This window comes from Bradyrhizobium sp. USDA 3262 (genome assembly GCF_054060035.1).
In genome coordinates this window covers 4,687,088-4,800,427 of sequence record NZ_JBSSCT010000001.1, presented here as the reverse complement: position 1 = coordinate 4,800,427, position 113,340 = coordinate 4,687,088, and the positions used below count along the sequence as shown (strand labels likewise).

Below are 113,340 nucleotides of genomic sequence, written 5' to 3'. Positions count from 1 at the left end.
GTTCGACGCAAACAGCGCGACGCGGTCGTCGGCGGCAATGCCGTGATCACGCGCCAGCGCCGCCCCGATCGAGGCGGCGCGGCCGGCAAAGGTGACATAGTCGGCGTCGAGATCGAAACCGGTCAGCAGCGCCGGAGCGTCGGGACGCGCCCGTGCCGTCGCTGCCAGCCATTCGGCAATGTTCAAGCTACTTCGCCGGCTCGAGGATCGAGACGTAGTTGGCGACCGCGGCACCGCCCATGTTGAAGATGCCGCCGATCTGCGGGTTCTTGAGCTGCATGCCCTCGGGCGCCTGCCCCGTGAGCTGCATCGCGCTCATCACATGCATGGAGACGCCGGTCGCGCCGATCGGGTGGCCCTTGGCCTTGAGTCCGCCGGACGGATTGACCGGCAGCTTGCCGTCCTTCTGGGTCCAGCCTTCCATGATCGCGCGCGCGCCCTGTCCCTTCGGCGTCAGGCCCATCGCTTCATATTCGATCAGCTCGGCGACGGTGAAGCAGTCATGGGTCTCGACGAAGGACAGGTCGGAGAGCTGCAGGCCGGCCTTCTGCAGCGCGCGCTGCCAGGCGGTGGTGCAGCCCTCGAACTGCAGGATGTCGCGCTTGGACATCGGCAGGAAATCCTGCGCATGCGCGGTGGCGCGGATGTTCACCGCCTTGCCCATGGTCCTGGCGGTCTCGGCGTCGGTCAGCACCAGCGCGGCAGCGCCGTCCGAGACCAGCGAGCAGTCGGTGCGCTTCAAGGGACCGGCGACGAACGGGTTCTTGTCGCTCTCGGCGCGGCAGAACTCGAAGCCGAAATCCTTGCGCATCTGCGCATAGGGATTGGCGACGCCGTTCTTGTGGTTCTTGGCGGCGATCATCGCCAGCGCATCGGACTGGTCGCCGTATTTCTGGAAATAGGCCTGCGCGATCTTGCCGAACACGCCGGCGAAGCCGCCGACCGTGTCGCCATCCTCGGGCAGATACGACGCCTTGAGCAGGTTCTTGCCGATCTCCGGGCCCGGCGTCTTCGTCATCTGCTCGACGCCGACCACCAGCACGATCTTCGCGGCGCCGGCTTCGATGGCGCGGATGCCCTGATGCACGGCGGCCGAGCCCGTGGCGCAGGCATTCTCGACGCGGGTGGTCGGCTTGAAGCGCAGCGCCGGATTGGCCTGCAGCACCAGCGAGGCAGTAAAATCCTGCGGCGAGAAGCCGGCGTTGAAATGGCCGAGCATGATCTCGTCGACATCGGACGCGGCGATGCCGGCGTCAGCCAGCGCCTCGTTGGCGACCTTGACCACGAGACCCTCGACGGTCTCCGCGTCGAACTTTCCGAATGGCGTGTGCGCCCAACCCACGATGCTGGCGGTCATGGCTGTATCTCCCTGTTCCTGTTCGGAGAGTTATGTAGCGTATCTCGAGAGCGTTTTCGAGCGAAGTGGACACCGGTTCGCGTGAAGAAAACGCGTCAAAACCAGAATCTAGAACCCCGTTTCTATCGGAACGGAGTTCTAGCCGGCTTTCAGCGTTTTCATCGCCGTCGCGCACATGGCGGTTATGCCGGCCCAATTGCCGGCGCGGATATCGGCCGCCGGGCACAGCCAGGAACCGCCGACCGCCAGCACATTCGGCTCGGCCAGCCAGATCGCCGCATTGGCCTCACCGACCCCGCCGGTCGGGCACACCCTGACCTGCGGAAATGGCCCGGCCAGAGCCCGCAGTGCCTTGATACCGCCCGCCTGCTCGGCCGGGAAGAATTTGACGACGTCGAAGCCGTGGGCCAGCGCCTGCATCAGCTCGGAGGCGGTCGCGATCCCCGGCGCGAAGGGCAGCCGGCTGGCGGCTGCCGCCGTCAACAGCTCGGGCGTCGCACCCGGGCTGATGCCGAATTTGGCGCCCAGCGCCTCGGCGCGCGCCAGGTCGTCACCACTGAGGATCGTGCCGATCCCGACGATCGCCTCCGGCACACCGGCGATGATGGCCCTGGCCGCATCGACCGCGACCGCCGTCCGCAGCGTCACCTCGAGCGTCCGCACGCCGCCGGCGACCAGCGCCTTCGCAAGCGGCACCGCGTCCTCGAGCCGCTCGATGGTCAGCACCGGGATCACGGTGGCCTGGCGGATCAGCTCGGCGATCTGGTCCTGCTTCGATGTCGTTGTCATTGCGAGGCCTTGCGGGATGATGGGAGACGAAGCGCCTTTTTCGGCGGCATGGCGTAGCGCGGAATGATCGCGCCGGGATAGCACACCACGACACCGGCCAGCCGATGGCCGGCGCGCGCGGCCTCCTCGGGCTCGGCGCCGCCGAGCCGCGCGGCGAGATAGGCTGCGGCAAAGCTGTCGCCGGCCGCGGTGGTATCGACCACCGGCTTGGTGAGCTGCTCCGCCTTCACCTCGCGCGTTCCGCCGGCCGAGCGCACGATGCAGGCCGGCTCGGCGAGCTTCAGCACCACCTCGGGGCTTGAGATGCCCGCCAGCAGCGCCGTGTTGCTCTCGCCGGGATAAAGCGGCGCCAGATCCTCGGTCGAGGCAAGCACGATATCGGCCGTCTCGAACGCGCTGCTGAAGACCTTCCGCGCGACGTTCAGGTCCGGCCAGCCGCGGGCGCGGAAATTGGTGTCGAACGCAAACCGCGTCCCCAGCAGCCGCGCACGCTTCAGCGCCGCCAGCAATCGCTCCCGCCCATCCTCGCGCAGGATCGAGAGCGTGATCGCCGAGAGATAGACGACGTCATAGGTCGCGAGCGAGTTCAGGATGTCTTCCGTTTCGGGCAGATCCATCAGGTCGCGGGCGGCGGCGCTGTCGCGCCAATGGAAGAAGCGCCGCTCGCCCTTGTCGTCGGTCTGGATCAGATAGAGGCCGGGCAGCTTGCCCGCCGATCGCGCGACATGCTTGGTGCCGATGCCTTCACTCGCCCAGCCCGCGATCATCTCATCGCTCAGCGCATCATCGCCGAGCGCCGTGAAGTAATCGACGTGGATGCCGAGCCGGGACAGATAGACCGCGGTGTTGAGCGTGTCGCCGCCAAAGGAGCGCGAATACAACCCGCCGAGCTGGCCGCCAGGGGCCTGGCGCAGCTCGATCATGCATTCGCCGATGCTGGCAACTCTGGTCATCTCAAGCGCCGCGCTAAAGCGCGATGAAGCCTGGTTGCATCATCATCGCGCCTTAGCCCCTTGTCTGAGCATGATCTTCTCGGAAAACCGCTTCGCACTTCTCCGGATCATGCTTTAGCCCGGACGCCGCTCAGGCGGCGAACTTGCCGCCGAGTTCGTCCTCGATATGGATCCGGATGATGTCGTCGAACGTCTTCTCGGCCGTGGTGAAGCCGAGCTTCAGCGCGCGGTCGGTGGCGAAATCGCGCGGCCAGCCCGAGACGATGCTGATGATGGTCGGATCAGGCACCCGCTTGATCCGCGCGGTGACGTTCTTGCCGGCGACGCGCTCGAGCGACGCGATCTGCTCGCCGACGGTGACGGACATCCCGGGCATGCTGAGATTGCGCCGCGGCCCCATCGCATTGAGATCCATCGTGCCGGCGTGAACCAGAAAGCCGACCGCCGATTTCGGCGAGGCGTGCCAGTGCCGGACGTCCTCGGAGACCGGCAGCACCGCCTCCTCGCCCGCCAGCGGCTCGCGGATGATATTCGAGAAGAAGCCGGACGCCGCCTTGTTCGGCTTGCCCGGACGCACGCAGATTGTCGGCAGGCGGATCGAGATCCCGTCGAGCAGGCCCTTGCGGGTGTAATCGTTGATCAGGAGCTCGCAAATCGACTTCTGGGTGCCATAGCTCGTCAGCGGCGTATGGAAGAATTCGTCGCCGATCTTCTCGGGGAACGGCGCGCCGAACACCGCGATCGAGGACGTGAACACCAGCCGCGGCTTGTAGCCGCCGCCGACGGCACGGATGGCGTCGATCAGATAGCGGGTGCCGTCGAGGTTGATCCGGTAGCCCTTGTCGAACTCGGCCTCGGCCTCGCCCGAGACGATCGCGGCGAGATGGAAGATCACCTCGGGACGCTCGGCGATCAGCGGCGCCGCGGCGCCGGCATCGGCGAAATCGGATGCGACCACATTGACCGGGATCGAGGCATTCGCGGGCTTGGCCGGCGCGACCACGTCCTGCAGCGTCATCCGGGTGATCTCCTGCTTGCCGAGGCGGCCCTCGCGCAAGAGACGCTCGGTCAGCTTGCGGCCGACCATGCCGGCGGCGCCCAGAATCAGAATGTGCACGACCCTGCTCCTTTTCTTGTCTTGTTCGAATTCAGCTGCGGGCCTTGCGCGCTCATTCCTTCACGGCACCCGTCATCGCCGAGACATAATGCTCTACGAAGAACGCGTAAAGAATAACCAGCGGCAGCGAGCCGCATAGCGCCCCTGCCATCAGGGACCCCCAGCGATAGATGTCACCGTCAACGAATTCGTTGACGATGGCGACCGGCACGGTCTTGTTCGGGGTCGATTGCAGGAATGTCAGCGCGTAGATGAACTCGTTCCAGCACAGCGTGAAGCAGAAGATGAAGGCCGAGATCAGTCCGGGGACGGCGAGCGGCAGCACGATCTTGATCAGGATCTGCCAGCGGCTGGCGCCGTCGATCAACGCGCACTCCTCGAGCTCGAACGGGATGGTCTTGAAATAGCCCATCAGAAGCCAGGTCGAGAACGGGATCAGGATCGTCGGATAGGTCAGGATCAGCGCCAGGGGCGAGTCGAACAGCCCGTACTGAAACACGACGGTCGCGAGCGGAATGAACAGGATCGACGGCGGCACCAGATAGGCCAGGAAGATCAGGCCGCCGACGACGTTGGCGCCCTTGTAGCGCAGCCGCACGATCGCATAGGCCGCGAGCACGCTCGCGATGATCGACAGCACGGTGGCGCCCACCGCCACATACATCGTGTTCCAGAGCCAGTGCGGATAGTAGCTCTCGAACAGCAGCTTGTGGATGTGCTTGAAGGTCGGATTCCAGGTCCAGAACGGATTGTACTTGTCGAGATCGAGCAGCTGCTCATCCGGCTTGATCGCCGTCAGCCCCATCCAATAGAACGGGAACAGCAGGATGATCACGATGATCGACAGCGGGATGTAGAGCGTCACGATCCGCCGCGGCACCGACTGCAGGTAGCTCATGCCCTCGCTGTTGTCGACGCGCGACGGCGTCGACAGGATGCTCTTGAGGTCGACCTTGGAGGCGGGAAGATCAGTCATTGCTCTCTCCCTGCTGCCACTTCCTGCGTTGCAGGCCGAACCATGACACCATGATCGCGGCGAGCAGGAACGGGATCATCGCGCTCGAGATCGCGGCGCCCTCGCCCAGCTGCCCCGCGATGATCGCGCGCTGATACGACAGCGTCGCCATCAAATGAGTGGCGTTGACCGGGCCGCCGCGGGTCATCGCCCAGATCAGCTGGAAGTCGGTGAAGGTGAACAGCACCGAGAACGTCATCACGACGGCGATGATCGGCGTCAGCAAGGGATAGGTGATGTAGCGGAACATCTGCCAGCGCGAGGCGCCATCCAACGTCGCCGCCTCATACAGCGACGGCTGCACGGTCTGCAGGCCCGCCAGCAGCGTGATCGCCACGAACGGCACGCCGCGCCAGATATTGGCGAAGATCACGCAGATCCGGGCCCAGGTGGTGTCGCCGAGGAAATTGATGTTCTGGGTGATCAGGCCGAGATGCTTCAGCGACCAGGAGATGATCGAGAACTGGGAATCGAAGATCCACCAGAACGCCAGCGCCGACAGCACAGTCGGCACGATGAAGGGGATCAGCACCGCGGCACGCAACAGCGCCTTGAACGGCATGCGCTCGTTGAGCAGCAGCGCCAGATAGAGCCCGACCGCGAACTTCACGGCGCTCGCGACGAAGGTGTAGAGCAGCGTATTGAACACCGACAGCCAGAAGATGGCGTCGTCCCATAGCCATTCATAGTTCTCGGTGCCGATGAAATGACCGACGCGGCCGATGCGGGTGTCGGTGAAGGACAGCCAGATGCCGAGCCCCAGCGGATAGGCCAGGAAGAAGATCAGGAACGCCATCGCCGGCAACATGAACCAGAAGCCGAGCCAGTTCTTGTTGTGGCGGAGCTGATCCCACGCGGTCGCTTCCCGGATTTCGGTCTTCGCACGTCGCGGCGCAAGGGCGATGTCAGCCATAGGCGATGTCCCGATTGCTCAACGGATTGAGCATGACTACGCAATATTCCAATGATGGCATTCCAATGATGACGCGGGCGGCGGCGCTCCGCCGCCCGCGGCCATCACATCAGCGATAGATACGCTTCAGCTGCCGTTCGGCTTCCGCCATCGCGGCCTTGCCGTCCTTGGCACCGGTGCAGTAGTTCGCGAACATGTCGACCACGATGAAGTCGGCGATGGCCGTCGCGGCCTTTTCGCCGGGCGTGCCGATGCCGGAGGCCGGCAGCGCGCGCTTCGAGGCCTGGCCGAACACCGCGTTCTTCGGATCGGCGGTCCATACCGGAGCCGAGTCGTAGGCATTGAGCGTGTGGGTGAGATAACCCCGCGCGCCCGACAGCCACTTCTCGAAATTCTCCTTCTCCAGCATGAAGGCGATGAAGGCCTTTGCCGCGTTCGGATATTTGCAGAAGTTGAAGGCGAGGATCGGAACCGCGAGCTGCAATTCGGTCGGCTTGCCGATCGAGCCGACCGGCCACAATGCGTGGTCGATGTCCTCGGCGAGCTCCTTCTTGCTCGGATCGTCCTTGGCCGCGACGTAGATCGAGATGCCGTTCGAGGTCAGGAACAGCTCGCCGGACAGGAAGGCCTTGTTGTTGGAGGAGTCGTTCCAGGACGCGACACCCGGAATGAAGGTCTCCGACAGCGCCTTGGCATACTCCAGCGCCTTCATCGTCTCCGGCGAGTTGATGATGACCTTGTCGTCCTTGTCGACGGTCCAGGCGTTGTGGCCCCAGAGGATGTTGTGCACCCATGCATTGGCGTCGCCGGTGGCGTGGCCGAGCGCGAAACCGGCCGGCGTGTTGTTCTTCTTCAGCGCCTTGCACAGTTCGAGATAAGCAGGGAAATCGGACGGCACCTGCTTGAAGCCGGCCTTCTCGACCGCCGACTTGCGATAGGTCAAATAGCCGCCGATGGTCGCGACGGGAATGCCGAGCCAGTCATTGCCCTGCTTGCAGGTCTTGGCCGCGGCTTCGGTCCAGCCGCCATATTTGTTGCCGAGATAGTCGGCAACGTCGTTCATCTTGAGAACCTTGGTCGGGAACAGCTGCGGCAGCGTGTGCAGGCCCCAGGCGAGGTCGAGACCGGAGCCGGTGTTGGCGGCGACCGAGGCCTTCGGCTGCACGTCCTCGAAGGACTCGCTGAACACGTTCATCTCGGTGCCGGTCGCCGACTTGAAGGCCGCGACCATGGCGTTGAATGCATCGTCTTCCGCGGGCACGAAGCGCTTCCAGCGCATCACGGTGAGCTTGGCGCCGGGCTCCGCCTTCCAGGGCGCGCTCTGCGCCCAGGCCTTGGCGAAGTCGAACAGCGCCGGCCCGGTGAGCATGCCGGTTGCAGCCAGCGCCGTGCCGCCCTGAAGTAGCGAGCGGCGAGTAAAATCGTGCATCGTCCTTCTCCCTATGATTGTGTTTTTGTTGTTTTTGATCTGGCCTGTTGGTCGGCCATTAAGATCGATCGGTCCGTCAGCTGTTCAGTCGTTTCCCCGTCGAATCGTCGAACAGATGGACCAGCGACGGATCCGGCTTGAGCCGAACCTTGTCGCCCGGGTTGAACAGATGGCGCTCGCGGAACACGGCGACGACCTGCTCGCCGCCGAGCTTGGCGAACACCTGGGTCTCCGAGCCGGTCGGCTCGACCACCACGATCTCGGCCTCGGCGCCGTCATCGGCGATGGTGAAATGCTCGGGCCGCACGCCGTAGACCGCGGGTTGGCCGTCGGAATTGGCCGGCGCCGATTTCAGCGGCAGCTTGACGCCGTTCGGTCCCTCGAAATAGGCGGCGCCGTTCACCTTCACATTGCCCTTGAGGAAATTCATCGCCGGCGAGCCGATGAAACCGGCCACGAACTGGTTTGCCGGCGTGTCGTAGAGCTCGAGCGGCGAGCCCATCTGCTCGACGATGCCGTCATGCATCACGACGATCTTGTCGGCCATGGTCATGGCCTCGATCTGGTCGTGGGTGACGTAGACGGTCGTAGTCTTCAGCCGCTGGTGCAGCTCCTTGATCTCGGTACGCATCGCAACACGCAGCTTGGCGTCGAGGTTCGACAGCGGCTCGTCGAACAAAAACACCTGGGGATCGCGCACGATGGCGCGGCCCATGGCGACGCGCTGGCGCTGGCCGCCGGAGAGCTGGCGGGGATAGCGCTCGAGCAGCGGCGTCAGCGCAAGGATTTCCGCAGCGCGCTTGACGCCGGTCGAGATCTCCTCGGGCTTGGCGCCGCGCAGCTTGAGCGAGAAGCCCATATTGTCGGCGACCGTCATGTGCGGGTAGAGCGCGTAGTTCTGGAACACCATCGCAATGTCGCGCTCTTTGGGCTGGACATTGTTGACGACGCGGTCGCCGATCGAGATCGTGCCGGAGGTGATGTTCTCAAGCCCCGCGAGCATGCGCAGCAGGGTCGACTTGCCGCAGCCGGAAGGGCCGACCAGAACGACGAACTCGCCGTCCTCGATCGGGATCGACACGCCGTGCAGGACCTCGAAATTGCCGAACGATTTCCGCACGTCGCGAATCTGGACCGACGACATCCACTTCCCTCCCTCAAGTTCCCGACGACGTACGACGAGTGCCGCCACCGCTCTGTTTTGTTCCGGCCGCGCTGGGTGCGCGGCGCTGTTGGACCGGCGTTATTGTCCGCAGTTTATCCGGTTTTGGCAATCGTTCGATTAGCAATCGCTTGGTAGCGCTGTCAATATCAGTTTGTCTGCGACGAACGTCGTGATATGAGCGGCAAATGGCCCGAAAGCGCATCACGCCAGGCAAGATCCGGCTCGCCGAAGTTGCGAAGCTCGCCGGTGTCAGTCCGATCACGGCCTCACGGTTTTTCAGGAATCCGGAAGCACTTTCGGCCGGCAAGCGCGCCCGGGTCGAAAGTGCGGCAAAAGAACTCGGTTACGTGCCCAATCTCGCGGCACGCGCGCTTGCGTCGCAGCGCACCGAGGTGATCGGTGTCCTGATCCCGTCGCTGACCAACAACGTGTTCTCCGACGTGCTGCGCGGCATCTATGACGCGCTCGACGGCGGCCGCTACAGCATTCAGCTCGCCAACACCCGCTACAGCATCCTGCAGGAAGAGCGTCTGCTGCGTCTGTTTCTGGCACAGAAGCCCGCCGGGCTGATCATTACCGGCATCAACCAGACCGCCGATTCCCGCCGCATCATGGAGACGGTCGATTGTCCGATCGTCCAGATCATGGAGGTCGGTCCCTCCCCGATCGACATGATGATCGGATTCTCGCATTTTGACGCCGCAAAAGCGGCCATCGCCCACCTGCTCGCGCAGGGCTACCGGCGGATCGGATTCCTCGGTGCGCGGATGGACCCGCGGGTGCAGCGGCGGCTCGACGGCTATCGCTTCGCGATGACGGAAGCCGCGCTGTTCGATCCACAGCTGATTGTGACAACGGCGATCCCGACCTCGGTCACGCTCGGCGGGACGCTGTTTGCCGACCTGCTCGCCAAGGCCCCCGACATCGACGCCGTGTTTTGCGTCAATGACGACCTCGCGCTCGGCGCGCTGTTCGAATGCAAGCGCCGGCACATGGCGGTGCCGGAGCAGATGGCGATCGTCGGCTTCAACGACCTCGAATTCATGGCGTCGAGCGAGCCGACGCTGAGCAGCGTGCGCACCAATCGCTACGAAATGGGCAGAAACGCTGCCGTGATGGTGATCGAAACGCTGGAAGGGCGCCGGCCCGCCGAACCCGTCGTCGATCTCGGCTTCAGTGTCATGGAACGGCAAAGCTCGGCGCGACGCAATTGACTTCGTCCGCTACCTGCCCGTCACAAGGGACGCGAAAAATGATAAAATGATAGCGCAACCAAGACCCTTCAACTAAGGTCCAATCCATCACACGAAACACCTGTGCGTGATCGGTCGGGTTTGTAATGCACGACGATTTGCGCAAGGTAGCAACGACGTTGAACCAGAGCCCTTGAATGGGCCCACCAGAGTTTGCATTGCGGGAGAAATCAATGACAAAACCCCCCACCAACGGGCACGACGCCGCAGGCGCGACCAGCAAGGGCAAGGGCCGCAGGCTCCGCTCCCAGGAATGGTTCGACAACCCGCACAATCCGGGCATGACCGCGCTCTATCTCGAGCGCTATCTCAACTACGGCCTGACGCGCGAGGAATTGCAGTCGGGCAAGCCGATCATCGGCATCGCGCAGACCGGCAACGACCTATCGCCCTGCAATCGGCATCACCTCGAACTCGCGCACCGCGTCCGCGAGGGCATCCGCGCTGCCGGCGGCATCGCCATGGAGTTTCCCACCCATCCGATCCAGGAGACCGGCAAGCGCCCGACCGCGGCGCTCGACCGCAACCTCGCCTATCTCGGCCTGGTCGAGGTGCTGTTCGGCTATCCACTCGACGGCGTGGTGCTGACCACCGGTTGCGACAAGACCACGCCGGCCTGCATGATGGCGGCGGCGACCGTCAACCTGCCGGCGATCGTGCTATCGGGCGGCCCGATGCTGAACGGCTGGCACGAAGGCCAGCGCACCGGCTCCGGCACCGTGGTGTGGAAGGCGCGCGAGCGGCTCGCCGCCGGCGAGATCGACTATGAGCAATTCATCGAGATCGTGGCCTCCTCGGCCCCCTCGGTCGGTCACTGCAACACGATGGGCACCGCCTCCACCATGAACTCGCTCGCGGAAGCGCTCGGCTTCTCGCTGCCGGGCTGCGCGGCGATCCCGGCGCCGTATCGCGAGCGCGGCCAGATCGCCTACGAGACGGGAAAACGCATCGTCGACATGGTCTGGGAGGATTTGAAGCCATCGGACTTCCTGACGCGCGAGGCGTTCGAGAACTGCATCGTGGTCAACTCCGCGATCGGCGGCTCGACCAATGCGCCGATCCACATCAATGCCCTGGCGCGCCATGTCGGCGTCGAGCTGTCGATCGACGACTGGCAGAAATACGGCCATGACGTCCCGCTGCTGGTGAACATGCAGCCGGCCGGCTTCTATCTCGGCGAGGAATATCACCGCGCCGGCGGCGTGCCCTCGGTGGTGCGCGAGCTGATCAAGCACAAGCGCATCCACGAAGGCGCCCTTACCGTCAACGGCCGCACCATGGGCGAGAATTGCAAGGTAGCACCTGCGCCCGACGGCGACGTGATCTGGGGCTACGACAAGCCGCTGGTGAAGGACGCCGGGTTCATCGTGCTGCGCGGCAATCTGTTCGATTCCGCGATCATGAAGACCAGCGTGATCTCGAAGGAATTCCGCGACCGCTATCTGTCCAACCCGAAGGACCTCAATGCCTTCGAGGGCCGCGCCATCGTGTTCGAGGGTCCGGAGGACTATCACGCGCGGATCGAGGATCCCGCGCTCGACATCGACGAGCACTGCGTCCTGTTCGTCCGCGGCACCGGCCCGATCGGCTATCCCGGCGGCGCCGAGGTGGTGAACATGCAGCCGCCCGCGGCGCTGATCAAACGCGGCATCCTGTCCCTGCCCTGCATCGGCGACGGAAGGCAGTCCGGCACCTCGGGCTCGCCCTCGATCCTCAACGCCTCGCCCGAGGCCGCCGCCGATGGCGGGCTCGCGATCCTGAGGACCGGCGACAAGGTGCGCATCGACCTCAACAAGGGCAGCGCCAACATCATGATCTCGGAGGATGAGCTGCGCACCCGCCGCGCCGAGCTGAAGGCCAAGGGCGGCTTCCCGCATCCGGCCAACCAGACGCCGTGGCAGGAGCTCTACCGGCAGACCGTCGGCCAGCACGCGACCGGCGCCTGCCTCGAGCTCGCGACGCGCTACCACGACATCGCCGGCAAGGTCGGCGTGGCGCGCGACAATCACTAGGACGCAAACCGTCATTGCCGGGCTCGACCCGGCAATCCATCGTTCTTCGGAAGATGGATGCGCGGGTCAAGCCCGCGCATGACACTGCAAATCGCCAAAGAAGGAAGAAACGCATGTCAGACCGCCTGAAGGGCAAACGCGCATTCGTAACCGCAGCGGCCGTCGGCATCGGCCGCGCCTGCGCGCTGGCCTTTGCCCGCGAGGGCGCGGCCGTGTTCGCGTCCGATATCGACGAAGGCAAGCTTGCACTGCTCAAGCAGGAAGGCGTCGCCGAGGTTGCGAAGCTCGACGTGCGCGACACCGCAGCGGTCGAGGCAATGGCAAAACGCGCCGGGAAGACCGACATCCTGCTCAATGCCGCGGGCTTCGTGCATCACGGCACGGCGCTGGAGTGCTCGGACGACGACTGGGACTTCTCCTTCGACCTCAACGTCAAGTCGATGCACCGCACCACGCGCGCCTTCCTGCCCGGCATGCTGGCGCAGGGCGGCGGCTCCATCGTCAACATCGCCTCCGCCGCCGGCGCGGTGAAGGCGGCGCCGAACCGCTACGTCTATAGCGCCACCAAGGCCGCAGTTGCGGCACTGACGCGCTCGGTCGCGGCCGACTTCATCACCAAGGGCATCCGCTGCAACTGCATCTGCCCCGGCACCATCGAGACGCCTTCGATGCTTGAGCGTGCAGCGGCTGCCGGCCCGCAGGGACGCGAGATGTTCGTTGCGCGCCAGCCGATGGGCCGGCTCGGCACCGCCGAGGAAATCGCCGCGCTCGCCGTCTATCTTGCCAGCGACGAAAGCTCGTTCACGACAGGCGTCGCGCATGTCATCGACGGCGGCTGGACGCTTTAGCTCTGACCTCTCCCCGCCCTTCTGCGGGGAGAGGTCGGATTGCGAAGCAATCCGGGTGAGGGGCAAGGCACGATATCTCCGCCAACGCATGTGGTGTTCAACCGGCATGATTCCCGACATTTTGGACCGGCATGATCCCCGACAGTTTGGGTTAAGCGGTCTGTTCACCCGGTTCGCGCAGCCCCTCACGAGGCGGAGCGAACCGGGTGAACAGGCCGCGGCGGTCGATGAGACCGACGTCGAGGTCGCAGAAACGGACGACGTGGTCACCGGTATCGAGTTCGGCGATGCCGACAAGTTCGTTCACCAGCGCCTGACCGATAAAGACGAACTTGCCTTTCCATTTAATCTCCCCGTTGCCGCGAACACGGCGGGCCTGGTGATCGGCGTCATACCAGGGGTCTTGCTCGCGATCCGCCATGGTGCGTTGAGATGCTCGATAGGCGTCCTCCGGCGGCCGTTGGCCCAGCGCTTCGTGAGGACGTTCCCTATTGTAATGCTCTCGGAAAGCGTCAAAGCGAGCCTGTTGCTCCGACGCATTATCTGCCGGTGGGCTCGATGTTTGCGCCTTCAAGGTGCGATGCATGCGCTCATGGCGACCGTTCTCCTGCGGCGAGGCCGGACGGATGAAGTGCGGCGTAATGCCGAGCTTCAGCCACCAGACCGACAATGTGGTGAGACCGCCGGCGCCGCGCGAGCCGAACGGCGAACCATTGTCGCAGCGGATTGCCCGCGGCAGGCCATGCTCGCGGAAAGCTCTTTCGAAGCGGGGGCGGACGCCCTCGGTCGTCGGTGCGACGATCTGCAGTTCGATCAGGAAGCGGCTGTGGCTGTCGGCCACCGTCAGGGGATCGACCCGGCACTGGTCGCGGGTACGAAACCAGCCCTTGAAGTCCACGCTCCACTCGTCGTTCGGCTCCTGCACCGGCGTGCAGGGACGCCGCTGGTCGAGCGGACGGCGACGGCGCTTCACCGGCGAGATCAGCCCCGCGCGCTTGAGAATGCTCCCAATCGTCGACGCCGCCGGCCAATCGATCTCCGGCGCCTGGCGGTCGAGCAAGGCGAGCAGCTTGCGCGGTCCCAGATAGGGAAAGCGCTGCCGAGCCGCGATTACCTTCTCTGCAATCGCTGCATCGGTCGTTTGTCGGCATTGCTGCGGCGCATGCGAACGGTCCCTGAACCACTCCGGATCGCCGCCCTGCTTCCGCTGGCGCCATGCGTAAAACGTGTCGCGGCAGATACCGTGACGGCGGCACAACTCCGACACGCTCCAGTTCCCGCTCTCGTACTCCATAAACATCCGGATACGCTCTTCCATCCGACTGGTCTCTCTGAACGGCATCGTCGGGCCCTCCCGCCGATGCTTCTAGAAACCTGTCGGCAATCATGCCGGTCCAAACTGTCGGGTATCTATCCGGTCTGTACCTGGAGACAACCCCTCACCCCACCCCTCTCCCCGCAAGAGCGGGGCGAGGGAGCCGACTTCCGCCGCGGCAGCATCTGAGGAAAACGTCAAAGGACAAGACAATGAACAAGATCGATCTCAACGGCCGCTGTGCCGTCGTCACCGGCGGCGCGCAGGGATTTGGCCGCGCCATCACCGAGCGCTTTGTCGCGTCGGGCGCCAAGGTCGCGATCTGGGATTTCGACCAGCCGCTGGCCGAGAAGACCGCGCGAGCGATCGGCGAGAACGTGATCGCGATCAAGACCGACGTCACCGATCCCGACGCGGTCGACGCCGCACGCGATCAAACGCTGCGGGCGTTCGGCAAAATCGACATTCTCGTCAACAACGCCGGCATCACCGGAGCCAACAAGCCGGTATGGGAAACCGATCTGGACGACTGGCGCAGGGTGATGCGCATCAATCTCGAGGGTCCCTTCATCTGCTGCAAGGCGATCGTGCCGACCATGATCGGCCAGAAATACGGTCGCATCGTCAACATCGCCTCGATCGCCGGCAAGGAAGGCAATCCGAACGCCGCACATTATTCGTCGTCGAAGGCGGGCCTGATCGCGCTCACCAAATCGCTCGGCAAGGAGCTCGCGCAGCACGACATCCTGGTCAATGCGGTGACGCCGGCCGCAGCGAAGACCGCGATCTTCGACCAGATGACCCAGCAGCACATCGACTTCATGCTGTCGAAGATCCCGAAAGCCCGCTTCGTGCAGGTCGAGGAACTCGCCTCGATGGTGGCGTGGCTGGCATCGGAAGACTGCGCCTTCTCCACCGGCGCGGTGTTCGACATCTCCGGCGGACGCGCGACTTATTAGATCGCCGCGCGCCTCGCCGGCTGCCGCAGCGCCGCGACGAGATGATCGGCCAGGAGTGACGCCGCGTGCGACAGGTTTTGCGCGCGATGCAGCCGTATCTCGGCTCGCGGCAGCCGCGGCATGCCGTCGCGCGCGGTCAGCCGGCGCAGCGTCGGCGGAAAGGTCCCCGACTTGACCACGGTCACGGCGAGGCCCTGCGCCGCGATCGCCTCGACCGCGGACAGGCTGTGGCTGACAAAGGCGAGCCGCCACGGCCGGTTCGCCTCGTCCAGCGCCTGCATCGCCCAGCTCCGGAACAGGCAGCCCTGCGGATAGAGCGCGACCGGCAGCGGATCGAGCTCTTCGACGCGATGCGCGGCGCTCGCAGCCCACACCGCCTGCTCGGTACGCAGCAACTCGCCCTCGCCGCGTCCCTCCGGGTGCATCGCGATTACAAGGTCATAGGCTTCGCCGAGCCGATCGGTCATCGTCGACGTCAGCCCGGTCTCCATCTCGACATGGATCAGCGGATAGCTGGCGATGAAGTCCTTGAGCAGCGGCGGGACGATCATCGTCCCGTAGTCGTCCATCACGCCGAGACGGACCCGCCCATCCGTGCCGTGCGCGCGCACCCGGCCGATCGCCTCCGCATTGAGGCTCAGAATGCGGCGGGCATAGCCGAGCAACCCCTCGCCTGCCGCACTCAGATCGACGCTGGACGTGCTGCGGTGAAACAGTTCGGCCTGCAGCCGCTCTTCCAGCCGCTTCACCTGCATGCTGACGGCGGATTGGGTCCGGTTCAGCGCCGAGGCCGCGCGGGTAAAGGAGCGATGCTCCGCCACCGCGACAAAGGCCTGCAGAAGATCCGGGTCCAGGATGGGCGCACTCATAACGATCTGTGATTTGGTCGATCAAATCTATTCCATATCCTGATTATGTCCCGGTCCCTAGATTGCGCAAGCAAAACCAAGGGGTGAACGGAATGGGCGAGATCTGGGGCGTGTTGGCAGCGGTGGCATCGAGCGCGCTGGGCGGCACTTCGATCGGGGCGACGCGGTTTCTGGTCGGCGCCATCGATCCGCTGGCGATCGGCGCGTTCCGCTTCGGCATCGGCGTCCTGCTGCTGCTGCCGCTGGCGCTGCTGCAACGCCGGAGCTGGCCGACGCGGCACGACTGGCCCGGCGTTGCCGGCCTCGGCCTGCTGTTCTTTGCGGCGTTTCCGGTCCTGTTCAACGCCTCATTGATCTTCACCACCGCCGCGCGCGGCGCACTCGCGCTGTCGACGCTGCCGCTGCTGACCATGCTGGTCGGCGCGGCGCTGGGCGCCGAAGCGCTCACCGCGCGCAAAACCGGCGGCGTGCTGATCACCATCCTTGGCGTCTCGTTGGCGCTGCTCTCCGGCCTCGCCACGGCACCACCTGGCGCTTGGCGCGGCGACCTCTTGATGATCGCAGCCGCGCTGTGCATGGCACTCTACAGCATCTGGTCAAAACCCTATATCCGCCGCTCCGGCCCGATCCCCTTCACCACGCTCGCGATGGCGGCCGGGGCTGTTGTCCTCATGACAGCGTCGCTGCTGCGCGGCAGTTTTGCGCCGGTTGCCGATTTCGGCGCGCCGCAATGGTTCGGCGCGATCTATCTCGGCGCCTTCGGCGCCGCGCTCACCTTCTATCTCTGGGCCCTCGCGCTGGAGCGGACGACCCCGACCCGGGTCGCGATCTCCGTCACCGTCAATCCGATCGCGGCATCGCTGGTCGGCGCAGCGCTGCTCGGCGAGCCGCTGAGCTGGAATCTGGTGGCCGGCATCGTCACCGTTTTCGCCGGCATCTGGATCGCGACCACCCAGCCGCCCCTGGCGCACGCGGTCGCCCCCGACATGCGCTGACCTGCGGCAACGCTCGCCAGCAAGGCCTTCAGCGAATCCGTGCTAGCCTGAGGTCCGGCCCCAGCGAACCCGAGGCGGCACGCCATTGAACATCTCCCTCTATGACATCTCCGTCTGGGTACTGCCGGTGGTCATTGCGATCACGTTTCACGAAGCCGCGCACGGCTTCGTCGCGCATCGGCTCGGCGACGACACCGCCTGGCAGCTCGGCCGCGTCAGCTTCAACCCGCTGAAGCACATCGATCCGTTCGGCACGCTGATCCTGCCCGCGGTGCTGCTGTTCGCGCACTCGCCGTTCCTGTTCGGCTACGCCAAGCCGGTGCCGGTGAACTTCCGCAAGCTCAATCATCCCAAGCTCGACATGGTGTGGGTGGCGCTGGCCGGCCCGGCCACCAACATCATCCTGGCGATCGCCGCGGCGCTGGCATTCCACGCGCTGCCATTGGTGCCGGCCGATGCCGCAAAATGGACCGCGGACAACCTGAAAAACGCCTTCCTGATCAACATCGTGCTCGCGATCTTCAACATGATGCCGATCCCGCCGCTGGACGGCGGCCGGGTCGCGGTCGGGCTGCTGCCAAGGCCGCTGGCGATCCCGCTCGCCCGGCTGGAGCCCTACGGCATGCTGATCCTGATCGGGCTGTTGATCCTGCTGCCGGTGATCGGCCAGCAAGTCGGCCTAAATCTTGATGTTATTTCAACGATACTGCGAACTCTGACCGGCTATGTAATCAACGCCCTTCTCCTCATTACCGGAAACACATAGCCTTGATCTGCGTATGATCCGACCGGAAAACCGGTAGCCATTCTTCCGGGTCGTGCGTTGAGGACGGGAACGCTTCGAGGCCATGGTGATCAAAGCTGCCGATATGCTGATTGCACGACGCGCCGACACCCGCGCGCGGGCCGACTTTGCGACCTGGAAGATGATGGCCAAGCTGAACGGCGCCTCCGCCTTGCCGCCCGAGGCGCAGAATTTCCTGGCCATTTACAACAAGCTGCTGGGACAGATGAGCGAAGCCGACGCCGGCGAGGCGACCATCCAGCAAATGTATCGCACCTATTATGTCGAGATGGGCGGCGCCGGCAAAGCGCCGGAGGTTCCGGCGCGCGCGCGTGAGCCGGTGGCTGACAGCGGCAATGTCACGGCGTTCCGCCGCCTGCCCGCCAAGAAGGCGAGCGCCTCCGACCCGAACGCCAAGCGTCCGATGCCGGTGGCGCTGATCTTCGCCTGCCTCGTCGTGGTCTACGTCGCGATCCGGTACTACTGGAAATAGCGCCGTCCGCGCTTCACCCTATCCGCGTCTGATGATCGAACTACGCACACCGCGGCATCCCGTCGCGCGTCACCGGCTGCGCAATCGCCGTGGCGTGGAATATCGCGCACGAGCGATCGCGCCGGCGCTCTAGGCGATGCGCCCGATGCCGGGCATAATGCGGAACTCAAAAAGACAAAATCATACTGGAGGGAAGATGAAGCGTTCCATTGCAGCCTCGGTCACGACGGCCTTGGTCATGACCACGAGTCTTGCGTTCTGCGGCGGTGCGTCGGCGCAGACGATGGACAAGGTCGCCAAGGTCGGCGCGCTCGGCGATCAGTCCGGCCTCTATCAGGACATCGGCGGTCCCGGCTCGACGGTGGCGGCGCAGATGGCGATCGAGGATTCCGGGCTGCTGGCGAAGGGCTGGAAGATCGAACTGATCTCGGCCGATCACCAGAACAAGCCCGATGTCGCGGTCAACATCGGCAAGCAGTGGATCGATGTCGAGAAGGTCGACGTGTTCGTCGACCTCGCGGCCTCCAATGTCGGGCTCGCGATTGCCAACCTCTCGAAGGAAAAGAACGTCGTCAACCTGAACTCGGGCTCCGCCTCGTCCGATCTGACGGGCGCGCAGTGCTCGCCGAACACGGTACACTGGGTCTACGACACCTATATGCTCGCCAACGGCACCGGCAAGGCGCTGGTGAAATCCGGCGGCGACACCTGGTTCTTCCTAACCGCGGACTATGCGTTCGGCCAGGCGCTCGAGCGCGACACTTCGGCGGTGGTCACCGCGAATGGCGGCAAGGTGCTCGGCAGCGTCAAGCATCCGCTCAACAATGCCGACTTCTCCTCCTTCCTGCTGCAGGCGCAAAGCTCGAAAGCCAAGATCGTCGGTCTCGCCAATGCCGGCGGCGACACCACCAACGCGATCAAGCAGGCCGCGGAATTCGGCATCGTCTCGGGTGGCCAGCGGCTTGCCGGCATGCTGCTGTTCATCACCGACATCAACGCGCTCGGCCTCAACGTCGCGCAGGGCCTGAACTTCACCGAGACATTCTACTGGGACATGAACGACCAGACCCGCGCCTTCACCAAGCGCTTCATGGAGCGCTTCAAGAAGAACCCGCCGACCATGGTGCAGGCCGGCGTCTATTCGTCGCTGATTCACTATTTCAAGGCGCTGGAAGCGCTCGGCGGCAATCCGCATGACGGCCGCGCCGTGGTCGCCAAGATGAAGGAGCTGCCGACCGACGATCCCCTGTTCGGCAAGGGCTCGATCCGCGTCGACGGCCGCAAGATCCACCCGGCCTATCTGTTCGAGGTGAAGAAGCCCTCGGAATCGAAATATCCGTGGGACTATTACAAGCTGGTCGCCACCATCCCCGCGGATGAGGCCTGGCTGCCGCTCGAGAAGAGCGTCTGCCCGTTGGTGAAGAAGAGCTGAGACAGCGTCATTCCGGGGCTCGCGACTTCGTCGCGCCCCGGAAGGACAACAACTACTTCTTCGGCTTGTTGTAGTTGACGTCGAGGCTGAAGGAGAACTGATCGTCGGTCAGGTCGGCCGGCGGCGCCGGGACCGGATCGGACCGGTGGACCATCGAGATCGCCGCGTCGTCAAAGGCGGCATCTCCGGACGATTCCAGCACGGCAACCGACAGCACCTTGCCCAGACGATTCAGCACCAGGGCGACCTTCACCTTGGCCTCCTTGGCCTTACCCTTCTCCGGGAATTTCTTGTGCAGGTCGAGATAAGCGCTGATCTTCTTGCCCCACTTGGCGGTCAGCAGCAGCTTGTCCTTGCCGATGCCTGGGTTGGGTGCCTTGGTGGTTTCCGACTGACGCGCGTCCTCCAGCTTGGTCGGCGCGGCCGCCTCCGAAGCCTGCTGCGCTTCCCGCGCGTCGGTCTCGACCTTGGCGACCTTGGCCTCCTCCTCCTTCTGCTTCTTGGTGGTGTCTTCCGTCACGATGCGATCGGGGTCGTCGGACTCCACCGGCTTTTCCTGAGGCAGGTCGGTGTCCTTCACCTCGGCCTTCTGCTGCGCCATTTCCTGCACAGCCTGCTGCTCGTCAGCCAACGGTCCGGGCGGTAAGGCCTCTTCGGTCGCATCCGCGGAAGCCAGCTCGACGGCGTACTCCGCGCCGGCAGCGCCGAGCCCCTCGTCGCCGTCGTCGCCGCGCAAATTGGTCAGCGCCAGGGCGGCACCGCCCAGATGCAGCCCGACCGCCGTCACGGCAGCGATCACCCAGAGCCGCTTCGAGGTCCGCAGGTCGAGATCGGGGTTGGTGGACATCGCGTTCGCCGTCAGGGTTTGGCCGGATCGGCCTGCGCGGCCGCAGGCGCTCCCGGAACGCCCTCGAGCGCGACCAGCTTCACATGCGTGTAGCCGCCGGCGCGCAGCAGCTCCATCACGCCCATCAGCTCGCCATAGGGTACCATCCGATCGGCCCGCAGGAACACGTATTTGTCCCGGCTCATGTCGGGTATGGCATCCAGCGAATTGACCAGGTCGACGCGCTTCACCGCGTTCTCCCCGATCGCCAGCGTGAGATCCGGCTTGATGCTGAGATAGGTCGGCTTGTCCGGCTTCTTCTGCGGCGTCGCGCTGGAGGTCGGCAGATCGATCGGAAGATCGACGGTCGAAAGCGGTGCCGCCACCATGAAGATGATCAGCAGCACCAGCATGACGTCGATGAACGGCGTGACGTTGATCTCGTGGGATTCCGCGAAATCGTCGTCGCCATCGTTTTCGGAGATCGAGACCGCCATCGCCTACTCCGCCGCCGCGGCGCGCGCATGCGCGCTGCGCGGAACGTCGCCATGGGTGCGGTCGAGGTCGCGCGACAACAGCCGTCCCGCGGCGCCCGAGGCGCGGTTGACGAGCTCGAGATAGACCTTCGTGACCCGCGAGAAGTGGTTGTAGATGATCACGGCCGGGATCGCCGCGACGAGGCCGATCGCGGTCGCGAGCAGCGCTTCCGCGATGCCCGGCGCCACCACGGCAAGGTTCGTGGTCTGCGACTTCGAAATGCCGATGAAGCTGTTCATGATGCCCCAGACGGTGCCGAACAGGCCGACGAAGGGCGACGTCGCGCCGATGGTCGCGAGCAGGCCCATACCGATGCGGATCTTGCGGGCTTCGGCGCGCACGATCTCGGCGAAGCTCGACGCCGCGCGCTCCTTGATGCCGCTGTCGCTCGAGATGCCCGCCGACAGGCGCCCCTCGCGCATCGCAGCCGCGATGAACGACGACAGCACGCTGCCCTTGGCGCCGAGCGCGAACTGCGCTTCGGCCAGCGACCGCGATTCAGCGATCTTGGCCAGCGCGCCACGCAGCTTGCGCTGCGCGACCGTCAGCTCGACCATCTTGGCGATGAACACGGTCCAGGTCACGAGCGAGGCGAAAGCGAGACCGAGCATCACCGCCTTCACGATGATGTCGGCGTTCAAGAACATATTCCACGGCGACAATTCGTGCAGGCCGGTCGAGGTCGACTTCAGCGACTTGCCGTCGCCGCTCGCGGGCGCAGCCAGGGAGGCCTCGTTCGCCGTCGGAGCCGCCGCGGCAGGGGCCGGCGCGGCCTGAGCCTGCGGCGTCGCTTGTGCCGGCTGGGCGGCCACCGGTGCGGCTTGGCCAGCCGCCGCAGGCTGGGCTGCCGCCGGCTGGGCCGCGGGTGCGGGCTGAGGCCGGGTCACGGGCGCGGGCTGCGCTACAGGCGCCGTTTGCTGCTGCGCCGAAGACGGCGCGGCCAGCATCAGCATCGCCAGCGAGGCGATCATGGCGGATGCAGCGGGGAACTTGAATGTCATCATCAGTTACACTTCAGCCCAGTGACGGATCAGGTTGTGATAAATCCCGGTCAATTTGACCGTTTCGGGGTCATCGCGCCCCAGCCGCTCCACCAGAGCCTGGATCGCTGTATCGAGATCAAAGATCAGGCTGCGCGCGTGTGCATCCCGTACCATGCTCTGCAGCCAGAAAAAAGACGCTACCCGCGTCCCCCGCGTAACCGGCGTGACCAGATGCAAACTGGAAGCAGGATAAACTACCAGATCCCCTGCCGGCAGCTTGATTTCATGGGATCCGTAGAGGTCTTCGATGACGAGCTCGCCGCCGTCGTAGTCCTCCGGCTCCGATAAAAACAGCGTGACCGAGAGGTCGGTGCGGATCCTCATCCCGGTCAGCCTGTCGCCGCGCACCGCATTGTCGACGTGCAGGCCGAAATGGTGCCCGTCGCTGGCGGCATAGCGGTTGAACAAGGGTGGAAAGATTCTAAGCGGGATCGCCGCCGAGATGAAGCGCGGGCTCGCCGACAGCGCCGACAGGATGCGGTTGCCGAGCTGCCGCGCGACCTCGCTGTCGGGCGGCAGCTGCTCGTTGCGCTTGACCATCGCGGACGCGGCGCCGGCGGTCGAGCGGCCGTCCTCCCATTCGGCTTGCGCCATGATGCGGCGGAAGTCCGCCACATCAGCCTTGCTCAATACGTTGGGAACACAGACCAGCATCTGTCGCCGCGAAGCCTCCGTCAGTAACGCGCAGAAACAACCAGATACGCGGCGCGTCCCGGCGCTTCGAGCACGAATGGCGCTGCGCTCTGGTACAGCGCGTCGTAGTAGCGCTTGTCGAAGATGTTGTTGACGAACAGCTTCATCGTCCAGTGCTTGTCGATCTTTGCTTCGGCAAAGGCGTCGAAGCGCCAGTAGCTCGGGATCGAGGTGCCCTGGTTGGCCGCGAGCAGCGTGCCGCCATAGACCTTCGAGCGGTACACCGCCTGCCCGCCAAGCTCCCACATGTCGGTGAGCTGGTACTTGGTCAGCATGCTGAACGACTGGTGCGCGACGTTGGCGAGCGGCAGTCCGACATTGCTGGAATACAGGATGGTGTTGGCCGGCGGCGCGAGCGACCGCGTCACTGCCGACTGCATCAGCACGAGACCGCCGAACACGCTCCACTTGTCGGTGATCTTGCCGCCGACGCCGAGATCGATGCCGCGGATGCGGTAAGCCGCGCCCGCGGTGATGCAGGAGATATTGCCGGTCGTCCCGGTCGGATAGGAGCAGCCGAGCGCTGCGGCCGCGGTTGCGTTGTTCACGTTCTGCGATTCGCGCGCATTTTCCTTCTCGGTCTGGAACAGCGCCGCCGTCACCAGCAGATGACGATCGAACAATTCCCACTTGGTGCCGACTTCGATCGCCTTGTTCTTTTCCGGTCCGAAGATCTGGGTATTGCCGCCGTTCAGCACCGGAGACAAGCCGCCATACGCAGTGCTGGTGCCGTCGAACTCGGCGCCGACAGGGTTGGACGAGGTCGCATAGGCCGCATAGACGCTGCCGTTTGGCAACGGCTTCAAGGTGAGGCCGAGATTGAAGTTCGGCATCCCGAAGTCGGCCGACTGACTGCCGAATGTCGTCCTGTTGCCCGACGTCAGATATCCGGACGTGTTGATCTTGTAGTCGTCATAGCGGATGCCGCCATTGAGGATCACGAAGTCATTATAGTTCGCGGTATCCATGATGTAGCCGCTGGTGGTGTCGATCCCGATCTTGGTCGGCATCCCGGACAGCCCCGACGGAATCGGGAACGGAATGTTGGTGTATTGCGGATTGAACACGCTGACGCCGGAGAGCGATCCGCTTCCCGTGAAGGCCGACGTGCCGGTCGTTATTTCCGAGCTCAGGCCGAGATATCTGTCGATCGAGGACCGCTCGTTGTCGTATTCGACGCCTGCCGTCGTCGTGTGCTTGAAGCCGAGGCCGTCGACCGACTTGTAGGTCGCCTCGGTCTGGTTGGCGAACACGTCGGTGACCTGGTAGCGGCTTTGCGGATTGGCGCTCAGCGTATACGCCGTGAACGGAGCGCCGGCGGCCAGCGTCGGGGCTTCCGGCAGCGTGCCGATGTAGTTCTGGGTCGAGCGCGATTCCCGGATCTTGTTGCTAACCACGAGGTCCGGCGTGATCTGCACCTCGGCGTTGATGGTGCCGATGTCCTGCCCGGTCCTGAAGAAGTCGCGATTGACGAAGCCGTAGAAATTGTTGCGGTTGACGCCGAAATCCGGGAACGGACCGCCGGCAGTGCTCGCGGTGCTCGGCCGGTAGTACGGCACGCCGAAATCCGGGATGCCGGTGAGCTCGGTGTGGATGTAGTTGCCGGTGATCTTCACCGCGTCGACCGGCTTCCACGTGCCGGCGACGAACGCGCCGTTGCGGTCATCGGTGACATAGCTGCGGCCGGCGACGCCGGCATCCTGGAACAGGCCGCCGGCGCGGATCGCCAGCGTCGGGCTGATCACCTGGTTGACATCGAGCGTCACGCGCTTGGTGCGATCGGTGCCGAACGTGGTGTCCATGTTGTAGAAGCTGTTCTGCGTCGTCGCCTGCTTGGTGACGATGTTGATCGCGCCGCCGGTGGTGCCGCGCCCTGCAAAGGACGAGCCCGGGCCGCGCAGGATCTCTACCTGCTCGGTGAAGAAATTCTCGCGGACGCTGACGCCGGAGTCGCGCACGCCGTCGATGAAGATGTCGTTGCGCGCATCGAAGCCGCGGATGAAGAAGCGGTCGCCGAAGGCATTGCCGCCCTCGCCCGTGCCGAGCGTGACGCCGGCGGTCGACAGGATCGCCGACTTCAGCGATGTGGCGTTCTTGTCTTCGAGCACGTCCTTGGTCAGCACCGTGACCGATTTCGGCGTGTTCAGGATCGGCTCGGGATATTTCCCGGACGACTGCAAACGGTCGCCCTTGTACGGCGCGGCCGGATCCGCATAGGGATCGCGGTCGGCGGGAAGACCGCCGGCGTTGGGAAACGGCACCGGCGCCTGCTGGGCCTGCTGGTTGTTGCGGCGCGCGGCGCGACGCAGCGCGTTGCGGGCGCGGACCTGGTCCGCAGTGGGCTTTGACGTCACGGGCCGCGGGCGAGCGACCGGGGCATCGACATTCACCGGCGGCAGGTTGGATTGCTGCGCCTCGGCCCCCGAAAACGACGCCACCGCGATCAGGCTCGCGACTGCGGAGACCTTCGTGGCGGAATAACCGGTGTCATCAGCCGTACCGATCGCTGCATCAAAGCGCAGCGATCTCGGCGCCTTCATATTGCTCATGTCTTGCTCGCCCCAGAAAAGTCAGCCCGCTCGCGAAATGAAGCTGCGACGAACTGTCTCTTTCGGTTATCGAGCGTGACTTTTTTTGTCAATGCGACGAGCGCAACAGTTGGCTTGAATCGCCCCAATTCAAAGCGATTCTAATCTGCGGTTTGAAATCGTTCTAAACTGTAGTTTTTAAGCGTTCTAATAATCGTTCTAAATCGGTCCCGCCCGCCGTTGACCGCCGCTTGCGGGGCGCTGTCCATGCGTCCACCCGATCACTCGGCGCTTGGTGGCTTCATCAGCGAAAACAGCTCGTCGATCGTCCGCTGCGCGACCTGCCGCACGCGGTCGCTGTTTTCGAGGCCGGCGATATTGACGCCGTTGACGACCGCTTTGATCTCGTCGCGGAAGTCGGTGAGAAAACGCAGCGGGTCCCGCTGCTCGTTGGCGACGCGCGCGATCAATCCGGTGACCAGGATCTGGCATGCCATCATGCGCCCGTTCAACTCATCCATCGCGGCCCTCATCCTCTCGCATCGTCGCTGCGCGATATGAACGACATCCCGCGGCGTTTCAACCGCCTCGCGCAAGCTGCAACAGATGAACCGATGGAGAGCAGGATCTGCGCGCGATGAGACGCGCTATTTCGCGGCGATGCGCTCCGCCTCCTCGCCGAGCGCCTTGATGCGATCCTTGACCTCGCGAAGCGTGGCGAGGCCGCTTTCGACATGCTTGTCCGAGACGTCGCGCAACACGTCGCCGGCGATCGCGTCGCGCAAACTGTCGAGATCGTCGACGAGGCGGCGCCCGCTCCTGGTCAGGAACAGGCGATTGGCACGGCGATCCCTGGGATCGGGACGCCGTTCGAGCAGGCCATGCTCGACCAGGCGGTCGAGCAGCCGCACCAGCGAGATCGGCTGCAATTCGAGGACGTCGGCGAGATCGACCTGAGACAGTCCCTCCTGCTCGCGCAGGCGGAAGAGCACGATCCATTGCGCGCGCGTGGTGCCTCGCGCCTTGGCGCGATGATCGATATAATTGCGCAGCAGCCGGGAACTCTCGACGAGCTGCGCAATAAACTGGCGTTTGAGATCGAGCGACATAGGGGTCCTCGGTGCGTTTCCCAGACGAAATGTTTCTGCTCGTTTCTGACCTAAACCTTTCCAAATGTTTAGGATTCTCAAGCCTTGGTGTGTTTACACATTAAGTGCACGCATATTATATCCGCAAGCTCTGTGAACCGTTTCGATCACCCTTTATTGTTACGTCGAACCCAAGAGTCCGCATGTCGAAGTCACGCACCATCGGTTGGGTTTTAGTGATCGCTGCGGTCGGCGCCGCCGGTTATTTCGGCTGGCAGAAACACACGAGCAACCAGCAGGCCGCCGAAGCCGCGCAGAAGCGCTCCGCCCAACGCCCGGCCGTTCCGGTCAAGATTTCGCCGGTCGAGAAGGCCGACTTCCCGGTCTATCTCACCGGCCTCGGCACCGTGCAGGCATTCAACACCGTCCAGGTCCGCACCCGGGTCGACGGCCAGATCACCAGGATCGCCTTCAAGGAAGGCCAGTTCGTCAAGGCGGGTGACACGCTGGTCGAGATCGATCCGCGGCCCTATCAGGCGACGCTCGACCAGGCCAAGGCCAAGAAGGCCCAGGACGAAGCCAATCTCGCCAACGCCAATCTCGACCTGCAGCGCTACACCAAGCTCGGCGAGTTCGCGACGCGCCAGCAGCTCGACACCCAGCGCTCCACGGTAGCCCAGCTGACCGCCCAGATATCGGCTGACGAGGCCGCCATCTTCAACGCCCAGACCCAGGTGGACTACACCACCGTCAAGTCCCCGATCGACGGCATTGTCGGCCTGCGACTGGTCGATATCGGCAACATCGTCAATGCCTCGGCGCAGACCGGCATTGTCACGATCACCCAGATCGAGCCGATCACGGTGATCTTCACCGCACCGGAAGACCAGCTGCCGGATATCAAGGCGGCGCTGGCCGTGGCACCGCCCAAGACCATTGCCCTGACCACCGACGGCAAGCGAGTGCTATCCACCGGAACCCTGGCGCTGATCAACAATCAGGTCGACACCACTAGCGGGACTGTCCGGCTGAAGGCGGTGTTTGATAACAAGGACCACGCGCTATGGCCGGGCCAGTCGGTCTCGACCCGGCTTCTGGTCAGAACCTTGAAGGATGCCACCATCGTCCCGGATGACGCGGTGCAGCATGGCACTGATGGCCTCTACGCGTATTCAGTCAATCAGGAGAACAAGGCCGAGCTTCGCAAGATCAAGGTCAGCCAGTCGATCGACGGCAAGTCGGTGATCGACGAGGGCCTGTCGCCCGGACAGCAGGTGATCACCGCGGGCCAGTACAAGGTCTCGCCGGGAACCCTGGTGACAACGGCGGTGGCGAGCTCGGATCCGTCCCAGTCGAAGGTTACGCAGGAATGAGCGCCGGAATTTCCGCACCATTCATTCGCTTCCCCATCGGCACCTCGCTGCTGATGGCGGGCATCCTGTTCGTCGGCCTTGTCGCCTATCCGCTGCTGCCGGTCGCGCCACTGCCGCAGGTCGACTTCCCCACCATCCAGATCACCGCGACCCTGCCCGGCGCGAGCCCGGAGACGATGGCGACCTCAGTCGCCCAGCCGCTGGAGCGCCAGTTCGCGCAGATCCCGGGCATCGCGCAGATGACCTCGACGAGCTATCTCGGCACGGCGGCGGTCACCATTCAGTTCGACCTCAACCGCAGCATCGACGGCGCCGCCAATGACGTGCAGGCCGCCATCAACGCGGCCAGCGGCCAGTTGCCGAAAACGCTTCCCTCGCCGCCGACCTACCGCAAGGTCAACCCGGCCGACTCGCCGATCATGCTGCTGTCGGCGACATCGGACACGCTGCCGCTGACGACGGTCAGCGACGCCGTCGACGCCCAGCTGGCGCAGCAGATCAGCCAGATCTCGGGCGTTGCCCAGGTCATCATCGGCGGCCAGCAGAAGCCGTCGGTTCGCGTCCAGATCGACCCGGCCAAGCTCGTCGCCAAGGGCCTGTCGCTGGAGGACGTCCGCGCCGCGATCAACATCGCCACTGTCGACAGTCCGAAGGGCAATATCGACGGCGCCACCCGCGCCTATACCATCTACGCCAACGACCAGTTGCTCACGGCGAGCCCGTGGAACGACGTCATCATCGCCTACCGCAATGGCGGGCCGCTGCGGATCCGTGACATCGGCCAAGCCGTCACCGGGCCTGAGGACGCCAAGCAGGCCGCCTGGGCCAACGGCAAGCGCGGCGTGTTCCTCGTCATCTTCAAGCAGCCCGGCGCCAACGTCATCGACACCGTCGACAAGATCAAGGCGACGCTGCCCCGGCTGGTCGCCGCGATCCCGCCCGCGATCAAGATCGACGTGATCAGCGACCGCACCACCACGATCCGCGCGGCGGTCGAGGACGTCCAGTTCACCCTGCTCCTGACCATCTTCCTGGTCGTGATGGTGATCTTCGTCTTCCTGCGCAGTTTCTGGGCGACCGTGATCCCGACGGTCACGGTGCCATTGGCGCTGCTCGGCGCCTGCGCGCTGATGTGGGTGTTTGGCTACACGCTCGACAATCTGTCGCTGATGGCGCTGACGATCGCGGTCGGTTTCGTGGTCGACGACGCCATCGTGATGCTGGAGAACATCAGCCGCTACATCGAAGAGGGCGAGAAGCCGATGGCCGCCGCCTTCAAGGGCTCGCAGGAAATCGGCTTCACCATCGTTTCGATCAGCATTTCGCTGGTCGCGGTGCTGATCCCGCTGCTCCTGATGGGCGGCATCATCGGCCGCCTGTTCCGCGAATTCGCGGTCGTGCTCGCGATGACGATCTTCGTCTCGATGTTCGTATCGCTGACGCTGACCCCGATGATGGCCTCGCGCTTCCTGCGCGCCCACAATGACGAGAAGCACGGTCGGTTCTACCAGCTCAGCGAGCGCGGCTTCGACGCCATGCTGCGCGGCTATCAGAGCGTGCTCGATCTCGCCTTGCGCTGGAAGTTCACGACGCTGATGATCTTCTTCGGGACGCTGGCGCTGTCGGTCTACCTGTTCGTCGTCATCCCGAAGGGCTTCTTCCCGCAGCAGGACGTCGGCCTGATCACCGCGACCTCGGAAGCCAACCAGGACATCTCCTTTGCCGACATGAAGCGCAAGCAGGAGGAGCTCGGCAAGATCGTCATGCAGGATCCCGCGGTGGCGACGGTGGCGATGGCGATCGGCGGCAGTGGCCGTGCCGGCAATAACGGCGCGATGTACATCACGCTGAAGGCGCTGAAGGATCGCGACGCCAACGCACAGCAGGTCATCGCCCGGCTGCGGCCGAAGCTGGAGAAGGTTGAGGGTGCCCGGCTGTTCATGCAGGCGGCGCAGGACGTCCGCCTCGGCGGCCGCCCGACCCGCACCCAGTTCGAATTCACGCTGCAGGATGCCAACCTCGCCGAATTGAACGAATGGGCGCCGAAGATTCTCGGCAAGATGCAGACGCTGCCGCAGCTGCGCGACGTCGCCACCGACCAGCAGACCAACGGCACCACGCTCGAATTGAAGATCAACCGCGATACCGCCTCGCGCTACGGCATCCAGCCGCAGCTGATCGACGACACGCTCTATGATGCGTTCGGCCAGCGCCAGGTGACGCAGTACTTCACCCAGCTCAACAGCTACCACGTGATCCTCGAGGTGTTGCCGGAGCTGCAGGGCGCGATCGACACGCTGAACAACATCTACATCAAGTCACCGCTGACCGGCGAACAGGTGCCGATCTCGACATTCGCGACCTGGACCAGCGTGCCGGTCCGGCCGCTCTCGATCAGCCACCAGGGCCAGTTCCCGGCGATCACCATCTCGTTCAACCTGGCGCAGGGTGTGGCGCTCGGCCAGGCGACGGAAGCTGTGCAGAAGGCGATGGTCGACCTTGGCGCGCCGCCGACCCTGAGCTCGAGCTTCCAGGGCACGGCGCAGGCGTTCCAGCAATCGCTGTCGACCGTGCCGCTGTTGATCCTCGCGGCGCTCGTGGTCGTCTACCTGATCCTCGGCATTCTCTACGAAAGCTACATCCACCCGATCACGATTCTGTCGACGCTGCCGTCGGCCGGCGTCGGCGCGCTCGCGATCCTGATGGCGGCCGGCTTCGACTTCTCGCTGATCGCGCTGATCGGCATCATCCTGTTGATCGGCATCGTGAAGAAGAACGGCATCATGATGGTCGACTTCGCGATCGCGGCCGAGCGCGACCAGCACATGGAGCCGGTGGCGGCGATCCGCCAGGCCGCCCTGCTCCGTTTCCGCCCGATCATGATGACGACGATGGCCGCCTTGCTCGGCGGCGTGCCGCTGATGCTCGGGACCGGCACCGGCTCGGAAATCCGCCAGCCGCTCGGCTACGCCATGGTCGGCGGCCTGATCGTCAGCCAGGCGCTGACGCTGTTCACGACGCCGGTCGTCTATCTCTATCTCGACAAGCTCTCCAACGCGTTTGCCAACTGGGGCCGCTCGCCGCCCGCCGACCACGACGCTGACGACGGCGAGCATGGATCGGTCAAGGAGGCCGCCGAGTGACTTGACTTTGCCGGCATCCCGGCACATCCGAAAGATGTCCATTTCGGAGCCGGTATCGTGAAGATTGTCGCAAAGTCGCTCTTCGTCCTGTTGACCTTGTTCGGCGTGGCCCACGCTGGCCATGCCCAGACGGCCAAGAACAAGAACGCGCCCGCTCCGGCAGCTGCTCCCGCCGCGCCTCAGGGTGATGCAGCAGCCCCCAACAATTCCGGCTGGGTCGCGCGCTGTACCAGTGCGAGCCGCGACGCCCCGCTCGAATGCGCGATGGAACAGACCGCGGTGCTCACCAAGACCGGGCAGCTCATCGTGCTGGTCAACATCCGCGTTCCCGGCGACACCCGCACGCCGGTTGCGCTGATCCAGCTTCCGCTCGGACTGAACCTGCCTGTCGGCGCCAAGCTGCAGGTCGACGACGGCAAGGCCGTCGACGTGCCGATCCAGACCTGCGAGGCACGCGGCTGCTACATCAACACGCCGATCGCCGCCGATGTTCTGAGCCAGCTGAAATCGGGCAAGCAGCTCAAGGTGTCGTTCCAGAATCTCGGCAAGGAAACCATCTCTATCCCGATGCCGCTCGCCGACTTCGCGACGGTCTACGACAAGATCAAGTAGCGGCGCGCCGCGAACCAGCCTTTATCGCTAACGCTCCCGCTTGTAGAGGAACGCGTTGTCCGGCTGCGGCATGCCGATGGTCTTGTAGAAGCCGATCGAGTCAGGCGCCGACAGCAGCAGGCACATCGATTCAGGTCCGGCGAGACGCCGCGTTTCCGCGATCAGGCGCTTGCCGATGCCATGTCCCTGGTACCCGCGATCGACTGCAAGGTCCGACAAATAGCAGCAATAGGCGAAATCGGTCAGCGCGCGCGACACGCCGACCAACTTGCCCGCCTTCCGCGCCGTCACGATCAGATTCGCATTGGCGATCATGCGCTCCATCCGGTCGGTATCCGCCAGCGGTCGCCGCTCGCCGAGGCCCGACTGGCGCAGCACCTCGATGAACTCGTCGACGCCGATCGACGCTTCGCGGGCATAAAGAATTTCGTCCATCAGCTTAACCTTTGTCGCAACGGGCCGGACCACACGCGCGAGACCATGGTGGATTACGCGGGACTGATCCACCCTCATGTCGTGATGGCACACACCGCGTCCTGCATCAGGCGCGAGCCGCGGCCGGCAATCTCGTCGACATTTCAGAGGATGACCGCGCCACCGCGGCAGATTGGCTGGGGAACCTGGATTCGAACCAAGACAAACAGAGTCAGAGTCTGTTGTGCTACCGTTACACCATTCCCCAAGAATAGTCCGTGGTATCAACAGCTTAGCTGGATGACTGGACATCTCGGTGCAGCGGGTTCGCCTGCCAAATCAGCGCCCGCGCGAGTGCGACCTTCTACCCGCTTGGTTGTGGGCTTGGCAAGCATTGTTGGCGGGGAATGGGCGTGAAAATCGCGGCCCGAAGGCCTTGCCCACCAAGCGTCAGTACAGCCCGCCCGTCCCTGACCGCATCACGGCCCGATCGGCGTCCGGCGAGATGCCCTGCTGGGTGCCGTCGATCACATCGGTGCCGGCGACCATCCCGGGATCATTGAACGGCGGCGCCTGGCCCGGCTTGAAGGCTTCGAGCACCACGCCCCTGTTCTGGCCAGGCGCGGCGCGCTGGCCGGTCTTGGCATCGACCAGGACCAGCCGGATGCCGACCGGCTGCTTGAACGGGGTGGCGGGCTTGTCGGCCAGCGCGAGCTTCAGGAAGTCGCGCGCGATCGGCGCTGCGGTGTGGCCGGCCTGCGCGTTGCGGCCGAGCGAACGCGGCTTGTCGTAGCCGACATAGAGACCGACCACGAGGTCCGGCGAGAAGCCGACGAACCAGAGATCCTTGGCCTCGTTCGAGGTGCCGGTCTTGCCGGCGAGCGGCTTGCCGACGTCCTTCAGCGCGGTGCCGGTACCGGCCTGAATCACGCCCTCCATCAGCGAGGTGATCTGGTAGGCGGACATCGCGTCGAGTACCCGTTCGCGGCGGTCGACGAGCTGCGGCTCCGGCTGGCTCTTCCAGCCCTCCGGCGCGTCGCAGCCGCGGCATTCGCGCTGATCGTGCTTGAAGATGGTGTGGCCGTAGCGGTCCTGGATGCGGTCGATCAAGGTCGGCTTCACGCGAACGCCGCCATTGGCGATCATCGAATAGGCCGTGGCCATCCGGATCACCGTGGTCTCGCCGGCGCCGAGCGCATAGGCGAGATAGTTCGGCAACTCGTCATAGACGCCGAAGCGCTTTGCATACTCGCCGATCAGCGGCATGCCGATTTCCTGCGCCAGCCGCACGGTTACCGTGTTGAGCGACAGCCGCAGCGCGTTGCGCAGCGTCACCTGGCCCTGATACTTGCCGGTGGAGAAGTTTTCGGGCCGCCAGATGTTGCCCTGCCCCTGGTCGATCTCGATCGGGGCGTCGATCATCATGGTCGATCCGGTGTAGCCGTTGTCGAGCGCCGACGAATAGACGATCGGCTTGAAGGTCGAGCCGGGCTGCCGATAGGCCTGGGTCGCGCGGTTAAACTGGCTCTGGTCGAACGAGAAGCCGCCGACCATCGCCAGCACGCGGCCGGTGTGCGGATCCATCGCCACCATCGCACCCGACAGTTCAGGGATCTGACGCAGCCGGTACTGGCCTTCGACGCGCTGGCCGTCCTTGCTGAAGAGCGGGTCGGCGTAGATCACGTCGCCGGGCTGCAGCACCTGCGCCACCGATGTCGGCGTCTTGCCCCTGCTCTTGGCCCAGCGCACGCCGTCCATCGTGACGATGCCGGTCTCCCGCTGCTTGCTGATGGCGCCGCCGAGTTCGCGGCCCGGCTGGAAGCCGATCCGTGCCGACTGATCGTTGCTCTCCAGCACCACCGCCATCCGCCACGGCGAGATGTCGGACAGCGACTTGATCTCGGCGAGCGGTACGCCCCAGTCGCTGGTCAGGTCGAGCTTCTGGATCGCACCGCGATAGCCCTGCTGCTCGTCATAGTTGACGAGCCCAGCCACCATGGCCTTGCGCGCCATCACCTGGACCTTGGGGTCGAGCGTGGTGCGCACCGAAAGGCCGCCCTCATAGAGCTTCTTCTCGCCATAGCGCTCGAAGATGTCGCGGCGGACTTCTTCCGAGAAATATTCGCCGGCGAAGGTGTGCGCGCCATTGCTGCGGTTGGTGACGGTCAGCGGCTCCTTGCGCGCCTTGTCGGCGTCGGCTGCGGTGATCCAGCCGTTCTCCTGCAGGCGGTCGATCACGTAGTTGCGGCGTTCGACCGCGCGCGCGCGGTTGCGCACCGGATGCAGGCTGGCCGGCATTTTCGGCAGCGCCGCCAGATAGGCCGCTTCCGCGACCGTCAGTTCATTGACGGATTTGTCGAAATACACCAGCGAGGCCGCCGCGATGCCGTAGGCGCCAAGGCCGAGATAGATTTCGTTGAGATAGAGCTCGAGGATCTTGTCCTTGGAGTAAGCCCGCTCGATTCGCATCGCCAGCAAGGCTTCCTTGATCTTGCGGGTGAACGAGACCTCGTTGGTCAAAAGGAAGTTCTTGGCGACCTGCTGGGTGATCGTCGAGGCGCCCTGCGGCCGCCGGTTGGAACCGAAGTTCTGGATGTAGGAGACGCCGGCGCGCGCCATGCCGGTATAGTCGATGCCGCCATGCTCGTAGAAATTCTTGTCCTCGGCGGCGAGGAACGCGTTGATCACGAGCTTCGGCACCGCCTGGATCGGCAGATAGAGCCTGCGCTCCTTGGCGTATTCGCCGAGCAGCGAGCCGTCGGCCGCATGCACGCGGGTCATCACCGGCGGCTCGTAGTTCTGGAGCTGCGAATAGTCGGGCAGGTCCTTGGAGAAATGCCAGAACAGCCCTGCGACTGCGGCCAGACCAGCCAGGAACAGGATGGTGCCTGCGGTGAACAGGAACCCGAAGAACCGCAACAGAAATTTCATCGACCAGATTTCCGTGGCGAATACGTCGCTCGTTCTGAGCGCGCTGCGTGCCACTTAGGCCGCCCGGTATATCGGTCGCTCCATGGACCTGCAATTCAACACCGGAGAATTAAAGCAAGCCAGGCGTCAAACTTATGCCATAGAGCCCGGCTCGCGCCCGCAGCCAAATCGGCAGACCTCGCCGACTGGCGGTGCCGCGGAGGCTGCATCGATCTCCGCTGCAGCGCTGGGCGATTCGCACGCCGCGCCTGATAGCGCTGTGGTCTCGCTACGCTTGCGCGGAGAGCACGTTACGAAAGAAAAGCGCGGGCCGGACGGATCGATTCCCCTATCCGCCCGCCGATTTGGGTGCTGCGACATCAGAAACCGGTGGACAGCGCCGGCGCGCCGATCACATTAAGGATTTGTTAACTATAACTACCGCAAGTTGTTGGCATACGCCGACTCGCGACGGGCTGATTTGGATGGCACTGCGCGGATTTAGACGGCCTTTTACGGCCGATCCGAATGTCCTTGGATTTCCGAGACCACCCACATCGGCCAGGGGCACAGAAGCCTTGGACCTCGTCTATCAGGCGGCGGATTTGTTCCGCAGCATCGAGGACCGGGCCCGCGCCGGCGAGGCCCGCGCCGAGGCCGCCGAACAGGCGCAGCTCGAAATCATCGCCGCCACCGAGCGCAAATTGAGGGATGCGTCGCGGGCGCTTGAGGAAGCCCGACGCCGCATCGAGTCCCAGCAGGAGCAGCTCGATGCGGCCGAATTCCGGGCCCAGGCCGCCGAAGCCGAGGCGCGCGAAGCCAAACAATCCCTGGACCTGGTCGAAGACGCGATCCGCCGGCGCCTGCTGCTGACCAGCGGGCACGACGACAACAGGTCGACCGCCGTCGCCTGACCGCAGCGCGGATCAATTGGAGCGGTAGCCCGCATGAGCGGAGCGACATGCGGGAGCTCAACGAGACCCGGATATCGCTTCGCTCATCCGGGCTACGGGTTGTCGTTGGGCGTCACGCTCAATACCCCGCAGCGAGCCCCGAATTGCGGCGCGGGTCGTTCGCGCCATAGAAGCGGTTGTTGCCAACCGGCTTGCCGTCCAGCGACGGCGCGCCGATGATGATCACCGCGAGGTGATTGACAGGCTGCGGCGGGCCGAATTTGTGGCCCATGCCCTCCAGGATCTTCCGCGTGTCCGGCGACAGCGTGTAGTCCTCGAGGTTGGTCGCCTCCGGCAGCCACTGCTGGTGGAAGCGCGGCATGTCCACGGCCTCCTGCGCGTTCATGCCGTAGTCGATCGCGTTGATCATGGTCAGCAGCACGGCGGTGATGATGCGGCTGCCGCCCGGGGTGCCCATCACGATGACTGGCTTGCCGTCCTTGGAGACGATGGTCGGGCTCATCGAGGACAGCGGACGCTTGCCGGGGACGATCGCGTTGGCCTCCCCCTGCACCAGCCCATACAGGTTCGGCACGCCGACCTTGGCGGTGAAGTCGTCCATTTCGTCATTGAGCAGCACGCCGGTCTTGGCCGCCGTCACCTTGGCGCCGAACCAGTCGTTCAGCGTGTAGGTGACCGACACCGCATTGCCGTCCTTGTCGGCGATCGAATAATGCGTGGTGTTGCTGCCCTCATGCGGCGGAACGCCGGGCCTGATGTCCCTGGAGACGCCGGCCTTTGCCGGGTCGATCGCGGCACGGATCTTCGCGGCGTAGGTCTTGTCGAGCAGCCGCTCGAGCGGATTCTTCACGAAGTCCGGATCGCCGAGATAGCTGTTGCGATCGACATAAGCGTGACGCATCGCCTCGATCTGGTAGTGCACCGCCTGCGCCGAATGGTAGCCAAGCTCCTTCAGCGGATAGCCTTCGAGGATGTTGAGCATCTCGCAGATCACCACCCCGCCCGAACTAGGCGGCGGCGCCGAGACCACGTGGTAACCGCGATAGTCACATTCGACCGGCGCCAGCTCGCGAACCCTGTAGTTGTCCAGATCCTCCTGCGTCAGCAGGCCCTTGCCGGCCTGGCTCGCGGCGACGATCGCCGCACCGACCCAGCCCTTGTAGAAGCCATCCGTGCCGCGCTTGCTGATCTCGCGCAGCGTCTCGGCAAGTTCGTGTTGCATCAGCCGTTCGCCGACCTGGAACGGCTTGCCGTTGTTGAGAAAGATCGCGGCCGAGGGCGGATCCTGGCGAAGATCGTCGACCGCAGAATCCAACATCTGAATGTCGCCGCGATCGAGCACGAAACCGTCCTCGGCGAGTTGCAGCGCCGGCGCAATCACGTCGGCGCGCTTCATGGTGCCGTATTTCTCGCGCGCATATTCCATGCCCGCGACCGAACCGGGCACGCCGACGGCGAGATGGCCCTTGGTGGAGAGGCCGGCGACAATCTTGCCTTCCTTGTCGAGATACATGTCGGCGGTGGCGCCCTTCGGCGCGGTCTCCCGGAAATCCAGGAAGGTCTTGCGGCCGTCGGCGAACTGGATGGTCATGAATCCGCCGCCACCGAGATTGCCGGCGGCGGGATAGGCCACTGCAAGCGCATAACCAACGGCCACCGCCGCATCGACGGCATTGCCGCCCCGCTTCAACACCTCGACGCCGACCTGCGTGGCAAGATGTTGCGCGGAAACCACCATGCCGTTCTCGGCGGCGACCGGCGCAACCGAGGCCGCGCGACCGGGAACTGCCGACACGATGCCGACCGAGACGAGCGCGGCGACCATCCATCGCGCGCGTGCATTTGGATTTTTCATGAAGCCTCCCGGGACCTGCGCCGGCTGTCGCGGCTTGCAGCGCTATCTCAACGGGTACATCTAGCAGGCCGCACGCGCGCGCACTATAGGCCCGCGCGGTCTCCACCGCTCGCCCGCAGCCGGCTATGCCGTCTGCCATAGGCCGCATAGATCACAAGCCCGATCATTAGCCACACCGCGAGCCTGATCCAGGTGTCGAGCGGCAGGCCGAACATCAGGAACAGCGAGGTTGCAGCGGCAGCCGGGGCCACCAGCCAGATCGCCGGCGCCCTGAACGGACGCGACAATTCCGGGTCGCGCACGCGCAGCACCAGCGTGCCGATCGAGACCACCGTGAATGCGAACAGCGTGCCGATCGAGACCAGTTCGCCGACCAGCCCGATCGGCAACAGCCCGCCGAGAACAGCGGCGACGGTGCCGGCGAAGATGGTCGAGACATAGGGGGTCTGGAAGCGCGGATGGATTTTGGCGGCAAAGCCCGGCAGCAATCCGTCATGCGCCATGGCGCGAAAGATCCGCGGCTGCGCCAGCAGCATGATGAGGATCACCGATGTCAATCCGAACAGGATGCCGAGCCTGATGAACGGACCGAGCCAGCCGATGCCGATCGCATCGATGCCGACGGCGATCGGATCGGGCACGCTGAGCCGATCATAGGGCACGATGCCGGTCAGCACGAATCCGACCGCGACATAGAGTGCGGCGCAGATCACGAGCGAGCCGAGAATGCCGATCGGCATATCGCGCTCCGGCGTCTTCGCTTCCTGTGCCGCGGTCGAGATCGCGTCGAAGCCGATATAGGCGAAGAACACCACCGCCGCGCCGCGGACCACGCCGGACCAGCCGAACACGCCAGGACCGGCATTCGGCGGGATCAGCGCGCCCTCCGGGTTGCTCGCCGTCACCCAGTTCGCCAGCGTCACCGAGGAAGCCGCGGTGGCGAGAAACAGCGCGATGACGACGAGCTTGACCACAACGACGAAGCTGGTGAAGCGCGCGGACTCGCGAATGCCGACCACCAGCAGCGTGGTCACGAAGGCGATGATCGCCATCGCCGGGATGTTGATGACCGCACCGGTCGACGACCACGCGCCGGTGTTGACGTCGTAGGCGAGCGGTGCCGAGGTGAATTGCTGCGGCAGGTTGATGCCGAAATCGCGCATGAGACTGACGAAATAGCCGGACCACCCGACCGAGACCGCGATCGCGCCAACCGCGTATTCAAGGATCAGATCCCAGCCGATGATCCAGGCGATCAGTTCGCCGAGCGTGGCATAGGCATAGGTGTAGGCGCTGCCGCAGATCGGCACCGTCGACGACATCTCGGCGTAGCACAGGCCGGCGAAGGCGCAGGCCACCGCACCAATCATGAAGGAGAGCGTGACCGCGGGACCGGCATTGGCGGCGGCCGCGTGGCCCGTCAGCACGAAGATGCCGGCGCCAATGATGCCGCCGATGCCGAGCGTGACCAGCTGCAAGGCCGACAGCGAGCGCCTGAAGATCGGCGTCTCCGCGTCGCCGTCGGCCCGCGCCGCCTCACGCAACAGGTCCGAGGTCGACTTTCGGTCCCAGAAACCGGCCAGAGCGTCTGTCACGCCGGGTGTCCTCCGCCGCTCGGGTCCGGCGGGACCCGACACGATCGGCAGACTATAACGCGGCTAACGTTCAGTCGTTCGCGCGCCGGGCGAATGCCGGCGCCGTTATCCACCGCCAAGCGCGGTGCAGGGCCTTATCGGCAGGGATGGCGGCGGCCGTCGCGGCCAAGGAAGGTACCGGACGCTGGATCGAATGAACGGTAACGCGCGCAGGCGGAAGATGGCTCCGCCGCGGACATGGCGCCGTAGGCGTTCGCCGGATTGCTGCCGCGCTGCGCGGCCTCCTGGGCCTCACCCCATGGCGTCAGGGCGCCGCCGTTGATCGCGCTGCGCCCGGGATTTTGCGCGTCGAAATATGCCGGCTCCGACATCTGGGCCGCGACCGGCGTGAACGTCATTCCCACGAGCAGCATGGCGGCTGCGACTGCCCATGACCTGGTCATGCGGCCTCTCCTATCGATCAATAAACATGTGCCGGATGACGGCCGAGCCGCCCCCAAAAGGAGATAGGGACGGCAATCGTCCGGGCACAGGGGCCACGGCGTCACGATGCTGCGAGCAAGCCAGCCGTGGCCCGCCGCTCAATGGTTATGCACGTCCGGCCGCGGGTCGGAGACGAACCCGTCGCGGTTCGGCATCTTGATCGTGGCGAGCGACTTGGCATCGAGCACCGCATTGGCCGGCACGATGCCGTTCAGGCTGAGGATGTAGGCGGACACCGCGTAGACGTCCTCATTGCTCAGCGACTGCGGCGCGTTCTGCGGCATCGCGCGGCGGATGTAGTCGAACAGCGTCGGGGCATAGGGCCAATAGCTGCCGACGGTGCGGATCGGCTTGGGGCTCGCCAGCGTGCCCTGTCCGCCGACCAGGCGGTCGCCGACGCCGCCCTGCCCGCTGTCGCCATGGCACGCCGCGCATTGCTCGCTGAACACCGTGCGGCCGCGCTCGACGCTGCCGCTGCCCGGCGGCAGGTTGGAGCCGTCACGGCCGATATCGATGTTCCAGCCGGCGATCTCGGCAGGCGTTGCCGCACGCCCGATGCCAAAGCGATCCTCGGCCTGCCCGGCAGTGGCGAGCATCGCGACCGCACTCACAAGAAACGCCGCCTTGAGCTTACGCCTGGCCATTGGTCACCTCACCATTCGCATCGATGCGCCAGGGCCAGATCGCGTTGTTGTGGTAGAACGAGTTGAGGCCGCGCACCTTGACCAATTCCGCCAGCGTCGGCTGGACGTAGCCGGTCTCGTCGATGGCACGGCTCTGGATCACGGCAGGTTTGCCGTCCCAATGCCAGGGCAAGCGGAAGCGCGTGAGCGCGCGCGTCAACACGGGCTCCTGAAGTTCGGCCTGCTGCCAGCTCTTGCCCTCGTCGAGCGAGACCTCGACGCTCTTGACCTTGCCGTGACCGCTCCAGGCGATGCCGGTAATCTCGTGAAAGCCCTGCGTCGTCAGCTTCTGCCCGCCGGACGGCCGCGTGATGATCGACTTGGCTTCCATATAGAAGGTGAATTCGCGCGACGTGCCGTCGGGCATCGGGTCGGTGTATTTCGAGGTCTCCTCGCGCGAATAGGCCGGCTCGGCGACGACCTTGAGCCGGCGCAGCCACTTCACGTTCATGTTGCCCTCGAAGCCGGGCAGCAACAGGCGTAGCGGATAGCCCTGCTGTGGGCGCAGCCGCTCGCCATTCTGGCTGTAGACCAGCATGGCATCGTCGAGGCATTTCTCGATCGGGATCGAGCGCGTCAACGCAGCGGCGTCGGCGCCTTCGGCCACGATCCATTTGGCACCCGCCTGCAGGCCCGCTTCGTCCAGCACCGTCTTCAGCGGAACGCCGGTCCATTCCGCACAGCTCAGGAGGCCGACGAGGTCGGAGGCCGTCTTGCCGTAGGGCTTGGTGTAGACCGGATTGCCGGAGCACTCGAGGAAGTGGATGCGCGACTGCGACGGAAAGCGGCGGATGTCCTCCATCGTGAACACCAGCGGGCGATCGACCATGCCATGCAGCACCAGCCGGTGCTCGGCCGGGTCGATGGTCGGCACGCCGCCATGGTGGCGTTCGTAGAACAAACCGTTCGGCGTGATGATGCCGTCGAGCTCCTGCAACGGCGTGCGGCCCGAGGCGGAAACATACTGCGGCAGTGTCTTCGAGATGTTCTTGACGACAGCCTTCTCGTGAAGCGATGGCGTGCCATAGGGTTGGCTTCCCATCGGGTCGCCGGGCGCTTTCATCCATTCCGGCACATTGGGCGGAAGATTATTCCCCTGTTCGGCAAGCGCGGTAGAACCGGCAACTCCCGATATCGCGGAGCCACCGGCCAGTGCCGCACCGGCCTGAAGGAATCGCCTGCGAGACGCCTCTCGCACGCGCTTGTCCGTCGTGTGTTCGCTCATAGACGTTTTCCTCTGACGTTACCAGGGCATGATCCGGAAAAGTGCGAAGCGGTTTTCCGAAGAGATCATGCCAGGACAACAATCTGAAGCGCGATGACGATTCATCGTGCTCTGGTGCAGCCTAACACCAAACAGCTGAGGCGAAGCAATGCTCCATCGCGCATAGCCGCATCGACGGCGCGTGATGGCCGTTGTTCGACAGTCTTGCTTGCGTTCACATCCGTTCGCCTGGCAACTGACTGGCTTGCTTCACCCACGCGGTGAACTGGGCTTCGTCGAGTTCGTCGCTCTCGTGAATGTCGAGATAGCGCGTGTGCTGCTGCCTGGACTCGCCCGGCGGCACCGGATGCAGCGACGCGCCGCGAAAGAACGCCACCTTGACGTAGCGCGTGAAGACATGGATGCCGAGGAACCAGCCTTCCCCTTCCATGCCGTAGAGCGACGAATTCCACTTCACCGCCTTGTGCACGCCGGGGACGGTACGCGCGATGAGCGCGTCAAGCCTGCGTCCGACGTCGCGCTTCCACCCCGGCATCGCGGCGATATAGGCTTGCACCGGAGCGTCACCATATCCCTTGGCGATCTGCGGATTGCCGCCTGCGAGCAGACGCGGCTTTGCGGTGCCACGCTTCGCGGCGCTCTTTTTCGCACTCTTCGCCAACGTCTTTGGCGTCTTGCCAGCCATTGTGCTCGTTCTCACCGGTTCACGTCTCGCGCGCAGCGCAGCGTCCGTCCTCTCAAAGCGGATCATATCGGCTACGCGTCGGTGTTGTCGTCGGCGAGCGCGCGTGTTCGCGGCGGCGTATCGACGCGCTCGGGCGGCTTTCGTGTGGCGGTCTGGCACTTAGTCGATCACGGGCGGCGTGCCGTGGGTGTGGAACGACTCGATCGTCTTCAACCCCCACGCCTGTCCCCTCTTGCGCTCTTCCTCGGTCCACACGATCGGCTTCCAGTCAGGTGCAAGGATCAGACGTGCGCCGGCGTTGGCGACCTCGACGCGGTTGCCGCCGGGTTCATAGACATAGAGGAAGAAGGTCTGCTGGATCGCGTGCTTGTGCGGCCCGGTCTCGATCAGCACCCCGTGCTCGAGAAAAATATCCGCGGCCCGCAGGATCTCCTCACGGCTGTCGAGCGCGTAGGTGACATGGTGAAACCGGCCGCGCTTGCCGTAATGGTCGCGCGTATAGGCGAAGTCGTAGCTCTTGTTCGACATCGTCATCCACATCGCGGCTTCCGTGCCGTCGTTGAGCACGATCTGCTCGGTGGTGCGGCAGCCGAGGTAGTCTTCGAAGAACAGACGGTTGGCCTTGATGTCGACCGCGAGGCAATTGAGATGGTCGAGCCGCCGGACATTGACGCCGCGCGCCGGAAAGCGCTGCGCCTGATTTTTCAGCGCGGGCTTCAGCTCGGACGGCGCCTCGTACCACTCAGTCTCGTAATAGAGCTCGATGACATGGCCGTCGGGATCGCGGCAGCGGAATGCCGGCCCCTGCCCCATGTCACCATCGATCCAGCCGATATCGAAGCCCGAGCCCTTCAGCGCGGCGACGCGGCGTTCGAGCGCCTGCGGGCTGCGTGCCCGCAGCGCCATGTGCTCCATCCCTGAAGTCTTCGACGCCGTCAGCTTCAGCGAATAACGCTCGTAATCATCCCAGCCGCGCAGATAGACCGACTCGCCCTTGCGGCCGCTGACGGTCATGCCCATGACGTCGACGAAGAATTTCAGGCTCTCGTCCGGCTTCGGCGTCAAAAGCTCCATGTGCCCGAGATGCGCGAGATCGAAGATCGGTTCCGGCTGCATGGGCGGTCTCCCTCCGCGACGACGCCGGATCGACGACTTGCGGTTCGACAGGTGAGCGGCGCGTCGATTTGTACTAGTGTACAAATGATTAGGCCTCGTCAACAAATGATTGGCGCCGGCAATTGCCGCTCGCACGGCACTCCGTGGCTGGAATCACCCGGTGAAAGCGGTCGAGGCAGGCGGTCAGGCGACCGAGACGGCGGTCTCGCGATGCGACGAGAGCAGCTTGCGGATTTCAGCCGATGACACCGGCCGGCTGAACAGATAGCCCTGCATCTCGGTGCAGCCGAGGATGCGCAGCAGGTTGCGCTGCTGCTCGGTCTCGACGCCCTCCGCGGTCGTGGTCATGTCGCTGGCAGCGGCGATGTTGACGACGGCCTGGACGATCGTGGACGACGCGCCGGTCCCGGCGAGATCCTTGATGAAGGCGCGATCGATCTTGATCTTGTCGAACGGGAAGCGCTGCAGATAGCTCAGTGAGGAATATCCGGTGCCGAAATCGTCGAGCGCGATACGGACGCCGAGCTCGCGCAGCTGATGCAGGATATCGAGCGCAGCCTCGTCGTCGCGGATCAGCACCGCCTCGGTGATCTCGAGCTCGAGCCGCGAAGGTGCCAGACCTGACGCGGCGAGCGCGGCGGCGACGTTGAGTGCCAGTGTCTGGCTCTTGAACTGGATCGGAGACACGTTGACCGCGACATGAACATGCTCCGGCCAGTTCATCGCCTCGCGGCACGCGGTGTTGAGCACCCAGTGACCGAGATCGTTGATCAGGCCGGTGTCCTCGGCGATCGGAATGAAATCCGCCGGCGAGATGGTGCCGCGTTCCGGATGGCGCCAGCGCACCAGCGCCTCGCAGCAACTGACCTGGCCCTCCTCGAGATGGAGCAGCGGCTGATAGTGCAGCTCGAAGCTGCCGTCGACGATCGCCTGGCGCAGCTCGAGCTCGAGGCTGCGCCGCGCCTTGGCGCGCGCGTCCATGCCGGTCTCGAAGAACCGGTAGGTGCGGCGACCGTCGCTCTTGGCTCCGTAGAGCGCGAGGTCGGCATTGCGCAGCAATTGATCGATGTCGAGGCCGTCGGCGGGCGCAACGGCGATGCCGATGCTGGCGTCGGTGGTGATCAGATGCCCGCTGCAGTCGATCGGCCGGCGGATCGCCTGATAGATCGCAGCGAGGAGCTGCATGGTCTCGGTCTGATCGCGGACGACGGTCTGGATCACGGCAAACTCGTCACCGCCGAGCCGCGCCGCGACGTCGGTGCCCCCAACGCAGGTGCGCAGGCGGTCGGCGATCGCCCTGAGCAATTCGTCGCCGATCTGATGGCCGAGCGCGTCGTTGACGGCCTTGAACTCGTCGATGTCGATATACATGACCGCGAGCTGCTGATCCGGCCGGATCGCCCTCAGCGCCCGCTCCAGGCGCTCGCGGAACAGCACGCGGTTCGGCAGGTCGGTCAGCGCATCATAATGCGCCATGTGGGCGATCTTGTTCTCGGTGCGCGTGCGCTCCGTGATATCCTGGATGGTCGCCACCCAGCCGCCTTCCGGCAGCGGCTTGTTGACGATCTCGATCGCGCGCCCGCCTGGCGCCTGCGTCAGCTGACGCGTGGCGCGGCCAAGCTTCACGTTGCCCATGATGGCGTCGCAGAAGTCGTCGACATCGCCGTCGAACGAGCCGGTCTCCTGCCTGTGTGCGATCAGCCGGTGCATGGTGCAGCCGGGCTTGGCGACGTCGGGCGAAAGCCCGAACATCTCGATGTAGGGACGGTTGCAGATGATGATGCGCGCCGACGCGTCGTAGAGCACGAGGCCCTGCGGAATGTTGTTCACGGCGGTCATGAGATTGCGACGTTCGGTGGCGAGCCGCTCGTCGGAGATTTCGTGCCGCTTGAGCAACAGGAAGACGATCACGGCCATGATCGCGAATGCCGCCATCAGCAGGCCTTCGCGCTCGCTCCATTGCGCGGTCGCGCTTCCGAGCAGGCTGCCGACCAACAGGCCGGCACAGAACGCCAGCCCCTTGGTCGAGCCAGCATCGGCATTTCCTGAATTGCGATGTTCGATGCGCACGCTGATCTCTCCCGGGCGCGGCATCGTTACGCAGCACAAATGGAAAGGTCGTTACAACTCGCAGTTAGCAATCGGTTACGCGATACCGGGCGACAGCGCATGACAAATCGAGCCCAATTCCCCGCAAACCTACGGAGCTGCCGATGCACTCCTCGGAGATGGTGAATCCCGCGTTAACGGAAAAACCGGGAAACAAACGCGGCTGTGCCGGAAAGCGACGATTCCGCCGCCGATGCGCGCGACAGCGCGTCATCTCGCGGCACGATAGAAACAAATCGTCACCGGGAAGGTGTAGATTTAGCCGATGCGCAACCCCGGCGATTTAACGGTTTTTCCAATCCCGGGCGGGCATATTGGTCCGGACATTTAGATTTTGAGAACGAGCCAGGCTGGTACTGTGACACCCTTCGGACGTGTGATCTCTGTGCGCGGCTCGCAGGCCCGGGTTGGGCTGCTGGCGGGCGGCCAGATGCAACTTTCAGAGATGCGAGCGACGGTCGGCCGGTTCGTCAGTATCCGCTGCGCGAGTTCGGTCATCGTCGCCATGATCACCGAAGTGACGTGCGAGAACCTGCCGGCATCCGACGAATACATGGCGACTGCCTCGGTCGACCTGCTCGGCGAAATCCTGGGCGGCGACCGTCCGAAATTCCAGCGCGGCGTCACCCATTATCCGACCATCGGCGACAGCACCGATCTGATCACGAACCAGGAGCTGCGCACGGTCTATGCGCCGAGCGGCTCGGATCAGATCAATGTCGGCACGCTGCAGCAGGATCGTTCGGTGATCGCCTATGTCGACGTCGAGGAGATGCTGTCCAAGCACTTCGCGGTGCTCGGCTCGACCGGCGTCGGCAAATCGACCGGCGTGTCGCTGCTGCTCAACGAGATCCTGAAGTCGCGGCCGAACCTGCGCATCTTCCTGCTCGACGTGCACAACGAATATGGCCGCTGCTTCGGCGAGCGCGCGCAGGTGCTCAACCCGCGAAACCTGAAGCTGCCGTTCTGGCTGTTCAACTTCGAAGAGATCGTCGACGTGCTGTTCGGCGGCCGGCCCGGCGTGCCCGAGGAGCTCGACATCCTCGCCGAAGTGATTCCGATGGCGAAGGGCATCTACACCCAGTACCAGAACTCCGACCGGGTCGGTCTCGGGCTGAAGCGCATCGACCCCAAGCAGGTCGGCTACACCGTCGATACGCCGGTGCCCTATCGCCTCGTCGACCTGATCTCGCTGATCGACGAGCGCATGGGCAAGCTGGAGAACCGCTCCTCGCGCATCATCTATCACAAACTGATCTCGCGCATCGACGCGGTGCGCAACGATCCGCGCTACGCCTTCATGTTCGACAATGCCAATGTCGGCGGCGATACCATGGCCGAGGTGATCAGCCATCTGTTCCGCCTGCCCGCCAACGGCAAGCCGATGACCATCATGCAGCTCGCCGGCTTCCCCGCCGAAGTCGTCGATTCCGTGGTGTCGGTGCTGTGCCGCATGGCGTTCGATTTCGGGCTGTGGAGCGACGGCGTCTCGCCGATGCTGTTCGTCTGCGAGGAAGCGCACCGCTACGCCTCCGCCGACCGCAATATCGGCTTCGGGCCGACCCGCAAGGCGGTGTCGCGCATTGCCAAGGAAGGCCGCAAATACGGCGTCTATCTCGGCCTGATCACCCAGCGTCCGGCCGAGCTCGACGCGACCATCATCTCCCAGTGCAACACGCTGTTCACGATGCGCCTCGCCAACGACCGCGACCAGGCGCTGCTGCGCTCCGCGGTCTCGGACGCCGCCGCCAACCTGCTGTCCTTCGTGCCTTCGCTCGGCACCCGCGAGGTGCTGGCGTTCGGCGAAGGCGTGGCGCTGCCGACCCGGCTGCGCTTCAAGGAGGTGCCGCCGCACCAGCTGCCGCGCGGCGAGGCCACCATCGCCACGGTACCGTCGGTCACCGCCGGCCATGACATGCATTTCGTCAGCGCGGTGCTGGAGCGCTGGCGCGGCGCCACCTCGCATCGCGATAGCCCAAGCGACGCCAACTTCAACTCTCCGGCGCCGGCGCGCACTATGGCGCCGGCCGAGGCGCCGATGCTGCAGCCCTCGCTCGGCCTCGATCCGGACCGTTTCTCGCTGCTGAAGAAGCCGCTGCGCTAGCATCGTCGCGGCAAGGCACGATGCGCCTTGCGCCCGACCCGTCATCCACTATGGTCTCGCGTGACGCCGCATCCAGGCGGCACGCCGGAACCATCTCATGACGCAGCCGACCGCAAAACGCTTCCCGACGCCCGCTCTCGACAAGCTCCCCGAGGATATCCGCGCCCGCATCCTGGCGGTGCAGGAGAAATCCGGCTTCGTGCCGAACGTCTTCCTCACCCTGGCCTATCGCCCCGACGAGTTTCGCGCCTTCTTCGCCTATCACGACGCGCTGATGGAGAAGGACTCCGGCCTCTCGAAGGCCGAGCGCGAGATGATCGTGGTGGCGACCAGCGCCGCCAACCAGTGCCAGTATTGCGTGATCGCCCACGGCGCGATCCTGCGCATCCGCGCCAAGAATCCCGAGATCGCCGACCAGATCGCGGTCAACTACCGCAAGGCCGACATCACGCCGCGGCAGCGCGCGATGCTCGACTTCGCCATGAAGGTGAGCCGCGCGGCCGAGGAAGTCTCGGAGGCGGACTTCGCCGCGCTTGCCGCCCACGGCTTCAGCGACGACGACGTCTGGGACATCGCCGCGGTTGCGGCGTTCTTCGCGCTGTCGAACCGGCTCGCCAACGTCACCGGCATGCGGCCGAACGGCGAGTTCTATATGCTCGGCCGGCAGCCGAAATAGAGGACGCCTTGGCGGACTGGAGCGAGATCATCCTGCGTCTCGGCGCGGCCACCCTTGCCGGCTGCGCGATCGGGCTCGACCGCGACCTGCGCGGCAAGCCGATCGGCCTGAAGACGCTGGGTCTCGTCAGCCTTTCGACGGCGATGGTCGTGCTGTTGGCATTGCAGGCCGTCGAGCCCGGCAAGTTCACCGACGCGGTGAGCCGCGTGATCCAGGGCGTGCTGACCGGCATCGGATTTCTCGGCGCCGGCGTGATCGTGCGGCAGGGCGACCGCTTCCAGGTCCGCGGCCTGACCAGCGCCGCATGCGCCTTCTTCGCCGCTTGCGTCGGCATCGTCTGCGGGGCCGGACATTGGCCGATCGTCGTCACCGCCGTCGCGCTGGCGTTCCTGCTGTTGACCTTCGGCAAGCGAACCGAGCGGTGGCTGCACCACGCGCTCGGTGGCAAGGAGGATCAGCACAGGCCGGAGGCCGCGGCAGATCAGTCGTCAGATGCCGGCCCGCACCAGCCGGGCAAATAGACCGCGTCCTTGCTGCGGCCGAGCGCCAGTCCCTTCTCCAGCGCCTTGGCGAAATTGTTCTCCACCGTCTTGCGCGGGATGTGGCGGCGCAGGAAATCGGCCCACAGGAATTCGCTGAACGGCGTCGTGTCCTTGGCAAAACCGCCCGCCCGGCGCATCTCGCCGGCGAGGCTGCGGAACGGATCGTCCCTGAGATCCTTGATCGATTTCGGAATGTCCTTGAAGTGGCGGCGCTCGCCCTTGGAATCGTAGGGATAGACCCAGCGCTTGTTGTCCATCACGCCCCAGAACACGTCACGCTCGACCATCGTGAGATCGCCGATCACCGTGACCAGGATGTCCTTGACGCCCTCCTCGTGCAGCGCCCGCGCCATGTGATGGTGATCGACCACGTAGTAGCGATCGTCGGGACCATGGACGACCGGGATCATGTGCTTGCCCAGCAGTTCGGCGCGCTTCTTGTCCGACTTGTGCTCGCGCCAGCGCTTCCGCTTCTCCGTCACCTCCTGCATGCCGACCGTCATCTGGGTCGGCCGCAGCGACATGATCGGGACCGGTTTGACGTAAGGCTCGCGCGTGTGGGCCATGATTTATGCTCCCTTTTGACCGGCACTCCGGAACGGGTTCCACTATGTCATGAGCCCGCAGGCGGGTGAAAGAGTCCGGTGTGCCGGAATGGCTTCACGAAGCGGTGGGGCCGACGGCCGGATGGTCCGGCCTCGGGGCTGTCGATGCCCCCGGCCGTCAATGCGTAGGATGCCAATGCCGGGGCGCGCAGCCTCAACCTCAATGACGGCGTTGCAGCGCAAACTGTGCGTGCGCGAAGGTCGAACGCGTGTGTCGACATCGGCCTCGTCATCGCAATGCCGAGCATCCCGCGCACCGCAGCAGTCACCTCGACGGCAAGCCAGTTCCTGGAGGTGATCGAAGCATGAATACCACCTCTGCGCGCACCAAGATTTTAGGTGTGAAGTGCAGCGAACATGCTAAACATAACCGGCGACGCGACCGGACTGACAACAGTGAAGACGCAGCGGCCAATTTCCTCGGATGCGGAGCACGTAGTGCTCAAATTCCGGCCGCGTACCTCGGCGCAGCCGCCCGGCAAGCGCGAAGAGCCGCACCGAACGACGCGCCCGGCTTCCGTTGCCAACGATCTCTCTCGCTATGAGAAGCCGCGCGAGGAGCCGGACGATTTCCGCCAGCGCATGCTCGCCAACATCGCCGCCTTCGCCTTCACGGTGGCGCTCACCGCGATCGGCATCTGGCTTGCCATGAGCATCGCCGATTTGCGCAAGACCCAGGATTGCGTGCTGATGGGCCGCCGGGATTGCGCGAAGATTACGGTGATGCCGCGCAGCTAGGCTGGCCGGAACCCTGCCCAAAAACCGTCCTTGCGAGGCCGGCCAAGCTCCATTGAACTAACGGCCCTGCTCCGATATACGGGCACACGACTCCGGCACCAGCAATCGGGCATTCCGGGGCAACGCGCCCGCCTCCTCTGAGCCGACCCGGAATTACCTTCAATATATCAAAGGCTTAATGATGTCCTCCACATTCGAGCAGATCGCCAACATTATCGCGGAGACCTGCGACATCCCGCGCGACACGATCAAGCCGGAGAGCCACGCGATCGACGATCTGGGGATCGACAGCCTCGACTTCCTCGACATCGCGTTTGCCATCGACAAGGCCTTTGGGATCAAAATGCCGCTCGAAAAGTGGACCCAGGAGGTCAACGACGGCAAGGCCACGACGGAGCAGTATTTCGTGTTGAAGAATCTCGCCGACCGCATCGACGAGCTGGTTGCAGCCAAGAACGCGGGCACGGGCACGGGCTCGTAATCGCCCATCATGCAGCTCGAGATCTTTCAGCTGATCGATCGGATCGTCGACCTCAACCTCGACGCAAGGACCATTGTCGTCGAGGCGGATGTCCCGCCCGACAGCCATTCGGTGTTCGCGGGGCACTTCCCGGGCTATCCGATCATGCCCGGCGTGCTGCTGACCGAAGCAATGGCCCAGAGTTCGGGCTGGCTGATCCTCGGTCTGACCAAGTTCGAGCGCATGCCCTTCCTCGCCATGGTCAAGGAAGCCAAGATGCGCGGCTTCGTCAGCCCCGGTTCGCTCCTGACCATCGAGGCCAAGATCGAGCACGAAGGTTCAGGCTTCGCCGTCACCTCGGCGAAGGTTCGCGTCGGCAAGGAGCTCAAGTGCAATGCCGAGCTGACCTTCCGTCATATCCCCTTCCCCAGCCCGGACTTGCGCGTGCACATGGATGCCATGGCCACCAAGATCGGGTTTCCGCAGCAGGCAATGAGTCATGGCTGAGAAGGAAGTCTGGATCACCGGCGTAGGCCTGCTCTCCTCGCTTGGCGAAGGGCTGGATGCGCATTGGGAGGCGCTCGGCGCCCGGCGCGTCAATGCCGACGAGAAGCGGCTCGCGCCATACGTGATCCATCCGATCGCCCCCGTCAGCTTCGACGCCCAGATCCCGAAGAAGGGCGATCAGCGTCAGATGGAGACGTGGCAGCGGATCGGTACCTATGCCGCCGGGCTGGCGCTCGATTCCGCCGGCGTCAAAGGCAATCAGGAAATCCTGTCGCGGATGGACATGATCATCGCAGCCGGTGGCGGCGAGCGTGACCTCAATGTCGACCTGGCGATCATGAACGCCGATGCGCAGGGCAAGCTGCCGCCCGCCCTGCTCAACGAGAAGCTGATGAACGAGCTGCGCCCGACGCTGTTCCTGGCGCAGCTCTCCAACCTGCTCGCCGGCAACATCGCGATCGTTCACGGCGTGTGCGGGACCTCCCGCACCTTCATGGGCGAGGAAGCCTCGAGCATCGACGCGGCACGGATCGCGGTCGCGCGCATTGGAGCCGGCCAGAGTGACATCGCCTTGGTCGGTGCCGCTCATAACGGCGATCGCGGCGACCTCTTGATGCTTTATGCATTCGGCGATCTCGCCCTCAAGGACCAGCATAGCTCGGTCTGGGCCCGCAGGAACAACCCGGGCTTTGCCATTGGCTCCGCCGGCGCCTTCCTCGTGATGGAATCGCGCGAACATGCCGAGGCCCGCGGCGCAAAGCCGTACGCCAAGCTGACCAAGGTGGTCGCCGACCTTGCCCGACGCAAGGAGCCGGGCGCCGTGACGAAATCGCTGCAGGCGTTGTGGCCGCAGCTCGGCGTCAGCGGCGACGACGGTATCCTGATCACGGGCGCGACCGGCGCCGAGCCTGCGACCGCTGAAGAGCGCGCATTCCTCAGCCAGCATGCCGGCTTTGCCGTCCGCGCCACCGGAACGACCTTTGGCCACACCATGGAGGCGCAGTTCCCGCTCGGGCTCGCGCTGGCCGCGCTGTCGATCTCGCGCGGCGCGCTCTATCCGGCCAACGACCCGACCGGGCTGGAGGTTGAAAAGACCGAAGCGCCAACCCAGATTGTCGTGTTGGGGGTCGGCCACTGGCAGGGCGAAGGCATGGCACTGGTCGAGGCCGTCAAGTAATTCGGCGCAAGCACCGACGGGGACACCATGACAGCACCACGCGATAAATTCGGCCGACCGATCGTCGTCGTGACCGGCATGGGAATCGTGACGTCGCTCGGCGGCGGCAAGACCGACAATTGGAAGCGCCTCACCGCGGGTGAGTCCGGCATCAAGACCGTCACACGCTTCCCGCTCGACAGTATGAAGACGACGATGGCCGGCGCCGTCGATTTCGTCACCGTCGACCCGTTCTCCTCGACCAGCCTGTCGCAGCGTCTGGCAGAGATCGCGACCGAGGAAGCGCTTGAGCAAGCCGGCATCGGCAGCAAGGGCGACTTTCCCGGCCCGCTGTTTCTGGCAGTCGCCCCGATCGAGACCGAGTGGCCGCAGCGGCTCGAAGTCGCGCGCGAGGTTCCGACCAAGGACTTTGGAATCATCGAATACCTGGCGACCTGCAGCGGCGGGAAGTTCGCGCACTTTCACCGGCGCTTCACCTTCGGCTCCGTCGCGCTCAACCTCGCCGAGACCTTCGGCACCAAAGGGTCCCCGATTTCGCTGTCGACGGCTTGCGCGTCCGGTGCGACCGCGATCCAGCTTGGCGTCGAGGCGATCCGCCGCGGCGAAACCGATGCGACGCTGTGCGTCGCAACCGACGGCTCGGTGAACCCGGAAGCCATGGTGCGCTTCTCGCTGCTGTCGGCTCTCTCCACCCAGAACGATCCGCCGCAGGCCGCCTCGAAACCGTTCTCGAAGAACCGCGACGGCTTCGTGATGGCCGAAGGCGCCGGCGCGCTGGTGCTCGAGAGCTACGAGGCCGCGATGGCCCGCGGCGCGCGCATCCTCGGCGTCGTCGCCGGCTGCGGCGAGCTCACCGATTCCTTCCATCGCACCCGCTCGGCCCCGGACGGCAAGCCGGCGATCGGCTGCGTGCGCAAGACACTCGCCGATGCTGGAATGGAGCCCGAGCAAATCGATCACATCAACGCGCACGGGACCTCGACGCCGGAAAACGACAAGATGGAGTATCTTGCGACGTCGGCCGTGTTTGGCGAACACACCAAAAACATTCCGGTGTCGTCGAACAAGTCGATGGTCGGCCACACCATCTCGGCCGCCGGTGCAGTCGAGGCGATCTTCTCGCTGCTCACGCTCGAGCATCAGCGGATTCCGCCGACGATCAACTACGAGGTGCCTGATCCCGCGATCCCGTTCGACGTAGTCGGCAACAAGGCGCGCGATGCCAAGGTGACCGCCGTGATGTCGAACTCGTTCGGGTTCGGCGGGCAGAACGCCTCGCTGATCTTGACGCGCGAGCCGGCCTAGCGCCCTCGCCTCATCAGATGAAACGCCTGCTCCTTCGCACCAGGGCGCACCTGCGTGACGCCGCGAAGCCCGTGACCGACGCGGCGATCGGCGGGCTGACGATCGGCCTGCTGCGTACAACGCGCTATTTCGATCCCGAGAAGACCGCAAGGTTCTTCGGCCGCGCCGCCCATTTCATCGGCCGCCGGCTGCGCGAGGATCGCATCGGCCGCGAGAACCTCAAGGCCGCCTTCCCGGAAAAGTCACCGGAGGAGATCGAGGAGATCCTGACGGGCGTCTGGCACAACCTCGGACGCATCGGCGCTGAATTCGCGCACATCGACCGCATCTGGGACCACGACCCCCAAAATCCCGACAAGCCGGGTCGCGTCGAATTCTCGGCGCGCAGCAAGCAGCTGTTCGACCAGTTGCGCGACGACGGCAAGCCGGCACTGTTCTTCGCCGCACATCTCGGCAACTGGGAGCTCTCTCCGATTGCCGCCGCAGCGCATGGGCTCGACGCCACCATCCTGTTTCGGCGGCCGAACATCGAAGCCGCCGACCGCGCCATCGAGCGCATCCGCGCGGTCAATCTGGGCACACTGGTGCCGGCCGGCCGCGACGCGCCGCTCAAGCTGGCGCAGGCGCTGAAGAACGGCCAGCACGTCGCGATGCTGGTCGATCAGTATTTGACCAACGGCGTTCCCGTCACCTTCTTCGGCCGCAAGACCACAGCGAATCCGCTGCTGGCGCGCCTGCGCCGGCAGATCGATTGCCCCATCCACGGCACGCGGATCATCCGCCTGCCCGACGGCCGCTTCCGCGGCGAGGTCACCGAGGAAATCAAGCCGGTGTTCGACGCATCCGGCCAGATCGATATCCAGGGCACGATGCAGGCGATCACCGACGTCGTCGAGGGCTGGGTCCGCGAATATCCGGATCAGTGGCTCTGGCTGCACCGGCGCTGGCGGTAGGCTGGCAGCCCTACCTCGTCATTGCGAGGAGCGAAGCGACGAAGCAATCCATGCTTCAGCAGGTGCGACGCGATGGATTGCTTCGCGGAGCCTGTCGTCGGGCGCGCGTTCGCGCGACCCGTTGGCTCGCAATGACGGATAGACCTATTTCCCGGTCTTCACCCTCGTCCACAGCCGATTGATGATTCGCTGCGTCGCCGGATCGCGCGCGGTGATCACGAACAGCTTCTTCTGCATCGCTTCGTCGGGATAGATATTCTTGTCGGTGAAGATCTTCGGATCGATCAGCTTCTGGCTCGCCAGATTGCCGTTGGCGTAGGACAGAAAGTTCGAGTTCTTCGCCGCGATCTCGGGACGGTAGAGGTAGTTGATCAGCTCATAGGCCTCGGCGACGTTCTTCGCGTCCGACGGAATCGCGAGATTGTCGAAGAACATCTGCGCGCCCTCCTTCGGGATCGTGTAACCGATCTCGACGCCGGTGTTGGCTTCCGCCGCCCGGCTGCGCGCCTGCATGATGTCGCCCGACCATCCGACCACGAAGCAGATTTCGCCCGAGGCCAGCGCGCTGAGATATTCGGACGAGTGGAATTTGCGCACATAGGGCCGGATCTTGATGACGAGATCGGCGGCCTTCTCGAGGTCAGCCTGCTTGGTCGAGTTCGGATCGAGGCCGAGATAGCTCAGCGCCGCCGGCAGGATGTCGTCCGCGGAATCCAGCATGTGGATGCCGCAATCCTTGAACTTGGCGAGGTTCTCCGGCTTGAACACCATGTCCCAGCTGTCGATCTTCGCGTCGGGACCGAGAATCTTCTCCGCGATCTTGACGTTGTAGCCGATGCCGGTGGTGCCCCACATGTAGTTGGCGCCGTAGCTATTGCCGGGATCGTAAGTCGCAAGCTGCTCCGTCACCACGGGCCATGCATTGGCGAGGTTCGGCAGCTTCGACTTGTCGAGCTTGAGGAACACCTTCGCGGTGATCTGGCGCTGCAGGAAGTAGCCGGTCGGCACCACGACGTCATAGCCCGACTTGCCGGCGAGCAGCCGCGTCTCCAGCGTCTCGTTGGCGTCGAACGTATCGTAGACGACCTTGATGCCGGTTTCCTTGGTGAAGTCCTCGAGGACTCCCGGCGCCATGTAGTTCGACCAGTTGTAGAAGTTGACCGTGCGCTCCTCGGCGTCAGCGGAGGCCGAGAGCAGCAGGACCGTCGCGACCGCGCCGACGAAGCTGACGAGACGACGGTTCTGCTCTCGCATTCTGGCCTACCTCTTGCGGCGGTGGACGGCGTCCGACAACCGCTCCAGCGCGGCATCGAGCGTCGAGTCTTTCTTGGCGAAACAAAAACGCACGACCGACGTCACCGCATCCTGCTCGTAGAACGCCGACACCGGGATCGCGGCAACCTTGTAGTCCTGCACGATCCGCCAGCAGAACTCGGCATCGGTCTCGTTGAGCCGGAGCGGCAACAGGTCCACGGTGAGGAAGTAAGTCCCCTGCGACTTCAGCACCGGAAAGCCGATGCTCTCCAACCCCTTGGTCAGGCGGTCGCGGCTCCGCGCCATGTCCTTGCGCATGTCGAGGAAATAGTCGTCGGGCTTGCCGAGGCCATATGCCACCGCCGCTTGCAAATTGGGCGCCGTCGTGAAGGTGAGGAACTGGTGCACCTTCGCAGCGACGCGCAGCAGCGGCGGCGCGGCGCAGACGAAGCCGATCTTCCATCCGGTCAGCGAGAAGATCTTGCCGGCGCTGCCGACCTTGATGGTGCGATCGCGCATGCCCGGGATCGTGATCAGCGGGATGTGCTCGCGGCCGTCGAACACCACGTGTTCCCAGACCTCGTCGCAGATCGCGACCACGTCGAATTCCTGGCAGAACCGCGCCAGCAGTTCGAGGTCCTCGCGCGGATAGACCACCGCCGCCGGATTGAGCGGATTGTTGAACAGCACCGCCTTGGTCTTGTGATTGAAGACGCTGCGCAGCATCTCCTCGCTCAGCCGCCACTCCGGCGGTTCGAGCCGCAGCAGCCGCGGAATGCCGCCGGCCTGGCGGATGATCGGCAGATAGGAATCATAGACCGGCTGGAAGCACACCACCTCGTCACCGGGCTCGACCACGGAGAGGATCGAGGAGGTCAGCGCCTCGGTGCCGCCCGAGGTGACCATCACCTCGGTCATCGGATCGAGCTTGAGTCCGTGCCAGTGGCCGTAATGCGATGCGATCGCCTGACGGAGCTCCGGGATGCCCATCATCGACGGATATTGATTATAGCCGTTGATCGAGGCGTCCGCGGCGGCGCGGCGGATGTCCTCCGGTCCGGGATCGTCGGGAAAGCCCTGGCCGAGATTGATGGCGTTGTTGTCGCGCGCGGCCTGCGACATCGCCTCGAAGATGGTGACAGGAAGGTCCGCGAAGACCTTGTTCATGGAGGTCATGTCAGGGATCAGCCGCCGGCCTTGGTCGGCAGTCCCGCCGCCTTCCAGCCGATGATGCCGCCCGCCAGGTGCTTGTCATAGGGCAGGCCCGCAGCCTGGGCGGCCAGCGAGGCCGTCACCGAGCGCTTGCCGGAGCGGCAGGCGAACACCACCTGCTTGCCCTGCGGATCGGGAATCGCCGCCGGATCGAACGTCGACAGCGGCACCACGACGCCATCGGGATAGGCCTCGACGGCGACCTCGTTCGGCTCACGGACGTCGACCAGCAGATAGCGGCCTTCCGCTATGCCCTTCGACACCTCGTCCGGAAACAAATCTTCCACCTTGTGGTCCGCCACGGAAATATCCTCCCGATATCAGCTTGGCGAGCGTCGCGCGGCCCGCCGGTCCGGGCCGCAAAGTCGCCTCTTGCGCGGAGAAAATCAAGCGTCCGAAACGGGTTAGATGCCACGCCGAAACGCTGGTTCGCAGACCCTAAATCGTCACCTGCGTGCCGACCTCGACCACCCGCCCGGTCGGGATCTGGAAATAGTCGGTGGCGTCGTTCGAGGAGCGGCTCAGCGCGATGAACAGATGGTCCTGCCAGCTCGGCATGCCCGAATGCGCCGCCGGCTTCAGCGCACGGCGGGACAGAAAGAACGAGGTCGACATGATGTCGAACTGCCAACCGAGCTTGCGGGCGATCGCCAGCGTCTTCGGCACGTTAGGTTGCTCCATGAAGCCGAACTTCAGCGTCACCTTGGAGAAGGTCTCGCTCAGCTGCTCCATCCGCACCCGCTCGGACGGATCGATGCGCGGCGTCGGCGCCGTCTCGATGGTCAGGATGACGTTCTTCTCGTGCAGCACCTTGTAGTGCTTGAGGCTGTGCATCAGCGCGGTCGGCGCGCTGACGGGGTCGCTGGTCAGGAACACCGCGGTGCCGGTGACGCGCTGCGGCGGCCGCTTCTCCAGCATCGCGACGAGATCGGCGAGCGGGAATTCCAGCTTGCGCGACTTCTCGAACAAAAGCCGGCTGCCGCGCCGCCAGGTGTACATCACCACGATCATCGCGCCACCAAGTGCGAGCGGCACCCAGCCGCCCTCGAACACCTTGAGCAGGTTGGCGGCAAGGAAGGTGATGTCCAGGAACAGGAACGGCGCGACCAGCGCGGCGGCCGCAATCGGCGACCAGCGCCAGACCTTCCAGATCACGACAAAACCCATCATCGCCGTCACCACCATGGTGCCGGTCACCGAGATGCCGTAAGCCGACGCCAGTGCGCTCGACGAACGGAACATCAGCACCAGCACGATGACCGCGATGAACAGGAAACGGTTGATGCGCGGCATGTAGATCTGCCCGGAATGCGCTTCCGAGGTGTGGCGGATCTCGAACCGCGGCAACAGGCCGAGCTGGATCGCCTGCCGCGTCAGCGAATACGCGCCGGTGATGACCGCCTGGCTCGCGATCACGGTCGCCATGGTCGCCAGCGCGACCATCGGGATCAGGGCCCAGTCCGGGAACATCAGGAAGAACGGGTTCTCGATGCCCTTGGGATTGCCGATCAAGAGCGCGCCCTGCCCCAGATAGTTCAACGCCAGCGACGGCAGCACGATGAACAGCCACGCGGTCTGGATCGGGCGTTTGCCGAAATGGCCGAGATCGGCATAGAGCGCCTCGGCGCCAGTCACGGCGAGGAAGACCGCACCGAGCGTGATGAAGCCGATCACGCCGTGATGCAGCATGAACGACACCGCGAGGATCGGATTGAGCGCGTACAGCACTTCGGGATGCCGCACGATCTGCGGCAGCGCCGCGACCGCGATCACGGCGAACCAGACGCACATCACCGGCCCGAAGAAGGCCGCGACGCGCGCGGTGCCGCGCGACTGCACCGCGAACAGCACGACCAGGATCACCACCGTGAGCGGGACGACATAGGGATCGAATGTCGAGGTGACGAGCTTAATGCCTTCGATTGCCGACAGCACCGAGAGCGCCGGCGTGATGACGGCGTCGCCATAGAACAGCGCGCCACTGATGATGCCGAGCAGCACGATCGCGGCGCCGCCCTTGGTCGCCGCGCGCTGCGCCAGCGCCATCAGCGCCAGCGTGCCGCCCTCGCCATTGTTGTCGGCGCGCAGCAGGATCACGACGTATTTCAGCGTGACGACGATGATCAGCGCCCAGAGGATCAGCGAGAGCACGCCGAGCACCGCATGCGCCGTCACCGCGCCCTCGCCGCCGGCGGCCGCCGCGACGGCTTCGCGCAGCGCGTAGAGCGGGCTGGTGCCGATGTCGCCATAGACGACACCGATGCTGCCGAGCATCAGGGCCTTGAAGGTGGCGGTGGAATGCGCCTCGCCATTGCCGTTTGCCGCCGGCGTTTCCGCCGCGGTGATCGCACTCTCGGATGACATGGGGAAGCTGTGCCTCTGTCTTCTGCCGCACCGCACAATGCCGGGTCGCAGGGCTATACTCCCGGCAGGAATGCATAGGTTAGCCCGGATTCAGGCCTCCGCCATGCACATCACGCATGGATCACGGTTGATATCAGAATCCTGCGCCCGATCAGATAGTTACCTGGGTACCCACTTCAACCACCCGGCCGGTCGGGATCTGGAAATAGTCGGTGGCATCATTGGCGGACCGGCTCATCGCGATGAACAGATGGTCCTGCCATTGCGGCATCCCGGACTGGGCCGACGGCTTCAGCGAGCGGCGCGACACGAAGAACGAGGTCGCCATGATGTCGAACTGCCAGCCGAGCTTGCGCGCGACCGCCAGCGCCTTCGGCACGTTCGGCGATTCCATGTAGCCGAAGCGCAGGCGCACCGCGGTGAACTTGTCGCTCACCTTCTCCATGGTGACGCGCTCGGACAGATCGACGCGCGGCGTCGGTGCGGTCTCGATGGTCAGGATCACATTGTGCTCGTGCAGCACCTTGTTGTGCTTGAGATTGTGCAGCAGCGCGGTCGGCACGAAACTGGGATCGCTGGTCAGGAACACCGCGGTGCCCTTGACGATATGCGGCGGCCGCTTCTCCAGACTGTGGATCAGGTCGCGCAGCGGCACCTCGATGCGTCGGGTCTTGGCGACCAGGATGGCGGCGCCGCGGCGCCAGGTCCAGATCATCGTCGCCATGACGGCGCCGAACAGCAGCGGCACCCAGGCGCCCTCGAACAGCTTCAGGAGATTGGCGCTGAAGAAGGTCATGTCGACGATCACGAACGGCAGGATCAACGCCGCCGCCGACGCCACGCGCCAGTTCCACAGCTTCCAGATCACGATGAAGCCCATGATGCCGTCGGCGACCATGGTGGTGGAGACGGCGATGCCATAGGCCGACGCAAGCCCGCTCGAGGTGCGGAACAGCAGCACCAGCAGCAGCACGCCGATCAACAGCAGCCGGTTGACCCGCGGCAGATAGATTTGCCCGGCATGGGTCTCCGAGGTGTAGCGGACCTCGAAGCGCGGCAAGAGCCCGAGCTGCACCGCCTGGCTGATCAGCGAATAGGCGCCGGTGATGACCGCCTGGCTCGCGATCACCGTCGCGGCGGTGGCGAGCCCGACCAGCGGCAGCAGCAGCACGTCGGGCACCATGCGGTAGAACGAGTTCTCGATCGCGCTGGGATCGGACAGCACCAGCGCGCCCTGCCCGAAATAGTTCAGCAGCAGCGAGGGCAGCACGAAGAACAGCCAGCCCGACTGGATCGGCTTGCGGCCGAAATGCCCGAGATCGGCATACAGCGCCTCGCCGCCGGTCACCGCGAGGAACACCGCGCCCAGCGTCACCAGGCCGATGGTGCCGTGGGTCAGCATGAACTGGAGCGCGTAATAGGGATTGATCGCCGCCAGCACCGACGGGTCGTCCATGATGTGGACGAGCCCCATTACCGCCAGCGAGGCGAACCACACCACCATCACCGGACCGAAGGCGGACGCGACGCGCGCGGTGCCAGAACTCTGCACCGAGAACAGCACGACCAGGATCAGGATCGTCAGCGGCACCACATAGTGCTCGAGATGCGGGGTGGCGAGCTTGAGGCCTTCGACCGCCGACAGCACCGAGATCGCCGGCGTGATCATGGAATCGCCGATGAACATCGAGGCGCCGACCACGCCGAGCGCGAGCAGCGGCCAGCTGCGCCGACCGATCGCGCGTTGGCCGAGCGCCATCAGCGACAGCGTGCCGCCCTCGCCATTGTTGTCGGCGCGCAGCAGCAGCAGCACGTATTTCGCGGTGACGACGGTGAACAGCGCCCACAGGATCAGGCTGAGCACGCCCAGCACCATGATGCGGGTGACCGGCTGGCCGTGCGCGGCGCCGCCGACCGCCTCGCGGAATGCGTAGAGCGGCGAAGTTCCGATATCGCCGAACACCACCCCGATGCTGCCGAGTGTCAGGGCCCAGAAGCTGGAGGTGGGTTGCCCTTCCTGAGCTTCGGTAGATGAGACGCTGACAGCCATGGCGAGGTTGGAACGCCCGATCGGTTGATTTGATCCGCGCGGCTATCGACGCTTCCGCTCCGCGTGTCAACCGCGCAACAATGGTAGTTGACGGTAGTATGGTAACCCAGAGCTACGGCTTCAGATCCGGCGGCAGTGGCGGATTTTCCCGCATCAACGTGATGGTCACGCGACGATTGGCCGGCAGCGTCGGATCGTCGGGAAACAGCGGCTGGCCGTCGGCCTTGCCGGAAACCGCGAAAATATGCGACGGCGGCAGCCCTTCCCGCTCCAGGATCTGCCGCACCGCGTTGGCGCGGTCCGCGGACAGGTCGAAGCCGTCATAGTCGCTGCGCGCCGGCACGAAGCCTGCGGCTGTATGCCCCACGATCGCAACCCGCAGCGGCGTCGCCTTCAGCGGCGCGGCCAGCTTCTGGATCAGCCGGCGGGTGCGGTCATACGGCTCCCTGGAACCGTCGGCGAACATCGAGCGGCCGTCCTGGTCGACGATCTCGAGGTTGAGCCCTTCCTTGGTCTCCTCGAACATGATGTTCTTGGAGATCTCGGTCAGCTCCGGCATGTCCTGCAGCGCCTGGCGGAGCGAGGCCGAGGCGAGCGCGAATTCGCGGTCGATCTTCAGCCGCGCGCCGTTGATCTGGCTGCGCTCCTTCTCGTCCGGCGTCGGATTGGCCGAAGAGTCCTCCGGCGAGATGTGCTCGACGTTCTTCAGCTTCGGCCGGGTCGGCAGGCCGTCGGATTCGACGATACCGGAATAGCGCACATTGGTCTGCACGCCGAAAGCATCGCGCATCGAGCCGGCGACGATCTTCAGCTTGTTGTTGTCCATGGTGGAGAACGCGACGAGCATCACGAAGAAGCTCATCATCAGGCCCATCAGGTCGGCGAAGGTCACGAACCAGCCGTGACCTCCGGTATGGGCGTCGCCGCGCTTTTTCTTGGCCATCGCTGCGTTTCCCGAAAGCGCGGTCCGGTCAGGCCGGAACCGGCTCGCCTTCCTCCTGGCGATGCTTCTCCGGCAGATAGGCCAGCAGCATCTCGCGCACCAGCGCGGGGCTCTTGGAGTCGCGGATCATCAGGATGCCGTCGATGATCAGCGTGCGGTTGGTCTCCTCGTCGAGCAGCTTGCCGTGCAGCTTGTCGGCGATCGGCAGGCAGAACAAATTGGCGACCAGCGCGCCGTACAGCGTCGCGAGCAGCGCGGTCGCCATGAACGGGCCGAGCTTGGAGGGGTCGGTCATGTTGGCGAACATCTGCACCATGCCGATCAGCGTGCCGATCATGCCGAACGCCGGCGCGCAGTCGCCGATCGCGCGATAGATCTTGCTGCCCTCGTCGAGGTGCATCAGGAAGTTGTCGCGGTCGCGTTCCATGTTGTCGCGGATGAATTCGAGGTCGTAACCGTCGGCGACGTAACGGATGCCCTTGGCGAGGAACGGCTCGTCGGTCTCGACCTTCTCCAGCCCAACCGGGCCCTGCTTGCGGGCGATCTCGGCGATGCGGGCGAGTTCGTCGACGAGGTCGCGGGCCGACAGCCGGCTCATGGTGAAGGCGAATTTGGCGCCGAGCGGCAGGCCGTGCAGCATCACGCCGAGCGGAAAGCGGATCATCGTCGCCGCGATCGAGCCGCCGAAGATGATGATCATAGCGTGTTCGGAGATGAACATGTGCAGGTCGCCGCCCATGAACATCATCACCGCGATGACGATGATGCCAGCCAACAGCCCGGCGCCAGTCATGATATCCATAGGAGACTCCAACGCGTACGCAACCTGCCCGTCCTGGACGGCGCGCAGCCCAAGGCGGGCCGCGTGGAAAACCCTAACGTTAACGCCATTAAGGACGCGTTACCGAATTTGGTAGGGATAACAACGGGTAAACGCCGGTCTTTTCGCGATGTCGTTGAAGATGCTGGCTTTCCGCAAGCGAGCCTGCCGTCGCATCCACAAAACCCCTCCCCGTAGAACAACGGACATGGGATAGGATTGCCGGAAGCGTTTTTGCGCGAACTGGCTACCGGCTCGCGTGAAGAGAACGCGTCAACACAAGAAACCAGGGCCCCGTTCCGATTCAATCGGAACGGAAAAGGCCCGCGAGGAAACCAACCAATGAGCAGGACAGGATGAAGGCGGTCGTCGTCGAGCAATACGCACCCATCGATCAGATCGGGCTGAGGGAGATCGCCACCCCCGAACCCGGCCCCGGACAGATCCGCGTCCGGGTCCACGCCGCGAGCATCGGCTTCGTCGATGGGCTGAAGGTCGAAGGCCGCTACCAGACCAAGGATGCCCTGCCCTTTACGCCGGGCGCGGAATTCGCCGGCGTGGTCGATGCGGTCGCAGGCGATGTCGCCGGCATCGCGGCGGGCATGCGGGTGATGGGCGCGGCGCGCTCGGGCGCGCTGGCCGAGCATATCGTGGTGCCGCCCGATGCCGTCGAGATCATGCCCGACGGACTGTCGATGGAGGCTGCCGCGGCCTTTCGCACCAATTACCTCACCGCGCTCTATGCGCTTGGCGAGCGCGGCTCGCTCAAGGCCGGCGAGCAACTGCTGGTGCTCGGCGCCGCCGGCGGCACCGGCATCGCCGCCATTCAAGTCGGCAAGCTGCTCGGCGCGCGCGTCGTCGCCGCGGCCTCGACGGAGGAGAAGCGCCACTTCGCCGCAAGCTTCGGTGCCGACGCGGTCGTCGACTACACGAGGCCCGACTGGCGCGACGCGCTGAAGGACGCGACCGGCGGCCACGGCCCCGACGTGATTTTCGATCCGGTCGGCGGCGAGGTCTCGCTGCAGGCGTTCCGCTCGATCGCCTGGAACGGCCGCCACGTCGTGGTCGGCTTCGCGGCCGGCAGCATCCCCGCGCTGCCGTTCAATCTGCCGCTCCTGAAGGGCGGCCTCCTGATCGGCGTCGACGCCGCCCAGATCGCGCGCCGCGAGCCTGAAGCGCAGGCGCGCGTGATGACGCAATTGTCGGCATGGCTGAACGATGGCCGGCTGACGCCCGTGGTCGGCAAGGTGTTCGCGTTCGAGGACTTTCGCGCGGCCTTCACCACGATGCAGACCCGCGCCGCGCTCGGCAAGATGGTGGTGCGGATCGGGTCGTGAGAGAGGCAGCGCTATCGCCTCATCCTCGCTGTCGTCCCTGCGAAAGCAGGGACCCATAACCACAAGCGCTGATTGGTGTGCTTCGCTGGAATGACGAGCTCTGTTCACGACATCCGCCGCGGCGTATGGGTCCCTGCTTTCGCAGGGACGACACTGAATATGTGGCGCGGTCTGTGAGTCAAACAAACGCATTCTCGCGACATGAATCGTCCGAGCTTTGCTTTTCGTTTCGCCGCTCTGAGAACAGAGGGCGCAGGGAAAGCCGGGTGCCGATCGCACCCATGGGTCCCGCGTAATAAAAAACGCGGGAGGTAGGACCACAGGTGTAACCGGAAACAACCCGGCTTTCCCTGCGCGATGGGTTACGGCTTATACGTGCTCTCCCCGGTGAGACTGGGCTTGTTTGTCACCGTCTTCACAATGCGCATCGCGCAATGCGAAAAGACACCTGCCGCTAGGGCGTCAGGACCACACGATTTCGCCGTCCGCCTCACATGCATGTCGTCGCACGCATGCTCGGCGTCCACCGCATCCCACGCCGCGTTCGTGACGATCGCGAAGCGCCCCTCGATCGGGTGAGACGGATGTATTGAACATCTGAGTTGGGTCATCTGTCAAGTTAAATTCTGAAAAGCCGAACGAATTGATTGAGCCCACAGACTGACGAATGACGAGCAGCAAGCTGCGGGAGGGCGCCGACCTCCTGGAGAAGCCGGTCTCGCAAGCCAAGCTCGACTTGAGGATCGGAAAGATACGCGACCGTCGCCAAGGTTCGCGAAAAGTATCACAGGTTATTGTTGCGGGGTTCTGTGCCGCCTTAGCGTTGCGGAATACGGCATTCGGGGACGAAAAAATGCAGGACATGCTCACGCATCTCGAAAAGCTTCGCCGCGACGCGGCGGAGTGTGCGTTGATCCGCGATCTGGCGACTGACTTGCGCAAGCGCGAGCTGTTCAGCAAGCTCGCCGAACATCTCACGGCCCTTGCCACCGAGGTGGAGGAGACCATCAACGCAGCACGCAAGGAGGACCAAGTCATCTAGCGAAGCCTACGTCGTCCGTTCGAACGTATCGACATTTGTCGTGACAGCTCGCCACCAGTTCACGGACTTCAGGGCCGCCGCTTCACCTTCTCGGGCCGCGACCAGCGCCTTGTCCGACACGACAAACCACGCCGTTTCGATTTTTTGATCGCGAAGCAAGCGTTATAGGAGACCACACGATCGCCAGTCGCCGACGAACCGACCGACGAAAATCCGATGCAATTGCCTTGGTGGACGCCGACGATCGCGACCGTCTGGCCGTAGAAGCCGCTATCGGCCAGCGCGGTTCGAAACGTCCCCTCGATGCGGCCATTGGCTTCGCTGGTGATCTCGACGATCGAACCGTATTGGTTTTTCCACCTGCCGACCCACGTCATCTCGTTCTCCCGGTAACGCATGCCCCCCTCGAACGAGCGGGACAACTTGCTCAGGAAATCGACGTTCCGAACATCGCCCAGGTCCTGGGAGGGCGTGGCAATTTGCCGGATGGAACCAACGTCGCAACGGCGCATTGTCATTTCACCCATCGGTTGACAGGTAATATGCCGCCAGTATCGGTAGACTTGCCGATCCTGTAGCATTGCTTGTTCGCCGAGGAGCCTATTCGCCGCAATGTGTTGTATTTCAGGATTCTTTGTCTTGGCACTTTTTGCACATCGAGCATCGAGCACGACGTCGCGATCGCGCGGGCGGATTACCACCAAAGAGGCGCGATGAAGACCGACAAGGCCATCTGGTACGTCTCGTTCGCCATGCGAAATCCTGACGCCGGACATCATCGCTTCGCGCGCCAGACCCGTACCTTCACGACCGAGCAGGATGCCAAGGCGTTTGCGCGCACCCTGCTCGTTCAGACGCAGGACGTCAGCGCCGGAACGATCAATCCGCACATACCGAGACGCGTGATCGCGCCGGCCGCGATCACGGCCTGGGCCGGCGACAACTGAGCCTTCGCCGCCGTTGCTTCCTACAGAAAGCGTGAGGGCGCAAACGGGGCGAGCGGAATCTCCGGCACCTTGCCGCTCAGGAGTTGCGCGACCAGCCGGCCGGTGCGGGCCGATCCGACCAGGCCGACATGGCCGTGGCCGAAGGCGTAAACCACGTCGCGCGTCGCACGGGCATAACCGATGCAGGGGCGCCCGTCGGGCATGCTCGGCCGATGGCCGAACCAGGTCTTGATCCGCGATGGCGGAATATCCCTCGGCAGCTTCGGGAACATGCTGAAGAGATGCTCGCGCAGGATTTCGGCGCGCTTCCAGTTCGGCGCGGCGTCAAGCCCCGCGATCTCCACCGTACCTGCGGCGCGCAGGCCTTTGTCGGTCCAGTTGACAACCATCTTGGCATCGGAGGCCATCATCGAATTGCGCGGGCCGGATTCCGGATTCTCGATCATGACGTGATAGCCGCGCTCAGTCTCCAGCGGCAGCGGATCGCCGATCGAGGCGGTCAGTTGCCTGGAGCGCGCGCCCGCGGCGACGACAGCCGCGTCGCAGGCGATCTCGCCGCTCTCGGTGACCACGGCGACCAGCTTGTTGCCGGCAAGCCTGAGGCCCGTGGCCTTGGCGGCGACGCGCTCGGCGCCATCAGCGATGGCGTGGGCGGCGAGCGCCGCGACATAGGCGCCGGGATCGCGGCAGCGTCCCGCCTCCTCCACCACGACGCCGAATTTGTAGCGCGGATGCAGATCGGGCTCGCGCTGGCGCATCTCGTCTTCATCGAGCTCCAGCCATTCGATGCCGACGCGCTTGCGGATGCGCCAGCCGAGATCGCGGTCGAACGGCGCGCGCGAGGGAAACACATGCATCACCCCGCGCCGCTCGATCAATTCGCCGACGCCGGCTTCCTCGGCAAGCTGCCGGTGCAGCAGCGGCGCATCCTTCAACAGATCGCGCATCGCCCGCGCGGTGGCCTCGACCTGCGCCTCGGTCCGGCTCGACAGCAGATACTTGACTAGCCAGGGCAAGGCCTTCGGCAGGTACGACCAGCGGATCGCCAGCGGACCGAGCGGATCAATCAGATAGCCCGGCACCTTCTTCCAGGTGCCCGGCTCGGCCGGCGGGATCACCGAATGCGACGACAGCCAGCCCGCATTGCCGTAGCTCGCCGCCTGCGTGCCGCCGGGCTCGCCCGGATCGATCAAGGTGACGCTGTGGCCCTCGCGCAGCGCCTCGATGGCGCTGATCACGCCGACCGCGCCGGCCCCGATGATCGCGACCCGACGGCCGGTGGACTCAGGCATCAGTTCGCAGCCTGCACGAAGTCTTTACCGACCGACAGCGCGCGCTGATCGACCAGGCAGTGCAGGATCGCGGGCTTGCCTGAGGCCAGCGCGCGCTCGAACGCGGGCGCGAAGTCTTCGGTGCGCTCGACCCGTTCGCCATGGCCGCCGAACGCCTTGGCATAAAGCGCGAAGTCCGGGTTCTTGAGTTGGGTGCCGACGACGCGGCCCGGATAGTCGCGCTCCTGATGCATGCGGATGGTGCCGTATTGCGCGTTGTCGATGACGACGACGATCAGCGGCGCGTCGTACTGCACGGCGGTGGCGAACTCCTGCCCGTTCATCAGGAAGCAGCCGTCGCCGGCGAACGCCACAACGACCCGGTCCGGATGATGCCGCTTGGCCATCACAGCCGCCGGCACGCCGTAGCCCATCGAGCCCGAGGTCGGCGCGAGCTGCGCGGCGAACGCGTGGAAGCGATGGTGGCGGTGAATCCAGCCGGCATAATTGCCGGCGCCGTTGCAGACGATGGCATCCTTCGGCAGGCGATCGCGCAGCCAGGTCACGACCTCGCCATACTGGAAGCTGCCCGGCAGCTCGCGCGGCTTGTCGGTCCAGGCGAGGTAGTCCGCGTGCGCCTTGGCCGCCTCACCCTTCCACACGGGTGCGGCTGCGGGCTTCATGGTCTCAACCGCGGCGGCGAAGGCTGCGGGCGTCGCCTGGATTGCGAGCGCCGGCTGGTAGACGCGGCCGAGCTCTTCGGCGCCGGGATGGACATGGATCAGCTTCTGGCTCGGCACCGGAATGTCGAGCAGCGTGTAGGACGAGGACGGCATTTCCGACATGCGGCCGCCGATCAACAGGATGACATCGGCGCCGGTGATGCGATCCCTAAGCTTCGGGCTCGGGCCGATGCCGAGATCGCCGGCATAATGCGAGTGGTCGGCATCGAACAGCGAGGCGCGGCGGAACGAGGTTGTAACCGGCAGGTCGAAGCGCTCGGCGAAGCGCGCGATGCCCTTGGCGGCCTCCGCGGTCCAGGCCGAGCCGCCGAGCACCACGATCGGCGCCCTGGCGCCGGCGAGCATGCTGCCGAGGCGCTCGAGATCGGCCGGCGCCGGCCAAGTCGCCGCAGGCTCGACCTTCGGCGCGTCGGCGACCGCGGCGGCTTCAGTCAGCATGTTCTCCGGCAGCGAGATCACCACCGGACCGGGCCGGCCCTGCAGCGCGACGCGGAAGGCGCGTGCGACCAGTTCCGGAATCCGATCCGGACGATCGATCTCGACCGCCCATTTCGCCATGGTGCCGAACACCGCCTTGTAGTCGAGTTCCTGGAACGCCTCGCGCTCGCGCATGCCGGTGTCGACCTGGCCGACGAACAGGATCATCGGGGTGGAGTCCTGCATCGCGATGTGCACGCCATGGGCGGCATTGGTCGAGCCCGGACCGCGCGTGACGAAGCAGATGCCCGGACGTCCCGTCAGCTTGCCGTAGGCCTCCGCCATCATCGCGGCGCCGCCCTCGGCGCGGCAAATCACGACGTCGATCGGGGTGTCGTGCAAGGCGTCGAGCGCCGCCAGATAGCTCTCGCCCGGCACGCAGGTGACGCGCTCCACCCCTTGCGCGACCAACTGGTCGATCAGGATCCGGCCTCCGGTGCGGGCATTGCTTTTGGTCATGAGGGCTCCCTGCAAGTACTGGCGCGCGTTTGAGCTTCGCGCGGATCGTGGTCACACGGGGTATGATAGACGGAAATGGGGTGCAAGGCCGAAGCTGCGTCTCCCGCGCGCAGCGGCGCCAAGCCATGCGGTAGGCAATGGGCAACGCCGTTTCGTCATCGATTTCCGCAGAGCGGACGATCGCCGGCAGGATTGAAGCCGCTAGCCGGCGCGCAGCGCAGCTCACCGTCGTCCGGCTCCAGGGCGATCTCGTCGCGCTCGCGGGACCGATGTCACGGCGCCGGTCTGCGGCCCTGATCGGGTCTCGCGCGACGTGATCAACCTGTGCGTGCTTCTTTCAGGGGCACTCCCATCGACGATGGCGCAACCTCGCGATCATCACGAGGCGCCGATCGCCGCAACAGAGCGTAGGCGGAAAAATGCTCGCACGCCACATCCCCAGGACTGACAGCGCGCGGCCGCCGATACGATTGCAGTCAGGAGCTCTCCGATGCGCGCCATGGCGTGGCACGATCTGCATAAGCCAACGCGACATGTGCACGATAACAATCATTGGGAGCGCACGCGTCTGCTTCCGTAAGACTACGGTGCAGCGATCGGTCGCTCCGCATCTTCACCGCACGATCGCATGGATTTCACGGCAAATCGTGGTGTTACGCGGCGTTTTCGATTGCGCTCATCGCGAGCATCGCGCGTTCGATCTTGCGCGAGCGCATGCGGCGCATTGCACACCCTTCTTGATGGAATTCGAATCGCCTACCGTTTCACGCAGTCAGAAATTGTAAATCGTGTAGCGCACCTGCGTGCGGCCGGCGGTGGAAGGCATTCCGCTGCCGATCAGGTGCACCGTTTCAATTCACCAAGATCATTATCAAGGCTGGAGGGCAATGCATGTTGGGGATGAAGAGCGTCGCAAGCGTCGTCGGCTCGGACGGTTCGTACCGGCTGTTCGACGACATGCCGATCAGTGTCATGCTCTGCGAGCTGGACAATTTCAAAATCACCTACATCAACGAGTCGACGCGGCAGAACCTGAAGAAGATCGAGCATGTCCTGCCGGTGAAGGTCGACGCGCTGATCGGGCAATCGATCGATATCTTTCACAAGAACCCGCAGCATCAGCGCCGGCTGCTGTCCGACCCGAAGAACCTGCCGCACAGGGCGCGCATCACCATCGGCGGCGAGACGCTCGATCTCACCGTGACGGCGATGACCAATTCGCGCGGCCGTTACACCGGCCCGATGCTGACCTGGGAGCTCGCGACCGAGAAGGCGCGGCTTGAAACCCAGACCGAGCGGCTGTTGCAGATGCTCGACAACATGCCGATCAACATCATGATGTGCGATACCGATTTCAACATCACCTACATCAACCAGACCAGCCTCAAGACGCTCGACACCGTGAAGCACCTGCTTCCGGTGGCGCCGGACAAGATCCTCGGCAACTCGTTCGACATCTTCCACAAGAACCCGGCGCACCAGCGGCGCATCGTCGGCGATCCCAAGAACCTGCCGCATGCGGCCAAGATCAAGCTCGGTCCGGAAACGCTCGACCTGCGGGTCTCCGGGCTGACCGACAAGCGCGGCAACTACACCGGCGCGATGCTGAGCTGGTCGGTCGTGACAGGCAATGTGAAGTTGGCCGACGATTTCGAGAAGGATGTGAAGGGGCTTGCCGGGATGCTGGCGTCGGCCTCGACGCAAATGCAGGGCACGGCACGATCGCTGACGACGACCGCCGAATTCGTCAATCAGCGCTCGGCGAGCGCGGCGTCCGCGTCCGAGGAGCTGTCGTCCTCGGTCAACGAGATCAGCCGCCAAGTGGCCGAGGCGAGCCGCATCGCCCGCATGGCGGTCGACGAAGCCGAGAAGTCCGACAAGCTGGTCGCGGGCCTCGTGACCATGGCGCAGAAGATCGGCGACGTCGTCGCGCTGATCAGCCAGATCGCCGGCCAGACCAACCTGCTTGCGCTCAACGCAACCATCGAGTCCGCGCGCGCCGGCGAGGCCGGACGCGGCTTCGCCGTCGTCGCCTCCGAGGTGAAGGCGCTGGCCAACCAGACCGCCAAGGCCACGGAAGACATTTCGGCGCAGATCAACGAGATGCAGACCGCGACCGGCAACACCGCCACGGCGCTGAAGGCGATCTCGCAGGTCATCGTCCAGATCAGCGAGATCTCGACCGTGATCGCCAGCGCCGTCGAGGAACAGGCCGCGGCCACCAAGGAGGTCACCGCCAACATCAACGGCACGACCAAGGCGATCGACGATGCCAGCAAGGCCGCCGAGAACGTGCTGGCGGCCTCCGGAGAGCTCGCCAGCAACGCCTCCGAGCTGGAAGTTCAGGTCGACAAGTTCCTCAAGAACGTGCGCGCGATGTAGCGGCGCGCGAAGGACAGGAGCGCGCACTCACCTCTCCGCGTCATTCCGGGGCGATGCGCGAGCATCGAACCCGGAATCTCGAAATTGCGGCTCGAGATTCCGGGTTCATGCTTCGCATGCCCGGAATGACAGTGAAGAAGTTTCAAAGCGAGCGCGCGATCAGGAGCTTCATGATCTCGTTGGTGCCGCCATAGATCTTCTGGATCCGGGAATCGATGAACATGCGCGAGATCGGATATTCCTGCATGTAGCCGTAGCCGCCATGCAGCTGCAGGCATTCGTCGGCGGTCTCGACCTGTTTCTGCGAGCACCACCATTTCGCCATCGACGCCGTCACGGTGTCGAGGTCGCCGGCGACCAGGCGCTCGACGCACCAGTCGACGAACACGCGGGCGATCATCGCCTCGGTCTTGCGCTCGGCGAGCTTGAAGGCGGTGTTCTGGAATTCGAGCAGCGGCTTGCCGAACGCGGTGCGTTCCTTGGTGTATTCGGCGGTGATCCTGACCGCGCGCTCCATCGAGGCGACCGCGCCGATCGCGAGCGACAGCCGCTCCTGCGGCAATTGCTGCATCAGCTGCACGAAGCCGTTGCCCTCCTCGCCCCCCAGCAGGTTTTCCGGCGGCACCGTGACATTGTCGAAGAACAGCTCCGACGTGTCTGATGCGTGCAGCCCGATCTTGTCGAGGTTGCGCCCGCGCCGGTAGCCCTCGGCCCCTGCGGTTTCGACGACAATCAACGAGATGCCCTTGGCGCCCGGAGCCCCGGTCCGCGCCACCACGATGACGAGATCCGCGGCCTGGCCGTTGGTGATAAATGTCTTCTGGCCGTTGATGACGTAGGAATTGCCCTGCTTCTTCGCCGTGGTCTTGACCGCCTGCAGATCCGAGCCGGTGCCGGGCTCGGTCATCGCGATGGCGCCGACCATCTCGCCCGACGCCATCTTCGGCAGCCAGCGCTTCTTCTGCTCCTCCGAGCCATAGTTGACGATGTAATGCGCGACGATCGCGCTGTGCACGGAGACGCCGGTGGTCAGTTCCGGCACCGTGCTCTCGAGGTCATCGAGCACGGCGGCGTCATAGGCGAAGCTGGCCCCCAAGCCGCCATAGGCCTCGGGCACGCTCGGCAGCAACGCGCCCATTTCGCCGAGCGCGCGCCAGGCCGAGCGGTCGACCAGCTTCTGCTCGCGCCATTTTTCGGCGTGCGGCGCCAGATCCTTGGCGAGGAATTTGCGGAACTGGTCGCGGAAGGTGTCCAGCTCCTCGGTCATCCAGGACGATCGGTAGTGCATTCTGCCCTCGCTACGCATTCTTTCTTTGACACGTTTTCTTGACGCGAACCGGTACCCACTTCGCTTGAAAACGCTCTCGTCAAATCAGCAGACCGCCGCCGGCGACGATCACCTGACCGCTGATGTAATTCGATTCCGGAGCACAGAACAGATAGACTGCATCGGCCGCCTCCTCCGGCGTGCCGCCGCGGCCGAGCGGGATCATGCGGCCCATCGCTTCCAGCATCTGCGGCTGGACGCCGACCTTGATGTCGCGGCCGGCGACGTCGATGGTCTTCTGCTGGCTCTCGATCGGCTGGGTCAGGCGGGTGTTGATCAGGCCGAACGCGACGCAATTGACGTTGACCTTGTAGCGGCCCCACTCCTTGCACATCGTGCGCGTCAGCCCGATCAGGGAGGCTTTGGCGGACGAATAGCTCGCCTGCCCGGCATTGCCGTAGAGGCCCGCGATCGAGGAGATGTTGACGACCTTGCGGAACACCTCGCGGCCCGCCTCGGCCTCCCTCTTCGCCATCACCCGGATCGGCTCCGACGCCGCGCGCATGATGCGGAACGGCGCGACCAGATGGACGTCGAGCATCGCCTGGAACTGCTCGTCGCTCATCTTCTGGATCGTCGAGTCCCAGGTGTAGCCGGCATTGTTGACGATGATGTCGAGACCGCCGAACTGCTCGATCGCGGCGCCGACGAAACGGTCGGCAAAGCCGGCCTCGGTCACGCTGCCATTGACCGCGATCGCCTCGCCGCCCATGGCCTTGATCTCGGCGACGACCGCATCGCCCGGCTCGGCATCGAGATCGTTGACCACGACGCGCGCGCCCTCGCTGGCGAGCTTCAGCGCGATCGCGCGCCCAATGCCGCGGCCGGAGCCTGAGACGAGCGCGACTTTGCCTTGCAGTTTCGACATGATCTCTCCTAGAGCGCGATAATGGCTTCCCCGGCGAGCTTGATCTCGCCGTTCTGATCCTTCGTCGTCAGCGCGAGTTTTGCGCGATTCTCACCGCCCTGCTCGATCAGCTCGGTCACCGTGCCCTCGCAGGTCAGCTTCGCGCCGAGCTGGGTGATCGCGGCAAAGCGGGTCGAGAACGAGCGAATGCGCGTCGGCGCCACCGCGTCGGTCAGCGCCTGGCCGAGATAGCCCATCACCAGCATGCCGTGCGCGAACGCGTCGGGGAAGCCGGCCGCCTTCGCGAAATCGATATCGACATGGATCGGGTTGTGATCGCCCGAGGCGCCGCAATACAGCGCCAGGCGATGGCGGGTGATCGGCGGAAACTCCTTGTGGACGATGATATCGCCGACCGCGGGAGAGCTGCTCATGACGGCCTCGCATTGCGCACCACGACGGTACGCGAGACATCGGCAACATGGACGCCGTTCTGGTTGGTGACGGGGGTGTCGACCACGATCAGCGTCATCGCCCCGCCCTTCTTGTCGGTCACGCCAGTGACGCGCGGGCGGAACGTCAGCGTGTCGCCGACGACCACGGGCGCGTGATAGTCGAAGCGCTGCTCGCCGTGCAGCACGCGGGCCATGTCGATGTCGAGCGCGGTGAGGAACTCGAACGGGTCAGGCGCGTCCATCATCTCGAGGCAGAACAGATAGGTCGGCGGCACCGGCGCTGCCGTGAAGCCGGTCGCCTGCGCGGCCGTCTCGTCGCGATAGACGGCATTCGTCTCGCCGAGCGTATCGAGGAAGAAGCGCAGGCGCCCCGGCTCGACGCGCGCGGTCACGGGCGTGAATGTACGCCCGACAGCGGATTGATCGACCATGACGACCTCAAGCGCGTTCGTAGAGCGTCACGACGCAGGCGCCGCCGAGGCCGAGATTGTGCTGCAAGCCGATCCGCGCGCCCTCCACCTGCGTCGCCGCAGCAGTGCCGCGCAGCTGCCGCGTCAGCTCATAGCACTGCGCAAGCCCGGTGGCGCCGAGCGGATGGCCCTTCGACAGCAGCCCGCCGGACGGGTTGGTGACGATCCTGCCGCCATAGGAGTTGTCGCCGTCGTCGATGAATTTCGCGGCCTCGCCCTCGCCGCACAGGCCGAGCCCTTCATAGGTGATCAGCTCGTTGTGCGCGAAGCAGTCGTGCAGCTCGACGACGTCGAGGTCATCAGGCCCGACACCGGCAGCCTCGTAGACCTTGCGCGCGGCATCCCGCGCCATGTCGTAGCCGACCACCTGCATCATGTCTGACGCACCGAAGGTCGACGGCGTGTCGGTCGTCATCGCCTGCGCCGCGATGCGGACCTGCTTGTTGAGGCCGTTCTGGTCGGCGAATTTCTCCGAGACCAGGATCGCGGCGGCGCCGCCGCAAGTCGGTGGGCACGCCATCAACCGCGTCATCACGCCGGGCCAGATCACCTGGTCGTTCATCACGTCGTCGGCGGTTACCTCTTTCCGGAACAGGGCCAGCGGATTGTTCTTGGCATGCCGGCTCGCCTTGGCGCGCACTTTTGCAAAGGCGGAGAGCGGCGTGCCGTATTTCTTCATGTGGCTGAGGCCGGCGCCGCCGAAATAGCGCAGCGCCAGCGGCACGCCGGGCGCGTCGACCAGCTTGTCGGCCGCGGCATCGAAATCGTCGAACGCGCTGGGACGGTCGGTGAACACGGCGCCGAGCGCGCCGGGCTTCATCTGCTCGAAGCCGAGCGCCATCACGCAGTCGGCCGCGCCCGACTCGATCGCCTGCCGCGCCAGGAACAGCGCGGTCGAGCCGGTCGAACAGTTGTTGTTGACGTTGACGATCGGGATGCCAGTCATGCCGACCGGACAGAGCGCGCGCTGGCCGCAGGTGGAGTCGCCGTAGACATAGCCGACATAGGCCTGCTGCACACGACCGTAATCGAGACCGGCGTCGGCGAGCGCCAGCTTCGCCGCTTCGGCGCCCATCACGTGATACGGCGCATTGGCGCCGGGCTTGACGAACGGGATCATGCCGACCCCGGCAACATAGGTGCGTGACGTCATCGCGTGTCCTCCCGGAAATTACCCACTGGACTATTTATTACCCATGGGTAATATACGGGCGACCTTCCGGAGTCAATGCGACAGCACCCCACGCGATGGACGCCAGCTCTCCCTCTTCCAGCAACGAGTCGCCCTGGCTGCCGTTCGAAAGCCGGCGCCGCGCCCGCGACGAGAAGCGCGAGGCGGTGCTGCGCACGGCCGTCGCCCTGTTCCTCGAACAGGGCTATCACCGCGCCACGCTGAACGACGTCGCCAAGCGGCTCAACATCACCAAGCCCGCGCTCTACAACTACTTCCGCGGCAAGGACGAGATCCTGTTCGAGTGCTGGTCGATCGGCAATGAGCTGGTCGACGAATGCATTGCCGAGACGTCGGCCGGCGGCGGCTCAGGGCTCGACAAGCTGCGCAAGCTCACCGTCCGCTATGCCGAGCTGATGACCGCGGACTACGGCAAGAGCCTGGTCCGCTTCGACATCCGCGACCTCAGCGAGGACAACCGCAAGATCGTGCAGACCGCCAAGCGGCGGATCGACCGCGCCTTCCGCGACTATATCGCACAGGGCGTTGAAGACGGTTCGGTGAAACCGTGCGACCCGAAGCTCGCGGCTTTCGCCATTGCCGGCTCGCTGAACTGGATCGGCCACTGGTTCCAGCCGGGCGGCGAGCTGAGCGGACGCGCCGTCGCCGAGGAATTCGCGATCCGTCTCACCGAAGGCATCGCCAAAACGACAACGCAAACGACATCAACGCGCAAGACAACGGCGCATGAGAAGGCGGACAAACCGCCTCACAAGGGAAACGCATCAAGGGAGGAGACGAGTGAACATCACACACGGACTGCGGCGCGCGCTGCAGGTCAATCCAAACGGGCTCGCAGTCGTCTGCGGTGAGCGGCGGCGCAACTGGCGCGAAGTCGGCGACCGCGTCGCCCGCCTCGCCGCCGCGATCCGCGGCCTCGGCGCCCAGGACGGCGACCGCGTCGCGATCCTGTCGTTGAACTCGGACCGCTATCTCGAGCTCTACCTCGCCGTCGGCTGGGCCGGCGCCGTGATCGTGCCGCTCAACATCCGCTGGTCTCCGATCGAGAACGAGGACGCGCTGCGCGACTGCCGCGCAACGATCCTGTTCGTCGACAGGGCGTTTGCGCCGGTCGGCGCGGCGCTGGCAGGCGCCATCCCCGGCCTGAAGCTGGTCTATGCCGACGAGGGCGAGACGCCGGCCGGCATGGCGAATTACGAGACGCTGATCGCGCGCAGCGCGCCGATGGCCGATGCCATGCGCAGCCGTGACGATCTCGCCGGCATTTTCTACACCGGCGGCACCACCGGCCGCTCCAAGGGCGTGATGCTGAGCCACGGCAATCTGGTGGCCAACGCGCTCAACGCGCTCGGCGAAGGCCTGTGGCCGGGCAGCACGATCTACCTGCACGCGGCGCCGATGTTCCACCTCGCCAACGGTGCGGCGATGTATTCGGTGCTGCTGTCCGGAGGATCCAACGTCGTGATCCAGGGCTTTACGCCCGACGGCGTCGCGGCCGCGGTCCAGAAGGAGCGCATCACCGACGTGCTGCTGGTGCCGACCATGATCCAGATGTTCGTCGATCATCCGACGCTCGGCAATTACGACTTGTCGTCCTTGAAGCGGATCTCCTACGGCGCCTCCGTCGTCAGCGACGCCGTGCTGATGCGCGCCATGAAGGCGCTGCCGCATGTCGAATTCACGCAAGCCTACGGCATGACCGAGCTGTCGCCGATCGCGACCCTGCTGCACTGGAAGGAGCATATCGGCGACGGCCGCGCCAAGGGACGGCACCGCGGCGCCGGCCGGGCGACGCTCGGCGCCGAGGTCAAGATAGTCGACGCCGAGGACAAGGTAGTGCCGACGGGCACCGTCGGCGAGATCGCCGTGCGCGGCGACATGGTGATGATGGGCTATTGGGAGCGGCCGGAGGAAACCGCGCGTGCCGTGATCGACGGCTGGATGCACACCGGCGACGGCGGCTACATGGACGAGGACGGCTTCGTCTACGTCGTCGATCGCGTCAAGGACATGATCATTTCCGGCGGCGAGAACGTCTATTCGGCCGAGGTCGAGAACGCCCTCGCCCAGCACGCGGCAGTCGCGCAATGCGCCGTGATCGGCATTCCGAGCGAACGCTAGGGCGAGCAGGTTCACGCCGTGGTGGTGATGAAGAGCGGTGCCAGCGCCACGCCGGAGGAGCTGATGGAGCACTGCAAGGCGCTGATCGCCGGCTACAAATGCCCGCGCAGCGTCGACATCACCTCGACCCCGCTGCCGCTCTCCGGCGCCGGCAAGATTTTAAAGCGCGAGCTGCGCAAGCCATATTGGGAGAACCGCGAACGGCGCGTGAGCTGAGGGGCAGCTCTCAACGTCACCCCGTCATTCCGGGGCGATGCGAAGCATCGAACCCGGAATCTCGAGATTCCGGGTCTGGCGCTAACGCGCCATCCCGGAATGACAGCGTCTCATGACGCCATTCGAGCGCGAGCGTTGACATCGGGGCACACCACCGATTGGATCGGTTTTAGATTCAATCCAGCGAGTTCCGATGTCCGCACCCGATACCAATGCCGACGGCAAGCCCCGCCGCCTGATGCACCGCCGCTCCGTCGAATGTCTCGGCTATCTCCGTGACGACGGATTGTGGGAAGTCGAGGCGCGGCTGGTCGACACCAAACCCTATGCCCGACAGGACAAGCATCGCGGCCTGCAGCAACCCGACGATCCCGTGCACGACATCCGCCTGCGGCTCGCGGTCGACGACAGCTTTACGATCCGCGAGACCGGCACCACGATGGCCTCGACACCCTACCCGTCCTGCCTCGATGTCGAAGGCATTTTGCAGCGCCTGGTCGGCGAACGCATCGGCAAGGGCTGGCGCGAACTGGTCCGCCGCAAGATCGGCAAGCTCGAGACCTGCACCCATCTCGCCGAGCTGCTGGGACCGGCGGTGACGACGCTGTTCCAGACCGCGACCTCCGGCAAGGACCCGCAGGGCCGCGGCGCGCTCGATCACCAGCGCGATGTCACCGAGCCGCCGTTCTTCGTCGGCGGCTGCTATTCATGGCGGCTGGATGGACCGGTCGTGGCCGAGACATTCCCGCAGTTCGCGAAGAAGTCGACCGAGGCGAAGCCGGGTTCGTGAGTGGTGCCCCGCCGCTGACCAAGACGCGTGTATGGCGCGCCGCTGCTGGAGCTCAATTGCAGCTCCTCGTCGCGGCTTTATCCCATTCTCGCAGATGATCGAACGCGACACTAGCTTTCCGGCACGCCGGCCATGCGCATTCCCTCATAAAAGCGCTTACGCTTGGCGAGCCATACCGGATTGTCGGACAGGAAGACGACATTGACGTCGTATCGACGAATGCTGAAGTTTGGATCAAGTGCCAGTCCGGCTTTGGCACTGGATTGTGCTTCCTCGAGGTCTCCCATCATGGCCAACGCGCCAGCCAAGTGAAAGTGAGCGAGCGCAAAATTGGGGTTAGCCTCAATGCTCCGGCGAAGCCAGTCCAGCGCCTCGAGGTCTGCATCGGTGCAGGACATCAACTTGGCCATCCCGACAACCATGATCCAGAGAAAGGCACGCGTATCGCGCGGGGACAGTCGTAACGCCTCTTGAATATGCCCCTCGACTTCCTCGCCACGCCCCAGCGCATGCTTCCCGAGGCCAATGAACCCATGCGCATCGGCCAAATTCCGATCGAGCGCCAGCGCCTGGCGACATTCAGCGATACCCTTTGCAGCGCGGTGTGTCCGAATTTGAACCGCGCCGAGCAACATGTGGGCTCTGGGGTGATTGGGCGCACGCAACAACACGCCATTCAGTGCCTTCTCCGCGGCCCTGAAATATGCCGGTCCGTCATCGGCCATGGAGGAAGAACCGATCGCAAAATCGACCTGAGCCGCGGCAACCGCCGCTTCAATATTGTCGGGATCAAGCGCGAGGGCGCGCATGAAGAAATCCCTTGCTCGCGCCATAACCGCAGGCGCTATTCCTTTGTTCAGGACAGCCCTGCCCTGAAAATAGAGATCCATGGCGTCCGGTTGGGGCGACCGTTCCGCCCGTCGTGCTTCGGCCTTGATAAGCTCGGCGTTCAACGTATTGGCGAGCCGGGATACGATCTCATCCTGCATGTCCAGCAAGTCGGCAGCGGGCTTGTCGAAGCGCTCGGCCCACACATGGGCTCCGGTTTCCGTGTCAGTCAACTGAACGTTCAGGCGAAAGCGGTTGCCGCCGCGTTGAACCGACCCTTCCAGCGCGTAACGGACGTTCAATTCGCGACCGATCTCCCTCACGTCCACCGCCTTTCCCTTGAAAGTGAACGCGGTGCCCCGGCCGATGACGAACGCGCCGGCGATGCGCGACAGGTCGGTAGTCAGACTGTGAGTCACGCCATCGACAAAATATTCCTGCTCCAGATCGCCGCCAATATTTGTGAATGGTAGAACAACAATGGACAGGCGCGGGATCGACGTTGAACCCGCAAGCTTTCCAGCGTTGTCCGGCATCGACGAGGACGAGCTGCTGGCAGAAGCCGGGCGGTCGGCCTGCTCGCCATCCACGACCAGCATGTAGCCGCGGCGAGGCAACGTTCTCAGGGCCAATCGGCCCGCCTCTCCCAAGGCCTGCCTGATGTCGCCGATTGCCTGGACAAGCGAGTCTTCCGTGACCTCGCAGTCCGACCAGACCTCATCCAATATCTCGTCCTTATGCACCAGGCGCCCGACGCGTTGCGCGAGGAGCCGCAGCACCGCCCAGGCTTGAGGACGCAACGGCACGATGTCGCCGCGCCCGTCGAGCAGCAATTCGCGAGCCAGGTCCAAGGTCCGGTCGCCGATCACAATCGAAGGCTGCGATGACTTAAGCAAGAATGCCTCGTTGGGCCATTTCGGAAAATATCGGCAGAATATCGGCCAGGTTTCGGGACCTGGCGGTAATTGTACAGCATCATCTTACGGCGCGGGATGGCAAAACCGTCCCGAGAAGCGATCCATCAAAGGCGGTCAGCGCCAGGCAGGCCTCCATGACCAGTTCTGTCCTCCATGCTGCGCTAAGTGTTTCAGGTTTCAGCCCTTCCCCGGTTGCGGGGACAGACAAGCGATGCGGCCCGGGCGTCCCCGACACCGAGATCAGGATCGGCCAATCAATGCCGCACAGCGCGCCGCTCTCCGGCCTGAGCAGTTTTGCCGGGGAGTGCTGCCCGCGAACCAACGAGCAACATGGGAGGGAATGATCGATGTCCTCTATCCACGCATCTGCAAAATTGTTGCACCTTATTCAGTCGCAGCGCGTGACCGCGGTCATCTATGTCGCCGCGAAGCTGGGGATCGCTGAGCTCCTGCGCGATGGATCGCGGCCCCTTGGCGAACTCGTCGAGGCGACCGGCGCGAACAAACAGGCGCTCCGCCGCCTGCTGACCGCACTTTCGACCATAGGCATTTGCACGGTCGCTGAAGACCGATACGCATTGACCGAACTTGGAGCTTGCCTTGACGGGGCCGCAACCCAGTCCCTCAAGAACTGGACGATCTTTGAAGGCCAGTTCCTGACCGAATCGTGGACCGGGTTGCTGGACTCGATCATGACGGGCAAGACCGCCGCGCAACTGCTTGGCCATGAAAACAGCTTTGATCTGATGGCGCACGATCCGGAGATGGTCCGCATATTCAATGCGGCGATGATGGAGGGGACGCGTCTGGCGATTCCGGATATCCTGGGGGCCTACGACTTCGGTGCGTTCGCTCATCTCATGGATGTCGGCGGCGGCTCCGGCGAACTCCTTGGCGCCATAGCCGGGCAACATCCGCATATCCGAGGGACCATTTTCGACCTTCCGCGCTGCGCCGAATCCGCGACTGGCCACCTGAGGCGCAGCGGGCTCAGTGACCGCGTCGAATTCATGGCCGGCGATTTCTTCCAGACGATTCCATCGATCGCGGATGCCATCGTCATGAAGCACATCATTCACGATTGGAGCGATGACCGCAGCATGGTCATCCTCGCAAACTGTCGAAGGGCGCTCCCTGCAGGTGGCGTGCTCCTGCTTATCGAACGGATCATGCCGGAATTCCCGAGCGTAAGCGATGCGCACAGGGAACAGACGCTGACCGATCTGCTCATGCTTCGCGGGCCTGGCGGTCTCGAAAGAACGGAAAAGAAGTACGCCTGGCTGTTTCGCGAATCCGGCTTTACTCACACCGCGACCTATCCGGCCGGGCGTCACAGCATCATCGAGGCAAAGGTCGCCTGAGCTTTCGAGGTCAGACCATTACTCCCGCGCAATGGAGCAGCGACTGGTTCGAAGGACATCATAGGCAAAAGCATACTTTGGAAGGAACAAGAATGCATCTGCCTGCTGCAAACAAGTCATCGTCGCCCATATTGGAGAACCCGGCGTACAAGGCCGTGTTCGCGAAGGTCGACTGGCGCCTTATACCTTTGCTACTGATCGCCAGCATGGTCGCCTTTCTCGACCGCATCAATATCGGCTTTGCACAGCTTCAGATGAAGCAGACACTGCCGTTTGATGATGCAGTCTACGGGCTCGGCGCGGGCATCTTCTTCGTCGGATATTTCCTGTTTGAGGTGCCCAGCAATCTTCTTCTGGAAAGGATCGGCGCACGCAAGACCCTGTTGCGGATCATGGTGCTCTGGGGATTGGCGGCGACCGCCATGATGTTCGTATCGACGCCGCTCCAGTTCTATGCGGCGAGGTTCTTTCTTGGTGTCTTTGAGGCCGGCTTCGCCCCAGGCGTGCTGCTGTACTTGACGTACTGGTACCCGTCGGTGAGGCGCGGACAGGTCATCGCGATCCTCGCGTCGGCGCCCCCTATTGTGATGTTCATCGCTGGTCCGCTGTGTGGTTCGATCCTGAAGTATTTCGATGGCGTCAGCGGTCTTTATGGCTGGCAATGGCTGTTTCTGATCCAGGGGATGCCCGCGCCAATCCTCGGCGTTCTCGTGTATTACCTGCTCAAGGACAAGCCGTTCCAGGCCGCGTGGCTCTCGAAGGGGGAGAAGGCGCTGCTGGACGATGCTTTACAGCATGACGAAGAGAACATCGTGAAGGCGACCTCGGGGACGTTCCGGCAGCTGCTGCGAGACCCGAAGGTCTACCTGTTGTCGCTGGCCTGTTTTTGTCTGCTGGGCGCCAACTACACGATGGTATTCTGGATGCCGACCTTGATCCATACCTGGGGAGTGAAGGATCCGCTACTGGTCGGCGTCTATCACGCAGTAGCCAACGCTGCGGGTATCGTCTGCATGGTCCTGATCGGTCGTCATTCGGACAAGCGGCATGAGCGCCGCTGGCACTATGCGACCTGCGTCACGATTGCCGCCGGCGGCTTGTTCTTTCTCATGTTGCTCCACGGCACTTTTGTTGGTTCGATCCTGGCTCTCTCCTTTGCCGTCATTGGGTTTGTGTCAGCGCCGCCGCTCTTCTATGCATTGACCAGTGAGTATCTCTCAGCAGGCGCGGCGGCCGGCGGCCTTGCCCTCGTCACCAGCCTCGGAAACCTCGGTCCGGCGGTAAGCCCGTCGATCACCGGGTTCATTGTGCGGAACACCGGCGACAATATCTATGGCATGTACTTCGTCATGGCGCTGTACTTGCTCTCCGGCGCACTCCTGCTGCTGAGCATGCGGCCCGCAACGAATGAGTTGCTCCTGTCGAGGAGTTGACCCATCCTGCCAAGATCAAGCCGCCGCGGCGGAATGCTCGGCTACGGCCTGCGGCGGGTTGCGGAAGCCGATCGCGATCCGGTTGTAGGTGTTCATCAGGCCGATCGCGATAGTCAGGTCGACCAGCTGCTTCTCGCTGAACACTGCGCGCGCCACTTCATACGCGGCATCCGGGATCGCGGTCTCCGCCACGCGGGTGACGGTTTCGGCCCAGGCCAGCGCGGCGCGCTCCTGATCGTCGAACAGCGCCTCCGCCTCGCGCCAGACCTGCAGCAGCGCCAGCTTCTCGACCTTGACGCCCATCTTCTGCAGTGAGCGGGTGTGCATGTCGAGACAATAGGCGCAGCCATTGATCTGCGATATCCGCAGATAGACCAGTTCGACGAGCTGCGCGGAAAGGCCGCTTTGCGTGATGTAGCCATAGACGCCGCCGAGCGCCTTGATGCCCGCGGGCGCGACCTTGTTGTAGTCGATCCGCATGCTCATTGCTTGTGTCCTTCCTTGTCGAAGACGGTCAGCGCCTTGTCGTTGCTGTCGACGACGAACACCGCAAGCAGCTTCGCCGGTTCGGTCGCGCTGGCGTTGCGCCCGAGCACGTGATGCGCGCCGGGCGGCTCGAAGAAGCTGTCGCCGGCCCGATAGATGTGCGCGGCCCCGCCCTCGAGCTGGCTCTCGATCGCGCCCTGGAGCACGTAGACATAGAGAAACGCCGATTTGGCGTGATGATGCGGTGCGGACGGCTCGCCCGGCGGGAAGTTGACCTCGACCGCGATCAGCGACTTGCCGGGAATGTTCGTGATCACATGCTCGAATTTCGGCGTCACCGATTGCGCTATCGCCGGGGTCGCAAGCGCGGCGCAGGCCAGCAGCGTCGTCATCAAGGTCTTCATCTCGTGCCTCCATTGCTACCGGATAGATGCGGGCACGCATGGCCAAAAAGAAGCACCAAGAATGAACCGAATTGGTGTACCACGAGCCATGCCCAACCCGCTTCCCATCACGCTCGACCGGTCGGCCAGGACACCGCTCTCCGAGCAGATCCGCAAGGCGATCGCGGCGGCGATCGACAATGGCGTGCTGGTGCCGGGCGCCCGGCTGCCATCGTGGCTCGACCTCGCCGCGCAGCTCGGCGTTGCGCGCGGCACCGTGCGGGCGGCCTACGACAGGCTGTCGGACGCCCAGCACATCGTGTCGTCGAAGGCGGGCGGCACCACTGTCGCGAGGCGGCCACGGAAGGCCGCCAAGCCCGATGCGCCGGTCGCCTCCGGATCGGTCGTGGAGATGTTTCGGGATCTGAGCGGTCAGGGACACTTCCGGATGGGCGTCCCCGCGCAGGATAGCCTCCCCGCCAAGCTGCTGGCGCGAATCCGCGCGCGCGCCGTCCGGGCGGAATTGAGCGCAGTGACCCGTCATATCGATCCGCGCGGCGAGATCGAATTGAGACGCGAGATCGCGGCGCACCTCGCGATCGCTCGCGGGCTCGAATGCTCGCCCGCACAGATCGTCATCACCTCGGGATTCAGCGGCGGACTCGGCCTCGCGCTGCGCGTGCTCGGCCTCGAAGGCCGCCGCGTGTGGATGGAAGAGCCGGGATTTCCATTGACGCGAAAGGGCCTCGAGCTCGGCCGGATGGAGGTCGTCCCGATATCAGTCGATGCCAACGGCGTCGATGTCGAGTACGGCCTCAAGTACGCCCCCGACGCGGCACTCGCGGTCGTGACGCCGGGCCAGCAGGCGCCGCTCGGCCCGCCGCTGTCGCCGAAACGCCGCGCGCAGCTGCTCGACTGGGCCGCGCAAACCGGAGCCTTCATCATCGAGGACGACTATCTCGGCGAATTGCAGCTCGACGGCCGCGCCGCGCCGGCGCTTGCCTCGCTCGACCGCGCCGGCCGGGTGATCCATCTCGGCTCCTTCAGCAAGACGATCTCGCCGACGCTTCGCCTCGGCTTCCTGGTTGCTCCGGAGCCATTGGCGGCGCAGTTCGCCGATGTCGCGACGTGCCTGGTCCCTGCTCCCGGCCCGGCGGTGCAGCTGTCCACCGCGGAGTTCATGCGCGACGGCCACTACATCCGCCATCTCAGGCGAACCAAGCGGGCCTATTGCGACAGGCGCGATGCGCTGACGACGGCGCTACGGAGCTGGAGCAACGACGTGCGGGTTGCCGGCCTCGCGGTCATCCTGACGCTGCCGGACAAGACCGCCGACGTCGAGATTGCCCGAGCACTGCTCGCGCACGGGCTGGCGCCCGCCCCGCTCTCGCCCTGGTATGTTTCACCGAAGCACGCGCAGCCGGGTCTATTGCTCGGCATTGCAACGGTGCCGGATCGCGGCGTTCCGGCCGCATGCAGGCGCCTGTTCGAGGCGATCCGCGCCCAAGGTCGCATCCAAGGGGCGCTGGCGCCGCGCCGGATCAGGAAGCCCGCAACCCGGTGAGCGTAAGGCTCAACGCCTTGAGCCGCTTGCGCGCCTCGGCGTCATAGGCCTGGGCATGGGCGCGGGCCTCGCGCTTGCCGTCGAAGAACAGCCCGCTCCGGCCTGCCACATCGTCGTCCTGGACCAGACGCAGGATGGCATCACCGCCCTGCTCGACGGTCGAGATCGGCGTCGCCCCGCTGGCGCGCACCATCGTGGTGTTCATGTAGGTCGCAGGGTGCAGCGAGTTGACGGTCACGCCGGAGCCTTCGAGCTCCGCGGCCAGGTCGATGGTGAACATGATCTGCGACAGCTTGCTCTGCGCATAGGCGCGCGCGCCGTTGTAGTTCTTCGTGATCATCACGTCGCCGAAATCGATCGGGTGCTGGCCGAGCGACGCGACGTTGACGATGCGCGCCGGCGTGCTCGCCTTGAGCCGCGGCAGCAACAGATGCGCGAGCAGGAAGCCGGCGAGATAGTTGACCGCGAAGCGCAGCTCGTGGCCGTCCTTGCTGGTCTGCCGCGCCGGCCCCTCGTTTTGCGAACCGATGCCGGCGTTGCTGACGAACACATCGAGGCGCTCCTGGTCGTCGAGCACCAGCTGGGCGAACTCGCGAACCTCGGCGAGCGAGGACAGATCGGCCTGGTAGAACATCGGCTCGCGGCCGCTGAGACGCTTGATCTCGTCGGCGAGCGTCTGCGCCCGCTTGGTATCGCGGCCGTGGATCAGGACCCGGGCGCCGGCCGACGCCAGCTTCATCGCGACGTAACGGCCGACGCCGTCGGTGGAACCGGTGATCAGCACCGTCTTGCCTGCCATATTCATCGAAATTGCCCTTCGATCGTTCGCCCAGCGCTGTCAGCAAAGATAAAGGCGCCGCGCGCACTTTGCCATGGCATGCCACCGCGCCGGCGGCGCCAAAACGGCGCCAAGAAAGTCGCCCCGGCACGGGCCTTCTCTGGAACCGCAGACGTACATCTTGTCGCGCGGCCGGCGGTCGCGCGGCGCCGCGTCGCGCCTCAGGGGGATCGCGGTCTGATATCCTCGACGTGAACGACATGCCAGGATCGGCACAAGATCGGCAAAGGACCGGAATGTCCTCGACCATTGCAGACAGGATCTTGCGAAAGGCTCCCTCGCTGGAGCCGTTCGGCATGCTGCTGTTGTTCGGCGCGCTGACCGCGCTGCCGATCGTCCTGACGCTCCGTCTGGTTGAGCCCGCACTCGTGCTGCCCGTGCTCAGCCTGTTGCTGTTCGTTCAGGCAGCCATTACCGCGATTGCGGCGCGCGTGATCCACGTGCGCACAAGCGTGGCGAACCTCACGCTGTGGGATTTTGCCGGCGCGTTCACCTTCATGGGGTGCGCAGCGGCGATCCTCGGCGAACCGGATCAGGCGGCGCTGTTCTTCGAGGAAGAAGCAGCAATGCGTCCGGTGTCACGACCGTAATCCCAGGCCGGGCCCCTCTGGCAGCCACAAGCTGCGATGTCGGACTGGAACTCAGTTGGAGTGGCCCTGCTTCGACCCGTGACGCGGATAAGCGTCGCGGTGGATTTGCCGTCCGCATGACGGCAAGAGCCGGTTTCGTCGAAAGGGTCCGCTCCCCGACCTCAAGGGGAATGCGACCATGTCCGAACTATTTTCGCCCGAATTGTTTTCACTCGACGCCCTCAGCGCATTGCTGCAAGTCGTCGTCATCGACCTCGTGCTGGCCGGCGACAATGCCGTCGTGATCGGCCTTGCCGCGGCCGGCCTGCCGGCGAACCAGCGCGGCAAGGCGATCCTGATCGGCATCGGTGCCGCGACACTGCTGCGCATCCTGTTCGCCCTCGTCACCACGCAGCTGATGCAGATCGTCGGCCTGCTGCTGGCCGGCGGCATCCTGCTATTGTGGGTGTGCTGGAAGATGTGGCGCGAGCTCCGCGCCGACGCGCACGAGACCACGGCCGAACATGCCGATGGCGCAAAGGGCCAGCGCAAGACGCTGTGGCAGGCCACCACGCAGATCATCGTTGCCGACGTCTCGATGTCGCTCGACAACGTGCTGGCGGTCGCGGGCGCGGCGCGCGAGCAGCCGATCGTGCTGGTGTTCGGCCTCGCGCTCTCGATCGCGATGATGGGCGCAGCGGCTTCCTTCATCGCGCGGCTACTGCAGAACCACCGCTGGATCGCCTATGTCGGCCTCGCCGTGATCCTCTATGTCGCCATCGACATGACGGTTCGCGGGGCGAACGAGATCGCGAAGGTTGCGCCGGCCTGACGAAAGCAAAACGGCGGGCCCTTCGGCCCGCCGTTCCGCAAATCGACAACGCGCGCTCAGTGGATTTCCGCCGAACGCTTCAGCGCGTCCTTCAGCTTCTCGAGCGAGAAATCCCTGGAACGCGCGATGTCCAGGATCGGGGTCTCGCGGCGGCCGCAGAGTTCGGCGGCCTCGGGCAGCTGCGCCGCGACCTCGTAGGGGATCACGATCGCGCCGTGGCTGTCGGCGTGGATCAGGTCGTCGGATCGCACCGTCATGCCGGCGACGCGGACCTCGCCGCCGAAGCTCTCCGCATGCACCCAGGCGTGCGACGGGCCGATCGAGCCGGCCAGCGCCTGGAAGCCCGGCGCCCATTGCGGGATGTCGCGGATCGAGCCGTCGGTGATGACGCCGAGGCAGCCGAGCGCCTTGTGCACATTGCTCTGCACCTCGCCCCAGAATGCGCCGTAGCCGACGTCGGGACCGTCGATGTCCTGGATGACAGAGATGCGCGGGCCGAAGCCGGTGCCGACATATTCGTAATATTCGATGCGGCGCTTCGACTGCTCCTCGGCCGAGAGGCCGGATTTCAGCACCGAGCGGATCGTCGTGGTGCGGGCGTAGCCGACCATCGGCGGCAGCGTCGGGAACGGGCAGACCAGCGGCTTCACGGTGTAGCCGATCAGACGGCGCTCCGGCGCGACGATCTCCATCGCGTTGCAGATCGTCGGCGTGTCGTAGCGCGCCAACGCTTCAAGGACGGAAGCAGGAAGCGGGGCGGAAGCGGATGTCGTCACGGCGTTTCTCTCCTGATTTTTGGCGTTCGCTGGGCCGTCTCAGCCTATAGCCGAGATCGCAGGCGAACCCAACCGAGGCACGCTCATGGCTGATATTTGCAGGAATGAAACCACCCTATCACCGTCACCCCCGCGCAACGGCGAAGCCGTTGTCGCTGGAGGAGGCCGCGCAAGCGGCCGTCTCGAAGGGTCGACGGCCCCGCTGGTGGCCGTGCATCCTTCGAGACGCGCTCCGCGCTCCTCAGAGTCTGACTCATAAGTCACCCATCCTTGCGGGCAGCGGCAAGTCTGCGGGTCAGGAGCCTCATGTGTGCAATCAGCAGCCAGGCAGCTTCGGTTGCCACCGTCGCCTCGAAGTCCTTGGCGAGGCGGCGGCATCTGCCGAACCAAGCGAATGTGCGTTCGACCACCCACCGCCTCGGCAGAAGCTGGAAGCCTTTGACGCCTTGGGGCCGCTCGACGATCTCGACAGTCCATGGACCGCAGTCTGAGAGCGCGTCGAGGAGTTGATTTCCGCGGTAGATCCGGTCGGCAAAGACGTGGCGCAGCCGGGGGAAGTTCATCCGCACGTTCTTCAGCAGCGGTACGGCGCCATGGCAGTCCTGAACGTTGGCCGGATGAACATGAACCCCGAGGAGGAGGCCATTGGTATCCGTCACAATATGCCGCTTGCGGCCGTAGATGCGCTTGCCTGCATCGTAGCCGCGCGGTCCGCCAGCTTGCGTGGTCGGCGCACTTTGACTGTCGATCACGGCTGCCGTCGGCTTCGGTGCGCGTCCAAGCTTTTTTCGCGCCCGTCGGACAAGGACGCTGACAATCCTTTGCCACCGGCCTGTATCCCGCCATCTATAAAAATAGCCCTGCACCGTCGAGTAGGGCGGGAACTCCCGCGGCAGCGCCCGCCACTGGCAGCCGGTCGAAACGATATAGAGAATCGCTTCGACCACACGACGCAGCTCCGTCTTACGCGGCCGGCCGCGCCGGTTCGCTCGCGGCAACAGGCGTCTGATCAGCGCCCACTCCGCATCGGTCATATCGCTTGCATAACGCAGATCGTCCCGCCGATATTGCTCCCGAGTGATCTCAGTCCAGGGCATCGTGCTCTCCCTCGAATCTTTGCAAATCCGATGGAATCACACCCCACTGAGATCACTCACCCCATTTTTCAGTCAGGCTCTCAGGATGACGGATCATAGAGAGGCATCAATGCAGATGCGTCGGACGATCGTCGCGATCGCTCTCCGCGACCGGCGCCGCATAGGGAGCAGCAGCGGCCGGCGCCGGCGCGCCCGCAGCTTGCGTCTGCGCGGCAAGCTGGCGCTCCTGGTCGCGATAGGACTTCCAGCCCCAGGGCAGGCTGATCAAATAGGCAACCGAGCCCGCCGACAGGATGTGCCAGGGATAGCCGATCAGCAGCGCGACGAAGAACACCACGGCAACGAACACCGGCAGCACCATTTCCGGCGGCACGCGCATCTTCACGGTCTTGCCGGGAGAACACCGGCAGCCGCGACACCATCAGGAAGGCAATCAAGAGCGTATAGAACGCCGTCAACGTCGCCGGCGGCATCGGCACGCCGAGGAAGGCGAGATAGATCGGCAGCAGCACGGTGATCGCACCGGCCGGCGCCGGCACGCCGGTGAAATAGTTGGCGGCGAAGGCCGGCTTGTTCGGATCGTCGATCGAGGCATTGAAGCGCGCAAGCCGCAGGCCGCCCGAGATCGCGAACACCATCGCGGCGATCCAGCCGCCATTGTTCAATTCATGCAGCTGCCAGAAATACAGGATCAGGCCCGGCGCGACGCCGAAATTGACGAAGTCGGCGAGGCTGTCGAGTTCGGCGCCGAATTTCGACTGGCCCTTGATCATGCGGGCGACGCGGCCGTCGATGCCGTCGAGGATCGCGGCGAACACGATGGCGGCGACCGCTAGCTCCATCCGCCCTTCGGTCGACAGCCGGATCGCAGTGAGGCCGGCGCAGATCGCCAGCAGCGTGATCATGTTCGGCACCAGCATCCGCACCGGGATCGGGCGGAACCGGCGGCGGCGATACTCGGTGGAATTCGGATCGAATGGCGTCATGGTTTTGCAATATAGCAAGCGCTGCCCCGCTCCGCCATCGGTGCGGGAACCGGCCGATCGGGCCGGAGAAACAGAGTTAATTGCCTGATCCAGGCGTACCCCCTCATGGTGAGGAGCGCGGAACACGCGTCTTGAACCATGAGGCCCCTCTCGGTGGCCTGCATCCTTCGAGACGCCCGCTTTGCGGCTCCTCAGGATGAGGGGCTAGATGTGCGAGCAATCAATCGGCGCGGTAAGTCCGGCCCGGATCGGCGCCCCGGAAATCCGCCAGAATCGTCTCGCCGGCGACCGCGGTCTGCCCCTCGGAGACCAGCGCCTTGGTGCCCTCTGGCAGATAGACGTCGAGCCGCGAGCCGAAGCGGATCAGGCCGAAGCGCTCGCCGGCGCCGATCGACTGGCCCTCCTTGACGAAGCAGACGATGCGCCGTGCCACGAGGCCCGCGATCTGGACCACGCCGATGCGCCCGTTCGAGGTCGAGATGACGAGCGAATTGCGCTCATTGTCCTCGCTCGCCTTGTCGAGCTCGGCGTTGATGAAGGCGCCGGGCCGGTAGGCGATGCGGTCGATGCGGCCGACCACCGGGCTGCGGTTCACATGGCAGTTGAACACGCTCATGAACACCGAGACCCGCGGCAGCGGCTTGTCGCCGAGCCCTAGCTCGGCCGGCGGCAGCGCCTGCACCACCATCGAGACGCGGCCGTCGGCCGGCGACACCACGATGCCGTCGCGCAGCGGCGTCACCCGGACCGGATCGCGGAAGAACAGCGCGCACCAGACGGTCAGCAGCGTCCCGATCCAGCCCAGCGGGGTCCAGATCCAGAACAGGATCAGGCTCGCCAGAGCGAAGCCGCCAATGAAGGGATAGCCCTCCGGGTGGATCGGCGGGATCTGCGCGCGGATGGAATTGGCGATCGACATCAGAGCTCGCTTGCGTTTCCCCGCCCCATTTGGCGGGAGAGGCCCTAAATCGACTATTCCGCGGCGGTCGGCAAGGGTTTCTCACCCGCGTCGGGGCTGGAATCCTCCGACGATTCAGTGACCGCCGGCGGCAGCCGATTCGGCGCGGCGCCGTCCTCATCGACCTGGGCGAGCCGTTCGCGGGCCTCCTCGGCCTCGCGCTGCCGGTTCCACATGCCGGCATAGAGGCCGTCGGCGGCCAAAAGCCGCGCGTGGGTGCCGCGCTCGGCGATCCGGCCCTGGTCCAGCACGATGATCTCGTCGGCGCCGACGATGGTCGACAGCCGGTGCGCGATCACCAGCGAGGTGCGGTTGCGCGAGACCCGCTCCAGCGCGCCCTGGATCTCGTGCTCGGTGTGGCTGTCGAGCGCGGAGGTCGCCTCGTCCAACACCAGGATCGGCGGCGCCTTCAGCACCGTGCGCGCGATCGCAACGCGCTGCTTCTCGCCGCCGGAGAGTTTCAGGCCGCGCTCACCGACCTGTGTCTCATAGCCCTGCGGCGACATCCGGATGAAGCCGTCGATCTGCGCGAGGCGCGCCGCCTCCTCCACCTCGTCGTCGCCGGCATCCCAGCGGCCATAGCGGATGTTGTAGCGGATGGTGTCGTTGAACAGCACGGTGTCCTGCGGCACCATGCCGATCGCCGAGCGCAGCGAGGCCTGCGTCACGGTCTTGATGTCCTGGCCGTCGATCAGGATGCGGCCGCTCGAGACGTCGTAGAGGCGGAACAACAGCCGCGAAATCGTCGACTTGCCGGCGCCGGAGGGACCGACGATCGCCACCGTCTTGCCGGCCGGCACCTCGAAGCTCAGGCCCTTGAGGATCGGCCGGTCCGCCTCGTAGGCGAAGCGGACATCCTCGAACCGCACGCTGCCGGACGACACCGCGAGCGGCTTGGCCCCCGGAATGTCCTGCACCTCGGGATCGCGCGCCAGCACGTCGAACATCTTCTCGATGTCGATGATCGCCTGCTTGATCTCGCGATACACCATGCCCATGAAGTTCAGCGGCTGGTAGAGCTGGATCATCATCGAATTGATCAGCACGAAATCGCCGACGGTGTGGGTGCCGTTGCGGATGCCGAACGCACACATCAGCATGGTCGCGGTCAGCCCCGCGGTGAAGATGATCGCCTGCCCGGTGTTGAGCACCGCAAGCGAGGTGTAGGTCTTCACGCTGGCCTGCTCGTAGCGCTCCATCGAGCGGTCGTAGCGCCGCGCCTCGCGCTCTTCGGCGCCGAAATATTTCACCGTCTCGTAGTTGAGCAGCGAGTCGATTGCCTTGGTGTTCGCCTCGGTGTCGGAATCGTTCATCTTGCGGCGGATCTCGATCCGCCACTCGGTCGCGATGTAGGTGAAGTACATGAACACGACGACCGTGAGCAGCACCGCGAGCACGTAGCGCCAGTCGAACTGCCAGAGCAGCACCGCCGCCAGCAGCGCGACCTCGACGATGGTCGGGATCAGCTGCAGGATCACCATCCGCACGATGGTCTCGATGCCGGAGCGGCCGCGCTCCAGGACGCGGGTCAGGCCGCCGGTCTTGCGCTCGAGATGGAAGCGCAGCGACAGCTCGTGCATATGCACGAAGGTGATGTAAGCGAGCCGCCGCACCGCATGCATCGCGACGCGGGCGAAGATGCCGTCGCGCCACTGCGTCAGCACCGCCATGATGATACGCACCGCGCCGTAGCTGATCGTCATCAACACCGGCGAGGCGATCAGCCAGACCACCCAGTTCGAGGCCGCAACCGGCGCCGATCCCGTACCGTTCAGCGCATCGATCGCCCATTTGAAGGTGAACGGTACCGAGAGCGTCGCGAGCTTGGCGAACAGCAGCAACACCACCGACCAGATCACGCGCGTCTTCAAATCGGCGCGATCGCCGGGCCAGATATAGGGCCAGAGATGAACGAGGGTGCCGAGCAGCGTCCCCTTCTCGGCGGCCGGCGGCGTGGCCGTGGGCTGTGCGGCGCCGGTCACACTCTGTTGCGGCGGCACCATCAGGCGCCCGCCCGCGCGGTCGCGGCACGGCGGTCCGCCGCCACATCTTGTCCACGATTTGCCATTGTGCCCGTCATATAGATCGTTTGAACGCGGCGTACAGGCTTATGACGAAAATTGTTCGCGATTCGCGGGAATTTAGGGGATTTTTTGGCCCTCAATCCCCATATGCGAGTCTTGACCCTGTTTACGCTGCAGTGCCACAAGGATCGTATGAACCAAATCAAGACTGTCTGTGTTTATTGCGGCTCCGGCCCCGGTAACAATCCCCGCTTCGTTGAAGCTGCCATCGCACTCGGCAAGAGCTTTGCCGACAACAACGTGCGCCTGGTCTATGGCGGCGGCTCGATCGGCCTGATGGGCGCGGTTGCGAAATCCACACTCGACCACGGCGGCTCCGTCACCGGCATCATTCCCGAATTCCTGCGCGCGCGCGAGAACGCGCTGACCTCGGTTCAGGAGATGATCGTCACGCCCGACATGCATGAGCGCAAGCGGCTGATGTTCGAGCGCTCGGATGCATTCGTCGCGCTGCCCGGCGGCATCGGCACGCTGGAGGAGCTGGTCGAGCAACTGACCTGGCAGCAGCTCGGCCGTCACCATAAGCCGATCCTGCTCGCCAACATCGATGGCTTCTGGGAGCCCCTGCTCTCGCTGCTGAGCCACATGCGCACGACCGAATTCATCCGCGCGACGCTGCCGATCAACGTCCTGATGGCCGACCGCGTCGACGAGATTTTGCCGCGGCTGCGTTCGGCGGTGGCCGGCAAGCCGGCGGCCGCGAAGGAGCTGGCGCCCGAAGTGGCGCGGCGGCTGTAACTGTTCGCCGCACTTTCGGCTCCATCACCGTCATGCTGAGGAGGCCGCAAAGCGGCCGTCTCGAAGCACGACGGCCCCGCTGGTGGCCGCGCATCCTTCGAGACGCGCTACGCGCTCCTCAGGATAACGGGTCGAGATAAGTGCTAGCCTGAAATCCTTACTACTCGCTCGGAAAAGTCACGGCCTCGATGCGGTTGCCGTCGGGATCGAGGACGAAGGCCGCATAGTAGCGCACGCGGTCGTGCGGGCGCAGGCCCGGAGGGCCATCGGAGAGGCCGCCTGACGCCAGCGCCGCAGTGTGGAAGGCATCGACCTCAGCGGTCGTCTTCGCGCGCAGGCAGATGTGGGTGCCGCTCTCATGCGGGACCTGCGCCATCGCGGCGCGCAGATTGATCCAGAATTCGGGATAGGCCTTGCCGAAGCCGATCGTCGCCGGCCGCGTGACGAGGCGACTAAGACCCAGCGCGGCCAGCGTCGGCTCATAGAACCGCGCGGCCCGTTCCAGATCGCGGACACCGACGGAGACGTGGTCGATCATGGGCCCTCCTCCCGGACTTGTAGCCCGGATGAGCGAAGCGACATCCGGGGAAATCGATCGAGACGCCCCGGATATCGCTTCGCTCATCCGGGCTACAGTCTCACGCCTGTGCGCCCGACTTCACCAGCTTGTAAAACACCGAATCCATCAACGCCTGGAACGAGGCGTCGATGATATTGGGCGAGACGCCGACCGTGGTCCAGCTCTCGCCGGTCTCGTCTTCGCTTTCGATCAAAACGCGCGTGACCGCCTCGGTGCCGCCATTGAGGATACGCACGCGGTAGTCGATCAGCTTCAGGCCATCGATATATTTCTGGTACTTGCCGAGATCCTTGCGCAGCGCGACGTCGAGCGCGTTGACCGGACCGTTGCCTTCGGCCGCCGAGATCAGCCGCTCGCCGTCGACATCGACCTTCACCACCGCGAGCGCCACCGTGACGCGCTGGCCGTTGGCGTTGTAGCGCTGCTCGACATTGACGTCGAACTGCTCGACCTTGAAATATTCCGGCACCTTGCCGAGCGTGCGGCGCGCCAGCAGATCGAACGATGCGTTGGCGGATTCATAGGCAAAGCCCGCGGCCTCGCGCTCCTTCAACTCCTCGACCAGCCGCGTCAGCCGCGGATCGCTCTTGTCATAGGCGATGCCGGCGCGGTCGAGCTCGGCCATCACGTTGGAGCGGCCGGCCTGATCGGACACCAGCACCTTGCGGTGATTGCCGACCAGTTCCGGCAGCACATGCTCATAGGTCTGCGGATCCTTCATGACAGCGGAAGCATGGATGCCGGTCTTGGTGACGAACGCGCTCTCGCCGACATAGGCTGCATGCCGGTTGGGCGCGCGGTTCAGCATGTCGTCGAGCGTGCGCGACACCTTCACCAGCGTTGCCAGCTTCTCCGTGGTGACGCCGATCTCGAACTTGTCGGAAAACTCCTGCTTCAGCTTCAAGGTCGGGATCAGCGAGCAGAGATTGGCGTTGCCGCAGCGCTCGCCAAGCCCGTTGAGCGTGCCCTGGATCTGCCGCGCGCCGGCCCGCACCGCGGCGAGCGAATTGGCGACCGCCTGCTCGGTGTCGTTATGGGCGTGGATGCCGAGATGGGCGCCCGGCACCTGCTTGACGACGTCGCCGACGATGGTCTCGATCTCATGCGGCATGGTGCCGCCATTGGTGTCGCACAGCACCACCCAGCGGGCGCCGGCCTGATAGGCGGCCCTGGCGCAGGCGAGCGCGTAGTCGCGGTTCTCCTTGTAGCCGTCGAAGAAATGCTCGCAGTCGACCATCACCTCGCGGCCGAGCGCCTTCGCGGCCGCGACGCTGTCGCGGATCGAGGCGAGGTTCTCCTCATTCGTGGTCTCGAGCGCGACGCGGACCTGGTAGGCCGAGGACTTTGCAACAAAGCAGATCGCGTCCGCCTTGGCCTCGAGGATGCCGGCAAGCCCCGGATCGTTCGACGCCGAGCGGCCCGGCCGCCGCGTCATGCCGAAGGCGGTGAAGCGCGCGTGCTCGAAGGCGGGTTTCCTGCTGAAGAACTCGCTGTCGGTCGGATTGGCGCCGGGATAGCCGCCCTCGATATAATCGATGCCGAGCGCGTCGAGCATGCCTGATATCACCTGCTTGTCCTGCAGCGTGAAGTCGACGCCATTGGTTTGCGCGCCGTCGCGCAGCGTGGTGTCGAACAGATAGAGGCGCTCGCGGCTCACGCGTGGCCTCCCGGGGTAGCCACACCATCGAGCTGCTTCTGCATCGTGGTGTTGGCAAGCCACTCGTCGTTGATGGTGACGGAGTTGCGCTGTTGGGCGACGTAGCCGCGCTTACGGAAGAATTCCAGCGCGGTGTCGCTGGCATCGACCTTCAGGGTCTTGGTGCCGCGGGCACTCGCGATCTTCTCCAGCGCATCGCACAGCGCGCTGCCAACACCCTGCCCGACCGCGCTCGGATGCACATAGAGCATGTCGATGAGATCGGCGCCCTTCAGCGAGGCGAAACCAACCGGCGCGCCCTGCAGGGTCGCAATCAGCGTGAGCTGCCCGGCGAGCTTCTTGCCGAAGGCTGCCTCGTCGTCGGCGGCCATCGCCCAGGCTTCCTGCTGTGCCTCGCTGTAGTCGTCGCCGGTCAGGTCCATGATCGAGGCCGCGAAGATCGCCGCCAGCAGCGGCGCGTCCTCGGGCAGATACGGGCGCAAGGCGGGCGCGGAGCGGCTCATCGCGCGACCTCCCAGGTGGTGATCGGCTTTCCTTCGGCATCCTTTCCGTCCTTGATCGCCACGCCCATCGCGGCGAGCTGATCGCGGATCCGATCGGACTCCTTGAAATCCTTGCGCGCCCGCGCCGCGGTGCGCTCGGCGATCAGTGCTTCCACCGCGGCGGCATCGACGCCGCTCGCCTGCTGCTTGCGCGCCTCCCACGCAGCCGCGCTCTCCGACAGGAAACCGAGCAGCCGGAGCGAGCCGGCAAACTCCTTGCGGCTCTGTTCGCTGCTCGACGCAGCACTGCGCAGGCCGTGCAGCACCGCCATCGCCTGCGCCGTGTTGAGGTCGTCGTAAAGCGCCTCGACCATCGCCGGCGACGGCGCGCCGGGCTCGGCGTCGGCCGCGACCGCGTACCAGTCGTCGAGTGTCTTCGCGGCCTCCTCGGTGGCCTTGGCCGTCCAGTCGAGCGGCGAACGATAATGCGTCTTCAGCATGGCAAGCCGCAGCACTTCGCCGGGCCAATCGGCCAAGAGATCACGGATCGTGAAGAAGTTGCCGAGCGACTTCGACATCTTCTCGCTTTCGATCTGCAGGAAGCCGTTATGCATCCAGACATTGGCCATGCGGTCGGAGTGGAACGCGCAGCAGGTCTGGGCGAGCTCGTTCTCATGGTGCGGGAACACCAGGTCGATGCCGCCGCCATGAATGTCGAACTTCTCGCCGAGATGCTTCCAGGCCATTGCCGAGCACTCGATGTGCCAGCCGGGACGGCCCTCGACCTTGATGCCGGCCGGTGACGGCCATGACGGCTCGCCCGGCTTCGACGGCTTCCACAGCACGAAGTCGGTGTTGTCGCGCTTGTAGGGCGCGACGTCGACGCGGGCACCGGCGATCATCTCGTCGAGCGAACGCTTCGACAGCGCGCCGTAGCGCGGCAGCATCGAATTGGCCGCGTTCATCGCCTGCGGCGAGAACAGCACGTGATCCTCGGCGACATAGGCAAAGCCACCGGCGACCAGCTTCTCGATGATCGCGCGCATCTCCGGGATATGCTCGGTCGCGCGCGGCTGCACGGTCGGCGGCAAGCAGCCGAGCGCCGTGACGTCGTCCTGGTACTGCTGGTAGGTCTGCTCGGTGACCTTGCGGATCGCCTCGTTCAGCGACACACCGGGATAATCCCGCGCGGCGCGGACGTTGATCTTGTCGTCGACGTCGGTGACATTGCGGACATAGGTCACGTGGCCGGCGCCATAGCGATGGCGCAGCAGGCGAAACAGCACGTCGAAAACAATAGCCGCACGGCCGTTGCCGATATGAGCGAAGTCATAGACCGTCGGTCCGCAGGCATACATGCGGACGTTGTCGGCATCGAGCGGCACGAACGGCCGCTTCTCCCGGGTCAGCGTATCGTAGAGGCGCAAATCCATGGAAACCGTTCCCTTGCGGCCGGGCGGTCCAATGCTCTCATGTGTTGAGAAAAGACGGCCTCAGCCAGCGAATCGCTAGCTCATAATCTCGCGGCAAATGCTGCAGATGGCGAGGTGGCCGTTCATGGTTCCACCATGTCTCACGGCCCCTTTATCGCGTCAAGGGGCTGTTTTCGGGCGGTTTGCCGCCCCGCCCCGCACCGAAATCACGCCAACGCCCTCATGGTTAATCATTATTAAGGATTTGGGCGTATCCGGACGCATGCGGATTCCCCGCCATTGTCATCGGTGCACCATGCGGCCCATTTCAGCATTGATTGCCTGCACGCTCGTCCTTGCTCCGTCCCTCCTTGTCTCCTCGGCCGCGTTGGCCGACAGCCGCGTCTTCATCGTCGCCAACCAGGCCGACGGCTACGGCATCGACCAGTGCCTCGCCCGCGGCGATCGCTGCGGAGCCTCCGCCGCCCGCGCCTATTGCCGGTCACGCGATTTTGCGCAGGCCACCAACTACCGCCGCGTCGATCCCGACGAGATCACCGGCGCGGTTCCGCACGCCGCGAATGAAAAATGCGGCGGCAACAGCTGCGGCGAATTCGTCGCCATCACCTGCCAGCGTTGAGCCAAGCCGCTGGTCGGGCGGGGTTATTGCCACACCGGCGCCCCGGAAACGACGTGACGCTGCCCCGAGAAACGGCTATTGCAGCGGCCTTGCCCGCGCGCTTTGGCGTTGATCGCCGCGCGGCGTCGTTCTAATGGCCGGATATGCCCAATAGCTCCCGTTCTCGCTTCTCCTGCTGGTTTCTGACGTGCGCCGTGCTGGCCGGCATGGCCCTGCCCGCCACGCATGCCTTGGCGCAAGTGCCGCCCGGCCCGCCCGGTCCGGCTCCGCAAGCCGCGCCGCAGCCCAATCCGCAGGCCAATCCGATGTGCGGCCGGCTCGAAGGCCAGCTGGCGGCGATCGACCGCGGCGGCGGCTCCGGCGATCCGGCCAAGGACGAGCAGATCCGCCGCTATCAGGACGCAGCAACCCGCCAGCAGGGCGAATTGGATCGCGTGACGGCGCAGGCGCGGCGTATGGGCTGCGACAGCTCCGGGTTCTTCTCGCTCTTCAATAACAATTCGGCGCAGTGCGGTCCGGTCAACACCCAGATCCAGCAGATGCGCGCCAATCTCGACCAGATCACCGCCAATCTCGAGCGGCTGCGCTCCGGCGGGCTCGGCGGCGCCGACCGCGAGAACCAGCGCCGCTCGGTCCTGACCGCGCTGGCGCAGAACAATTGCGGTCCGCAATATGCCGCGGCCGCGCGTGGCCCCGGCAACTTCCTCGAGAACCTGTTCGGCGGCGGTGGCGGCGGCAATCCCAACAATCCGCTGCCCCCGCCCGATGCGCAGTATGGCGCCCAGTCCGGCACCTTCCGCACCGTCTGCGTCCGCACCTGCGACGGCGCCTATTTCCCGATCTCGTTCGCAACGGTGCAGGCGCGCTTCGCCGCCGACGAGCAGATCTGCAAGGCGCAGTGCCCCGCCGCGGATGCCAGCCTGTTCACCTACCGAAATCCCGGCGAGGACATCAACCAGGCGGTCTCGATCAGCGGTGTGTCCTACTCGTCGCTGCCGAACGCCTTCAAGTACCGCACCGAGTTCAATCCGTCCTGCTCCTGCAAACCGGCCGGCCAGAGCTGGGCCGAGGCGCTGAAGGCGGTCGACGACAAGGCGTCCGCCGAGCAGCAGGGCGATATCATCGTCACCGAGGAGAGCGCGCGGAAGATGCAGCAGCGCGCCCAGACCAAGGCCGCCGCCGGCAAGAAAGGCGCGCCCGCAGCCGCGGCTCAACAGCAGCCCGCAGCCGCTGACGCCACGGCACCGGCGGCCGCGCCGGCGAGCGACGGCCAGATCCGCACCGTCGGCCCGACCTTCATCCCGAAGCGGTAAGAAGAGCTCAGCCCTCGAACGCTTCCGCCGACGCGCGCGAGGTGCGCGCCACCAGCGTCTCGTCGGGCGCCGGCAGCGCCTTGCCGAAATCGCGGAAGCGGTTGGTGATGGGATAGCGGCGGTCGCGGCCGAAATTCTTCCGCGTCACCTTCACCCCCGGCGCCGCCTGCCGCCGCTTGTATTCGGCGATGTTGAGCAGGCGATCGACCCGGGCCACCACGTCGCGGTCGAAGCCGGCTTCGATGATGGTCGCCAGCGGCTCCTCGCGCTCCACCAGCCGCTCGAGGATCGCGTCCAGCACGTCGTAGGGCGGCAGCGAATCCTGGTCGGTCTGGTTCTCGCGCAACTCCGCGGTCGGCGGCCGGATGATGATGTTGACCGGGATCACCTCGCCTGACGGCCCGAGCGCGCCGTCCGGCTTCCAGCCATTGCGCAGGCTCGACAGGCGGAACACCTCGGTCTTGTAGATGTCCTTGATCGGATTGAAGCCGCCGTTCATGTCGCCATACAGCGTGGCGTAGCCGACCGACATCTCCGACTTGTTGCCGGTGGTCACCACCATGGCGCCGGTCTTGTTGGAGATCGCCATCAACAGCGTGCCGCGGGCGCGCGCCTGCAAATTCTCCTCGGTGATGTCGCGCTCCAGCCCTTTGAACACCGGCGCCAGAATCGTCTCGAAGCCGTTCACGGCATCGGCGATCGGCAGGATCTCGTAGCGGATGCCGAGCGCCGCGGCGAGCTTGGCGGCATCGTCGAGTGACACCTGCGCGGTGTAGCGGAACGGCAGCATCACGCCGCGCACCTTGTCGGCGCCGAGCGCATCGACCGCGATCGCCGCGCACAGCGCCGAGTCGATGCCGCCGGAGACGCCGAGCAGCACGCCGGGAAAACCGTTCTTGCGGACATAGTCGCGCAGGCCGAGCACGCAGGCCGCGTAGTCGGCCTTGTCGCCCTCGAGCTGCGCCGTGATCGGCCCGTTGCAGCGCCAGCCGTCGGCGGTCTTGCGCCAGGTCAGAGTAGTGATGTTCTCCTCGAACGCCGGAAGCTGCGCCGCGACGGAGAGATCGGCATTCAGCGCGAACGAGGCGCCGTCGAAGATCAGCTCGTCCTGGCCGCCGACCTCGTTGAGATAGACCAGCGGCAGTCCGCTCTCGGTGACGCGTGCGACCACGATCGACAGCCTGAGATCGGCCTTGTCGCGGGCATAGGGCGAGCCGTTCGGCACCACCAGGATCTCGGCGCCGGTCTCGGCGAGACATTCGACGACGTTCTCGTACTCTTCGGACTCCTCGAGCCAGATGTCCTCGCAGATCGGCACGCCGATGCGCACGCCGCGCACCGTCACCGGGCCCGGCGCCGGGCCGCGCGCGAACAGCCGCTTCTCGTCGAACACACCGTAATTCGGCAGATTGGCCTTGAAGCGCAGCGCGGCGATGCGGCCGCCGTCGAGCAGCGCGCAGGCATTGTAGAGCTTGCCGTCCTCGACCCAGGGCGTGCCGATCAGCATCGCCGGGCCGCCATCCCTGGTCTCGCGCGCCAGTTCCTCGATCGCGGCGCGGCAGGCCGACTGGAACGCCGGCTTGAGCACCAGATCCTCCGGCGGATAGCCGGCGATGAACAGTTCCGACAGCACCACGAGGTCGGCGCCGTCGGCCTTGGCCGTCTCGCGCGCGGCGCGGGCCTTCGCGGCGTTGCCGGTGACGTCACCGACCGTCGGATTGAGTTGCGCCAGGGTAATCTTGATCTGTTGTTCGCTCATACGCTTAAGTTGTCCTGCACAACCGCAAACTTCAATCACCTTCCGCTCATGGTGCGATTGCAGAAATCGCACCATGAGCGGCGGGAGCTTCTTTTGAGCATGATCTGATCGGAAAACCGGTTCCCACTTTTCCGGATCCTGCTCGGGATCAGAACGCGCCCATGCGTTCGGCGAGGGCGAACAGCCAGAACAGGCCGGCCATGACGAGCGCGACGCCGACCGCGGCCGAGCCCATATCCTTGACCCGCCCGATCTGCGGATCGTGATCCATGGTCAGGCGATCGGCGAGCTTCTCGATCGCGGTGTTGAGCAGCTCGATGACGAGCACCAGCACCACGGTCGCGACCAATTCGACCCGGCGCATCACGGTGGCGCCGACCAGCCAGGCCAGCGGCAGCGACAGCGCCAACGCCACCACCTCCTCGCGAATCGCCTGCTCCGAGCGAATGGCGAATGCCAGCCCGTTGCGCGAGTTGATGGTGGCTCGCCAGAACCTCAGCAAGTCACAGTCCCCAAGTCACTGCCCCAAGTCACTGTCTCAAGTCACTGCCTCAAATCACAACCCAGCGGCGGCCGGCATCGGTTTGACCTTGCCGGCGCGCTCCTGCTTCAGGAGCTCGGCGATCAGGAAGGCCATGTCGATCGACTGTTCGGCGTTGAGGCGGGGATCGCAGACCGTGTGGTAGCGGTCGTTGAGGTCCTCATCGGTGATGGCGCGCGCGCCGCCGATGCATTCGGTGACGTCCTGTCCGGTCATCTCGAGGTGCACGCCGCCGGCATGGGTGCCTTCGGCGGCGTGGATCTGGAAGAACGACCTCACCTCCGACAGCACGCGGTCGAACGGCCGCGTCTTGTAGCCCGAGGTCGAGGTGATGGTGTTGCCGTGCATCGGATCGCACGACCACACCACCTTGCGCCCTTCCCGCTGCACGGCGCGGATCAGGCCCGGCAGATGGTCGCCGACCTTGTCGGCGCCGAACCGGTTGATCAGGGTCAGGCGCCCCGGCTCATCGTCGGGATTGAGGATATCGATCAGCTTCAACAGCTCGTCCGGCTTCAGCGACGGGCCGCATTTCAGGCCGATCGGATTCTTGATGCCGCGGAAATATTCGACATGGCCGTGATCGAGCTGACGGGTGCGGTCGCCGATCCAGATCATGTGGCCGGAGGTCGCGTACCAGTCGCCGGTGGTGGAATCGACCCGCGTCATCGCCTGCTCGTAGCCGAGCAGCAGCGCCTCGTGGCTGGTGTAGAAATCGGTGGCGCGCAGCTCGGGATGGCTCTCGAGGTCGAGGCCGCAGGCGCGCATGAAGTTCAGCGCATCCGAGATGCGGTCGGCCAGCTCCTTGTAGCGGCGTGACTGCGGCGAATCCTTCAGGAAGCCGAGCATCCACTGATGCACGCTGCCGAGATTGGCGAAGCCGCCGGTCGCAAACGCGCGCAGCAGGTTCAGCGTCGCGGCGGATTGGCGATAAGCCATCAGCTGGCGCTGCGGATCGGGAATGCGCGCTTCCGGCGTGAAGGCGATGTCGTTGACGATGTCGCCGCGATAGCTCGGCAGCTCGACGTCGCCCTGCTTCTCGGTCGGCGACGAGCGCGGTTTTGCGAACTGGCCGGCGATGCGGCCGACCTTCACCACCGGCAGCGCGCCGGCATAGGTCAGCACGACCGCCATCTGCAACAGGACGCGGAAGAAGTCGCGGATGTTGTTGGCACCGTGCTCGGCAAAGCTCTCGGCGCAGTCGCCGCCCTGCAGCAGGAAGGCCTCGCCGGCGGCGACCCGCCCCCCAGCGCCTTCTTCAGGCTGCGCGCCTCGCCCGCGAACACCAGCGGCGGAAAGGTCGCCAGCTGGGCCTCGACATCGGCCAATGCCTTGGCATCGGGATAATCGGGCACCTGCAGCACCTTCTTGGCGCGCCAGCTATCGGGTGTCCACCGCTCGGACATAAGGTCAACTCCTGAGCAAAAACCGCAACTTAATCACGGCATGACGAAAGCCCGGCTTATACACAGGGCCCCGCTTTCCCGCTAGAAGGATTCCTGCAATCTGGTCAAGCCCTTGCAGGGAAATCCGAATTCGCATTTGGTAGAGCATAGCATGAATGCCGGGGAAATCGCCGTGGCCTCCGCCGCGCTGGACGACGTTTTTAGCGACGACATCGTCGTGCCGGCCGCAGATGGCTATCCGCTCGCCGCGACGCTGTTCCTGCCGCGCGGCACGCGGCGGCGCCACGCCGTCCTGATCAACTCGGCGACCGCCGTGCCCCGCAAGGTCTATCGCGGCTTTGCCGGCTACCTCGCCCGCCGCGGCGCGGCGGTGCTGGCCTACGACTACCGCGGCACCGGCGATAGCCGGCCTATGGCGGCGACCGGGCTCAACAAGCCGAAATCGCTGGCCGGCTTCAAGGCCACGATGGCGGACTGGGCCGCGCTCGACGCCACTGCGGCGGTGAGCTGGATGCGCGAGCGCTACCGCAACCTCCCCTTCGCTTATGTCGGCCACTCCTTCGGCGGCCAGGCACTGGGCCTCCTGGCCAACAATGCCGAGATCCCGCGCGCGCTCCTGATCGCCTCGCAGGCTGCCTATTGGAAGCTGATGGCCTCGCCCGAGCGCTACCGCGTCGTCGCTTTCATGAACGGCGTCGGCGTGCCGCTGGCGCGCACGCTCGGCTATCTGCCCGCCTGGGCCGGCCTCGGCATGGACCTGCCGAGGGGCGCGTTCGAGCAATGGCGGAGCTGGGTGATGCGCGAGCGCTATCTGCTCGATGATGCCACGCTCACGGCGCGCGAAAATTTTCCGAAGTTCAAGGGCAAGCTCCGCGCGCTTGTCATGACCGACGACACCTGGGCGACGCGGCCGGCGGTCGAATTGCTGTGCTCCGCCTTCACGTCGATCACGCCCGAGGTCATCTCGATCCGTCCCGCCGACGCCGGCGCAAAAGCGATCGGCCATCTCGGCTTCTTCCGCAGCAACCACCGCGATGCGCTGTGGCGCGGCGCCGCGGAGTGGATTGAGGCGGAGGGGTAAGCGCGGCACTCTCCGGTGTCGTCCCTGCGAAAGCAGGGACCCATACGCCGCGGCCCGTGTTGTCGTCGGGACTCGTCGTTCCAGCGCGGTGCCACAACGATCACTTCGGGTAATGGGTCCTGGCCTGCGCCAGGACGACGATGAGGATGGTTCTCGCGCGATGCGATGCACCGCTGATGCGCAGCTCATCTTGAACCGAGAAGCCTCGGCGTACTGGATCGCCCGCATGCGCGGGCGATGACACCAAAGAGAATGAGAGCTCGCTGCTCATTCCACACGTCGTCCCTGCGAAAGCAGGGACCCATAACCACAGGGCTGCGTGTTGAAACAGGTCGTGGCTCCAGCGCAGCAAGCCAACTGACGGCGGCGGCTATGGGTCCCTGCTTTCGCAGGGACGACACCGCATGTATTGCGCTGCCGGTGAGTCATACTTTCGCATTCGCGCGACATGAATCGCCCGAGCCTTGCTCTTCAACTCGGATCCGCGGTCAAAATGATGGGTATCGCTTCGCTCCACCCATCCTGCCAGTCTCACACCACTTTCCTTGCCGCCGCCGTCGCCGCATCACCCGTGTTCGGCGTGCCCGTCGGTTCGATCAGCAGCAGATGCACCTCTTCCCGTGCGACCGGACGATGCTCGACGCCTTTCGGCACGATGTACATCTGCCCGGAAGTTAGCGTCACGGTGCGGTCGCGCAGCTCGATGTCGAGGATGCCTTTCAGGACGAGGAAGAAGTCGTCGGTGTCGTCGTGCTTGTGCCAGACGAACTCGCCCTGCACCTTCACCACCATGACGTCGCAGGCGTTGAATTGCGCGACGGTGCGCGGCGACCAGTGATCGGAGAATGTCGACAGTTTCTGCGAAAGGTCGATCGCGCCGTTCATGATGCCTCCGGGTCCGGGCCAGCCTGCCGGACTCGTTAGCTCAGCCTTCCGACGCGCTCAATGGACGCCCCTTAATCTCTCCGGATAAGTCGTCGGCTCTCGATGGCCGTTCTTGTCGCAGGGCGTTTCGCCGTTGGCGGCCTTGCGCGCCAGCAGTTCCTTTTCGGCCTGATACCACAACTGATCCATGTTGCCGTGTGGCTCGCCGGCGTCCTTCCACAATTCGTAAGCTCGGGTCCGAATCTCCTGCTCGGATGGTCCTGGCATGCGCGGCTCCCTCAATTTGTGACATCAAACTGTTTGAGAGTGGAACTGCCAGCATAGCGCAAGGTTCCAGGATGCGCGACACGACGCGCTGCCACGGGTGCCCATGCTGTGCACCGCACGGCCCTTCACCGCGTGTGATGGGGGTATCGGCCCTGATGCACAGATTGGGGCGCCAGAGGGTTGCGCTGCCGCGGTGCGCGTCGTCTTACGGAAGCAAGCTACCCCTTCTGAGGTATGAAACCTTTGCGGGCTCGTGCAGACTTATCTTCATCAGGATTTTGCCGTTACCGTCCTGGGGCTAGAGACAGCGCCGCTCGCATGCATTTTAAGCGGGCGGCGTTGGGCTGTCAGGCAGGCTCGTTCCCTGTTCCCGATCGATCGCTCCCAATTCCCATCTGCGCGTGCCTTGGCCGCGACGGCACCAGGGTCAAGGCCGGCCTGCGGGTAGCTCCCTACTCCGCCGCCTGGCGCACGTGGCGCGCGGTCGGCGTGCGCATTGTGACCAGTTCTTCCGACGCGGTCGGATGCAGCGCGATGGTGGCGTCGAAATCGGCCTTGGTCGCCTTCATTTTCACGGCGATCGCGACGGCCTGGGTGATTTCGGCGGCGCCATCGCCGACGATGTGGCAGCCGAGCACGCGGTCGCTCGCGCCGTCGACCACGAGCTTCATCAGCACGCGGGTGTCGCGGCCGGACATCGTCGCCTTGATCGGGCGGAAATCGGTCTTGTAGATGTCGACGTGGCTGAACTGCGCCCGCGCCTCTTCCTCCGTCAGACCAACGGTGCCGACCTCCGGCTGCGAGAACACTGCGGTCGGGATCGTGGCGTGGTCGACCTCGACCGGGCGCTTGCCGAACACCGTGTCGGCGAAGGCATGGCCCTCGCGGATCGCCACCGGGGTCAGATTGGTGCGGTGGGTGACGTCGCCGACCGCATAGATATTATCGACCGAGGTCTTCGACCAGCCGTCGACCTGGATGCCGCCATTTGCGGGATTGATGGCGACACCCGCGGTTTCCAGCCCGAGATTGGCGACATTGGGATGCCGGCCGATCGCGAACATCACCTGGTCGGAGGCGATGCTCGAGCCGCTCGACAGGTGGGTGGTGAAGTCACGGCCGTGCTTGTCGATTTTCGCCACCGTGCATCCGGTGATGATGGTGATGCCGCGCTTCTCCATCTCGGCGCGGACATGCTTGCGCACGTCCTCGTCGAAGCCGCGCAGGATGTTATCGCCGCGGTAGACCACGGTGACGTCGGAGCCGTAGCCGGCGAAGATGCCGGCGAATTCCAGCGCGATGTAGCCGCCGCCCTGGATCACGATCCGCTTCGGCAGCTCCTTGAGGTGAAACGCCTCGTTGGAGGAGATCACGTGCTCGATGCCGGGCACGATCGGCCCGTGATTGGGCGCGCCGCCGGTGGCGATCAGGATGTACTTTGCCGTGACCTTCTCGCCGGTGGCGAGTCTGATGGTGTGGGCATCCTCCAGCACCGCGCGGGTCTTCACGATCCGTGCGCCCGACTTCTCGACATTGGTCGTGTAGGCGCCCTCGAGCCGGGCGATCTCCTTGTCCTTGTTGGCGACGAGAGTGGCCCAGTCGAACGAGACCTGCCCGATGCTCCAGCCGAAGCCGGCCGCGTCCTCGATCTCGTCGTGGACGTGGCTGCCGATCACGAACAGCTTCTTCGGCACGCAGCCGCGGATCACGCAGGTGCCGCCCATCCGGTACTCTTCGGCGACCATGACCTTCGCGCCGTAGCCGGCGGCGATGCGGGCGGCACGAACACCGCCCGAACCACCACCGATGACAAACAGGTCGACGTCAAACTCGGCCATTTTTGCACCCAACCTTGGCAACCACGCCGAAAATCGGCTCTTGCAACTGGTACCCCTCATCCTGAGGAGCCCGCGAAGCGGGCGTCTCGAAGGATGGAGGCCACAGAGGGGCCTCATGGTTCGAGACGCGCTTCGCGCTCCTCACCATGAGGGTCCAATAGCGCCGCGCGCTCAGATATCCTTGCCGCGCTTCTTCATCTCGGCCTTGAACTGGGCGTTGACGATCACGCCAAACTGCTGCGCCCACTCCTGCATATATCTCAGCGAATCGTTGATTGCCTTGGGCTCGGAGGTCAAAAGCTTCTGACCGAGCGGCGTCTTGTAGAAGATCACGAGATCCTTGAGCTCCTGCTCGGTGAACTCGGCGGCATAAAGCTGCGCCATGCCCTCGCCGATTTCCTTCTCGCTGCCAGCCAGATTCTTGGCAATGACCAGCGCAACCTCGTTGAGATCCTTCTGGTAGTTCAGGTACTGCTGCAGCAGGCCGGTCTTGGTCTTCTCGATAATGCCCGGAACGGCGCCGGCATACATCACCGAGACGTTCTTCATCGTCAGGATTTCCTTGGCGTATCCGATCGCCGCGGGGGTCGACTGCTTGACGTCCTTGGGCATGGGGGGCAGCTGCGGCTGCTGCGCCATCGCCGGTGCGAGCGCCAGTCCAGCCGCCAGGGCCGCAGCCGACAAAAGTCCCGAAAAACGCTTCATTCCAAGTCTCCTTGCTTGCGGCCTCATGGCCGTTCAACAACCCGAATTCCCTGCGCGCCGGCCAGCACGGCGACGCTGCCAAGCCCGATGAACAGGCCGTGTTCGACCACGCCCGGAATCACGCTGAGCAAACCGGCAAGACGCGGCGGATCGCCGATCCGGCCGAGATGGGCATCGAGGATCCAGTGGCCGCCATCGGTGACAAAAACGTGACCGTCCTTGCCCTTCCGGATCAGCATTTCGCCTGACACGCCGGCCTCGGCGAATGCCCGCGCCATCGCGGCCTGGGTCGCGGCGAGCCCGAACGGGATCACCTCGACCGGCAGCGGAAAGCGGCCGAGCACGTCGACCCATTTGCTGTCGTCGGCGATCACGATCATGCGATCACTGGCGGCCGCGACGATCTTCTCGCGCAGCAGCGCACCGCCGCCGCCCTTGATCAGGTTGAGCGCCGGGTCGATCTCGTCGGCGCCGTCGATGGTGAGGTCGAGATGGTCGATCTCATCCAGCGTGGTCAGTGGAACTCCGCAGCGGATCGCATCCGCGCGGGTCGCTTCCGAGGTCGGCACGCCGATCACCTTCATGCCCGCACGGACCTTCTCGCCGAGCAGCTCGACGAAATGCTTGGCGGTCGATCCGGTGCCGAGCCCGAGCTTCATGCCGTCACGCACCTCTTCGAGCGCGCGCGCCGCCGCCTGGCGTTTCAGTGCGTCCATGTCCACGTGCCGATAGCCCCTCGGTTGTCGGTTACGGGCCGCCATCGGGTGGCCCGGCGGGCGCATATCTAGCGTCGTTTTGCAGGCAGGAATAGCGGCAAGCGGACCAGTCTTTAGGCCGAAACGGCGTCCATCGCGGCCAAAATCGCCGAAAAGCGCTGTTCGACCTCGACCCGCATCCCGGGGTGGGTGAAAATGTAGAACTGGTCGTCGCGGATCGCGGCCAGCACCTGCCCCGCAACCGACGCCGGATCGAGACCGGCCTCCAGGCGGCGCGCGATCTCGGCGACGACAGCGGCCATCGGGCTTGCCGGATCGAGCTGACGGGTCGGGCCGTACTGCTCCGGGCGGTTGCGCCCGCTCTCGCCGATCCGGGTCCGCACAAAGCTCGGACAGAGCACGCTGACGCCGATCCCGAGCGGCCTGAGTTGCATGGCGAGCCCTTCGGACAGGCTGACGACGGCGAACTTGGTCGCCGAATACGGGCTCAGGCCAAGCCCGGCATTCATCCCGGCCATCGATGCCGTGTTGACGATATGACCGCCCTCGCCATGCTGGCGGATGTGCGGCAGGAAGCTCCTGATGCCGTGCACGACGCCCATCAAATTGACGTCGATCACCCAGCGCCAGTCGTCGACCGAGATCGGGTCGATACCGCCGCCGGCCGCGACGCCGGCATTATTGCAGAGGACATGAACCTTGCCGAAGGCGCGGAACGATGCTTCTGCCGCGCGATCGACGCTCAAGGGATCGGCAACGTCGCAGACCACACCATGGACATCCGCGCCGCCGGCGCGCAGCGCATCGACGGCCTTGTCCAGCGGACCGGTTTCGATATCGGCAAGCACCACCCTCATGCCCTCGCGGGCGAAGGCGGTTGCCATCGCAAGTCCGATTCCGCTGGCCGCGCCGGTGACAAAAGCGGCTTTTCCGGCAAGTTCCCGCATCTCAGCCTCCCCTATTTCGTGACGTGCCCACATCTACTCTTGCATCGCAGCGCCCGGCCCGATAGCCAAAAGCATCATGTCCGCCTCCTCTCCCCCCATCGTCGTATTCGATCTCGACGGCACGCTGGTCGACACCGCGCCCGATCTGATTGCCGCGCTGAACCATGTGCTCGACCGCGAGGGTTTGCGGCCGGTGCCGCTGGCGGCCGCGCGCAACATGATCGGCGCCGGCGCGCGCAAGCTGCTCGAACGCGGGCTCGAGGTGGAAGGACGCGCGGTCAGCCTCGGTGACCTCGATCGCTTGACCAAGGATTTCGTCGACTATTATGCCGAGCATATCGCCGACGGCTCGCGGCCGTTCGACGGGCTCGAGGGCGCGCTCGACCGGCTCGAGGCAAAGGGCCATCGCTTTGCGGTGTGCACCAACAAGCTGGAATGGCTGTCGAAGCTGCTGCTCGACCGGCTCGGCCTGACCAAGCGCTTCGCCGCGATCTGCGGCGCCGATACCTTCGGCATCGCAAAACCCGATCCGACGTTCCTGCGCGAGACAGTGGCCCGCGCCGGCGGCCGGCTGCCGGGCGCCATCATGGTCGGCGACGCCGGCCCCGATGTCGGGGTCGCAAGGCGCGCCCAGGTTCCAGTGATCGGCGTCGATTTTGGCTATACCGACGTTCCGATGACCGAGCTGAAGCCGGACCGGCTGATCAGCCATATGCGCGATCTGCCGGACGCCGTCGCCAGCCTGAGCGCGGCATAGACTTTCCGCAACATACTGATATCGCTTGGCAATATTTAGCCATGCGATTCTGCCATTAACCATCCTTTAACGAACAGGCCCCCCGCTGTTGCGCCTCTGTTTCGACGCACCTATGGTCCGCTCCGGGGATTGTGGCTGATTGCCGCAGTAGAGTGTGGATCATGCGTCGTATCATCGTGATTGCGGCCGCCGGGCTGAGCTTGGCCGGCTGCTCCTCCTTCTCATTGGATTCGTTCAAGTCGGCGCCGCCGCCGATGCCTGTGCAGCTGGATTCGAACCCGCCGGGCGCCGACGCCGTGACCTCGCTCGGGCCGGGCTGCAAGACGCCCTGCACGGTGTCGATCCCGGCGCCGGAGACCAACTTCTCCGTCACCTTCAACATGCCGAAGTTCCAGCCGGCGACCGTACCGGTCACCGTGACCCGCGTTCCCGGCGACTTCACCACGCCGGCCACCACCACGCTCGATCCGAGTCCGGTGTTCGCCGAGTTGCAGCCGGCCGGCCCGCCGCCGCGCGCGGCGAAGAAGCCGGTGCGGAAGAAGAGGCCGAAGCCGGCTGCCGCTGCGGCGCCCGCCGCCGCTCCGGACTCCGCGTTCCCCGCCCCGAGCGCGGCTGCGCCGGCGCCTGCCGCGGCTCCGTCGCGCTAGCGCGGGCGGCTGCACCGGATTTGCACTGCACAAGAGCCCGGCCCAAAGCCGGGTTTTTGTATTTGGCCGAGACACATCCGCGATTGCGATCATGCATCGCGCGATATGCCTCGCCTATCGCTTTGCATGTTTCGGATCATCCATACGATCATCCCTTGGGACGCATTGTGACAACGCGCCAACATGCATAGATTGCGGATGCCGGAGCCGATCACGGCGCGGCAGACAGGAAACAGATTGCAAGGCCCGAACTGAATGAACGGATCCACGCAAGCGCATTCCGACACGCTGTTTCGTCCGATGACCGACCCGTTCGGCCGGACCATCCGCTATTTGCGCGTCTCCGTCACCGACCGCTGCGACCTGCGCTGCTTCTACTGCATGTCGGAAGACATGACCTTCCTGCCGAAGGCCGATCTCTTGACGCTGGAAGAGCTCGATCGGCTCTGCTCGGCATTCGTCACCAAGGGCGTGCGCAAGATCCGCCTCACCGGCGGCGAGCCGCTGGTCCGCCGCAACGTGATGGGCCTGGTCCGCTCGC

General features: G+C 64.8%; 103 protein-coding genes, 1 tRNA gene and 4 pseudogenes (2 of these 108 only partly in view). 40 read left to right on the top strand and 68 right to left on the bottom strand.

What is annotated here, in order from left to right; genetic code table 11:
• The 9 genes from ACVWYP_RS21915 to ACVWYP_RS21875 form a co-directional block, all read right to left on the bottom strand.
• Window positions 1-186, bottom strand: partial view of a class I adenylate-forming enzyme family protein gene (locus tag ACVWYP_RS21915; protein ID WP_304499768.1) — the 5' end (the start) only. The gene continues 1,353 nt to the left of window position 1, outside the view; the window shows 186 of its 1,539 coding nt (coding positions 1-186); the start codon lies at window positions 184-186; its stop codon lies beyond the left edge, outside the window.
• Window position 187: 1 nt separating this feature from the next.
• Window positions 188-1,357: an acetyl-CoA acetyltransferase gene (locus ACVWYP_RS21910; RefSeq protein WP_304499767.1), complete on the bottom strand. Its 1,170-nt coding sequence runs from the start codon at window positions 1,355-1,357 to the stop codon at window positions 188-190.
• Between the two features lie 138 nt (window positions 1,358-1,495).
• Complete coding sequence (gene eda / locus ACVWYP_RS21905) at window positions 1,496-2,146, bottom strand: bifunctional 4-hydroxy-2-oxoglutarate aldolase/2-dehydro-3-deoxy-phosphogluconate aldolase (RefSeq protein WP_028344633.1); 651 nt, start codon at window positions 2,144-2,146, stop codon at window positions 1,496-1,498.
• Window positions 2,143-3,099: a sugar kinase gene (locus ACVWYP_RS21900; RefSeq protein ID WP_304499766.1), complete on the bottom strand. Its 957-nt coding sequence runs from the start codon at window positions 3,097-3,099 to the stop codon at window positions 2,143-2,145. The genes eda and ACVWYP_RS21900 overlap by 4 nt, the downstream gene beginning before the upstream one ends.
• 130 nt (window positions 3,100-3,229) lie before the next feature.
• Complete coding sequence (gene denD, locus ACVWYP_RS21895; protein WP_028344631.1) at window positions 3,230-4,216, bottom strand: D-erythronate dehydrogenase; 987 nt, start codon at window positions 4,214-4,216, stop codon at window positions 3,230-3,232.
• Window positions 4,217-4,268: 52 nt separating this feature from the next.
• Window positions 4,269-5,192 carry a carbohydrate ABC transporter permease gene (locus ACVWYP_RS21890; protein WP_016847193.1) on the bottom strand — a complete coding sequence of 308 codons (924 nt, stop codon included), beginning with the start codon at window positions 5,190-5,192 and terminating at the stop codon, window positions 4,269-4,271.
• Window positions 5,185-6,144, bottom strand: coding sequence for a carbohydrate ABC transporter permease (locus tag ACVWYP_RS21885; RefSeq protein ID WP_304499765.1), 960 nt, complete (start codon window positions 6,142-6,144; stop codon window positions 5,185-5,187). The genes ACVWYP_RS21890 and ACVWYP_RS21885 overlap by 8 nt, the downstream gene beginning before the upstream one ends.
• A gap of 109 nt (window positions 6,145-6,253) precedes the next feature.
• The gene (locus ACVWYP_RS21880; RefSeq protein ID WP_057019733.1) at window positions 6,254-7,573 is read right to left on the bottom strand and encodes an ABC transporter substrate-binding protein; all 1,320 of its coding nucleotides are present in this window, start codon (window positions 7,571-7,573) and stop codon (window positions 6,254-6,256) included.
• Between the two features lie 76 nt (window positions 7,574-7,649).
• Window positions 7,650-8,717 (bottom strand): ABC transporter ATP-binding protein, encoded by a 1,068-nt coding sequence (locus tag ACVWYP_RS21875; RefSeq protein WP_028334988.1) that lies wholly within the window; start codon window positions 8,715-8,717, stop codon window positions 7,650-7,652.
• A 206-nt stretch (window positions 8,718-8,923) separates the two neighbouring features.
• On the opposite strand from ACVWYP_RS21875, the gene gntR reads away from it, so the two are divergent.
• The 3 genes from gntR to ACVWYP_RS21860 all read left to right on the top strand — a co-directional run bounded on the left by gntR (window position 8,924) and on the right by ACVWYP_RS21860 (window position 12,851).
• Window positions 8,924-9,952, top strand: a complete 1,029-nt coding sequence (gene gntR / locus ACVWYP_RS21870; RefSeq protein ID WP_304499764.1) for an HTH-type transcriptional regulator GntR — start codon at window positions 8,924-8,926, stop codon at window positions 9,950-9,952.
• Between the two features lie 212 nt (window positions 9,953-10,164).
• Complete coding sequence (locus tag ACVWYP_RS21865; RefSeq protein WP_304499763.1) at window positions 10,165-12,003, top strand: IlvD/Edd family dehydratase; 1,839 nt, start codon at window positions 10,165-10,167, stop codon at window positions 12,001-12,003.
• Window positions 12,004-12,116: 113 nt separating this feature from the next.
• Window positions 12,117-12,851: an SDR family oxidoreductase gene (locus tag ACVWYP_RS21860; RefSeq protein WP_304499762.1), complete on the top strand. Its 735-nt coding sequence runs from the start codon at window positions 12,117-12,119 to the stop codon at window positions 12,849-12,851.
• A gap of 151 nt (window positions 12,852-13,002) precedes the next feature.
• Here ACVWYP_RS21860 and ACVWYP_RS21855 read toward each other — a convergent pair whose 3' ends face one another.
• Entirely contained in the window at window positions 13,003-14,169 is a 1,167-nt protein-coding gene (locus ACVWYP_RS21855) for an integrase core domain-containing protein (RefSeq protein WP_304499761.1), read from the bottom strand.
• Window positions 14,170-14,378: 209 nt separating this feature from the next.
• On the opposite strand from ACVWYP_RS21855, the gene ACVWYP_RS21850 reads away from it, so the two are divergent.
• Complete coding sequence (locus tag ACVWYP_RS21850; RefSeq protein WP_304499760.1) at window positions 14,379-15,125, top strand: SDR family NAD(P)-dependent oxidoreductase; 747 nt, start codon at window positions 14,379-14,381, stop codon at window positions 15,123-15,125.
• Here the strand turns inward: ACVWYP_RS21850 and ACVWYP_RS21845 are convergent.
• Window positions 15,122-15,994, bottom strand: coding sequence for a LysR substrate-binding domain-containing protein (locus ACVWYP_RS21845; RefSeq protein WP_304499759.1), 873 nt, complete (start codon window positions 15,992-15,994; stop codon window positions 15,122-15,124). The two genes, ACVWYP_RS21850 and ACVWYP_RS21845, sit on opposite strands and share 4 nt — an antisense overlap.
• Before the next feature lie 92 nt (window positions 15,995-16,086).
• Between ACVWYP_RS21845 and ACVWYP_RS21840 the strand changes: the two genes are divergently transcribed.
• The 4 genes from ACVWYP_RS21840 (at window position 16,087) to ACVWYP_RS21825 (ending at window position 19,698) form a co-directional block, all read left to right on the top strand.
• Window positions 16,087-16,989: a DMT family transporter gene (locus ACVWYP_RS21840; RefSeq protein ID WP_304499758.1), complete on the top strand. Its 903-nt coding sequence runs from the start codon at window positions 16,087-16,089 to the stop codon at window positions 16,987-16,989.
• Between the two features lie 85 nt (window positions 16,990-17,074).
• Window positions 17,075-17,755 carry a site-2 protease family protein gene (locus ACVWYP_RS21835; protein ID WP_038384092.1) on the top strand — a complete coding sequence of 227 codons (681 nt, stop codon included), beginning with the start codon at window positions 17,075-17,077 and terminating at the stop codon, window positions 17,753-17,755.
• Window positions 17,756-17,858: 103 nt separating this feature from the next.
• A complete protein-coding gene (locus ACVWYP_RS21830) occupies window positions 17,859-18,266 on the top strand; it encodes a hypothetical protein (protein ID WP_304500272.1) in 408 nt (135 codons plus the stop codon).
• Between the two features lie 196 nt (window positions 18,267-18,462).
• Window positions 18,463-19,698, top strand: a complete 1,236-nt coding sequence (locus ACVWYP_RS21825) for an ABC transporter substrate-binding protein (RefSeq protein ID WP_304499757.1) — start codon at window positions 18,463-18,465, stop codon at window positions 19,696-19,698.
• A gap of 52 nt (window positions 19,699-19,750) precedes the next feature.
• Here the strand turns inward: ACVWYP_RS21825 and ACVWYP_RS21820 are convergent, their stop codons facing one another.
• The 7 genes from ACVWYP_RS21820 to ACVWYP_RS21790 form a co-directional block, all read right to left on the bottom strand.
• A complete protein-coding gene (locus tag ACVWYP_RS21820; RefSeq protein ID WP_304499756.1) occupies window positions 19,751-20,545 on the bottom strand; it encodes a TonB family protein in 795 nt (264 codons plus the stop codon).
• A gap of 11 nt (window positions 20,546-20,556) precedes the next feature.
• Complete coding sequence (gene exbD, locus ACVWYP_RS21815; protein WP_016847206.1) at window positions 20,557-21,021, bottom strand: TonB system transport protein ExbD; 465 nt, start codon at window positions 21,019-21,021, stop codon at window positions 20,557-20,559.
• 3 nt (window positions 21,022-21,024) lie between these two features.
• Complete coding sequence (gene exbB / locus ACVWYP_RS21810; protein WP_304499755.1) at window positions 21,025-22,065, bottom strand: tonB-system energizer ExbB; 1,041 nt, start codon at window positions 22,063-22,065, stop codon at window positions 21,025-21,027.
• A gap of 3 nt (window positions 22,066-22,068) precedes the next feature.
• Complete coding sequence (locus ACVWYP_RS21805; protein WP_028334318.1) at window positions 22,069-22,758, bottom strand: Fe2+-dependent dioxygenase; 690 nt, start codon at window positions 22,756-22,758, stop codon at window positions 22,069-22,071.
• Window positions 22,759-22,778: 20 nt separating this feature from the next.
• Window positions 22,779-25,346 (bottom strand): TonB-dependent receptor, encoded by a 2,568-nt coding sequence (locus ACVWYP_RS21800; RefSeq protein WP_304499754.1) that lies wholly within the window; start codon window positions 25,344-25,346, stop codon window positions 22,779-22,781.
• A 260-nt stretch (window positions 25,347-25,606) separates the two neighbouring features.
• Window positions 25,607-25,846 carry a hypothetical protein gene (locus tag ACVWYP_RS21795; protein ID WP_028344615.1) on the bottom strand — a complete coding sequence of 80 codons (240 nt, stop codon included), beginning with the start codon at window positions 25,844-25,846 and terminating at the stop codon, window positions 25,607-25,609.
• Between the two features lie 126 nt (window positions 25,847-25,972).
• Window positions 25,973-26,434 carry a MarR family winged helix-turn-helix transcriptional regulator gene (locus tag ACVWYP_RS21790; RefSeq protein ID WP_016841339.1) on the bottom strand — a complete coding sequence of 154 codons (462 nt, stop codon included), beginning with the start codon at window positions 26,432-26,434 and terminating at the stop codon, window positions 25,973-25,975.
• A gap of 182 nt (window positions 26,435-26,616) precedes the next feature.
• On the opposite strand from ACVWYP_RS21790, the gene ACVWYP_RS21785 reads away from it, so the two are divergent.
• From ACVWYP_RS21785 to ACVWYP_RS21775, 3 genes are read left to right on the top strand one after another with little or no spacing between them, the layout of a single operon-like run.
• Window positions 26,617-27,786: an efflux RND transporter periplasmic adaptor subunit gene (locus ACVWYP_RS21785; RefSeq protein WP_028344614.1), complete on the top strand. Its 1,170-nt coding sequence runs from the start codon at window positions 26,617-26,619 to the stop codon at window positions 27,784-27,786.
• Window positions 27,783-30,929, top strand: coding sequence for an efflux RND transporter permease subunit (locus ACVWYP_RS21780; RefSeq protein WP_028344613.1), 3,147 nt, complete (start codon window positions 27,783-27,785; stop codon window positions 30,927-30,929). The genes ACVWYP_RS21785 and ACVWYP_RS21780 overlap by 4 nt, the downstream gene beginning before the upstream one ends.
• Before the next feature lie 57 nt (window positions 30,930-30,986).
• Entirely contained in the window at window positions 30,987-31,541 is a 555-nt protein-coding gene (locus tag ACVWYP_RS21775) for an invasion associated locus B family protein (protein WP_028344612.1), read from the top strand.
• Between the two features lie 27 nt (window positions 31,542-31,568).
• Here the strand turns inward: ACVWYP_RS21775 and ACVWYP_RS21770 are convergent, their stop codons facing one another.
• The 3 genes from ACVWYP_RS21770 to ACVWYP_RS21760 form a co-directional block, all read right to left on the bottom strand.
• On the bottom strand, window positions 31,569-31,976 hold the full coding sequence (locus ACVWYP_RS21770; RefSeq protein WP_018271115.1) for a GNAT family N-acetyltransferase: 408 nt from the start codon (window positions 31,974-31,976) through the stop codon (window positions 31,569-31,571).
• A gap of 173 nt (window positions 31,977-32,149) precedes the next feature.
• A tRNA-Gln gene (locus tag ACVWYP_RS21765) sits at window positions 32,150-32,223 on the bottom strand.
• Between the two features lie 182 nt (window positions 32,224-32,405).
• Window positions 32,406-34,886, bottom strand: coding sequence for a penicillin-binding protein 1A (locus tag ACVWYP_RS21760; RefSeq protein ID WP_304499753.1), 2,481 nt, complete (start codon window positions 34,884-34,886; stop codon window positions 32,406-32,408).
• Between the two features lie 557 nt (window positions 34,887-35,443).
• Between ACVWYP_RS21760 and ACVWYP_RS21755 the strand changes: the two genes are divergently transcribed.
• Window positions 35,444-35,779 (top strand): hypothetical protein, encoded by a 336-nt coding sequence (locus ACVWYP_RS21755; RefSeq protein ID WP_304499752.1) that lies wholly within the window; start codon window positions 35,444-35,446, stop codon window positions 35,777-35,779.
• A gap of 118 nt (window positions 35,780-35,897) precedes the next feature.
• Here ACVWYP_RS21755 and ggt read toward each other — a convergent pair whose 3' ends face one another.
• From ggt to ACVWYP_RS21715, 8 genes and pseudogenes are all read right to left on the bottom strand, one after another.
• A complete protein-coding gene (gene ggt, locus ACVWYP_RS21750; protein ID WP_304499751.1) occupies window positions 35,898-37,634 on the bottom strand; it encodes a gamma-glutamyltransferase in 1,737 nt (578 codons plus the stop codon).
• 83 nt (window positions 37,635-37,717) lie between these two features.
• Window positions 37,718-39,229, bottom strand: coding sequence for an amino acid permease (locus ACVWYP_RS21745; RefSeq protein ID WP_304499750.1), 1,512 nt, complete (start codon window positions 39,227-39,229; stop codon window positions 37,718-37,720).
• A gap of 134 nt (window positions 39,230-39,363) precedes the next feature.
• Window positions 39,364-39,672 carry a BA14K family protein gene (locus ACVWYP_RS21740; RefSeq protein WP_225160659.1) on the bottom strand — a complete coding sequence of 103 codons (309 nt, stop codon included), beginning with the start codon at window positions 39,670-39,672 and terminating at the stop codon, window positions 39,364-39,366.
• A gap of 138 nt (window positions 39,673-39,810) precedes the next feature.
• The gene (locus ACVWYP_RS21735; RefSeq protein WP_304500271.1) at window positions 39,811-40,308 is read right to left on the bottom strand and encodes a c-type cytochrome; all 498 of its coding nucleotides are present in this window, start codon (window positions 40,306-40,308) and stop codon (window positions 39,811-39,813) included.
• 34 nt (window positions 40,309-40,342) lie between these two features.
• Entirely contained in the window at window positions 40,343-41,620 is a 1,278-nt protein-coding gene (soxC, locus tag ACVWYP_RS21730) for a sulfite dehydrogenase (protein ID WP_304499749.1), read from the bottom strand.
• Between the two features lie 214 nt (window positions 41,621-41,834).
• Window positions 41,835-42,305: a DUF1801 domain-containing protein gene (locus ACVWYP_RS21725; protein ID WP_304500270.1), complete on the bottom strand. Its 471-nt coding sequence runs from the start codon at window positions 42,303-42,305 to the stop codon at window positions 41,835-41,837.
• Between the two features lie 159 nt (window positions 42,306-42,464).
• Window positions 42,465-43,421 carry a catechol 2,3-dioxygenase gene (locus tag ACVWYP_RS21720; protein WP_304499748.1) on the bottom strand — a complete coding sequence of 319 codons (957 nt, stop codon included), beginning with the start codon at window positions 43,419-43,421 and terminating at the stop codon, window positions 42,465-42,467.
• A 183-nt stretch (window positions 43,422-43,604) separates the two neighbouring features.
• Window positions 43,605-45,395: pseudogene (locus tag ACVWYP_RS21715) on the bottom strand (putative bifunctional diguanylate cyclase/phosphodiesterase); the annotation flags it as partial.
• 493 nt (window positions 45,396-45,888) lie between these two features.
• On the opposite strand from ACVWYP_RS21715, the gene ACVWYP_RS21710 reads away from it, so the two are divergent.
• From ACVWYP_RS21710 to ACVWYP_RS21700, 3 genes are all read left to right on the top strand, one after another.
• Window positions 45,889-47,634, top strand: a complete 1,746-nt coding sequence (locus tag ACVWYP_RS21710) for an ATP-binding protein (protein WP_212057288.1) — start codon at window positions 45,889-45,891, stop codon at window positions 47,632-47,634.
• Window positions 47,635-47,731: 97 nt separating this feature from the next.
• Entirely contained in the window at window positions 47,732-48,310 is a 579-nt protein-coding gene (locus tag ACVWYP_RS21705; protein WP_016848430.1) for a peroxidase-related enzyme, read from the top strand.
• A gap of 8 nt (window positions 48,311-48,318) precedes the next feature.
• On the top strand, window positions 48,319-48,831 hold the full coding sequence (locus tag ACVWYP_RS21700; RefSeq protein WP_028344601.1) for an MgtC/SapB family protein: 513 nt from the start codon (window positions 48,319-48,321) through the stop codon (window positions 48,829-48,831).
• On the opposite strand, the gene ACVWYP_RS21695 is transcribed toward ACVWYP_RS21700, so the two are convergent.
• Window positions 48,792-49,418: a ParB-like protein gene (locus ACVWYP_RS21695; RefSeq protein ID WP_028344600.1), complete on the bottom strand. Its 627-nt coding sequence runs from the start codon at window positions 49,416-49,418 to the stop codon at window positions 48,792-48,794. The genes ACVWYP_RS21700 and ACVWYP_RS21695 overlap by 40 nt on opposite strands.
• Window positions 49,419-49,853: 435 nt before the next feature.
• Here ACVWYP_RS21695 and ACVWYP_RS21690 point away from each other — a divergent pair, with 435 nt between their 5' ends.
• The 6 genes from ACVWYP_RS21690 to ACVWYP_RS21665 all read left to right on the top strand — a co-directional run bounded on the left by ACVWYP_RS21690 (window position 49,854) and on the right by ACVWYP_RS21665 (window position 54,597).
• Window positions 49,854-50,195, top strand: coding sequence for a hypothetical protein (locus tag ACVWYP_RS21690; RefSeq protein ID WP_057019710.1), 342 nt, complete (start codon window positions 49,854-49,856; stop codon window positions 50,193-50,195).
• A 181-nt stretch (window positions 50,196-50,376) separates the two neighbouring features.
• Entirely contained in the window at window positions 50,377-50,676 is a 300-nt protein-coding gene (locus ACVWYP_RS21685) for an acyl carrier protein (protein ID WP_024582229.1), read from the top strand.
• 9 nt (window positions 50,677-50,685) lie between these two features.
• Entirely contained in the window at window positions 50,686-51,162 is a 477-nt protein-coding gene (locus tag ACVWYP_RS21680; RefSeq protein ID WP_016848425.1) for a 3-hydroxyacyl-ACP dehydratase FabZ family protein, read from the top strand.
• Window positions 51,155-52,339: a beta-ketoacyl-ACP synthase gene (locus ACVWYP_RS21675; protein ID WP_304499747.1), complete on the top strand. Its 1,185-nt coding sequence runs from the start codon at window positions 51,155-51,157 to the stop codon at window positions 52,337-52,339. The genes ACVWYP_RS21680 and ACVWYP_RS21675 overlap by 8 nt, the downstream gene beginning before the upstream one ends.
• A 27-nt stretch (window positions 52,340-52,366) precedes the next feature.
• Window positions 52,367-53,644, top strand: a complete 1,278-nt coding sequence (locus tag ACVWYP_RS21670; protein WP_028344597.1) for a beta-ketoacyl-ACP synthase — start codon at window positions 52,367-52,369, stop codon at window positions 53,642-53,644.
• A 17-nt stretch (window positions 53,645-53,661) separates the two neighbouring features.
• Window positions 53,662-54,597, top strand: coding sequence for a lipid A biosynthesis lauroyl acyltransferase (locus ACVWYP_RS21665; protein WP_304499746.1), 936 nt, complete (start codon window positions 53,662-53,664; stop codon window positions 54,595-54,597).
• 144 nt (window positions 54,598-54,741) lie between these two features.
• Here ACVWYP_RS21665 and ACVWYP_RS21660 read toward each other — a convergent pair whose 3' ends face one another.
• The 7 genes from ACVWYP_RS21660 to ACVWYP_RS21630 all read right to left on the bottom strand — a co-directional run bounded on the left by ACVWYP_RS21660 (window position 54,742) and on the right by ACVWYP_RS21630 (window position 63,222).
• A complete protein-coding gene (locus ACVWYP_RS21660; RefSeq protein ID WP_038384065.1) occupies window positions 54,742-55,851 on the bottom strand; it encodes a polyamine ABC transporter substrate-binding protein in 1,110 nt (369 codons plus the stop codon).
• A gap of 6 nt (window positions 55,852-55,857) precedes the next feature.
• Window positions 55,858-57,027 (bottom strand): aminotransferase, encoded by a 1,170-nt coding sequence (locus ACVWYP_RS21655; RefSeq protein WP_304499745.1) that lies wholly within the window; start codon window positions 57,025-57,027, stop codon window positions 55,858-55,860.
• 8 nt (window positions 57,028-57,035) lie between these two features.
• The gene (locus tag ACVWYP_RS21650; protein WP_028344593.1) at window positions 57,036-57,365 is read right to left on the bottom strand and encodes a rhodanese-like domain-containing protein; all 330 of its coding nucleotides are present in this window, start codon (window positions 57,363-57,365) and stop codon (window positions 57,036-57,038) included.
• Between the two features lie 136 nt (window positions 57,366-57,501).
• Complete coding sequence (locus ACVWYP_RS21645) at window positions 57,502-59,427, bottom strand: potassium transporter Kup (RefSeq protein WP_304499743.1); 1,926 nt, start codon at window positions 59,425-59,427, stop codon at window positions 57,502-57,504.
• Between the two features lie 151 nt (window positions 59,428-59,578).
• Window positions 59,579-61,477, bottom strand: a complete 1,899-nt coding sequence (locus ACVWYP_RS21640; protein ID WP_304499742.1) for a potassium transporter Kup — start codon at window positions 61,475-61,477, stop codon at window positions 59,579-59,581.
• 112 nt (window positions 61,478-61,589) lie between these two features.
• The gene (locus tag ACVWYP_RS21635; protein ID WP_016848417.1) at window positions 61,590-62,420 is read right to left on the bottom strand and encodes an OmpA/MotB family protein; all 831 of its coding nucleotides are present in this window, start codon (window positions 62,418-62,420) and stop codon (window positions 61,590-61,592) included.
• A 28-nt stretch (window positions 62,421-62,448) separates the two neighbouring features.
• Window positions 62,449-63,222, bottom strand: a complete 774-nt coding sequence (locus tag ACVWYP_RS21630) for a motility protein A (protein WP_016848416.1) — start codon at window positions 63,220-63,222, stop codon at window positions 62,449-62,451.
• Window positions 63,223-63,596: 374 nt separating this feature from the next.
• On the opposite strand from ACVWYP_RS21630, the gene ACVWYP_RS21625 reads away from it, so the two are divergent.
• Together ACVWYP_RS21625 and ACVWYP_RS21620 are read left to right on the top strand one after the other, a co-directional pair.
• Window positions 63,597-64,577 carry an NADPH:quinone oxidoreductase family protein gene (locus ACVWYP_RS21625; RefSeq protein WP_304499741.1) on the top strand — a complete coding sequence of 327 codons (981 nt, stop codon included), beginning with the start codon at window positions 63,597-63,599 and terminating at the stop codon, window positions 64,575-64,577.
• Between the two features lie 853 nt (window positions 64,578-65,430).
• Window positions 65,431-65,619 (top strand): hypothetical protein, encoded by a 189-nt coding sequence (locus tag ACVWYP_RS21620; RefSeq protein ID WP_304500269.1) that lies wholly within the window; start codon window positions 65,431-65,433, stop codon window positions 65,617-65,619.
• A gap of 68 nt (window positions 65,620-65,687) precedes the next feature.
• Here the strand turns inward: ACVWYP_RS21620 and ACVWYP_RS21615 are convergent, their stop codons facing one another.
• A complete protein-coding gene (locus tag ACVWYP_RS21615; protein WP_304499740.1) occupies window positions 65,688-66,137 on the bottom strand; it encodes an avidin/streptavidin family protein in 450 nt (149 codons plus the stop codon).
• Window positions 66,138-66,203: 66 nt separating this feature from the next.
• On the opposite strand from ACVWYP_RS21615, the gene ACVWYP_RS21610 reads away from it, so the two are divergent.
• On the top strand, window positions 66,204-66,566 hold the full coding sequence (locus ACVWYP_RS21610; RefSeq protein ID WP_304499739.1) for a hypothetical protein: 363 nt from the start codon (window positions 66,204-66,206) through the stop codon (window positions 66,564-66,566).
• Between the two features lie 20 nt (window positions 66,567-66,586).
• On the opposite strand, the gene ACVWYP_RS21605 is transcribed toward ACVWYP_RS21610, so the two are convergent.
• Both ACVWYP_RS21605 and ACVWYP_RS21600 read right to left on the bottom strand, forming a co-directional pair.
• Window positions 66,587-67,858 carry an NAD(P)/FAD-dependent oxidoreductase gene (locus ACVWYP_RS21605; RefSeq protein WP_304499738.1) on the bottom strand — a complete coding sequence of 424 codons (1,272 nt, stop codon included), beginning with the start codon at window positions 67,856-67,858 and terminating at the stop codon, window positions 66,587-66,589.
• Window positions 67,858-69,516, bottom strand: coding sequence for a thiamine pyrophosphate-binding protein (locus ACVWYP_RS21600; RefSeq protein ID WP_304499737.1), 1,659 nt, complete (start codon window positions 69,514-69,516; stop codon window positions 67,858-67,860). The genes ACVWYP_RS21605 and ACVWYP_RS21600 overlap by 1 nt, the downstream gene beginning before the upstream one ends.
• Before the next feature lie 891 nt (window positions 69,517-70,407).
• Here ACVWYP_RS21600 and ACVWYP_RS21595 point away from each other — a divergent pair.
• Window positions 70,408-71,898 (top strand): methyl-accepting chemotaxis protein, encoded by a 1,491-nt coding sequence (locus tag ACVWYP_RS21595; protein WP_304499736.1) that lies wholly within the window; start codon window positions 70,408-70,410, stop codon window positions 71,896-71,898.
• A 142-nt stretch (window positions 71,899-72,040) separates the two neighbouring features.
• On the opposite strand, the gene ACVWYP_RS21590 is transcribed toward ACVWYP_RS21595, so the two are convergent.
• The 5 genes from ACVWYP_RS21590 to ACVWYP_RS21570 form a co-directional block, all read right to left on the bottom strand.
• Window positions 72,041-73,186, bottom strand: a complete 1,146-nt coding sequence (locus ACVWYP_RS21590) for an acyl-CoA dehydrogenase family protein (RefSeq protein ID WP_304499735.1) — start codon at window positions 73,184-73,186, stop codon at window positions 72,041-72,043.
• A 79-nt stretch (window positions 73,187-73,265) separates the two neighbouring features.
• Window positions 73,266-74,093: an SDR family NAD(P)-dependent oxidoreductase gene (locus ACVWYP_RS21585; RefSeq protein WP_304499734.1), complete on the bottom strand. Its 828-nt coding sequence runs from the start codon at window positions 74,091-74,093 to the stop codon at window positions 73,266-73,268.
• 8 nt (window positions 74,094-74,101) lie between these two features.
• Window positions 74,102-74,506 (bottom strand): MaoC family dehydratase, encoded by a 405-nt coding sequence (locus ACVWYP_RS21580; RefSeq protein ID WP_304499733.1) that lies wholly within the window; start codon window positions 74,504-74,506, stop codon window positions 74,102-74,104.
• On the bottom strand, window positions 74,503-74,958 hold the full coding sequence (locus ACVWYP_RS21575) for a MaoC family dehydratase N-terminal domain-containing protein (RefSeq protein ID WP_304499732.1): 456 nt from the start codon (window positions 74,956-74,958) through the stop codon (window positions 74,503-74,505). The genes ACVWYP_RS21580 and ACVWYP_RS21575 overlap by 4 nt, the downstream gene beginning before the upstream one ends.
• 7 nt (window positions 74,959-74,965) lie before the next feature.
• Window positions 74,966-76,150, bottom strand: a complete 1,185-nt coding sequence (locus ACVWYP_RS21570; RefSeq protein WP_304499731.1) for a lipid-transfer protein — start codon at window positions 76,148-76,150, stop codon at window positions 74,966-74,968.
• A gap of 95 nt (window positions 76,151-76,245) precedes the next feature.
• On the opposite strand from ACVWYP_RS21570, the gene ACVWYP_RS21565 reads away from it, so the two are divergent.
• From ACVWYP_RS21565 to ACVWYP_RS21555, 3 genes and pseudogenes are all read left to right on the top strand, one after another.
• The gene (locus ACVWYP_RS21565; protein ID WP_304499730.1) at window positions 76,246-77,040 is read left to right on the top strand and encodes a TetR/AcrR family transcriptional regulator; all 795 of its coding nucleotides are present in this window, start codon (window positions 76,246-76,248) and stop codon (window positions 77,038-77,040) included.
• Window positions 76,970-78,526, top strand: a pseudogene (locus tag ACVWYP_RS21560) (acyl-CoA synthetase). Before ACVWYP_RS21565 ends, ACVWYP_RS21560 begins: the two are co-directional and overlap by 71 nt.
• A gap of 193 nt (window positions 78,527-78,719) precedes the next feature.
• The gene (locus tag ACVWYP_RS21555; protein WP_304499728.1) at window positions 78,720-79,316 is read left to right on the top strand and encodes a DUF2889 domain-containing protein; all 597 of its coding nucleotides are present in this window, start codon (window positions 78,720-78,722) and stop codon (window positions 79,314-79,316) included.
• 110 nt (window positions 79,317-79,426) lie between these two features.
• Here ACVWYP_RS21555 and ACVWYP_RS21550 read toward each other — a convergent pair whose 3' ends face one another.
• Entirely contained in the window at window positions 79,427-81,040 is a 1,614-nt protein-coding gene (locus ACVWYP_RS21550) for a winged helix-turn-helix domain-containing tetratricopeptide repeat protein (RefSeq protein ID WP_304499727.1), read from the bottom strand.
• Window positions 81,041-81,408: 368 nt separating this feature from the next.
• On the opposite strand from ACVWYP_RS21550, the gene ACVWYP_RS21545 reads away from it, so the two are divergent.
• Together ACVWYP_RS21545 and ACVWYP_RS21540 are read left to right on the top strand one after the other, a co-directional pair.
• Window positions 81,409-82,422, top strand: coding sequence for a methyltransferase (locus ACVWYP_RS21545; RefSeq protein WP_304499726.1), 1,014 nt, complete (start codon window positions 81,409-81,411; stop codon window positions 82,420-82,422).
• A 92-nt stretch (window positions 82,423-82,514) separates the two neighbouring features.
• On the top strand, window positions 82,515-83,855 hold the full coding sequence (locus tag ACVWYP_RS21540; protein WP_304499725.1) for an MFS transporter: 1,341 nt from the start codon (window positions 82,515-82,517) through the stop codon (window positions 83,853-83,855).
• A 15-nt stretch (window positions 83,856-83,870) separates the two neighbouring features.
• Here ACVWYP_RS21540 and ACVWYP_RS21535 read toward each other — a convergent pair whose 3' ends face one another.
• A complete protein-coding gene (locus ACVWYP_RS21535) occupies window positions 83,871-84,341 on the bottom strand; it encodes a carboxymuconolactone decarboxylase family protein (protein WP_304499724.1) in 471 nt (156 codons plus the stop codon).
• Window positions 84,338-84,745, bottom strand: a complete 408-nt coding sequence (locus tag ACVWYP_RS21530) for a cupin domain-containing protein (RefSeq protein WP_304499723.1) — start codon at window positions 84,743-84,745, stop codon at window positions 84,338-84,340. The genes ACVWYP_RS21535 and ACVWYP_RS21530 overlap by 4 nt, the downstream gene beginning before the upstream one ends.
• Before the next feature lie 88 nt (window positions 84,746-84,833).
• Here ACVWYP_RS21530 and pdxR point away from each other — a divergent pair, with 88 nt between their 5' ends.
• Window positions 84,834-86,288, top strand: a complete 1,455-nt coding sequence (pdxR, locus tag ACVWYP_RS21525; protein ID WP_304499722.1) for a MocR-like pyridoxine biosynthesis transcription factor PdxR — start codon at window positions 84,834-84,836, stop codon at window positions 86,286-86,288.
• Here pdxR and ACVWYP_RS21520 read toward each other — a convergent pair.
• Entirely contained in the window at window positions 86,266-87,093 is an 828-nt protein-coding gene (locus tag ACVWYP_RS21520) for an SDR family NAD(P)-dependent oxidoreductase (RefSeq protein WP_304499721.1), read from the bottom strand. The two genes, pdxR and ACVWYP_RS21520, sit on opposite strands and share 23 nt — an antisense overlap.
• Before the next feature lie 329 nt (window positions 87,094-87,422).
• Here ACVWYP_RS21520 and ACVWYP_RS21515 point away from each other — a divergent pair, with 329 nt between their 5' ends.
• Window positions 87,423-87,716 carry a hypothetical protein gene (locus ACVWYP_RS21515; RefSeq protein WP_028344571.1) on the top strand — a complete coding sequence of 98 codons (294 nt, stop codon included), beginning with the start codon at window positions 87,423-87,425 and terminating at the stop codon, window positions 87,714-87,716.
• Window positions 87,717-87,894: 178 nt separating this feature from the next.
• Entirely contained in the window at window positions 87,895-88,527 is a 633-nt protein-coding gene (locus ACVWYP_RS21510; protein WP_304499720.1) for a TerC family protein, read from the top strand.
• A 56-nt stretch (window positions 88,528-88,583) separates the two neighbouring features.
• Here ACVWYP_RS21510 and ACVWYP_RS21505 read toward each other — a convergent pair whose 3' ends face one another.
• From ACVWYP_RS21505 to ACVWYP_RS21485, 5 genes and pseudogenes are all read right to left on the bottom strand, one after another.
• Window positions 88,584-89,303 carry an RraA family protein gene (locus ACVWYP_RS21505; RefSeq protein WP_304499719.1) on the bottom strand — a complete coding sequence of 240 codons (720 nt, stop codon included), beginning with the start codon at window positions 89,301-89,303 and terminating at the stop codon, window positions 88,584-88,586.
• A gap of 260 nt (window positions 89,304-89,563) precedes the next feature.
• Complete coding sequence (locus ACVWYP_RS21500; RefSeq protein WP_028341158.1) at window positions 89,564-90,400, bottom strand: IS5 family transposase; 837 nt, start codon at window positions 90,398-90,400, stop codon at window positions 89,564-89,566.
• Between the two features lie 106 nt (window positions 90,401-90,506).
• Window positions 90,507-91,386 (bottom strand): annotated as a pseudogene (gene pssA, locus ACVWYP_RS21495) (CDP-diacylglycerol--serine O-phosphatidyltransferase).
• 220 nt (window positions 91,387-91,606) lie between these two features.
• Window positions 91,607-92,305 carry a phosphatidylserine decarboxylase gene (locus tag ACVWYP_RS21490; protein ID WP_028344567.1) on the bottom strand — a complete coding sequence of 233 codons (699 nt, stop codon included), beginning with the start codon at window positions 92,303-92,305 and terminating at the stop codon, window positions 91,607-91,609.
• 53 nt (window positions 92,306-92,358) lie between these two features.
• Complete coding sequence (locus tag ACVWYP_RS21485; RefSeq protein ID WP_304499717.1) at window positions 92,359-94,347, bottom strand: ABCB family ABC transporter ATP-binding protein/permease; 1,989 nt, start codon at window positions 94,345-94,347, stop codon at window positions 92,359-92,361.
• A 213-nt stretch (window positions 94,348-94,560) separates the two neighbouring features.
• On the opposite strand from ACVWYP_RS21485, the gene ACVWYP_RS21480 reads away from it, so the two are divergent.
• Window positions 94,561-95,166: an LOG family protein gene (locus ACVWYP_RS21480; protein ID WP_304499716.1), complete on the top strand. Its 606-nt coding sequence runs from the start codon at window positions 94,561-94,563 to the stop codon at window positions 95,164-95,166.
• Between the two features lie 160 nt (window positions 95,167-95,326).
• Here the strand turns inward: ACVWYP_RS21480 and ACVWYP_RS21475 are convergent, their stop codons facing one another.
• The 4 genes from ACVWYP_RS21475 to cysS all read right to left on the bottom strand — a co-directional run bounded on the left by ACVWYP_RS21475 (window position 95,327) and on the right by cysS (window position 99,318).
• A complete protein-coding gene (locus tag ACVWYP_RS21475; protein ID WP_304499715.1) occupies window positions 95,327-95,704 on the bottom strand; it encodes a VOC family protein in 378 nt (125 codons plus the stop codon).
• A gap of 100 nt (window positions 95,705-95,804) precedes the next feature.
• Window positions 95,805-97,403 carry a citramalate synthase gene (gene cimA, locus ACVWYP_RS21470; protein ID WP_304499714.1) on the bottom strand — a complete coding sequence of 533 codons (1,599 nt, stop codon included), beginning with the start codon at window positions 97,401-97,403 and terminating at the stop codon, window positions 95,805-95,807.
• A complete protein-coding gene (locus tag ACVWYP_RS21465) occupies window positions 97,400-97,906 on the bottom strand; it encodes a GNAT family N-acetyltransferase (protein ID WP_304499713.1) in 507 nt (168 codons plus the stop codon). The genes cimA and ACVWYP_RS21465 overlap by 4 nt, the downstream gene beginning before the upstream one ends.
• Window positions 97,903-99,318 (bottom strand): cysteine--tRNA ligase, encoded by a 1,416-nt coding sequence (gene cysS / locus ACVWYP_RS21460; protein ID WP_304499712.1) that lies wholly within the window; start codon window positions 99,316-99,318, stop codon window positions 97,903-97,905. The genes ACVWYP_RS21465 and cysS overlap by 4 nt, the downstream gene beginning before the upstream one ends.
• A gap of 295 nt (window positions 99,319-99,613) precedes the next feature.
• Between cysS and ACVWYP_RS21455 the strand changes: the two genes are divergently transcribed.
• Complete coding sequence (locus ACVWYP_RS21455; RefSeq protein WP_304500268.1) at window positions 99,614-99,937, top strand: hypothetical protein; 324 nt, start codon at window positions 99,614-99,616, stop codon at window positions 99,935-99,937.
• Window positions 99,938-100,080: 143 nt separating this feature from the next.
• Window positions 100,081-101,250 carry a DUF2865 domain-containing protein gene (locus ACVWYP_RS21450; RefSeq protein ID WP_439711175.1) on the top strand — a complete coding sequence of 390 codons (1,170 nt, stop codon included), beginning with the start codon at window positions 100,081-100,083 and terminating at the stop codon, window positions 101,248-101,250.
• 7 nt (window positions 101,251-101,257) lie between these two features.
• Here the strand turns inward: ACVWYP_RS21450 and ACVWYP_RS21445 are convergent, their stop codons facing one another.
• The 3 genes and pseudogenes from ACVWYP_RS21445 to ACVWYP_RS21435 all read right to left on the bottom strand — a co-directional run bounded on the left by ACVWYP_RS21445 (window position 101,258) and on the right by ACVWYP_RS21435 (window position 104,956).
• Window positions 101,258-103,009 carry an NAD+ synthase gene (locus ACVWYP_RS21445; protein WP_304499710.1) on the bottom strand — a complete coding sequence of 584 codons (1,752 nt, stop codon included), beginning with the start codon at window positions 103,007-103,009 and terminating at the stop codon, window positions 101,258-101,260.
• 148 nt (window positions 103,010-103,157) lie between these two features.
• Window positions 103,158-103,511: a diacylglycerol kinase gene (locus tag ACVWYP_RS21440; protein WP_028334253.1), complete on the bottom strand. Its 354-nt coding sequence runs from the start codon at window positions 103,509-103,511 to the stop codon at window positions 103,158-103,160.
• Between the two features lie 54 nt (window positions 103,512-103,565).
• Window positions 103,566-104,956: pseudogene (locus ACVWYP_RS21435) on the bottom strand (class II 3-deoxy-7-phosphoheptulonate synthase).
• A gap of 151 nt (window positions 104,957-105,107) precedes the next feature.
• Here ACVWYP_RS21435 and ACVWYP_RS21430 point away from each other — a divergent pair.
• Window positions 105,108-106,037: an alpha/beta hydrolase family protein gene (locus ACVWYP_RS21430; protein ID WP_304499709.1), complete on the top strand. Its 930-nt coding sequence runs from the start codon at window positions 105,108-105,110 to the stop codon at window positions 106,035-106,037.
• 100 nt (window positions 106,038-106,137) lie between these two features.
• On the opposite strand, the gene ACVWYP_RS21425 is transcribed toward ACVWYP_RS21430, so the two are convergent.
• The 7 genes from ACVWYP_RS21425 to ACVWYP_RS21395 all read right to left on the bottom strand — a co-directional run bounded on the left by ACVWYP_RS21425 (window position 106,138) and on the right by ACVWYP_RS21395 (window position 111,395).
• On the bottom strand, window positions 106,138-106,308 hold the full coding sequence (locus tag ACVWYP_RS21425; RefSeq protein WP_304499708.1) for a hypothetical protein: 171 nt from the start codon (window positions 106,306-106,308) through the stop codon (window positions 106,138-106,140).
• Between the two features lie 260 nt (window positions 106,309-106,568).
• Entirely contained in the window at window positions 106,569-106,922 is a 354-nt protein-coding gene (locus ACVWYP_RS21420; protein ID WP_304499707.1) for a cupin domain-containing protein, read from the bottom strand.
• A 57-nt stretch (window positions 106,923-106,979) separates the two neighbouring features.
• A complete protein-coding gene (locus ACVWYP_RS21415) occupies window positions 106,980-107,189 on the bottom strand; it encodes a DUF2934 domain-containing protein (protein ID WP_035633945.1) in 210 nt (69 codons plus the stop codon).
• A 452-nt stretch (window positions 107,190-107,641) separates the two neighbouring features.
• On the bottom strand, window positions 107,642-109,027 hold the full coding sequence (gene gor, locus ACVWYP_RS21410; protein ID WP_304499706.1) for a glutathione-disulfide reductase: 1,386 nt from the start codon (window positions 109,025-109,027) through the stop codon (window positions 107,642-107,644).
• Between the two features lie 171 nt (window positions 109,028-109,198).
• Window positions 109,199-109,732: a DUF2059 domain-containing protein gene (locus tag ACVWYP_RS21405; protein ID WP_028344553.1), complete on the bottom strand. Its 534-nt coding sequence runs from the start codon at window positions 109,730-109,732 to the stop codon at window positions 109,199-109,201.
• Window positions 109,733-109,755: 23 nt separating this feature from the next.
• Complete coding sequence (gene rpiA / locus ACVWYP_RS21400; protein ID WP_304499705.1) at window positions 109,756-110,454, bottom strand: ribose-5-phosphate isomerase RpiA; 699 nt, start codon at window positions 110,452-110,454, stop codon at window positions 109,756-109,758.
• 107 nt (window positions 110,455-110,561) lie between these two features.
• On the bottom strand, window positions 110,562-111,395 hold the full coding sequence (locus ACVWYP_RS21395; RefSeq protein ID WP_304499704.1) for an SDR family NAD(P)-dependent oxidoreductase: 834 nt from the start codon (window positions 111,393-111,395) through the stop codon (window positions 110,562-110,564).
• A 76-nt stretch (window positions 111,396-111,471) separates the two neighbouring features.
• On the opposite strand from ACVWYP_RS21395, the gene ACVWYP_RS21390 reads away from it, so the two are divergent.
• The 3 genes from ACVWYP_RS21390 to moaA all read left to right on the top strand — a co-directional run.
• Window positions 111,472-112,152: an HAD hydrolase-like protein gene (locus ACVWYP_RS21390; RefSeq protein ID WP_304499703.1), complete on the top strand. Its 681-nt coding sequence runs from the start codon at window positions 111,472-111,474 to the stop codon at window positions 112,150-112,152.
• 161 nt (window positions 112,153-112,313) lie between these two features.
• Entirely contained in the window at window positions 112,314-112,799 is a 486-nt protein-coding gene (locus ACVWYP_RS21385) for a PEGA domain-containing protein (protein ID WP_028344549.1), read from the top strand.
• A gap of 255 nt (window positions 112,800-113,054) precedes the next feature.
• Window positions 113,055-113,340, top strand: the 5' end (the start) of a protein-coding gene (gene moaA / locus ACVWYP_RS21380; protein WP_304499702.1) for a GTP 3',8-cyclase MoaA. 749 nt of this gene lie beyond the right edge of the window; the window shows 286 of its 1,035 coding nt (coding positions 1-286); it begins with the start codon at window positions 113,055-113,057; the stop codon falls past the right edge of the window.

Bases quoted from the DNA above. Each gene is read 5' to 3' on its own strand.
- ACVWYP_RS21480 (WP_304499716.1), top strand. From the start codon at position 94,561: ATGAACCAAATCAAGACTGTCTGTGTTTATTGCGGCTCCGGCCCCGGT.
- ACVWYP_RS21760 (WP_304499753.1), bottom strand. From the start codon at position 34,886: ATGAAATTTCTGTTGCGGTTCTTCGGGTTCCTGTTCACCGCAGGCACC.
- ACVWYP_RS21545 (WP_304499726.1), top strand. From the start codon at position 81,409: ATGTCCTCTATCCACGCATCTGCAAAATTGTTGCACCTTATTCAGTCG.
- ACVWYP_RS21695 (WP_028344600.1), bottom strand. From the start codon at position 49,418: ATGGCCCACACGCGCGAGCCTTACGTCAAACCGGTCCCGATCATGTCG.
- ACVWYP_RS21500 (WP_028341158.1), bottom strand. From the start codon at position 90,400: ATGCCCTGGACTGAGATCACTCGGGAGCAATATCGGCGGGACGATCTG.
- ACVWYP_RS21415 (WP_035633945.1), bottom strand. From the start codon at position 107,189: ATGCCAGGACCATCCGAGCAGGAGATTCGGACCCGAGCTTACGAATTG.
- ACVWYP_RS21580 (WP_304499733.1), bottom strand. From the start codon at position 74,506: ATGAGCAGCTCTCCCGCGGTCGGCGATATCATCGTCCACAAGGAGTTT.
- ACVWYP_RS21595 (WP_304499736.1), top strand. From the start codon at position 70,408: ATGTTGGGGATGAAGAGCGTCGCAAGCGTCGTCGGCTCGGACGGTTCG.
- ACVWYP_RS21735 (WP_304500271.1), bottom strand. From the start codon at position 40,308: ATGCTCGCCACTGCCGGGCAGGCCGAGGATCGCTTTGGCATCGGGCGT.
- ACVWYP_RS21890 (WP_016847193.1), bottom strand. From the start codon at position 5,192: ATGACTGATCTTCCCGCCTCCAAGGTCGACCTCAAGAGCATCCTGTCG.
- ACVWYP_RS21555 (WP_304499728.1), top strand. From the start codon at position 78,720: ATGTCCGCACCCGATACCAATGCCGACGGCAAGCCCCGCCGCCTGATG.
- ACVWYP_RS21795 (WP_028344615.1), bottom strand. From the start codon at position 25,846: ATGGATGAGTTGAACGGGCGCATGATGGCATGCCAGATCCTGGTCACC.
- ACVWYP_RS21385 (WP_028344549.1), top strand. From the start codon at position 112,314: ATGCGTCGTATCATCGTGATTGCGGCCGCCGGGCTGAGCTTGGCCGGC.
- ACVWYP_RS21840 (WP_304499758.1), top strand. From the start codon at position 16,087: ATGGGCGAGATCTGGGGCGTGTTGGCAGCGGTGGCATCGAGCGCGCTG.
- ACVWYP_RS21585 (WP_304499734.1), bottom strand. From the start codon at position 74,093: ATGTCGAAACTGCAAGGCAAAGTCGCGCTCGTCTCAGGCTCCGGCCGC.
- ACVWYP_RS21780 (WP_028344613.1), top strand. From the start codon at position 27,783: ATGAGCGCCGGAATTTCCGCACCATTCATTCGCTTCCCCATCGGCACC.
- ACVWYP_RS21510 (WP_304499720.1), top strand. From the start codon at position 87,895: ATGTCCGAACTATTTTCGCCCGAATTGTTTTCACTCGACGCCCTCAGC.
- ACVWYP_RS21590 (WP_304499735.1), bottom strand. From the start codon at position 73,186: ATGCACTACCGATCGTCCTGGATGACCGAGGAGCTGGACACCTTCCGC.
- eda (WP_028344633.1), bottom strand. From the start codon at position 2,146: ATGACAACGACATCGAAGCAGGACCAGATCGCCGAGCTGATCCGCCAG.
- ACVWYP_RS21800 (WP_304499754.1), bottom strand. From the start codon at position 25,346: ATGAGCAATATGAAGGCGCCGAGATCGCTGCGCTTTGATGCAGCGATC.
- exbD (WP_016847206.1), bottom strand. From the start codon at position 21,021: ATGGCGGTCTCGATCTCCGAAAACGATGGCGACGACGATTTCGCGGAA.
- ACVWYP_RS21670 (WP_028344597.1), top strand. From the start codon at position 52,367: ATGACAGCACCACGCGATAAATTCGGCCGACCGATCGTCGTCGTGACC.
- ACVWYP_RS21640 (WP_304499742.1), bottom strand. From the start codon at position 61,477: ATGGCTGTCAGCGTCTCATCTACCGAAGCTCAGGAAGGGCAACCCACC.
- ACVWYP_RS21705 (WP_016848430.1), top strand. From the start codon at position 47,732: ATGACGCAGCCGACCGCAAAACGCTTCCCGACGCCCGCTCTCGACAAG.
- ACVWYP_RS21910 (WP_304499767.1), bottom strand. From the start codon at position 1,357: ATGACCGCCAGCATCGTGGGTTGGGCGCACACGCCATTCGGAAAGTTC.
- ACVWYP_RS21490 (WP_028344567.1), bottom strand. From the start codon at position 92,305: ATGTCGATCGCCAATTCCATCCGCGCGCAGATCCCGCCGATCCACCCG.
- ACVWYP_RS21875 (WP_028334988.1), bottom strand. From the start codon at position 8,717: ATGTCGTCGGTCCAGATTCGCGACGTGCGGAAATCGTTCGGCAATTTC.
- ACVWYP_RS21425 (WP_304499708.1), bottom strand. From the start codon at position 106,308: ATGAGCAGCGAGCTCTCATTCTCTTTGGTGTCATCGCCCGCGCATGCG.
- ACVWYP_RS21620 (WP_304500269.1), top strand. From the start codon at position 65,431: ATGCAGGACATGCTCACGCATCTCGAAAAGCTTCGCCGCGACGCGGCG.
- exbB (WP_304499755.1), bottom strand. From the start codon at position 22,065: ATGATGACATTCAAGTTCCCCGCTGCATCCGCCATGATCGCCTCGCTG.
- ACVWYP_RS21405 (WP_028344553.1), bottom strand. From the start codon at position 109,732: ATGAAGCGTTTTTCGGGACTTTTGTCGGCTGCGGCCCTGGCGGCTGGA.
- ACVWYP_RS21485 (WP_304499717.1), bottom strand. From the start codon at position 94,347: ATGGTGCCGCCGCAACAGAGTGTGACCGGCGCCGCACAGCCCACGGCC.
- ACVWYP_RS21530 (WP_304499723.1), bottom strand. From the start codon at position 84,745: ATGAAGACCTTGATGACGACGCTGCTGGCCTGCGCCGCGCTTGCGACC.
- ACVWYP_RS21645 (WP_304499743.1), bottom strand. From the start codon at position 59,427: ATGTCATCCGAGAGTGCGATCACCGCGGCGGAAACGCCGGCGGCAAAC.
- ACVWYP_RS21830 (WP_304500272.1), top strand. From the start codon at position 17,859: ATGCTGATTGCACGACGCGCCGACACCCGCGCGCGGGCCGACTTTGCG.
- ACVWYP_RS21685 (WP_024582229.1), top strand. From the start codon at position 50,377: ATGTCCTCCACATTCGAGCAGATCGCCAACATTATCGCGGAGACCTGC.
- cysS (WP_304499712.1), bottom strand. From the start codon at position 99,318: ATGGATTTGCGCCTCTACGATACGCTGACCCGGGAGAAGCGGCCGTTC.
- ACVWYP_RS21845 (WP_304499759.1), bottom strand. From the start codon at position 15,994: ATGAGTGCGCCCATCCTGGACCCGGATCTTCTGCAGGCCTTTGTCGCG.
- ACVWYP_RS21820 (WP_304499756.1), bottom strand. From the start codon at position 20,545: ATGTCCACCAACCCCGATCTCGACCTGCGGACCTCGAAGCGGCTCTGG.
- ACVWYP_RS21390 (WP_304499703.1), top strand. From the start codon at position 111,472: ATGTCCGCCTCCTCTCCCCCCATCGTCGTATTCGATCTCGACGGCACG.
- ACVWYP_RS21455 (WP_304500268.1), top strand. From the start codon at position 99,614: ATGCGGCCCATTTCAGCATTGATTGCCTGCACGCTCGTCCTTGCTCCG.
- ACVWYP_RS21770 (WP_018271115.1), bottom strand. From the start codon at position 31,976: ATGGACGAAATTCTTTATGCCCGCGAAGCGTCGATCGGCGTCGACGAG.
- ACVWYP_RS21825 (WP_304499757.1), top strand. From the start codon at position 18,463: ATGAAGCGTTCCATTGCAGCCTCGGTCACGACGGCCTTGGTCATGACC.
- ACVWYP_RS21900 (WP_304499766.1), bottom strand. From the start codon at position 3,099: ATGACCAGAGTTGCCAGCATCGGCGAATGCATGATCGAGCTGCGCCAG.
- ACVWYP_RS21635 (WP_016848417.1), bottom strand. From the start codon at position 62,420: ATGGCCAAGAAAAAGCGCGGCGACGCCCATACCGGAGGTCACGGCTGG.
- gntR (WP_304499764.1), top strand. From the start codon at position 8,924: ATGGCCCGAAAGCGCATCACGCCAGGCAAGATCCGGCTCGCCGAAGTT.
- ACVWYP_RS21805 (WP_028334318.1), bottom strand. From the start codon at position 22,758: ATGCTGGTCTGTGTTCCCAACGTATTGAGCAAGGCTGATGTGGCGGAC.
- ACVWYP_RS21535 (WP_304499724.1), bottom strand. From the start codon at position 84,341: ATGAGCATGCGGATCGACTACAACAAGGTCGCGCCCGCGGGCATCAAG.
- ACVWYP_RS21860 (WP_304499762.1), top strand. From the start codon at position 12,117: ATGTCAGACCGCCTGAAGGGCAAACGCGCATTCGTAACCGCAGCGGCC.
- ACVWYP_RS21885 (WP_304499765.1), bottom strand. From the start codon at position 6,144: ATGGCTGACATCGCCCTTGCGCCGCGACGTGCGAAGACCGAAATCCGG.
- ACVWYP_RS21615 (WP_304499740.1), bottom strand. From the start codon at position 66,137: ATGACAATGCGCCGTTGCGACGTTGGTTCCATCCGGCAAATTGCCACG.
- ACVWYP_RS21785 (WP_028344614.1), top strand. From the start codon at position 26,617: ATGTCGAAGTCACGCACCATCGGTTGGGTTTTAGTGATCGCTGCGGTC.
- ACVWYP_RS21630 (WP_016848416.1), bottom strand. From the start codon at position 63,222: ATGGATATCATGACTGGCGCCGGGCTGTTGGCTGGCATCATCGTCATC.
- ACVWYP_RS21790 (WP_016841339.1), bottom strand. From the start codon at position 26,434: ATGTCGCTCGATCTCAAACGCCAGTTTATTGCGCAGCTCGTCGAGAGT.
- ACVWYP_RS21430 (WP_304499709.1), top strand. From the start codon at position 105,108: ATGAATGCCGGGGAAATCGCCGTGGCCTCCGCCGCGCTGGACGACGTT.
- gor (WP_304499706.1), bottom strand. From the start codon at position 109,027: ATGGCCGAGTTTGACGTCGACCTGTTTGTCATCGGTGGTGGTTCGGGC.
- ACVWYP_RS21720 (WP_304499748.1), bottom strand. From the start codon at position 43,421: ATGCAGCCGGAACCGATCTTCGATCTCGCGCATCTCGGGCACATGGAG.
- ACVWYP_RS21675 (WP_304499747.1), top strand. From the start codon at position 51,155: ATGGCTGAGAAGGAAGTCTGGATCACCGGCGTAGGCCTGCTCTCCTCG.
- ACVWYP_RS21540 (WP_304499725.1), top strand. From the start codon at position 82,515: ATGCATCTGCCTGCTGCAAACAAGTCATCGTCGCCCATATTGGAGAAC.
- ACVWYP_RS21625 (WP_304499741.1), top strand. From the start codon at position 63,597: ATGAAGGCGGTCGTCGTCGAGCAATACGCACCCATCGATCAGATCGGG.
- ACVWYP_RS21660 (WP_038384065.1), bottom strand. From the start codon at position 55,851: ATGCGAGAGCAGAACCGTCGTCTCGTCAGCTTCGTCGGCGCGGTCGCG.
- ACVWYP_RS21740 (WP_225160659.1), bottom strand. From the start codon at position 39,672: ATGACCAGGTCATGGGCAGTCGCAGCCGCCATGCTGCTCGTGGGAATG.
- pdxR (WP_304499722.1), top strand. From the start codon at position 84,834: ATGCCCAACCCGCTTCCCATCACGCTCGACCGGTCGGCCAGGACACCG.
- ACVWYP_RS21515 (WP_028344571.1), top strand. From the start codon at position 87,423: ATGCTGCTGTTGTTCGGCGCGCTGACCGCGCTGCCGATCGTCCTGACG.
- ACVWYP_RS21395 (WP_304499704.1), bottom strand. From the start codon at position 111,395: ATGCGGGAACTTGCCGGAAAAGCCGCTTTTGTCACCGGCGCGGCCAGC.
- ACVWYP_RS21570 (WP_304499731.1), bottom strand. From the start codon at position 76,150: ATGACGTCACGCACCTATGTTGCCGGGGTCGGCATGATCCCGTTCGTC.
- ACVWYP_RS21725 (WP_304500270.1), bottom strand. From the start codon at position 42,305: ATGGCTGGCAAGACGCCAAAGACGTTGGCGAAGAGTGCGAAAAAGAGC.
- ACVWYP_RS21865 (WP_304499763.1), top strand. From the start codon at position 10,165: ATGACAAAACCCCCCACCAACGGGCACGACGCCGCAGGCGCGACCAGC.
- ACVWYP_RS21520 (WP_304499721.1), bottom strand. From the start codon at position 87,093: ATGAATATGGCAGGCAAGACGGTGCTGATCACCGGTTCCACCGACGGC.
- ACVWYP_RS21605 (WP_304499738.1), bottom strand. From the start codon at position 67,858: ATGCCTGAGTCCACCGGCCGTCGGGTCGCGATCATCGGGGCCGGCGCG.
- ggt (WP_304499751.1), bottom strand. From the start codon at position 37,634: ATGAAAAATCCAAATGCACGCGCGCGATGGATGGTCGCCGCGCTCGTC.
- ACVWYP_RS21855 (WP_304499761.1), bottom strand. From the start codon at position 14,169: ATGGAAGAGCGTATCCGGATGTTTATGGAGTACGAGAGCGGGAACTGG.
- ACVWYP_RS21445 (WP_304499710.1), bottom strand. From the start codon at position 103,009: ATGAGCGAACAACAGATCAAGATTACCCTGGCGCAACTCAATCCGACG.
- ACVWYP_RS21465 (WP_304499713.1), bottom strand. From the start codon at position 97,906: ATGAGCCGCTCCGCGCCCGCCTTGCGCCCGTATCTGCCCGAGGACGCG.
- ACVWYP_RS21680 (WP_016848425.1), top strand. From the start codon at position 50,686: ATGCAGCTCGAGATCTTTCAGCTGATCGATCGGATCGTCGACCTCAAC.
- ACVWYP_RS21665 (WP_304499746.1), top strand. From the start codon at position 53,662: ATGAAACGCCTGCTCCTTCGCACCAGGGCGCACCTGCGTGACGCCGCG.
- ACVWYP_RS21575 (WP_304499732.1), bottom strand. From the start codon at position 74,958: ATGGTCGATCAATCCGCTGTCGGGCGTACATTCACGCCCGTGACCGCG.
- ACVWYP_RS21600 (WP_304499737.1), bottom strand. From the start codon at position 69,516: ATGACCAAAAGCAATGCCCGCACCGGAGGCCGGATCCTGATCGACCAG.
- ACVWYP_RS21850 (WP_304499760.1), top strand. From the start codon at position 14,379: ATGAACAAGATCGATCTCAACGGCCGCTGTGCCGTCGTCACCGGCGGC.
- ACVWYP_RS21565 (WP_304499730.1), top strand. From the start codon at position 76,246: ATGGACGCCAGCTCTCCCTCTTCCAGCAACGAGTCGCCCTGGCTGCCG.
- ACVWYP_RS21880 (WP_057019733.1), bottom strand. From the start codon at position 7,573: ATGCACGATTTTACTCGCCGCTCGCTACTTCAGGGCGGCACGGCGCTG.
- ACVWYP_RS21655 (WP_304499745.1), bottom strand. From the start codon at position 57,027: ATGACCTCCATGAACAAGGTCTTCGCGGACCTTCCTGTCACCATCTTC.
- ACVWYP_RS21475 (WP_304499715.1), bottom strand. From the start codon at position 95,704: ATGATCGACCACGTCTCCGTCGGTGTCCGCGATCTGGAACGGGCCGCG.
- ACVWYP_RS21450 (WP_439711175.1), top strand. From the start codon at position 100,081: ATGCCCAATAGCTCCCGTTCTCGCTTCTCCTGCTGGTTTCTGACGTGC.
- ACVWYP_RS21420 (WP_304499707.1), bottom strand. From the start codon at position 106,922: ATGAACGGCGCGATCGACCTTTCGCAGAAACTGTCGACATTCTCCGAT.
- soxC (WP_304499749.1), bottom strand. From the start codon at position 41,620: ATGAGCGAACACACGACGGACAAGCGCGTGCGAGAGGCGTCTCGCAGG.